The following is a 94,020-nucleotide window of genomic DNA, read 5'->3' on the forward strand; positions in this document are numbered from 1 at the left end:
CCTCCTTCTGCTCCGCGGACAACGTCCCGGCGGGCACCTTCAGATTCGCGAACGGCATGACGACTCCCTGAACTGGTGGATGTCCCTCAACCCTGCCGCCGCCCGCTCGGCGGAACCAGGTGGAGACACCCCCTGGCACGGCTCGCGGACCGCCCGCACACTGAGGTCGTGGACCTGACCGAACTGGGCGCCTTCCTCCGCTCCCGCCGCGCCCGCACGACGCCCGCGGAGGTGGGCCTGCCCACCGGCCCGCGCCGCCGGGTGCCGGGCCTGCGGCGTGACGAGGTGGCGACGCTGGCGGGCGCGTCGGTCGACTACTACACCGAACTCGAACGCGGGAAGGGCACGCAGCCGTCGGCCCAGATGCTCGCCGCCCTCGCCAGGGCCCTGCGCCTGACCCACGACGAGCGCGACCACCTCTACGTCCTCGCGGACCGCCGACCACCGGCCGACGCCCGGTCCGCCCACGTGGACCCCGCGATGCTGGCGCTGCTGGACCGCCTGGACACCACCCCGGCCCGCATCATCACGGACCTCCACGAGACCGTCGTGCAGAACCACCTGGCGGACGCCCTGCTGGGCCCGCCGCACCCGGCGACCAGCTTCATCCAGCAGTGGTTCACCGACGAGGACGTCCGCCGCGTCTACCCGGTGGAAGACCACCCGCACCACTCGAAGGTCCTCGTCCACGACCTCCGCGCGGCGGCGGCCCGCCGGGGCGCGGACCCCACCGCGACCGCCATGATCACCCGCCTGCGCGCGGCCAGCCCCGAGTTCGCCGCACTCTGGGACACCGGCGACGTCGCGGTGCGCCGGGGCGACCGCAAACGCGTGATCCACCCGGAACTGGGCACGCTCGACCTCCACTGCCAGAACCTGTTCAGCGAGGACGGACGGCAGCGCCTCCAGTTCTTCACCGCGCCCGTGGGCGGCCCGGCGGTGGAGCAGCTGGACCTGCTGGCGGTCATCGGCGTCCAGCGGTTCGCCGAGTGACCTCCCCCGCGGTCGGAAGAACAGCGCGCACGTGCGCCGTGTCCACATCGGACAGACCGGTCGCGAGGTAGTCCTGGAGCGATCCGACAGGCCCCGTCAGGGGGTCCGGCCGGTGAACGCGATCAGCCTGGTCTGCACGTCGGCGTCGTCCGGCACCTCGACCTTCGGGCCGTAGTGCCCGCTGGACCGCAGCGCCTCGTCCGCCGCGACCATCCCCTCCAGCAGTCCCGCGCACCGGTCCGGGTCGAGCCGCTCGTCCTGCCCGGTGGCGCGGGCCAGGTCCCACGTGTGCATGAAGACGTCGCTCGTGTAGAACGTGTCCACGGCCCGGTCCAGCGGCACTTCGCCGATGTGCGGGTTCTTCAGCACCTTCGACGCCGTGTCCGGCGAGTCCAGCAGCGCCTGCACGCCCTCGCTGTGCACGGTCCACGCGGCCACCGGGTCCTCGTCCACCGACGGGCCCGCGGGCAGGTCGACCCCGGCCCCGGACTTCAGGAACGCCGGGAACCACTCCACGAGGTGCCGGACCACGTCCCGAGCCACCCACCCCTCGCACGGCGCGGGGGCGTCCCAGCCGCCCTCCGCGACCCCGCGCACCCGTTCGGTGAACACCGCGGCGACCGCCCGGTGGTCCTCAGCCGCTGTACCCATGTCCGCTCCCGCTCCTCGGCGACAAGACCAGCAGCACAGTAATCCGCCCCACCGACATCCACCCGTTTGACAAAATCGCCCCTCTTGTCAAACGGGCTTTACAAAAGCTACCTTCTTGTACAGCCGACGAGGAGGTCGACCATGGCGAACGACACCGGCACCGTCCCGGAGGGCTCCACCGACCGCTGGGTCGACCGGAAGCGCTACCTGTGGCTGATCGGCCTCGTGGTCCCCTCGCTGGCCTTCGCCGCACTCGGCCTGCACGCCCTGACCGGCTGGGGCGTGTGGTTCTGGATCGGCCCGATCGTGGTACTGGTGATCGTCCCCGCCATCGACCTCATGACGGGCCTCGACCGCTCCAACCCGCCGGACGACGTGATCGAGGCGCTGGAGAACGACAGGTACTACCGCTGGATCACCTACCTGTTCCTCCCCGTCCAGTACGCGGGTTTCGCCGTCGCCTTCTGGACGATCGCCCACGGCGGTCTCTCCACTGTGGACAAGATCGGCCTGGCGATCACCATCGGCTGCGTCGGCGGCATCGGCATCAACACCGCGCACGAACTGGGCCACAAGAAGGAGAGCCACGAGCGCTGGCTCTCCAAGATCGCCCTGGCGCAGAGCTTCTACGGCCACTTCTACATCGAGCACAACCGCGGCCACCACGTCCGCGTGGCCACGCCGGAGGACCCGGCCAGCAGCCGCGTCGGCGAGACCTTCTACCGGTTCTGGCCCCGCACGGTGCTGGGGTCGCTCGCCAGCGCGTGGCGGCTGGAGACCAAGCGCTACGCCCGCCGCGACCGGCACCCGTTCCGCCTCGGCAACGACGTCCTCAACGCCTGGCTGATGTCGCTCGTCCTGTGGGGCGCGATGATCGCCTGGCTGGGTGTGGGGATCCTGCCGTACCTCGTCGTCCAGGCGGTCGTGGGCTTCTCGCTGCTGGAGGTCGTCAACTACCTGGAGCACTACGGCATGGCCCGCCGGATGGTCGGCGCGCCCGGCCGCAGGCGCTACGAGCGGGTGGCGCCGCGGCACAGCTGGAACTCCAACAACATCGCCACCAACGTCCTGCTCTACCACCTGCAACGGCACAGCGACCACCACGCGAACCCCACCCGCCGCTACCAGTCGCTGCGGGACTTCGAGGAGTCCCCCGCGCTGCCGACCGGCTACGCCGGGATGATCCTGCTGGCCCTCGTGCCGCCCCTGTGGCGCCGGGTGATGGACCCCAGGGTCCTCGCGCACTTCGACGGCGACATGAGCCTCGCGAACGTCGAGCCCCGCCGCCGCGCCGAGGTGCTGGCGAGGTACCCGGCCACGTCCTCCCCCGTGCTCCCGGAGCACACCGAGAACCCCGCGGCTCCCGGCTGCCTGTGCCCCGGCTGCGGCTACACCTACGACGAGCGCACTGGCGACCCGCGCGAGGGGTTCCCGGCGGGCACGCCGTGGTCCGCCGTGCCGGACACCTGGTGCTGCCCCGACTGCGGGGTGCGGGAGAAGCGCGACTTCGTGGCGCGTGCCTAGGATGATCGTCATGACGGAGGCGGCGGCGATCCCCGGCGGTCAGCACCGGGCCGGGATCATCGCGGCCGCGATCGACCTGACCGCGACCTCGGGCTGGTCCACGGTCACGATGTCCCGCCTGGCCGTGGCCGTCGGCGTGAGCAGGCAGACGGTCTACAACGAGATCGGCACCAAGCAGGCGCTGGCCGAGGCGATGGTGCTCGACGAGCTGGCCCGCTTCCTCGCCGCGGTGGAGCGGGCGTTCGACCTGCACCCGGCCGACCTCGCCAAGGCGATCCGCGCCGCCGTGCGGGCCGTGCTGGACCTGGCGCGCGACAACGTGCTGCTGCGCGCCATCGTGTCCGCCACGCACGACGCCGACACCGACCTGCTGCCCCTGCTGACCACGCACGCCGGGTCCCTGCTGACGGCGGCCAAGACCGTCCTGGCCGCCCGCCTGGCGTCCTACCCGCACCCGCTGGACGCCCACCAGCTGGACGTCACGATCGACGTGGTCGTCCGCGCGGTGCTCAGCCACGTGATGCAGCCGTCCGACACCCCCGCCCGCACGGCCGACGACATCACCTGGCTCGTCACCCGCGTGCTGGGCGGCTGACCGTCACCGCTCGTCGAGGAAGTCGAGCACCAACGGGCTCGCGACCTCCCGGAACTCCTCGAAGTACGCGTGCCGCGCGCCTGGCACGAGCACCATCCGCGCGCCGGGGATCCGCTCGGTCAGCAGTGGCGCGTTGGCGGTCGGGTTGAACACGTCCGCGTCGCCGTGCACCACGAGGGTGCGGGCGGTGATGTCGGGCAGCACGTCCCACGCGTCGTGCAGGTTGCTGGCCGACAGGTGGCCGCGGCGGGCGCGCGGGGACATCCGGCGGTCGCCCAGGGTCCGGTACGGGCCGCGGTGGGTCGCCAGCCACTCCGGCGTGTACATGAGGTCGAGCAGCGTGCGCCGGATGACGTCCGCGTCCGGTGACGAGAGGGCGCGGCGGACGTCGTCGTCCCGTTCGAAGCCGTGCTTGCCGCCGGGCGAGGTGCAGCCGAGCACCAGCGAGCGGACCCGGTCCGGGTGGGCGGCGGCGACCCACTGGGCGACGCGGCCGCCCATCGAGGTGCCGTAGACGTCCGCGCGGTCGACGCCCAGGTCGTTGAGCACGGTGACCACGTCGTCGGCGAACTGCCGGGTGCTGTAGGTCGTGGGCGACTCGCCGCTGCCACCGGTCCCCCGGTAGTCGAACGTGATCGTGGTGCGCGCGCCGTGGAAGTCCTCGCGGACGTCCTCCCACCACTCGTGGCTGTTGGCCTGCCCGGACAGCAGGACGAGGGGGTCCCCCTCACCGCGGACCTGGTAGGCGATGGTCACCCCGTCGGGGGCGGTGGCGTGCGGCACGGCGTGGTCCCTCCTCGATCGTTCGGTCCATCCAACCGTCTCCGGTCTTCACGCCGCGCACTGCAACCCCGTTGCAACGGTTCCGCGCGTCTCATCAGGTCGGCAGGCTCGCGGTACCCGACGACGAGGTCAGGTGGCCATGCACGAGAGCACGACGACCGTGGTGCCGGTCGCGCTGCGGGGAGACACTCGAGGAGTGACCCGCGACACAGCGCCACCCACCGGCCCGTTCGAAGCCGCCGTGCCCGCGGGGGAGGATCCCGGCGCGTACGCCCACCTCCTGCGGCGCATCCGCGACGCGGCGCTGTCCGGGGACCGGCCGCCCGCCGCGCCGCGCGACTTGGTCGGCGACTCGTGGCGGCGCACGGTCGGGTTCGGCGTCGACCCGGACCGCGGCCGAGAGCCCGCCGCGGCGCTCGGGCCGGACGAGGTGGAGGACCGGCGGCACCGGGGCAAGCTCGCGCGGGCCCTGCCGGTGCTCGGCGACGTGCTGCTGCCCGCCGCCGAGGACGCGGGCCACGTGATGGTGGTGGTCGACGCGGACGGCGTGGTGCTGTGGCGCGACGGGCCGCGCAAGATCCAGCGGCACGCCGAGCGGCTGGGGTTCTCGGTCGGCGCGGACTGGAGCGAGCGGCAGGTCGGCACGAACGCGATCGGCACGGCGCTCGCCGTCGGCCGCCCGGTGCAGATCTACTCCGCCGAGCACTTCGTGAAGTCCCACCACTCGTGGACGTGCGCCGCGGCCCCGATCCTGGACCCGGTCGACGGCGGGCTGCTCGGCGTCGTGGACGTCAGCGGGGCGGCCGCCACCGTCCACCCGAGCACCCTCGCCCTGGTCGACGCGGCGGCGCGGATGGCCGAGTCGTTCCTGCGCGAGGAGCACCACGGGATGCTCGACGCCCTGCGCGCCACGGCGTCCCCGCTGCTCGCGGGCACCCGCGACCCCGTGCTCGTGACCGATCCGCACGGCTGGGTGGCCGCGGCGGTCGGCGTCCGGCCGGTGGCCCGGATCGCGCTGCCCGCCGACCGGGACAGCGACCACGTCTGGTTGCCGGAGTTCGGGGCGTGCAGGCTCGAACCGGTCCCCGGCGGGTGGCTGGTCCGCGTGCTCGACGGAGTGGCCGCCGAACCGGCCGCGACGCGCGTCGCGGTCGACCTGACCGATCCCCGCCAGTCGCGCCTGACCGTCACGTCGCCGTCCGGCCGGTGGGCGCACCGGCTCAGCCCGAGGCACGCGGAACTGGTGCTGCTGCTGGCTCTCGCGCCGAACGGCCGCGGTGGCGCGGAGCTGTCGGCGGACCTGTTCGGCTCACCCGACCACGTGCTCGCGGTGCGCGCCGAGGTGTCCCGGCTGCGCAGGCACCTCGGCGGGATGCTGCTGCACCGGCCGTACCGCTTCGCCGACTGGGTCGACGTCGCCGTCTCCTACCCGTCCTCCCCCGACCAACTCCTGCCCGCGTCCACGGCCCCGGCCGTGCGGCGTCTCCGGGCACTCCCCAGTCCGCCTCGAGAAACCGGAGTCGCCTCATGACCGAGACCCTGTCCCAGACCGACGCGGCGACCACGGTCACCACGTGGCTCGCCGACTTCGAATCGGCGCTCGCGACCGGCGACCCCGACGCCGTGACCGCGCTGTTCGCCGAGGAGTGCTACTGGCGCGACCTGGTCGCGTTCACCTGGAACATCGTCACCGTCGAGGGCCGCGACGGCGTGCGGGACATGCTCGCCGAGACCCTGGAACGGGTGCGGCCGCACGCGTTCCGCATCGCCGACGACCTCGGCGGGGCGACCGGGGGCGACGGCGTGGTCGAGTCGTGGATCGCGTTCGACACCGCCGTCGGCCGCTGCGTCGGGCTGGTGCGGCTGCGCGGCGGGCTGGCGTGGACGTTGCTGACCACGATGAACGAGCTGATCGGCCACGAGGAGCCGTTGAACGGCAGGCGGCCCAAGGGCGCGGAGCACGGCGCGCACCCGGACCGCAAGACGTGGCTGGAGCAGCGCCGCCAGGAGACCGAGGACCTGGGCCACACGACACAGCCGCACACGCTCGTCATCGGCGGCGGGCAGGGCGGGATCGCGTTGGGGGCGCGACTGCGGCAGCTCGGCGTGCCGACGATCGTGATCGAGCGCAGCGCCCGCGCGGGCGACCAGTGGCGCAGCCGGTACAAGTCGCTCTGCCTGCACGACCCGGTCTGGTACGACCACCTGCCCTACTTGGACTTCCCGAAGAACTGGCCGGTGTTCGCGCCGAAGGACAAGATCGGCGACTGGCTGGAGATGTACACGAAGGTCATGGAGCTGAACTACTGGGCGTCGACCGAGGCGGTGCGGGCGTCCTACGACGCCGAGACGCACGAGTGGACGGTCGTGGTCCGCCGCGACGGCGAAGAGATCACGTTGCGCCCCAAGGAACTCGTGCTCGCGACCGGCATGTCCGGCAAGGCGAACGTGCCGGTGTTCGAGGGCGCGGACGTGTTCCGCGGCGACCAGCACCACTCGTCGCGGCACCCCGGACCCGACGCGTACGCGGGCAAGCGGGCCGTCGTGATCGGGTCGAACAACTCCGCGCACGACATCTGCGCCGCGCTGTGGGAGAACGACGTCGACGTCACGATGGTGCAGCGGACGTCGACGCACATCGTGCGGTCCGACTCGCTGATGCGGATCGCGCTGGGCGGCCTGTACTCGGAGGAGGCCGTCGCCGCGGGCATGACCACGCAGAAGGCGGACCTGACGTTCGCGTCGCTGCCGTACCGGATCATGCACGAGTTCCAGATCCCGGTGTACGACGAGATCCGCAAGGTGGACGCGGACTTCTACGCGCGGCTGGAGGCGGCCGGGTTCCTGCTGGACTACGGCGACGACGACTCCGGGCTGTTCATGAAGTACCTGCGGCGGGGCTCCGGCTACTACATCGACGTGGGCGCGTCCGACCTGGTGGCCAGCGGCGACATCAAGCTCCGGTCGGGCGTGGAGGTCGCGCGGCTGACCGAGGACTCCGTGGTGCTGTCCACCGGCGAGGAACTGCCCGCGGACCTGGTCGTGTACGCCACCGGGTTCGGGTCGATGAACGGCTGGGCGGCCGACCTGATCTCCCAGGAGGTCGCGGACGAGGTCGGCAAGGTGTGGGGGCTCGGGTCGGCCACGACCAAGGACCCAGGCCCGTGGGAGGGCGAGCAGCGCAACATGTGGAAGCCGACCCGGCAGGAGGCGCTGTGGTTCCACGGCGGCAACCTGCACCAGTCGCGGCACTACTCGCTGTACCTGGCGTTGCAGCTGAAAGCCCGGTACGAAGGCATTCCCACGCCGGTCTACGGGCTGCCGGAGGTGCACCACACGAGTTGACCCTCTGCGCCGAACGGGTACAGCCGCGGGCGGCGGGGTAACGCGCCGGATGACCTTGGAGAGACGACGGGTGTCACCTTGTCGCCGACCGAGGAGCAGCAGCGCGTGGAGGAGAAGAACCCGGTGGTCCCGACCACCAAGAGCACGAAGGCGGTGGAGGCCGTCCCGGCCAAGACCGGGACGGCCCCGCCGGAGGGCAAGGAGGCGCGGGAGTTCCGCGCGGCGCTGCCGAAGAGCGAGGACCTGGCCAAGGCCGTGCTCGCCGGCCTGGAGAAGGACCTGCGCGAGCGCCTCGCCACGGACCCCGACCTGGCGGGCGTCACCAAGGCCGAGCTGGCCAAGTGGCTGGCGGCCGACGTCGACGAGGCCTTCGCCGAGATCTCCGAGAACGGGTGGGCCGGGAAATGACGTCCATGCTGTTCTTCGTGGGCCGTCGGGTGATCCGGCGGACCGTCCGCGGCCGGGTCCGGTTCAGCACGATCACCTTCCAGCAGGTCCACGTGCTCCAGGTGCGGTTCCCCGTCCTGCCCGCCGAGTTCCACCCGGCGTGGCAGGACTTGATGGCGGACACCCGGTTACGGGTCTCGACGGGCCTCGCCGACCTCCTGGCGAGCCTGTTCGCCCCCACCCCGACGCCCGCGCCCACCCCGGCCCTTCCGCCCGGCAGGCAGCGGGTCAACAGCAAGCAACTCCTGCCCGCCGACCTCAAAGTCCTGCTGCTCAACCCCGGCGACTGGGTCACCCACCGCACCGACCACGAGGGCGTGGGCACCTGCCAGACGGCGTTGCGCACCGAGACCGACATCGTCCGGAAGAAGAACCCCGCGGCGCCCTTCGGCGTCTACGCCGCGATCGGCATCGTGGGCCTCGCCGACTACGGTCCGTACGGCGTCGTCTTCCCGCGCTACACGAACCGGGTCTGGCAGGTGAAGGACGCGCCCGCCGTGCTGTGCGCGGTCCAGTCCCTCGACGTCGACGAGGCCGAGGGCTGGTACACGGCGGAAGACCTGGCGGAGGCGCGGAGGACGTGACCTAGGCCGGGGTCTTCCCCAGGTAGACGGTGTTCGTGGCTTCGCGGTCCTGCAACGGGTTCGCGAAGCTCACGACCTCCGCCCGCACGTCCACGAACGCCTGCTCGAGCAGCGCGGTGAAGTCGGCGTCCGGCGGGTCGTTGGACCACAGGGCGAACACGCCACCGGGGTGCAGGTGCGCGGCGATCCGGTGGAGGCCGGGCAGTTCGTAGAAGTCGGCGTTGTCGGGGTGCAGCAGGTGCCGGGGCGAGTGGTCGATGTCGACCACGACGGCGTGGAAGAGGCGACCCCCGTCCAGGCCTTCCGGCGAGCGCATGAGGGCGAAGAAGTCGCCCCGCACCAAGGAGCACCGGGGGTCCGCGCCGAGCGTCTCGCCCGCCGGGATGAGCCCCCGCTGGTGCCACTCGATGACCTCGCCCAACGCGTCGATCACGACCAGCGAGCGCACGTTCGCGTCGTCCAGCACGGTGAGCGCGGTGTAGCCGAGGCCGAGCCCGCCGACGACCACGTCGAGGTCCGGGCCGGTGAGCTCGGCGAGCGCCAGCCGGGACAGCTCCTCCTCGGCGACGGTGAACAGGCTCGACATGAGGAACTCGCCGCCGAGCTTGATCTCGTAGATGTCCTTGCCGTCCAAGGGATCGCGGCGACGGCGGAGGACCAGCTCACCCAGCGGCGTCGGCCGCCAGTCCAACTCCTGGAAGCGGGCGCTCACCTGGCGGGCCGTGCACGTGACGTCATCCGGGGAGAGTATCGCGTTGCTCCTGTTGGCGTAGCATCACAGCCCGAAGACCTCGCCCAGCGCCTCCTCCGCGACGAGGCTCCGGGTGGAGCGGCCCATGACGAAGGGCGCCGCGGTCGAGCCGGGGACGACGTGGCCGCCGCCGTGGACCGTGTGGAGCACGACCGGCGGGCGGCCGTCCTGCCGGTACTCCGTGCGCTCCACGACGGTCTTGCCGTCCCGGCCGGTCTCCCCGGACGTGGGCGGGGCGGTGATGCCGTTGCGCTCGGCGAAGTGCTCGGCGGTCCGCCGGGCGGAGACGCCGAGGCCGCGCGGGCGGAACCCCCACAGGCTGGTCATGCCGCCGTCGTAGGGCACCAGCCGGTCCTCGGTGCCGTGGAACAGGACGACGGGCAGCGGGACGACCGGGGCGGTGAAGGTCAGGAAGTTCTCCGGCACGGGCAGCGTGGCCGCGATGATCCCCGCGCCCGCCAGTCGTTCGGGCATCTCGTGGACCAGGCGGATCACCATGGAGCCGCCCGCCGAGTAGCCGATCACGTGGACGCGCCCGGTGTCGACGTCGTCTCCCAGGAAGTCGATCACCGCACGGGTGAACGCGACGTCGTCGAACCCCTCCGTGCGGGCCGCGAAGGCGGAGGAGATCCGCGCGTCGTTCCAGTTCCTCTTGTGGCCGTCCAGGTAGGCGACAACGGCGCCGCGCTCGGCGAAGCGGTCGAACATGCCGCCCGCGAACCGGCGGATCGTCGCGCCGTTCTGGTTGGAGCCGTGGAAGACGAGCACGACCGGCGCGTGCCGCGGGGTCTGCGCGGGGCGGACCACGGTGACCGTGCGCTCCCGGCCGTCGACCAGCACCGACGCGCGTTCGACCGCGAGTCCGCCGTGCACTTCCACCATGATCACTCCTCGGTCCGATGCTTGAGCCGCTCAGCTAAATGATTGACTCACTCATGGAAATAGTCAAGCATTCGCCAGCCGGATCACGTGCTTGCCGCGCACGCCGCCGCGTTCCAGCGCGCGGTGCGCCTCGGCGATGTCGCCCAGCTCGTGGACCGTGTCGACGACCGGCCGGATCGCGCCGCTCTCGACGTAGCCGGTCAACTCGGCGAACAGCGCGTTCGTCGGGTTGCCCGCGAAGAACCGGATCCGGCGCGACCCGAACACCGCGGACGCGAGCAGGTACGCGGCGTCGGCGGGCGAGCTGACGGTGATCGCGACCATGCGGCCGCCGGGCGCCAGCAGGCGGCGGTACGCGCGGAGGTCGGTGCCCGCACTGTCCAGGATGACGTCGAACTCGCCGAGGTCGGCCGGGCCCGTGGTGCGGTAGTCGAAAACCTCGTCGGCGCCCAGATCCCGGACCAGGTCGAGGTTCCCGGCCGCGGCGAGCCCGGTCACGTGAGCGCCCATCCAGTGACCCAACTGGACAGCGATGCTGCCGACCCCGCCCGCTGCACCGCGCACGAGCAGCCTTTCACCCCTCTTCAGGTGGGCGTGGTCGCGCAGGGCGGTGATCGCGGTCGTGCCGACCGGCAACGACGCCGCCTCCACCAGGTCGACGCCCTTGGGGCTGCGCGACAGGGTGCGGGGCGCGACGGCGACGTACTCGGCGATCGCGCCGCCGCGCCACTTGTTCACCATGCCCCACACGTGGTCGCCGACCTTCGGGCCCGCGACGCCCTCGGCGGCGGTGACGACCTCGCCCGCGAAGTCGATGCCGATCCGCTTCGGGAAACGGCGGTTGAGCAGGAAGCGCAGCTTGCCCGCGCGCATCGTCAACTCGCCGCCGTTGACGCTCGCGCCGTGGACCCGCACCAGCGCCTCCCCCGGCCGGACGACCGGCAGCGGCGCGGTCGTCGCGTACAGCACCTCCGGCGGTCCGTAGCGGTCGAACTGGGCCACGCGCATCTCGTTCACGGCACTCCTCCGGGACAAGTGGAGGATGCCCTCCACTTGTTCGCCACGCTAACACGACAAACGGAGGGGGTCCTCCACTTGAGCTAAAGTGAGAGGCATGCCGACCGACTCCTCTCGGATGCCCGCCGCCGAGGCGCTGCGCGTCGACGCCCAGCACAACCGGACCCGCATCGTCGAGGCCGCGCGCGAGCTGTTCGCCGACGCGGGCCTGGACGTGACGATGACCGACATCGCCCGCCGCTCCGGTGTCGGCGTGGCCACGCTCTACCGCCGGTTCCCCACCAAGGAGTCGCTGGTGGCGGAGGCGTTCGCGGGCCAGATCGAGGAGTGCGCGTCGGTGGTCGAGGACGGCCTGGCCGACCCGGACCCGTGGCGGGCGTTCCGCACGGTCCTGGAACGCGTGTGCGCCATGCAGGCCGTGGACAAGGGCTTCACGGGCGCGTTCGTGTCGACCTTCCCGGACGCCGTCGGGTTCGACCGGCTGCGCGCCCGAGCCGAGGAGGGCTTCGGCGAACTCACCCGCCGCGCCAAGGAGGCGGGCGCACTCCGCGCGGACTTCACCTTCCACGACATCACGCTGCTGCTCATGGCCAACAGCGGCATCGTGGCCGACACCCCGGAAACCGCCGTGGCGGCCTCCCGCAGGCTCGTGTCCCTGATGCTCCAGGCGTTCCGCGCCACCGACGCCGCTCCCCTACCTCCCGCTCCCCCGCTCGGCCTGCACCACCTGGTCTGCCCGCCGACGCCGTAGCCGGGTCACAGCCCGTGCCGCCGGTCGCCGAGCACGATCTCGCACACGAGGGCTTCCATCTCCGCTGTGAACACGTCCTGCTCCATCTCCACCACCTCCACGGCCATCGTGCGACCAGTTCGCCGAAAAGGCACGGAAGTTTGCCGGTTCGGCAAGTGCTGGCGGTCGGCGTGGTGACCCGCCAGGGTGGAGGCATGGCTGATCAGCTCACCTGGATGCGGCTCTCCTCCGTCTACCTGCCCCTGGCCACCCCGATCAGCGACGCGAAGGTCCTCACCGGCCGCCAGCGCCCGATGACGGAGGTCGCGTTCCTGTTCGTCGAGCTGGCCACCGCCGACGGGCACGAGGGCGTCGGGTTCAGCTACGCCAAGCGCGCGGGCGGACCCGGCCTGTACGCGCACGCGGTGGAGATCGCCCCGGCGTTGCTCGGTGAGGACCCCAACGACATCGCCCGGCTGTGGACGAAGCTCGTGTGGGCGGGTGCGTCGGTAGGGCGCAGTGGGCTCGCGACCCAGGCCGTGGCGGCGTTCGACATCGCCCTGTGGGACCTCAAGGCCCGGCGGGCGGGGCTGCCGTTGGCGAAGTTGCTCGGCGCGCACCGCGATTCGGTGCGCTGCTACAACACCTCTGGCGGTTTCCTGCACGAGTCGACCGAGCAGGTGCTGGAGAACGCGACGGCGACACTGGCGAACGGCATCGGCGGCATCAAGATCAAGGTCGGCCACCCCGAACGCGGGTTCGACCTCAAGCGGGTCGCGGCCGTGCGCGAGCACCTGGGCCCGGACGTGCCGCTGATGGTCGACGCGAACCAGCAGTGGGACCGGCCGACCGCCCAGCGGATGGGGCGGGCGTTGGAGGAGTTCGACCTGACCTGGATCGAGGAACCCCTCGACGCCTACGACACCGAGGGCCACGCGGCGCTCGCGGCGACCCTGGACACGCCGATCGCGACCGGCGAGATGCTGGCGTCGGTGGCCGAGCACTGGCCCTTCATCCGCGACCGGGGCGCCGACGTCATCCAGCCCGACGCCCCGCGCATCGGCGGCATCACGCAGTTCCTGAAACTCGCCGCGCTGGCCGACCACCACCACCTGCAACTGGCTCCCCACTTCGCCATGGAGATCCACCTGCACCTGGCGGCGGCCTACCCGCACGAACCGTGGGTCGAGCACTTCGACTGGCTCGAACCCCTGTTCACCGAACGCCTGCACACCAGCGAGGGCCGCATGCACGTCCCCACCCGTCCAGGCCTCGGCATCACCCTGACCGACCAGGCCCGCACGTGGACCAAGGCGTCACAGGAGGTCGGCTCGCGATGAGGCGAGCGGCTCATACCCCGCTGTACGCGGCCATGACCACGCTCAGGCCGCGGTCGTCGCCCATCGGGCCCTGTTCGAGCATCCGGTTCATCACGTACGCCACCGTGAGGCCGGTGTCGAGGTCGGCCGTGACGACCGAGCCGCCCCACCCGCCCCACGAGCACACCCGGCCCCGCAGGGCGTAGCCCATGCCGTAGCGGACCGGGGCTCCCAGCACCTGGTCCTCCCCGGAGAACTGCTCCTCCAACGCCCGTTCGCACCCGGCGGCCGACAGCAGGCGGACGCCGCCGACCTCACCGCCCGACGCGAGCACCGCCTGCACGGCGGCGACCGAGCGCGCGTTGCCGAAACCGCCCGCGGACGGGATGTCCGCGCGTCGCCACGCCTCGGTGTTCACCGTGTCCGCCGGGATGTGCGGGTTGCCGGGGCCGCGGGCCTCCAGCTCCGGCACGGTGGTCGTCGCCGGGATGATCGGGGCGACCCGGTGGTCGTGCTCGGCGGCCAGACCGATGTGGAAGTCCGCGCCCAACGGCCCCGCCACCTCCTCGGCGAAGAACCGGCCGAGGCCGCGGCCCGTCACCCGGCGCACCACCTCTCCGATCAGGAACCCCTGGGTGACGCCGTGGTACGCGCCCACCACCCCCGGTTCCGTGCTCGGAGCCTGTTCCGCGAGCAGCCCTGTCGCGGTCGGCCAGTCGTAGAGCTGCTCGACGGTCAACGGCTTCTCCCACGTCGGCAACCCCGCCGTGTGCCCGAGCACGTGCCGGACCAGCACGCCCTCCTTGCCCGCGGCGGCGAACTCCGGCCAGTACCGCGCCACGGGCGCGTCCAGGTCGAGCTCGCCGCGGTCGGCGAGGATCAACGCGCACAGCGCGGTCATCGTCTTCGTGGTGGAGAAGACGGCGGTGATCGTGTCCCGCTCCCACGGCCGGGTGCGCGCCTCGTCGGCGTACCCGCCCCAGAGGTCGACCACCGGCTCGCCGCGCAGGAACACCGCGGCGGACGCCCCGACGTCGTCGTTGTCGAGCGACGCCGCCAGGGCGTCCCGCACTGCGTCGAACCGGGGGTCACAGGTGCCTTCGAGCTGGGCCATGGGGCGGACCTAACCCGATTTCCGCTGTCGTGCCAACGGATTTATTCAGGCCGCCGAGCGCTCGCCCACCGGAAGGCGGCGCTGGCCGACCTCCGACAGGGCGGGTGGCACGTACGCCACGTCGTTGGGCCCCGCGTCGGTTCCGGGCGGCGCGATCTCGTCGATCCGGTCGAGGACCTCGTCGTCCAGGGTCACGTCGGCGCCGGCAAGCAGGTCGTCCAGCTGCTCCGCCGTGCGCGGCCCGATGATCGCCGACGTGACGCCGGGGTGGGTGGTCGCGAACGCCATCGCGAGGTGGGTCAGGGACAGGCCCGCCCCGTCCGCGAGCGGGACCAGCCGCTCCACCACGTGGAGCTTGCGCTCGTCGCCGAAGTGCCCCGGCATCCAGCCCGAGCGGTAGGTGTCGGCCTGCCCGCCGGTGCGGAACCGGTCGGTGAGCAGCCCTTGACCCAGCGGGCTCCACACCAGCACGCCCATCCCGTAGCGCTGTGCCACCGGCAGCACGTCGCGTTCGGCGCTCCGGTTGAGGATCGAGTACGGCGGCTGCTCGGTCCGGAACCGTTCGAGGCCCCGCCGTTCGGCGGCCCACTGCGCCTCGACGACCTCCGCGGCCGGGAAGCACGACGAGCCGATCGCCCTGACCTTGCCCGCGCGCACCAGGTCGGACAGGACGGACAGGGTCTCCTCGACGTCCACCGTCGGATCGGGACGGTGGACCTGGTACAGGTCGAGGTGGTCGGTCTTCAAGCGCCGCAACGAGTTCTCGACGGCGGTGGTGATCCAGCGCCGCGAGTTGCCGCGCCGGTTGGGGTCGTCGCCCATCGGGTAGTGCGCCTTGCTCGCGAGCACCACGTCGTCGCGGCGGCTCTGGAGCGCCTTGCCGACGATCTCCTCGGACTCGCCGTCGGAGTACACGTCGGCGGTGTCCACGAAGTTGATCCCGGCGTCCAGCGCCCGGTGGACGATCCGGACGGCGTCGTCGTGGTCGCGGTTGCCCATGGCTCCGAACATCATCGTGCCCAGGCAGTACGAGCTGACCCGGATCCCGGTCCGGCCCAGCGTGCGGTACCTCATGCTGCTCCCTCGGAGGCGATTTTCCCTACCCCTCAAGGGAACCGCGCGGCGGGCGACCGGGCTAGCAGCATCGTGCCGCCCGGTTGCCCGATCCTCTTCGGACTCAGCTCGCGTACTGGTGCGCCGCGTACGTCAGGTACCCCGCGTCGCCGCCCTGGTAGTAGGTCGACTCGTCGACCGGCGCGATCGGGAGCGCGTTGCGCAGCCGCTCGACCAGGTCCGGGTTGGCGATGAACGCGCGGCCGAAGCTGATCAGGTCGGCGCCCAGCCCGAGCCAGTGGTCGGCGTCGTCCCGCCCGGTCTGCTTCGGTCCCATGGGCGGCACCGGGTTCACGACGAGCGTGCCCGGCCACGCCTTCCGCAGGCCGACCAGCACCTCCTCGTCGGTGGTGGCCTCCAGGTGCACGTAAGCCACCTCCAGCCGGGCCAGCTCGGTCAGCAGGGCGGCGTACAGCTCGGGGACGTCGGCGTCCTCGACGCCCCAGATCGTCGCGCCCGGCGAGAGCCGGATGCCGGTCCTGGCCCCGCCGACGGCGTCGACGGTCGCCGCCACGGCTTCCACGGCGAACCGGATCCGGTTGGCCACCGGGCCGCCGTAGCGGTCCGTGCGCAGGTTCGCGTTCGACGACAGGAACTGCGAGATCAGGTAACCGTTGGCGCCGTGCAGTTCCACGCCGTCGAAGCCCGCGTCGACCGCCCGCCGGGCCGCCTCGGCGTACGACAGCGCGTGCTCGGGCACCTCGGCGGTGTCCAGGGCGCGCGGCACCGGAGCGGCCTGCGGTCCGGTCGGGGTGAACACGTCGCCGACGGCGGGCACCGCGGACGGTCCGACCGGCGTCGACCCGGTGGTGTCGGGGTGCGAGACCCGGCCGCCGTGCATGAGCTGGGCGAACACGCGCCCGCCGTTGGCGTGCACGGCCGCGGTCACCGGCCGCCACGAGGCGACCTGCTCGTCGGTGTGCAGCCCCGGCGTGCCCGGATTGGACTGCCCGACCAGGCTGGGCTGCACCCCCTCGGTCACGATCAGCCCGGCCGTCGCCCGCTGGGCGTAGTACGTGGCCATCGACGGCGTCGCCAGACCACCGGCGGCGGCCCGGACCCTGGTCATCGGGGCCATCACCACCCGGTTGGGCAGCACCAGGTCGCCGAGGCGGTGGCGGTCGAAGAGCGTTGTCACGTCAGGACTCCTTCGTGGGGTGGAGCCGCTACGCTAAAACCTCACATCCATGTCAGGGGCAACGTCTTGTGCCTCGGGTCACACGGGAGGAGCGCGGATGCGCATCGGGGACTTGGCGGCGCGCACCGGGGTCAGCATCCGGTCGCTGCGCTACTACGAGGAGCAGGGCCTGCTCTCCAGCACCCGCAGCGAGAGCGGGCAGCGGCACTACACCGACGACGAGGTCGACCGGGTGGCGTTCATCCAGAACCTGTACGCCGCGGGCCTGTCCAGCCGCACCATCGCCGAGGTGCTGCCCTGCGCGGAGTCGCCGAGCGAGGACAACTCCGACGCCGCGCTCGACCGGCTGATGGAGGAGCGCGACCGCCTGTCCCGCCACATCGAGGACCTGGTCCGCACCCGGAACGCGCTCGACGGCCTCGTGGCCGCGAACCGCGCCCACCGCGCGACCCTCTAGCCGACCTCGCCCGCCCGCAGCCGCGCCCCGTCGACGCTGGGCGGGGCGCCGAACCGGCGGCGGTAGTCGCGGCTGAACTGGGACGGGCTGTCGTACCCGACGCGCAGCCCGATCCCGGTGACGTCGTCGGACCGGTCGGCCAGCAGCAGCCGCGCCGCCGACAACCGCAGCTGCGTGCGGAACCCGATCGGCGTCATCGCCGTGACGGCCTGGAAGTTCCGGTGGAACGCGGACACGCTCATCCCCGACAACCGGGCCACGTCCTCGATCCGGAACGGCTCGGCGTAGTTCTCCCGGATCCACCGCACCGCCCGCCGGATGTGCGCGAGACCGTTGTCCGCCAACCCGATCGCCCGCACGAGGTCGCTCTGCTCACCGGTGAGCAGCCGCCAGAGGATCTCCCGCCGGTACAGCGGGGCCAGCGCCTTCCGGTCCCGCGGCCGGTCGAGCAGCCGCAGCAGCCGGACGATCGCGTCGAGCAGGTCGTCCGGCACGGCGCTGACCGCGGTCCGCACGGCGGGCGGCACGTCCCGGACCTCACCCCGCACCACCAGTTCCGCGATCGCCGCGGGCCGCAGCGTCAGGCCGAAGCCGAGCGTGGGCCCTGCGTCGACGAAGTGCCCCGCGACCGGCAGGTCCGCCGACGCGATGAGGTACTGCCCCGTGCCGTAGTCGTGGACGCGGTCGTCCAGCGCGATCCGCTTCTCCCCCTCGACCACGACCGCCAGCACCGCGCCGGACAGCACCGAGGCCCCGGTCCCTCCCCGGCAGATCCGCACGTCCGCGAGGGCGGTGGCGCCGCCGGGACGCCAGTGCCGCTCCAGCAGGTCGCGCAGCTCGTCCAGGCTCATGCCCCCAGTGCACCACCGCCACGCCCGAGGCGGCTCCCCGTCGAGAGGATCGGGCAAGAAGTCGAGATTTCCGGCCATCGTTATGTACGCTCGTACACATGGAGGCCACACCCCGCCGCGCCCGACGGCACGACCCGGACCGCCGGGATCGGCTCATCGAGGCCACCCTGGGCATCATCGCCGACCACGGCGTGGCGGGCGTCTCGCACCGCTCGGTGGCGCGCGCGGCGGACGTCCCCCTGGGGTCGACGACCTACCACTTCACCTCGTTGGACGACCTGCTGGCCGAGGCGTTCACCCGGCACGGCGACTCCATCGCCAGGGTCTTCGAGGAGCGCATGCGCGCCGCGCCCGACCGCGAGGCCGCGATCGACTCGGTGGCCGAGCACATCTCCGCCGACCTCCTGGGCGCGAGCCCCGACCTGGTGCTCAGCGTCGAGCTCTACGTCGCCGCGGCCCGCACGCCCGCGCTCCGCACGGTGACGCAGGCGTGGATGCGCCGCAGCCGCCAAGCGCTGGAACGCCACTTCGACCCCACCACCGCCCGCGAGATCGACGCCCTGATCGAAGGCCTCGTGCTGCACAGCGCGCTGTCGACCGATCCCATGACCCCCGCCCAGATCCGCGCCGCCCTGCACCGCTTCCTGCCCTGACCTCGACGGGACCACCATGACGATCGCGACACCCACAGCCCCGACCCGCGCGGCCCGCGCCGCCGTGGCCGCCCTGTTCCTCACCAACGGCGCGCTCTTCGCGAACGTCGTCCCCCGGTACCCCGAGATCAAGTCGAGCCTGGGCCTGAGCAACACCGTCCTGGGCGCCGCGCTCGCGGGCTTCCCCCTGGGAGCACTGGTCGCGGGTCTGCTCGCCTCGCTCGCGATCCGCCGCTTCCGCTCGTCCAGGGTCGCCGCGTTGGGCATCGTCCTGCTGGCCGCCACCACCCTGCTCATCCCGCTCGCCCCGAACTGGGTGGCGCTGGGCGCGATCCTCTTCGTCGTGGGCGCGCTGGACGCGGTGGTCGACGTGGCCCAGAACGCCCACGGCCTGCGCGTGCAACGCCTCTACGGCCGCTCCATCGTGAACTCGTTCCACGGCGTGTGGAGCATCGGCGCGGTCCTCGGCGGCCTCATGGGCGCGGCGGCGGCCGGGCTGAACATCTCCCTCACCGTCCACTTGGGATTCTCCGCGGCCCTCTTCAGCCTCGTCGCCCTGGTGGCGTACCGCTTCCTGCTGGCGGGCCCGGAGGACGCCGAACGCACCGAGCCCGCCACGACGTCCACGACGAGCCGCCGCACGTTCACCGCGACCGCCGTCAAGATGCTGGCGGCGCTGGGCGTGCTCGCCGCGTGCGGCGCGCTCGTCGAGGACGCGGGCGCGTCGTGGGGCGCCATCTACCTCAGCGGCGACCTGCGCACCAGCGCCGCCACGGCGGGTCTCGCGTTCGTCGCCCTGCAAGGAGCGATGACCATCGGACGCCTCACCGGCGACCGGGCCGTGGACCGCTTCGGCCAACGCACGGTCGTCCGCACCGGCGGCGCGCTGGCCGCCGTCGGCATGGGCCTGGCCTTGGCGGTCCCGACGGTCGGCACCGCGCTGGCGGGCTTCGCCTTGGCGGGCCTGGGAGTCGCCACCCTCGTCCCAGCGGCCATGCACACGGCGGACGAGCTGCCGGGCCTCCCGAACGGCCTGGGCCTCACCGTGGTCAGCTGGCTGCTGCGCGTCGGTTTCCTCCTGTCACCGCCACTGGTCGGCTTCATCGCCGACCTCACCAGCCTCCGGGTAGGGCTCCTCACGGTCGTCCTCGCGGGCGTCACCACCTTCGTCCTCAGCCGCGTCCTGCTGAACCACACCGGCGACCCCGCCTAAGGACTCTCGCGAGCACGAATCCGACCTCCACCGCGGCGGTGACGACGGGCCTGTCGGCCCGGAGTCCCGCCGCGCGGTCGTCTGTGCCTGCCTGACGCACCTACCTCCGACAAAAGCGACGAAGCCGACACGCGGCCTCGTCGATCTTCAGCGCGGCCATCTCGCTCGCAGTCGGATTCTTACGTCAATCAGTCAAGTTATTGCGTTCAGTTCACGCCATGTTGCATCCTGGTCACCGTTCCGTGAACGAGGAGGCCAACGATGGCGTGACCCTCTCCACGACGTCCTCGCGCGACCTCCCCTGCCCGCGCCTCTTCTCCCCCTGCCGTTTCGACAGAGACGAAGTACGCCCATGAATCTGCTCAGCAGGCGGCTGACCAGCGGTTTGCTCGCGGTCGGCCTCATCGCCCTCGGTATGTCCCCTCCCACCGCCCTCGCCGCGGGCGGTCCCAACCTCGCCGCCGGCAAGCCCGTCACGGCCAGCGCGGCCAACGGCAACCAGCCCGCGTCGAACGTCACCGACGGCAACCAGAGCTCCTACTGGGAGGGCCCGAGCAACGCCTTCCCGCAGTGGGTGCAGGTGGACCTCGGGGCCGCCACGCCCGTCGACCAGGTGATCCTCAAGCTCCCCTCGGGCTGGGAGGCGCGCAGCCAGACCTTGAGCGTCCAGGGCAGCGCCAACGGTTCCTCCTTCACCGCCCTGTCGGCGAGCGCCGCCCGCGCCTTCGACCCCGCGACGGCCAACACCGCCTCCATCACGTTCACCGCGGCCACCGTCCGGTACGTCCGCGTGGACGTCACCGCGAACACCGGCTGGCCCGCGGCGCAGCTCTCCGAGGTGCAGGTCCACGGCGCGACCGGCTCGTCGGGCAACCTCGCGCAGGGCAAGACGCTCTCCGCCAGCAGTTCCCAGGCGGGCTACCCCGCGAGCAATGGCAACGACGGCGACCAGAACTCCTACTGGGAGAGCAACAACAACGCGTTCCCGCAGTGGCTCCAAGTGGACCTGGGCGCGGCGGCGAGCGTGAACCGGGTCGTCCTGAAACTGCCCGCGAGCTGGGGTTCACGCACTCAAACCCTGGCCGTGCAGGGCAGTGCGAACGGCAGCTCGTTCACCGACCTGGCGACCTCGGCGCAGTACAACTTCGCGCCCGCCAACGGCAACTCGGTGACCGTGACCTTCACCGCCACCAGCACCCGCTACGTGCGCGTGGCCATCACCGCGAACACCGTCCAGCCCGGCGGCCAGCTCTCCGAGGTCGAGGTCTACGGCCCGACGAGCGGTGACGTGCAGGCCCCGACCGCGCCCGGCTCGCTGGCGTTCACCGAGCCCGCGGCCGGCCAGGTCAAGCTCACCTGGACCGCCTCGACCGACAACGTCGGCGTCACCGGCTACGACGTGTACGCCAACGGCCAGCTCCGCGGCTCGGTGGCGGGCTCGGTCCTCACCTACACCGACACCCAACCGCAGTCCACCACGGTCGAGTACTTCGTCCGGGCGAAGGACGCCGCGGGCAACCAGTCGTCCGACAGCAACCACGTCACCAGGTCCGGCCAGGGCCCGAGCGACCCGACGCCGCCCACCGCCCCCGGCTCCCTCGCCTTCACCGAGCCGGGCTCGGGCCAGATCCGCCTCACCTGGACGGCCTCGACCGACAACGTCGGCGTGACCGGCTACGACGTGTACGTGAACGGCCAGCCCACCAGCGTTCCCGGCACACAGCTCACGTTCACCGACACCCAGCCCGCGTCCGCCACGGTCGAGTACTTCGTCCGCGCCCGCGACGCGGCGGGCAACCAGTCCTCGGACAGCAACCACGTGACCAGGACCGGCCAGAACACCGGCGGCGCGAACCTGGCGCGGGGCAAGGCGATCGAGGCGTCGTCGACGACGTTCACCTTCGTCGCGGCCAACGCCAACGACGACAGCACCAGCACCTACTGGGAGTCCGCGGGCTTCGAGTCCACCCTGACCGTCAAGCTCGGCGCGAACGCCGACCTGTCGTCGGTCGTGCTCAAGCTCAACCCCGACCAGGCGTGGGGCACCCGCAGCCAGACCCTGGAGGTCCTCGGCCGCGAGCAGTCGGGCACGACCTTCGGCTCCATCAAGGCCCTGTCCACCTACGTCTTCAACCCCAGCGCGCAGAACACCGTGACCATCCCGGTCATCGGCCGCGTGGCCGACGTCCGGCTGCGCTTCACCGCCAACACCGGCGCGCCCGGCGCGCAGGTGGCGGAGTTCCAGGTCGTCGGCACCCCCGCGCCGAACCCCGACCTGGTCGTCACCGGCACGACCTGGACCCCGACCTCGCCCAACGAGACCAGCGCGATCTCCCTGTCCGCCACGGTGAAGAACAACGGCACCGCCCCGGCGGCCGCGACCACGGTGGACTTCAGCCTGGCGGGCACGGTCGTCGGCAGCACGCCGGTGGGCGCGCTCGCCGCGGGCGCGTCGGCCACCGTGTCGGCGGCCATCGGCACCCGACCGATGGGCAGCTACACCGTCTCGGCACTGGTCGACCCGACCAACAAGGTCGTCGAGCAGGACGACGCCAACAACCGGTTCACCGCCGCGTCCCCGCTCGTGGTCGCGCAGGCACCCGGACCGGACCTCCAGGTCACCGGCATCACCACCAACCCGTCGAACCCGGCGGTCGGCGCGGCCGTCACGTTCACCGTGGCGGTGAACAACCGCGGCACCACCGCGGTCGCCGCGGGCACGGTCACGCGGGTGACCGTCGGCGGCACGACGTTGAACACCAACGCCGGGGCCATCGCGGCCGGGGCGACCGTGAACGTCGCCATCAGCGGCTCGTGGACCGCCACCAACGGCGGGGCCACGATCACCGCGACGGCCGACGCGACGAACACCGTGGCGGAGACCAACGAGAACAACAACACCGCCACGCAGTCCATCGTGGTCGGACGCGGGGCCGCGGTCCCGTACACCGAGTACGAGGCGGAAGCCGCGCGCTACCAGGGCACCCTCCTGACGGCGGACGCGCTGCGGACGTTCGGGCACACCAACTTCGCGACCGAGTCCTCGGGCCGCCAGTCGGTGCGGCTGAACAGCACCGGCCAGTTCGTCGAGTTCACCTCGACCAACCAGTCCAACTCGATCGTCGTGCGCAACTCCATCCCGGACGCGCCCGGCGGTGGCGGCATCGACGCCACGATCAGCCTGTACATCAACGACACGTTCGCGCAGAAGCTGACGCTGTCGTCGAAGCACAGCTGGCTCTACGGCAACGTCGACGGCCCGGAGGCGCTGACCAACACGCCCCAGGCCGACGCGCGGCGGCTGTTCGACGAGTCGCACGCGCTGCTGTCCGCGAGCTACCCGCCCGGCACCAGGTTCAAGCTCCAGCGCGACGCCAGCGACACGGCGTCGTTCTACATCCTCGACCTGATCGACCTCGAACAGGTCGCCCCGGCCGCGAGCCAGCCCGTGGGCTGCACGTCGATCACGTCCTACGGCGCGGTTCCCAACGACGGGGTGGACGACACGGACGCGATCCAGCGGGCCGTGACGGACGACCAGAACGGCGTCATCAGCTGCGTCTGGATCCCGGCGGGCCAGTGGCGGCAGGAGAAGAAGATCCTCACCGACGACCCGCTGAACCGGGGTCAGTTCAACCAGGTGGGCATCAGCAACGTCACGATCCGCGGCGCGGGCATGTGGCACTCCCAGCTGTACACGCTGACCGAGCCGCAGAACGCGGTCGGCGGCATCAACCACCCGCACGAGGGCAACTTCGGGTTCGACATCGACAAGAACACGCAGATCTCCGACATCGCCATCTTCGGTTCCGGCCGGATCCGCGGCGGTGACGGCAACGCCGAGGGCGGCGTCGGCCTCAACGGCCGGTTCGGCACCGGCACGAAGATCAGCAACGTGTGGATCGAGCACGCCAACGTCGGTGTCTGGGTCGGCCGCGACTACGACAACATCCCCGACCTGTGGGGCCCGGCGGACGGCCTGGAGTTCAGCGGGATGCGCATCCGCGACACCTACGCGGACGGCATCAACTTCTCCAACGGCACCAGGAACTCGAAGGTGTTCAACTCGTCGTTCCGCACCACGGGTGACGACGCGCTGGCGGTGTGGGCCAACAAGTACGTGAAGGACCAGAACGTCGACGTCGGCCACGACAACCACTTCGTCAACAACACCATCCAGCTCCCGTGGCGGGCCACCGGCATCGCGATCTACGGCGGCTACGGCAACTCCATCGAGAACAACCTCGTCCACGACACGATGAACTACCCCGGCATCATGCTGGCGACCGACCACGACCCGCTCCCGTTCTCGGGCACGACGTTGATCGCCAACAACGCCCTGTTCCGCTGCGGCGGCGTGTTCTGGGGCGAGGCGCAGGAGTTCGGCGCGCTCACGCTGTTCGCGGCGAACAAGGACATCACCGGCGTCACCATCCGGGACACCGACATCTCCGACTCCACCTACGACGGCATCCAGTTCAAGACCGGCGGCGGCACCATGCCGGGAGTCGTGATCAGCAACGTGAAGATCGACAAGTCCAACAACGGCTCGGGCGTCCTCGCCATGAGCGGGGCCCGCGGCAGCGCCACGCTGTCGAACGTGACCATCACGAACTCGGCCCAGGGCAACATCCTGGTCGAGCCGGGCTCGGGCTTCACGATCACCGGCGGCACCACGGCGGCGGCCAGGCCCGCGAAGGCGGGTGGTCCCAGGTAGGTGTGACGGGCCGGGCGTCCCACGGGCGCCCGGCCCGCTCGGCCTAGGTCGACGGCTCCAACGGAACCGCGCCCGCCCAGGCCTCCTCGAACTCCTCCCGCCCGATCTCGCACTCGACCCACTTCGGGTCGTAGAGGTCCACGACCGGCGGGTTGAACGCCCAGTCGTCCGGATCGGACCTCACCGCCGTGCCGCCTTCCGGCACCTCCACCTGGCGGAGCCTCCGCCCGTCCGGCCCCACCTCCATCAGGTACACCACGGGAACGTCCTCCTCGTCCCACACGCGCCTCAGGTGCACCACGTCCTTCCCCACCAACGCCCCGAAGCCCGGAAGAGCCCGCATCGCGTCCCGCCGGGCCCGCATGTCGTCCAGTCCGGACGGCATGTCCGGCGAGTCGACGTCCACCTCGTCGATCTCCCACGACCCGGCCCGCTCCACCGCGGCGGGGTCGTCCACGACCTCCACGTCGGCGAAGGTCTCCACCACCTCCGTCGCCGACCGGGCGTGGATCCACCACCACACGCCGCCCATGCCGTAGTCGTGCAGGACGAGGAATCGCGTCTTGGTCACGGCGGGAAAGGCTAGTGATCGGTAAACGGCTGGCGATCAGTGCTCCTCACCAGCAGAATCACCGTCCGTGACCACCACCGCGCGACGACTGCTCCGCTCGCTCGACCCGCTGCCCTTCGGCGCTCGGCAGAAGCTCCTGTCCGAGACCGCCCGGAGTCTCACCGGCACCCCCGAACTCGACGCCCTGCTGGCCGACCTGGCCGTCGGCGACGAGTACGCCAAGCGGATCGCGGTGCAGCTGGCGTACGTGGCGGGCAACCACGAGCACATCACCCGGAGCCTCCAGGCTCCCGAGACCGCCGTCGTCCGCCACGCCCTGGGCGCGGCCATCCGGCTCGGCGTCCCGCCCGAGGTGTTCCTGGACCGCCTCCCCCACCTCCCCACGGCCCTGCGCCGCGCCCTCTACAACGGCGTCCGCCGCCGCAAGGCCACCGCGCTGGCCGACGCCCTCCTCCCCGCCGTGCGCGCCGCCTTCGGCGACCGGGAGGCCGCCGCGGTCCTCGTGGCGTGCTCGACCGAGGCCGTCGCCACCGCGATGCCCGCACTCGCCCACGCGGTCGCCAACTGGGCCGTCATCGGCAAGCGCCACCCCGTCGAGTTCCTCGACCTGGTCGACGCGGAACTCGCCGCGAACTCCCCCGCGTGGTGGCCCAGGATCTGGGACCGGCTGGGCGGTGGCATCGCCGCGACCGCGCTCACCCACCCCGAGCGGGTGCTGGGGCTGCTCGAGCGGATGGTCCCGCACGCGCCCCTCCCGTGGACCCTGGTCTCCGCGCTGGGCGTTCTCGCCCGCCACTCCCCGGACCGCGTGGCAGCGGTGCTGCTCGACCCGCGGCGCACCGGCTACGCGCCGGACCGGCGGTCCCTGTGGCGCGCGTTGACCGACCTCGACGACGCCACCCTGATCGGCGTGACCCGCCTCCTCAACGGCACCGCGCAAACGCGGTTCCTGCACGCCCTCCCGCCGTCCCGCCGCGCCGCGATCTACGACGGCGCTCTCGGCGGCCTGCCGCACGTGTCCCTGTCGGCGTTGGACGAACTGCCCACCGCCGCGCGGGCGGCCGAGGCGCGCAGGCTGTTGTCGTTGCGCGCCAACACCGACGAGCCCTCCCGCCAGCTGGCGGTGACGGCGAGGCTCTCCTGGGACGAGGCCGCGCCGATCCTGCGCGAGGCCACCAGGCGCTCCACCGCGGAGGAGCGGAGCGAGGCCTACCCGCTGTACATCAGCGCCGCCGCGCGGAGCCGGGACCCGGAGGCGTTCGCCGCGATGCTCGGCACCCTCACGAGGCTGCCCAACGAGCAGGACCCGGTGCGGGCCACCGCGTTGACCGCGCTCGCCGCGGTCCCGGCCTGGCTGTTCCGCCCGCAGGAGGGCGACCTCCTCCTCACCCTCATGGTCGACGCCGCTCAGGCCCGCGACTGCTCGTGGAGCACGCAGTCCGCGGTGAACACCCTGGCGGGCGCGCTGATCCGTGAAGGCGTGGTGTCCCAGAGGCCCGCGCTGGTGGACCTGGGCCTGTCCGGGATGGAGAAGCTGGGTCAGCACGTGCCGTGGGTCCCGCTGCACGGCTTGGACCGGGCGCTGCCGCGCGGCGCGGAGCACCGGGTGTTCGACGCCCTGCACGGCCGTCTCTCCACCGACGCCGCGAAGGGGAGGTTCCGGCTGCTGCTCTCCCTCGCGTCCGGGCTGGGGCGGCGGGCGTGGGACATGGCCCCGCTCCAGGACCTCCTGGACCGGGCGCGGTCGGCGAAGGACGACGCCGTGGTGGGGCAGGCGGTCGCGCTGTGGCTCCGGCCGCCCGCCACGCGCAACGACCGCGTGGAGCGGGTGTTCCGCGGCGACCGGTCGACGATCACGCTGCCGCCGGTGCGCAACGCCATCGCGTTCCGGCGCACCGACCTGCTCGACGACGTGCTCGGCAAGCCGCTGCACGGCCGTTTCCTCAAGCGGGACGTGCGGTACTCACCCCAGTTCGAGGGGTGCTTCGACCGGTGGCTGCCCCGCCAGGTCAAGGCGTACGCGGCCGAACTGACCGGCGTCGCGACCGATCGCCGGTCCACGGTGTTCGAGCGCGCCCACGCCGTGCGCACCCTCGGCCGGGTGCCCGGCACGGTCGACGTCGTCCGCCGCTTCACCACCGATCCCGAGGTGCAGGTGGCGGAGGCGGCGCTGGGCGCGCTGGCGTGGTCCGACGAGCCGGGCGACGCGCTGGAGGACCTGCTGGCCCACGTGGACACCGACCGCGCTCGGGTAGCCGTGTACGCGGCGACCCGGTGCGCCCGGTTCACCGCGCCGGACCGGCTCGGCGACCTGCTGGGCAGGCTGCTGCACGGCCGCAAGGTGACCGCGCGCAAGGAGGCGATCCGGCTGCTGGCCGAGCACCGCGTGCCGGGCGCGGCGGCGCTGCTGGCGTCCGCGTGGGACGGGCCGCTGAGCCACCGGGACGTGCGGCGCGCGCTGGTGTCGGCGGCCGAGTGGTTCCTCGACGACGAGGCCGCGTGGGACCTGCTCGCCAAGGCGGTGTCCGACGAGCGGGCGGTGGCGAGGGCCGTGCTCGACCTGTCGCCGTTCACGGTCGCGCCGCACCACCGGCCCCGCTACGCCGCGCTGGTCCGCTCGGTCGTCGCGGCGCACCAGGACCCGACGGTGCTGCGGGCCTCGACGCTGCCGCTGTGGACGCGGTGGGACCCGGCGCTCACGACCCTGCTGGTGGACCTCGTGGCCGACCTCGACACCACGGCAACGTGGTCGCCCGCCCTGCACGCGCTGCTCGACGTGTGCGCCGTGGCCGACGACGGGGAGCCGCTGCGCGTCGCCGCGGCCCGGCTGCTGGCGGCCGGGGACGGTCCGGACGCGGAGGCCGACCGCGACCTGCCCGCCCGGCAGCGGATCGGGGCGCTGGCGCGGACCGTGGCCCAGCAGCGGCACTCGGCGGCGCTGCGGACGGCGGCGGGGCAGCTCGCGACCGACCTGGCGGACGCTCCGGAGCACCGCGGGTCGGCGCTCGTGCTGGCGGTCGCCGCGATCACCTGGGACGGCGACGCCCTGACCGGGCTGCGCGAGGTGGCCCGGCTCGCCGACCGGCCCGTGCTCGCCGAGAGCGCCGCGGCCGAGGTGTCGGGGTGGCTGCACGACGTGGTCCGACGGGTGTCGAGGGACCGCGTCCGCGAGATCGCCGAAGCGCTGGCGGACGGGGGTGCCGCGGAGGCGCGGCTCGCCGTGGCCATCGCGTCGGCCGCCGGGGAGGACACGGGCTGGCCGGAGCACTGGCGGTCATTGCTGCGCGCGCTGCGCCGCCACGGCGACCCGGACGTGCGGACGGCGGCGCTGGACACCGTCACGACGAGGGAGTAGCCGACCGCCCTGGTCGTCCACTGTGGACGACCAGGGCCGGACGGGCTAGTTGTTGTTGATGAACTGACGGGCCAGGGTCTGGCCGGTCGTGGTCGCCTTGCCGTGGTCCTCGATCGGGGAGATCGTGGAGTTCTTGAACACGATGTAGGTGACACCGGACTCGGTGCCGCCGTTGCTCGGGTCGGGGTTGATGCCGAGACTGCCGGCGGTCGCGTAGGACGCCTCGCCGATGATCTCGGTCGGCCCGGTGTCACCGACCACGGCGTAGGTCACCTGGTTGTTGTAGATCACCGCGACCACACCGCCGCCCGCGATGCCGAAGTTGCGGTAGTCCCACGTGGAGCTCGGGCTGGGCACCACGACGTAGGGCAGGGTCGCGGCGTTGAGCGGCTGGCCGTTCGACTGGTGGAAAGCGGTGTCCGGGTAGAAGCAGCAGTCGGTCTGCTCGTTGCACTGGGTCGTCCGCAGGCCGTCGCAGTCGATGTCCATGTCGGCCTTCCAGAACACGGCGCCGTTCTTGCCGCACACCGGGATCGACCGCGCGGTCTCCTGGTCGGTCCGGTAGGTGCCGTTGGAGATCTGGCTGCACGAGGTGACCTTCGCGAGGAGTTCCGCCGCGGTCGGGGCACCGCCACCCCCGCCGCCGTTGTCCGTGACCGTCACCGAGTCCACGTTCGGGCCGCCGTTGGCCGTCGTCGCCGTGGCGCGCACGGTGTGCGTGCCCGCCGTGAGCGTCGCGGACACGGACGCGGTGGTCCACGTCTCCCACGCCCCGCTGCCGCCGAACGACGGCGTCCCGGCCGTGACGCCGTCGACCGCGATCGTCATCGGCCTCGCCACCGTCGTCCCGTTGGCGTACCGCAGCGCGAACGACGTGCTGCCCGCCGCGCCGACCGTGACGGTCCACTGCACGTACGAGCCGACCTCGTTGTCGTAGTTGACGAAACCGGTCCCGGTGTAGCCCGCGTGGTTGGACTCCACGACACCGTGGAAGACCGTCCCGCCCTCCCCCTGGTAGACCGTGGTGGCCGCGTCGGCGACCCCGGTCTGCACCAGCATCGGCGCTACCAGAGCGGCGATCGCCAAGGCGGCGACCCGGATTCTGCGCATGTCGGCTCCCGAAAAGTTAGGAAACTTTACTGCCTATTCCGGGAAGCTAGGACCGGCGCGGACACCCGTCAACAGCACGCGGGAGTTCCGGTCCAAACCACTTTTGTGGGCGCGGTCACATGCGCACAAACCTCGCGAACGGGGCGAAAACCCTACTGCGGCGGCGCGTCGACCTGGTTCGGGTTCGGGCACTCCGGCGACTTCGGGACCATGAACACGCACTCCGGCACGGCCTTGCGGTCACCGATGTCGGCGACCCGCAGGATCGAGATCGGCCGGGAGCGCCCGTCGCGGTCGGCGCTGAAGTCGATCAAGCCCGACACGCCGTCGTAGCACTTGCCGCTGTCGATCTTCTTGCCCTGCGGGCAGGGCAGCTCGCGCATCTCCTGGACGATCGCCGCGCGGTTCGGCGCGAGGCCGCTCGCGTCGCGCCGGTCGCGGCCCGTCTGGTTCACCGCGACCGCGCGGACGAACAACCCGGCGCCGTCGAAGGAGATCCCGACGCGCTCCCCCACCCACGGGGCCGAGTTCTCCCGCAGCGCGGCGCCGAAGTCGCGCCACGCCGGGCCGTCGTCGGCGTTCCCGCTCGTCAACCTCCGCAGGATCCGGCACAGGACCGTGACCTCGCCCGGTCCGTCCTGGTAGCAGGTCTCGTTGCCCGTGACGACGACGCTGCCGAGGGACACGTACGACACCGCCTGGCGGGCGTAGGTCTCCTTCTGCCGGTTGGAACCCTGCGCGACGAAGCGGCTGACGGCGTCGTCACCCAGGACGACGGGCCGGGTGTCGAGCGTGCACTCCACGACGCGGTCGAGAAAACCGCCGAACTCCGACTCCCGACCCGCGAAGAACGCGATCCGGTTCGGCTCGCACGTGGGCCGCACACCGCTCACCTGGCCCTCCTCCCACGTGACGACGTCGGCGCTGTCCCCCATCTCCTTGACCAGCGAGGCCAGGTAGCTGTCCTGCGCGAGGTCCTCGGGCCGGTAGAGGGTGATCTTGCGACCGGCGGCGAACGCCTTCACCATCTCGATCTGCTTCTTGTTGCCCGCCACCAGCTGGAAGTACATCGGCGACCGAGCGGTCAACCCCTCGCCGGTCAGCGCGTTCGCGACCACCGGGATCCCCAGGTCGCCCAGCGCGCCGATGGCGCTCTCGGTCGCCTCGACCGTCCGGCCCATGCCGAGCACGCCCATGGCGGTCGGATCGTCCGCGAAGAGCGGCGCGAGGAAGTCGTCCGCGACCCGGCGGGCGCTGTCCATGCGGTAGCCGCCGTTGGCCACGACCACCCGCAGCAGCGGCTCCGACTGCTCGCTCTTGATGTTCACGAGGTGCTGCTGCGCCAGGATGCCGGTCAGCTCCTCGGCGACGGAGTCCGCGGTGCCCACCCAGCCCGCGGGCGTGGTGAACTCGGAGAAGTAGACGACCGTCACGACCGGACGACTGGGCTTCTCCTCGTGCAGGTCCTCGGCGTCGGCGTTGGACTCGAACACCGCCAGCTGGGCCTTCCGCAGGCGGTCGTCGTCGCCGAACACCTGCGCCGCGCTGTCGCTGTACCCGACGCACTCCTCCTTGCCGCCGTAGCCCGCCATCCACGCCGTGGCCACCCCGGACCGCGGCGAGGGCAGGCAGTCGTTCTTCCACCTCGGCGCCGCCCACACACCGCCCACCAGGCCCGCGGCGATCGCGAGGGCCGCCACGACCGAGACGATGAAGGACCGCCGGGCGAGCACGGCGACCGGGCGGGGTCGGATGTCACCGCAGGTCCTCCACGCCGCCTCGTCCTCGTCGGTGGGCACGGGCCCGGTCGCCGCGCCGGGCAGGCCCACGGTGATGAACCGGGCGTCGCCGCGCAACGACTGCCTGCGCGCGGGCAGGTTCTGGTACCAGTCGTCCACCTCGGCCACGAGGCGGTTCACCGGTGGCAGGGTCTCCTTCACGGTCAGCCAGTCGGGCACTTCCGCCGCGGTCGCGACGAACAGCACCGGGTCGTGCTCGGTGGACTCGTTGCGCACGTCGTTGACGAGCCGGAGCAGTTCCCAGCCGCCGTTCTCCTCGGTGATCCCCTCCAGCAGCACCACCGTGTACGCGGTGCGCCGCCAACGCCGCAGCCGCCACGTGCCCGAGCCGTACGCCGCCCGCAGGTCTTGCAGGAACGCGTGCACGAGGAGCTTCTTGATCTGTTCCAGGTTCTCCTCCGCGCGCCTGCCGACGGTCAGGCGTTCGGCGAACCCGGTGAAGCTCGTGGAGTGGCCGGGGACCATGAACGGCTGGCGCATGAGCCACCGGGGCTCCCGGCCGAGGACCGGCACGCCGTGCGACCACAGCCAGAACCGCAGCGGGCGGTGCCACGCGACACCCAGGAGCAGGGCGAGCTTCAGCCAGGTCGACTGCGTGGCCACGGTGTCCGCGACCGCCGCGTCCGTCCCGGTCGCGGGCCGGTCCGCGCGACCGTGCCACAACCGCAGCATGTCGGTGACGTCGACGCGCTCGTCGCGGTTCTCCCCCGGCGTCAGCCGCCTGCCGGTCAACCAGTCCGCGAGCCGGTAGTGGCGGAACCGGGTCAGCCCGCGGTAGCCGAAGCGGTTGGCCGCCAGCCGGTGTCGCAGCTCGTCCACCAGGGGCAGCAGCGGCCCGGCCACCCGGTCGGTGCCCTCCCAGCGGGTCGCGACCCGCTCCGCGGCCAGGTCGGCGTCGACCAGCGCGAGGGGAACCTTGACCTCCGACGCCTCGCACAGCCGTGCGCCGAGGTCGGTCAGGACGGTGTTGGACTCCGTGCCCCGGACCAGGCGCAGGAGCGGGAGCGGTCGGTCGCCGTCCTCCACGCCGGGCACGGGCTTCGAGCGGTGCGGGCGGTCGCACAACTCCTTGATCTGGGACAGCAGCGCGCTCACACCGCGGAACACGGACTCGGACAACCGACCTCACCCATCCACTCGACACGCCGTTCGCGGCGTGCTCACACCTGCCTTCGAACCGACCCGTGTGCCGTGGCCCGGCTGGGGCGCACACCGGCGGGGAGGTCTTCGGCGCGACCGTGCCACCGGGGAGGGGCCGTCGACAACGCAACTTGGCGGACTGTCCAGGTCCTGACCAGGATCCAGTACACGATCGGGTATTGACCCGTCGCTCGAAGCAACCCTAGCCTCGGAGTGAGAGCGCTCTCACTTCGCCGTCGGACCGCCCACCCCTGCTCCGGGAGGTCTCGTGCCGAACATCGTCGTCCTGCTCGCCCTCGTCCTGTCCCTGACGGTCGGGACCCCGCCCGCGCAGGCCGTCCCCGAGGACTGCGGCGCCTACTGCGACACCCGCGACCCCGCGCTGCCGCCGAGCGCCCAGCGGTCCGCCACCCGCCCCGCCGCCGTGCCCGGCCCGAGGGCGGACGCCGTCGTCTGCAACCGGTACTGCGACGCCCGCGACCCCGCGCTCTCCCCCTCCGACCGCCTGGCCCAGACCGTCACCGTCGGAAGCAGGCAGGTCTCGCTGCACTTCGACGACACCGACGCGATGGGCTGGGCCCGTGTTTCCCCTGCCGCGTCAGGAGATGCCGTCTGGCTCGACCGGTCGTTCGACGCGGGCGTGAGCTGGGGGTCGGGGTCCCGGCTGGGCGACACCAGAGCTCCCGCCGGTGTCGGCGACTGGCGGACGCTGATGTTCAACGTGGACGACTGGAACGGCCTCGGCGTCGGGCTGCTGCGCGCGTGCGGGCAGCCCGCCGGGTCGACCGCCATCGCGTGCACCAGCTGGTACCGCACGACGTGGAACGCGGGGAACCGCCGCACCGCCGCCGCGACCGCGTTGATGGAGCGCTACGACCTCGGCACCGGCCTGTTCGCCACGACGGGCTGGTGGAACTCCGCCAACGCCCTCACCGCGATCGTCGACAACGCCCGGCTGACCGGGATGGGCAGCTACCGGTATGCCATAGCGCGCACCTACGACCTCAACCTGTCCGCCTGGGACGGCCAGTTCGTCAACGCCTACAACGACGACACGGCGTGGTGGGGCTTGGCGTGGCTGGGCGCGTACGACCTGACCGGCGAGAGCCGCTACCTGGCCACGGCCCGCGTGGACGCCGACCACATGGCGCAGTTCTGGGACTCCGTGTGCGGCGGCGGGGTCTGGTGGAGTTCGAGCCGGACGTACAAGAACGCCATCACCAACGCGCTCTACGTCCAGCTGAACGCGGCCCTGCACAACCGGATCCCCGGCGACACCACCTACCTGCAACGCGCCCGCGCGGGCTGGGCGTGGTTCCAGGGCAGCGGGATGATCAACGGCGCCAACCTGGTCAACGACGGCATCGACACCGCGACGTGCGCCAACAACGGCCGCACGCCGTGGAGCTACAACCAGGGCGTGCCGCTGGCCGCGCTCACCGAACTGCACCGCGCCACCGGTGACGCGAGCCTGCTGACCAAGGCCCGCGCGCTGGCCGGGGCCTCCACGACCAACACGACCCTGAACCCCGGCGGCATCCTGTTCGACAACGGCGGCGGCGGGGACGTGCCGTCGTTCAAGGGCGTCTACGCCCGCGGCCTGGCCGCGCTGAACCGCGCGCTGCCCGACCACCCGTACACCGCGTACCTCCAGCGGCAGGCGGACTCCGCCTACACGCGGGACCGGTCGAGCAGCGACTCCTACGACCAGCCGTGGGCGGGCCCGTTCCAGCGCAGCGACGGGGCCCGCCAGCACAGCGCGGTCGACCTGATGAACGCGGCGGGTTAGGCGGGCTCCCACTCGGCGATCCCGACGACGACGCTCTCGTCGCCGCTGACCTTCAGCGTGTCCAGCGGGAGCCGCCCGTAGAACACCAGGATCAGGTCGCTGGCCGTCGACTCGACGGTGGCGTCGGCCCGCTCCTCGGCGGGCCCGGTGAGGCGTTCGGTCCACGCGCCCTTCTCGGACAGCCACAAGCGCCAGGTACGGCCCTCGGCGACGACGTAGTCGAGGGTCGCGGGCGCGTGCGGCCACGCGATCGGCGTCGCGACGCAGGTGAACTGGAACTCCTCGACGCCGTCGACCGCCACCTCCTCCGGCAGCGGCTCCGGGGCGCCCACGGTGACCTGGGCGTCGTAGGTGTGCACCGCGAACTCCTGCACCTGGTGCCGGGCGACCGCGCCGCTCGTCGCGGGCGACTGCGAGTCGCCCCAGCCGACCCAGCAGCCGCGGTCCGGACCGGCCTCCCGCAGCGCGTCCAGCAGCGCCCGCGTCGAGTCGGCCATCCACGCCAGCAGCGCCTCGCGCTCCCTCGGCACGGCGGGCGCGTCCACCGGGACGGCCTTGCCCGTGGCGCCGGGCCCCGCCGCGACGGTGGCGGCCCAGACGCGCCGCCCCTCGCCCAGGTGCCGCACCAAGTCGAACAGCGTCCACTCCGGACACGTCGGCACCGGCAGGTCGAGGCTGCTCGCCGAGGCGACGGCGGCGAGGAACGCGGCCGACCGGTCGTCGATCAGCCGGAGCAGGTCGGGGAACTCCAAGGTCTCTTGCACGGGGGCTGTCTACCACCAGATCCCGTTGGCACGACAGCGATTATCCGGTCAGGGGGCGGGCCGGTCGATCCGGTAGACGACGTGGGCGCGGTCGTCGACCGGGTTGTCCGGTTCCAGCTCGCCCTCGGCGACGCGGGTGAACCCGGCTTTCTCCAGCGCCCGCCACGAGTTCCGGTTCGCCGCGTTCACCGGCACGACGACCGCGGGGGCGGCCGGGTAGTCCGCCCACGTCGCCGCGACGACGGCGGCGATGATCCGCGGGCCGAGGCCGTGGCCGCAGCGCGCGAGGTCGCCGACGAGGTAGTCGACGCTCACCGCCTCCGGGCTCACGGGCAGGACCGGGGCCAGTTCGGCGAGGTACTCGGGGTAGTCGCCGTACCGGCTGCGCTGCACCAGGCCGACCGGCGTGCCGTCCTCGAGGACGAGCAGGTCCTCCGACGGCTCCTCGCCCCTGGCGACCGGGCCGAAGTCGCGGTCGACGGCCTCCGGGGACGTCTCGTGGTTCCACCACCGGTGGACGTGCGGTTGGAGCAACCACGTGCGCAGCAACGGGAAGTCGGCTTCGACGAGCCTGCGCCAGGTGATCACGGGGACACCTCCGAACGCCGCTTGCGGCGGTAGTAGCGGGCTTGGCGGTCGCGGTGGCCGCAACCGGGGTTGCACCAGCGCCTGCGCGGGTGGTCGCGGACGAAGAACAGCGAGCAGCCGGGCGCGCTGCAGCGCCGCAGCGCGCCCGGCCCGGCCAGGAGGGCGAAAGGGGCGCAGAGGATCCCGGCCGAGCACCGCCGCGCCGCCGGTCGCCGTGTCGACGTGCCGGACGGCGGGGCCGTCGGCGGACCAGCGCAGCTCCGGCCGGGTCGGCGTGGCGAAGGCGTTGACGACGGCGACGTCCGCGGGCACCGGCGTGGTGCCCTCGACGGCCGCGGCGAACAGCCGGTGCACGGCGTCGCGCAGCTTGCGCGCCCGGACCGCGTCCACGGCGGGTTGCCCGACCTGCGCGAACCACTGGTCGACCTGCTCGCGGGTGCGCAGGAAGTCCTCCCGGCCGCCGTAGAGCGTGTTGGCCAGTTCCACCGCGAGCGGCTCGGTGCCGAGGATCGGGAACTCCACGACGCTGACGTTAACAAGGTGTGCCAACCGTCAGCCACCGAGTTTTCCGGGCGTCCATCGGCGACACTGTGCGGCACGGACGAGAGGAGCAGCCGTGGCGATCGTTTCCCGCGGTTTCCGCGGCAGGGCGCGGAACGAGGACGTGACCCTGCCGCCGGGCCAGTACCTGACCGAGGACTTCCCGGTGCTGTCGGCCGGCCCGACACCGCGGGTGACCACGGACCGGTGGGAGTTCACCGTCACCACCGAGGTCGGCGCGAAGCACACGTGGAAGTGGCAGGACCTGCTGGAACTGCCCCACGAGAAGCCCAGGGTCGACCTGCACTGCGTCACCAAGTGGTCGAAGCTCGACACGCGGTGGCAGGGCGTGTCGCTGGACGTGCTGCTGGAGGACGTGGAGACGGCGGCCGACTACGCGCTCGTGCACGCCTACGGCGGGTACACCACGAACCTGCCGCTGGAGGACCTGCTCGACGGGCAGGCGTGGATCGTCCACCGCTACGACGGCGAGGACCTCACGCCCGAGCACGGCGGCCCGGCGCGGCTGCTCGTGCCGCACCTGTACCTGTGGAAGTCGGCGAAGTGGGTGCGCGGCATCCAGCTGCTGCTGGAGGACGAGCCGGGCTTCTGGGAGACCGCCGGCTACCACGACTACGGCGACCCGTGGCGCGAGCAGCGCTACCAGGGCGACTAGGCGTGGTGCGCAGACTGGTCTGGCACGTCGGCAAGGTGGTCGACGTGCGCGACGAGACCCCCGCCGCCCGCACCCTCGTGCTGGAGGTGCCGCTGTGGCCGGGACACCTGCCGGGCCAGCACGTGGACGTCCGGCTCACCGCCGAGGACGGCTACAGCACCCAGCGCAGCTACTCGATCGCCAACGCCGAGGACGGCTCGCGCGTGGAGCTGACCGTGCAGCGGGTGGAGGACGGCGAGGTGTCGCCGTACCTGACGGAGGTCGTGGAGGTCGGCGACGAGCTGGAACTGCGCGGCCCGGTCGGCGGCTGGTTCGTGTGGCGCCCGGAGAGCACCGCACCGGTCCTGCTGGTCGCGGGCGGCTCGGGCATCGTCCCGTTGATGGCGATGATCCGCGCCCGCCGCACCCCGGTCCCGTTCCGCCTGCTGTACTCGTTGCGCGGCCCCGACGACCGCTTCTACGCGGACGAGCTGCGCCGCCCGACCCCTGGCCTCGACATCACGTACCTGTACACCCGGTCCATTCCGGACGGCTTTCCCCGCCCACCGGGCCGCCTGGGCGTGGCCGATCTGAACACAGCGGGCTGGCCCGCCGACTTCACCCCGGACTGCTTCCTGTGCGGCCCCACCGGTTTCGTCGAAACCGCCGCCGACATCCTGCAAGCACTGGGCCACGACCCCAAGCGCATCAAAACCGAACGCTTCGGCCCCAGCGGAGGCTGACCATGACCCACCACCTCGACGGCAACGCCCTGGCGGGCCCGTTGCGCGAACTGTTCGCCGTGGACCTCACCACAGCCACCGCGACCTGCGCCGGCTGCACCCGCACAACCACCGTGGCAACCCTCCACGTCTACGGCCAGGCCCCAGGCCTGGTAGCCCGCTGCCCAGGCTGCGAGGAGGTCGTCCTCCGCGTGGTCCGCGGCCCGAACGCCGCCTGGCTCGACCTGCGCGGCACCGTGAGCCTGCGGGTGCCACTACCGGACTGAGACGCCCGACAACGGACGTGTCACTTCAGGTCTAGCCGCATTCCGACGTCGCGGCCTCCTTCGATGTCGCGCACCTCCAACATGGTCTCGCACAGGCCAGCGTTGTTGATCTTGCTGGTGAGCTCGTAGTCGTCGCCGTTTGCGCGGTCGAGTCCGATGGACTCGAAGTAGACATCGCGGCCGATCGGCATCACGACCGTGTGCCGGGCGAAACGGATCGTAGTCGGGAAGCACAGGACGAAGTCGTCGGCGCAATCCCCTCGGACGAGCGGAAGGCATCGTGCGGGCCAGTGGAGTTCGGCCGCCATTCCGATCGTGTCACCCCGCTTGGCGGGCTCCCGGAGGTGCGTGACCACTTCGACTCTGTTCCGACTAATCCAGGACCACGTCATGTCCGACCTCGTGCCACCTTCCTGGCCAACAGTCAGGCTGCGCACCTTGATCTTCACCTTTCGGCGGAGCCGATCGGGCCACCCTTCCCAGTTCGGCCCGTTCCAGAAGCTGAAGAAATCGAGAAGTTCGCATTCGACCACAGCCTCGCAGCTGATCGTGTGCGTCGTGTCCCCATTCGCCGAGATGACAGTGAGCTCATCCCACTCGACGACGCTCCACGCATGGTTGTAGCGTTCCCTGAGCGCGCCGCAATAATGGCGGATCAATCGTCGGTCCAGCTCAGTTCTGCGATGCCATTCGGTCCGATTGACCACCAGCACGATGAACAGCCCGAGCACACCGAGACCTGCGACGACAATGGCACCCGCCTTGATCGCAGCACTCCCCAACAACGCGCTGAGCAGCCCGGCGAACGCGAGAATTCCCAGCGCCCCCTCGATGACGCCAATCATTCCGACGTGCACCACATAGTCCTGCAACCACTCGACGAAGGCTCCGAGCATCGAAGTCGACCTGCGAGCGACAGACCTGACCCCGGACTTCGACGTGGTGGCACTGGTGATCGTCGGCCGCACCTCAGCACCTCCTCCGGCAGGCCAGACCCGCGACAACCAGAGGGTATGACGATCATCCACAAGCTCGGAGAAGTTCCCCCCAATGGCCACTGTCACCTTGCGCCGCCCCGGTGACAGCTCACCAAACCGGGCCCTGAGGCGTTATGATCGGTTGTTTGACTCCGCAGGCTTCAGAGCGGTTCACGTTCCCCTAAATGAAGGGAAACAGCTTCGAAGGATGCCCGAAAGACCTTTCGACCGCACTAATGCGGACACCGTGAGGCCATTTGCCTCATTACACCGATGACACGCACTGATACCCCACTCCACACGTTCGGAGCAGCGGGTCCGGAAATGTCGGGATGCCGCCTAGATCAGCCGACACCCCGACACCTCAGGACCGGGCAAGCCGGTTAGGCGGACACAGCAACGGTTGCGCGACTACTTCTTGCCGCCCCCGCCATCACTGCCACTTTCGCCACCGGTCAACCTGTTCACGTTGTTCCTCATTCACTCATCGCGAGCATTTCCACAGAAAGCACAGAGCTGATGGAAGTTGGTTAAACATCCAACTGACCGTGCTAAACCACCGATGTTCGCGGCGGCGCAGGAACCTTAACAGTGCACTGATCCACGGCTCTCGACAGGCGCAAGTTCCACACGAGACAAACCAACACGAACGGGTGCCGGAAACCGCACGACCTTCGTTGCGGAACGCCACCACGGCGAATGCGGCGGGGTGGGGACACGGGTGCGAGCCCGTGTCCCCGGTTCCCGTCAGGTCGTTGCCGCGAACTGGGCCGAGTACAGGCGGAAGTACGCGCCTTCCGCTGCCAGGAGTTCGTCGTGGGTGCCCTGTTCCACGATCCTGCCCGCCTCCATCACGAGGATGAGGTCGGCGTCGCGGATCGTGGAGAGGCGGTGGGCGATGACGAAGCTGGTGCGGGACGAGCGCAGGGCCGCCATCGCGTGCTGCACCAACGATTCCGTGCGGGTGTCGACGGAGCTGGTGGCCTCGTCCAGGATGAGCAGCGACGGGCTGGCCAGGAAGGCCCTCGCGATCGTCAACAGCTGCTTCTCGCCCGCGCTGACGTTCGTGCCCTCCTCGTCGATCACGGTGTCGTAGCCGTCCGGCAGGGTCCGGACGAAGCGGTCGACGAAGGTCGCCTTGGCGGCCTCCACGATCTGCTCGTCGGTCGCGTCCGGCCTGCCGTAGGCGATGTTGTCGCGGATCGTGCCGCCGAACAGCCACGTGTCCTGGAGGACCATGCCGATCTGCGACCGCAGGTCCTCGCGGCGCAGCCGGGTGATGTCCACGCCGTCCAGCGTGATCGTGCCCGCGTCCAGCTCGTAGAACCGCATGACCAGGTTGACGAGCGTGGTCTTGCCCGCGCCGGTCGGGCCGACGATCGCCACGGTCTGGCCCGGTTCGGCGACCAGCGACAGGTGCTCGATCAGCGGCTGCTCCGGGCGGTAGGAGAAGCTCACGTCGGTGAACTCGACCCGGCCGCGCCGTTCGGCGGGCAGGGACGCGTCGGCCGGGTCGGGTGACTGCTCCTCGGCGTCCAGCAGTTCGAACACGCGCTCGGCCGAGGCGACGCCGGACTGCATCAGGTTCGCCATCGACGCGACCTGGGTCAGCGGTTGGGTGAACTGGCGCGAGTACTGGAGGAACGCCTGCACCTCGCCGAGGCTCATCGTGCCGGACGTGATGCGCAGGCCGCCGACCACGGCGACGACGACGTAGCTGAGGTTGGACAGGAACATCATCGACGGCATGATCAGCCCCGAGATGAACTGCGCGCCCAGCGCCGCGCCGTACAGCTCGTCGTTGCGGAGCTTGAACTCCGCCTCGGACTCCTTCTGCCGCCCGAACACCTTCACGACCTGGTGGCCGGTGAACGACTCCTCGATGTGCGCGTTGAGCACGCCGGTGTGCTTCCACTGCGCCATGAACAGCTTCTGCGACCGCTTGCCGATCCGGGCCGTGACGAACACCGACACCGGGATCACCAACAACGCGATCACCGCCAGCAACGGGGAGATCGAGATCATCATCCCCAGCACGCCGATCACCGTCAGCAGCGACACCAAGAGCTGGCTCAACGTCTGCTGCACGGTCGAGGCGACGTTGTCGATGTCGTTGGTCGCCCGCGACAGCAGCTCGCCGCGCGGCTGGCCGTCGAAGTAGCGCAGCGGCAACCGGTGCAGCTTCGCCTCGACGTCCGCGCGCAGCGCGAACACCACGCGCTGCACCACGCCGTTGAGGAGCCTGCCCTGCGCCCAGCCGAACAGCGACGACGTCACGTACAGCGCCATCACCCACGTCAGCACGCCGCCGAGCGCGGCGAAGTCGATGCCCGCGCCCGGAATGCCGCGGGCCCGGCCGATGACGCCGTCGAAGATGATGTCCGTCGCGTGCCCGAGGATCTTCGGTCCCGCCACGGAGAAGCCGACGCTCGTCACGCCGAGCGCGACGACGGCGGCGAAGTACAGCCGTTCGGGGCGCATCCGGGCGACGAGCCGCTTCGCGGACGGGCCGAACTCCTTGGCCTTGCCGACGGGCATGCCCATGCCGGGCATCCCGCGGCCCATCGGGGACGGCTGCGGGCGGGGGGTCGTGGTCGTGGTGCTCATGCCGCCTGCTCCGGGGTCAGCTGGGACTGGACGATCTCCCGGTACGTCTGGCAGGAGTCCAGCAGGTCGTGGTGGGTGCCCGCGCCGACGACGGTGCCCTCGTCCAGCACGATGATCTGGTCGGCGTCCAGGACGGTGGTCACGCGCTGCGCCACCACGAGCACGGCCGAGCGCTGGGTGTGCGGGCGCAGGGCCGCGCGCAGCCGGGCGTCCGTGGCGAGGTCGAGCGCGGAGAACGAGTCGTCGAACAGGTAGATCTCCGGTCGGCGGACCAAGGCCCGCGCGATGCAGAGCCGCTGCCGCTGGCCGCCGGACACGTTCGTGCCGCCCTGGGCGATCGGCGCGTCCAGCCCGCCGGGCATGGCCTCGACGAACTCGCGGGCCTGCGCGATCTCCAGCGCCGCCCACAGGTCGGCGTCCGTGGCGTCCGGGTCGCCGTAGCGCAGGTTGCTCGCCACGGTGCCGGTGAACAGGTACGGCCGCTGCGGCACCAGGCCGATCTTGCTCCACAGCACGTCCGGGTCCAGGTCGCGCACGTCCACGCCGTCCACCAGCACGCTGCCGTCGGTGGCGTCGATCAGCCGGGGGATGAGCGAGACCAGCGTGGTCTTGCCGGTGCCGGTGCTGCCGACGATCGCGGTGGTCTTGCCCATCTCCACCGTGAACGACACGTCGTGCAGCACGGGCTCGGCCGCGCCGGGGTAGCGGAACCCGGCGCCCCGGAACTCGAGCTCGGCCCGCTTGGGCAGCTCGCGCACCGGGGCCGTGGGCGGGACGACCGACGAGTCGGTGTCCAGCACCTCGTTGATCCGCTCGGCGCACACCGACGCGCGCGGGATCAGGGTCGCGATGAAGGTCGCCATCATCACCGACATCAGGATCTGCATGAGGTAGTTGAGGAACGCGGTCATCGAACCGATCCGCATCTCCCCCGCGTCCACTTGGTGCGCGCCGAACCACAGGACGGCGACGCTGGAGGCGTTGAGGATCAGGATGACGGTCGGGAAGATCAACGCCTGGAGCCTGCCGACGCGCAGCGCGGTGTCGGTCAGCGTCGTGTTGGCCTCGGCGAACCGGCGGCTCTCGGCGGGCTCGCGGACGAACGCGCGCACCACGCGGATGCCGGACAGCTGCTCGCGCAGCACGCGGTTGACGTTGTCGATCCGGCCCTGCATGAGCCGGAACTGCGGCACCATCCGCGACACGATCGCGCCGATCGCCAGCAGCAGCGCGGGCACGCAGACCACGAGCAGCCACGACAGGCCGACGTCCTCGTTCAGCGCCATCACGATGCCCGCGACGCACATGATCGGGGCGGTGACGAGCATCGTGCACATCAGCACCACGAGGAGCTGCACCTGCTGCACGTCGTTGGTGGTGCGGGTGATCAGCGACGGCGGCCCGAACCCGGCGACCTCGCGGGCGGAGAACTCGCCGACCCGGTGGAAGATCGCGGACCGGACGTCCCGGCCGAACGCCATGGCGCTGCGGGACGCGAAGTACACCGCCGCGCCCGAGCAGGCGACCTGGAGCAGCGTGACGGCCAGCATCCACCCCCCGGTGGAGATGATGTAACCGCTGTCGCCCTTGGCCACGCCGAAGTCGATGATGTCGGCGTTGAGGCTGGGCAGGTAGAGGGACGCGATCGTGCCGACGAGCTGGAGCACGAGCACGACCGACAGTTCGCGCCGATAAGGGCGCAGGTAGGTGACCATCAGGCGGTAGAGCAACGACGCCCCCACAGAAGAAACTTGCCGTATCTAATAAGCCGATAACGTAGGCTACCCCTCGAAGATACGCAACGTACTTAAGGGGCAGGGTGCCGGAACCGAAGTCGCGCCGCCGGGGAGCGCTGCTGGAGCAGGCCATCCTCGACGCCGCGTGGGCCGAACTGCGAGATGTCGGCTATGCCCGTTTCACCATCGAAGCGGTCGCGAACCGGGCCGGTACCAGTAAACCCGTCATCTACCGGCGGTGGGCGGGCAGGGCCGAACTCGTGTTCGCGGCGTGGGGGAACCAGGCCCCGGTCCAGCACTTCCTGCCCGACAGCGGCACGCTCCGCGGCGACCTGCTCGCCCTGTTCGAGAAGATCTCGCGCCGCGCCGGGATGATGATGAACGAGGTCATCGCGGGCGTCATGAGCGAGGCCTTCCAGCACCCGGAACTCGCCGCGCTGCTGCGCGACCGGCTGACCAACGCGCCGATCGGCGACGTCGTGCGCCGCATCGTCCAACGCGGGGTCGACCGCGGCGAGATCCCGCCCGTGGAGCTGAGCCAGCGGGTGGCCCGCCTGCCGTTCGACCTGATCCGCAACGACCTGACGCTGTGCGGCAAGTCCCTGCCCGGCGACGCCATCGCCGAACTCGTCGACGAGGTGTACCTGCCGCTGCTGCGGGGTCTCGCCGCAGACTGAGGGCATGGACTTCCTGCCGCTCGCCGAAGACCTGCTCGCCGTGCGCTCGACCGCGGACCGGCCCGACGACCTCCTCCGCGCGCTGGACCTCGTGCTGGAGGAGGTCGGCCCCGGTTTCACCGTGGAGCGCTTCGAGTCACGGGGCAAACCGAGCGCCCTGGTCTACGTCGGCCCGCGACGACCACACTTCCGGGTGATCCTGAACGGCCACCTCGACGTCGTGCCCGGCACGCCGGACCAGTTCCTCCCCCGCCGCGACGGCGACCGGCTGATCGCCCGCGGCGCGCAGGACATGAAGCTCTCCGCCCTCGTGCAGGCGCAGGTGTTCCGCGCGCTGGCCCCCACGTCCCCGGTCCCGCTCGCGCTGCAACTGGTCACCGACGAGGAGGTCGGCGGCCGCGACGGCACCGCGCACCAGGTGGCGGAGGGCGTGACCGGCGACTTCGTGGTGATCGGCGAGCACAGCGGCCTGCGCGTCGTGACCGAGTCCAAGGGCCTGGTCGGCGTCCGGCTCGACGCCACCGGCCGTGCCGCGCACAGCGCGTACCAGTGGCTCGGCGACAACGCGCTGCACACGCTGACGCGCGCGGTCGACGCCGTCCTGACGGCCTACCCGGTCGCGACCGCCGAGGCGTGGCGCACGACGGTCACCCTCGCCAGGATCACCACCACGAACCAGGCGCTCAACCAGGTCCCGTCCGACGCCACCGCGTGGCTCGACGTCCGCTTCCCGGCGGAGGACACCGACTTCACCGGCCGGACGGCCGACCAGGTGGCCGCCCACTTCACCGCCCTGTGCCCACCGGGCGTGACGGCGACCGTGAACTCCGTGGAACCACCACATCGCGTCGTATCGGACCATTCGGACGTTCTGGCACTGCAACGGGCGGCGCGCGAACAGGGGTACACGGGCGAGTTGCTGCGCAAGCACGGCGCGGCGGACTCGCGGTTCTACTTCCAGCGGGGCGTGGACGCGGTGATCTTCGGCGTCGGCGGCGACGGACAGCACGGCCCCGACGAGTACGCCGACCTGACCACTGTGGAGCCGTACCGCCGAGCCCTAACGGCGTTCCTGACCTCGCTCACCTGAGCATCCGCTCGCCGATGGCGTCCGTGGACGATCACGGGGACGCCTCGACCGGAACGGCGGTCTTGACCTTCAGCGCGGGCCGGACGCCGTGCTGCACGGCGCACACCGCCCAGCCCGCCGCGACCACGCCGACCAAGCTGATCAGCCGGTACAGCACGACCACGGGCAGTGCCTGCGCGGCGGGGACACCGCCCGCGACGAACGTGAGCACGAGGGCGGCGTCGACCACGCCGATGCCGCCGGGCAGGGGCGACAGGCCCGAGGTGGTCATGCCCGCCGTGTAGGCGACGAGCAGCAGCGGGAGGGTCACGTGGACGCCGAGCGCGGTGGCGCACGCGGCGAGGCAGGCGACGTCGAGCGCCCAGTTCAGCAGCGCCAGGCCGGTGGCCGCGCTCCAGTCCCGGCCACGGGGGCGCACCGCGCCGAGTTGCGCGACCAGGTCGTCCCACGCGGTGAGGCCGGTGTCGGCCGGGCGGCGGCGCAGCCGGTTCACCCGGCGCACGGCCCACCGACCCGCCACCACGAGGGCCTGCGGGTGGCGGACGAGTTCACGGGCGATCAGGCCCGCCGTCAGCAGGCCGAAGACCTCCAGTGCCACCTGCGTCCACCCGGCACCGCCCCCGACCAGCAGCGACGCGGAGAGGCCGATGATCACCAGCGACGCCGTCGAGACCAGTCCACCCGCCACGAGGCACCAGGTGGCGACCGCGCCGCCCGCGCCCCGGCCGCGCATCCAGCGGTAGTTGTAGGCCGTGGAGAACGCGGGCCCACCGGGCAGCGTGGCGTGCAGCGAGTTCGCGACCAGCGCCGCGGCGACCGAGTCGCGGACGGTCGCGTGGACGCCCGCCGCGCGCAGCAGCCTGCGCCGGGTGAGGGCGAACATGACCATGGACGCGGCGACCGCCAGCACGGCGAGGGCCACCCACGTCGTGTCGGCGTTGGCGAGCGAGGTCGCGGCGGTGTCCAGCGCGGGCGCGACGAGGACCGCCTCGACCACCAGCAGGACCACCACGGCGACCCCGCCGAGCAGCCGGACGCGGCTCGCGCTCCTCGGGCGGTCCATCACCTCGGTCATGCCCCGAGCGTTCCACCCGGACATGTGGCCTCCCTGTGCGAATCCCCGCGCGATCTTCCCGCCCCCGGAGGAAACCCTTGCACACCACCAGGAGTCCGGCGAGCGACGTTCAGGAAATCCACAGGTTCCAGCCGAGCGCGTCCAGCACCGCCCCGCCGGTGATCCGGCCGAGGCTCCGGTCGTCCAGGTGCGGCAACGCCTCGGCGAGGTAGGTCAGACCGTCCACGTAGGAGCACGGCAGCCGCGTCCGGTCGCTGCCCCAGAACACCCGGTCCGGGCCGAACGCGTCGACCACGAGCCGGAGGGCGACGTGCAGGTCGCGGAACGGGTACGGCTCGCGCGAGTGGCACGGCAGCGCCGACGCCTTGACCGACGCGTTCGGGAACGCGGCCAGCGCCAGCAGGTCGGGCAGGTCGTCGAACACCTCCGGCGCGGACTCCCCCACCGGCAGGGCCAGGTGGTCGACGACCAGCCGCAGATCGGGGTGTTCACGAGCGACGGGCACGAGGGACCGGCCGGGCGCGTAGACCATCACCGGCAGGTCCGCCGCCTCCACCGCCGCCCAGAACCACGCCAGCTCGCCCCGGTCGAACGCGCCGAGCCACGGTTCGCGGTGCAGCGTGACGCGCACGCCCAGCATCCCGCCCTCCCGCCACGACGGCAGCAGCCGGGCCGACGCGGGGTCGGGCAGCGGGATCCGGCCCATCACGGCGAACCGGTCCGGGTGCAGGCGGGCGGCGGCGAGCACGACGTCGTTGCGGTCGCCCTCCCACGACGGCGGGACGAGCACCGCCCGGTCCACCCCGGCCGAGTCGAGCGCGGCCAGGGTGTCCGCGACCGTGGGCGGCACGGCGAGGTGCGCGGGTCCACGCGCCGGGTCGTGCGCGGACCACAGGTGGACCTGGGCGTCGACCAGCATCACAGCTCTCCGACGACCGCGGCCGTCACGGCGGAACTCGAGGCCGCCGCCGAGGCGCCCACCAGGTCGTACGTCAGCGTCTCCCCCTTCGCCACGACGACCCGGACGGCCTCGTGGACCCGCTCCCCCGCCGCCGTCAGTGCCTCGTCGCCGTGCCGCGACCCCAGCCACTTCAGCATCTCCGCGCCCGCCAGGATCGCCGCGAGCGGGTTCACCCGGTCCCGCCCCACGTGCTTGGGCGCGGACCCGTGGATGGGCTCGAACATGCCGTGCCCGTCGCCGATGTTGCACCCGACGGCCATGCCCAGCCCGCCCTGCAACGCGGCGGCCAGCTCGGTGACGATGTCGCCGAACATGTTGGGCGCGACCACGACGTCGTAGTGCTCCGGCCCGCGCACCAGCCACTGCGTGAACGCGTCCACGAGCTGCACCTCGCGCTCCACCTGGGGGAACTCGGCCCCCACCTCGTGGAACACGGTGGCGAACAGCCTGCACCCCTGGAGGATGTTGTCCTTCACCACGCACGTCACCCGGCTCGTCCTGCCGGGCCGTGCGCGCTCGACGGCCGCCTCGAACGCGCGCCGGACGATCCGCTCGGACGCAGTCCGGGTGATCACGCGGGTGTCGATCGCGACCCCGGCGGTGGCCATCGTGCCGCCGACGCCGGAGTACAGGTCCTCGGTGTTCTCCCGGAAGAACACCATGTCGACGTCCTCGGGCTCCCACACCTGCCGGTGCCGCCCGGAGATCAGGTGCCGCACGCCCGGCAGGAGCTTCACCGGCCGGACGTTGGCGTACAGGTCGAGCGCGCGGCGGTTGCCGACGATCGCCGACCAGCCCGCCATCCGCCCGTCCGGCCGCAGCGCCGTGCCGCCGGTCTCCGTGGGCCACCCGATCGCGCCGAGCAGGATCGCGTCGGCCGCGGCGCAGCGCTCCTCGGACCCCGCGGGCCAGTCGCGGCCGTGCTCCAGGAAGTACTGGGCGCCGCCGGGGATCTCGTCGAACTCCAGCCGGGAGCCCGCCACGGCCTCCAGCACACGCCGGGCGTGCCCGACGACCTCGACGCCGATCCCGTCCCCCGGCAGCAGGGCGATCCGGTAGGTCACGGCGCTCACCACCCGGCCGGGTCGAGGTCGAGGCCGGTGCCCGCGAGCCGGTCGGCGTCGTCGTAGACCGCGGGCAGCCCGAGCCCCGTGGCGACCAGCTCGCGCAGCCGGTTCGAGGCGAAGCCGCCGATCACGTTCATCGGCGCGTCGCGGTAGAGCCGTTCCACCGGGTGGCCGGGTGTGAGCCCCCACGAGCCGAGCACCTGCACGGCCCGTTCGGTGGTCCGCACGGCCATCTCGGTGGCGTACGGCTTGAGCATCCCCACGAGGTCCTGCACCAGCCTGCCCTCGGTGCGGTGCCACGAGCACCGGTAGGCCAGCAGCCGGGCCGCGTCGATCTCGGCCCGCATCGACGCCAGCGCGGCCTGCACCGCCTGCATCCGGCCCAGCGGGGCGCCGAACGCGAGCTGCGCGCGGGCGTGGTCGAGCGCGGCCGTGAACGCCGACTCGGCGATGCCGATGGCCGCGATGGAGATGAACAGCCACCCCCACGCCATGCCCTCGGGGAACTCCGGCAGGTGGACCGGCACCACGTCCCGCGCGTCGACCTCCACGTCGTCGAACACCAGCCCGCCCCACGGCATCGCGCGCAGCCCCAGGTGCGGCATGGCGTACGTGCGCACGCCCGGCCGCCGCAGGTCCACGAACGCGTAGCACCAGCCGGACTCGTGGCCCTCCAGGCGGGAGAACACGACGGCCAGGTCCGCGGTGGTGGCGTTGGTGATGCGGGCCTTCTCGCCGCTGATCAGGTAGCGTCCGCCGTCCCGGCGGACGGTCGTGGTGTACGTGCCCGCGTCGCTGCCGGACGTCCGCTCCACGACCGGGAAGCACGCCAGCCGCTCCCCGCTCAGCAGCGGGTCGGTGAGCCCGCGGTGCTCCACCGGGTCGCCGTAGGTCTGGATCAGCTTCACGCACACGAGCGCCGACATGGTCGCCGACCAGAACGTGCTCGGGCACGCCCTGGCCAGCGCCTCCATCGCCCTCGCCTGCGTCACGCCGTCGAGCCCGAGCCCGCCGACCTCCACCGGGTGGAACACGCGCAGGTAGCCGCTGTCCACGACGTCGCGCCAGTTCTCCTCGGGCAGCGCGCCCGCCGCGTCGGCGGCGTCCGCCCGTGCCGCGATCCCCTTGGTGAAGCGGCGTTCCAGGTCCGCGACGAACAGGTCGTCCGCCGCGCTGGTCGAGTAGTCCATGCGTCGTCCCCTCAGCCGCCGAGTGCCAGCAGCGATTCGGCGATGACCGACCGCAGCACCTCGCGGTCCGCGGCGGTCAGCGCGGTGCTGTCCCGGTGGGCCCTGGCCACGGCGTGGTCGGCCGGGTGGAGTTCCGCCGCGAGCCGGGCGGCCTTCGGCACGGCGTCGGCGAGGAACAGCGCGGCCAGCGCGGGGTTCCGCCGGGACCCGCCCGGATCCGCTGCCGCCCGGTACAGCAGGTCTGCCGCCAGTTCCGCGCTGGCGCGCACGTCGACCACGGCCAGCCGCACGGACTGCGACCAGGCGAGATCGGTCTCGGTGACCCGCGCGGCCAGCGCGCGCAGCAACCCGAGCCACGGCGCGAGCAGGCACGTGCGGTCCAGCGCGGCCAGTAGCGGCACCAGGTCCGTGCTCGCCCGGCCGGGGACGCCGAGCACCGCGTCGTCGCCGACCTCGCAGTCGGTGAGCACGAGGTCGCCGACCGGGCGGGTGCGCAGCGCCACCGGATCGCGCTCGGCGAGCACGTCCAGTCCCGGCAGGTCGCGGTCCAGCAGGAACGCCGTGCGCTCCCCGTCCGCGGTCGTGGCCGTGACCAGGAAGTGGTCGGCGACCGGACCGTTGACCACGCCCGTCCGGGTGCCGTCGAGCCGCCAGGACCGTCCGTCGTGGACGGCGGTCACGGACGAGGGCGCACCATCCACTTCGGACCGTGATATCGCCGCGACCTGGTGCCCCTTGGCCAGAGCGGGTAGGACCTGGCGCTGCCGCGGGGTGCCGAACCTCTCGATCGGCACCCCGCACAGCACGCCGTGCGCCCCGACGGCGAGCGCCAGTCCGACGTCACCCGCCTCGCCGAGGCCCTCCAGCAGCGCGACCGCCTCCAGGGGCGCTGCCCCCACCCCGAGCGCGCCGAGGTCGCCCAGTTCGGCGAACAGGGCCGGGTCCCAGGCCGCGCGGTGGTCGCGCCACTCCAGGCTCGGCCGGGCCAGGGTGCGGCCCGCGTGCAGGCCGAGGTCGCGCAGGGCGGCGAACCCGCCGTCGACGGTGAACTCCACGGGTCAGACCGCGACCGGCACGCAGCGCTCGACCGACAGGTCGCTGATGTACTTGGCCTCGATGCCGGACTTCTCCAGGAACTCCAGGCAGAGCGCGACCCGCTGGACGCGCTGGCGGATCGTGTTCTCGTTCACCGGGTCGTGCGGGTGGGACTGGGCGCTGGCGCCGATCTTGAGCATCATCGGCGAGCAGATCTGCACCAGTTCCGGCACCTCGTAGAACCGGATGAAGCCGCCCTTGCTGCCGTAGACGTCGGTCGGCACGTCCATGGTCAGCTCCGGCGCGGTCCTGCGCATGTCCTGGAGCACGGCGAGGCCGAGGTCGTGCATGGTGGTGACGCTGTTGGTGCCGTTCTCCTGGTACACCTTGGCGGTCATCGGGTTCGACACGATGCAGTGCGACGACGACTTGATCATCAGGTCGGTGGGCAGCACCCCGGCCGCGCGCATCTCGGACAGCATCCGGATCACGCCGAGGTCGTAGGCGATGAGGCCGCGACAGCCCATCTCGGTCAGCCGCAGCGCCTCCTCGGCGGACTGGGCGAGCGCGTCGTTGTTGTTGATGCGACGCCCCTGCGAGGCCCCGAAGCCGCCGCGGTAGAACGCCGCCTTGCGGTCGTACTCCGGGCGCGGGCCGAGCGCGAACACCATGCCCGCGCCGCTCTCCCGGCACAGCGCCAGCATGTCGGACACCTCGCCGTCCGACAGCAGGAACGCGCCCAGGGTCTCGTTGAAGCGGGTCACCGGCAGGCCCTCGGCCTTGAGCAGGCCCAGCGTCGCCTCCAGCACCTTGAAGCTGTTGACGACCGGGATCTCGACGCCGTAGTGGCCGCCATCGGTGAACTCCCGGCCGGAGGCCTTTAACTCGATCTCGTCGCTGTAGGGGAGGTCGTTGTCGCGCAACCACTGCCGGGCGCGCGACGCGCCGCGGACGATGCCGGAATCCAGGGTGGCGGTCATGTCGTTCTCCTGTGCTCGAAGGGGTTTCAGGCCGTGGCGCCCAGTCGGTCGCCCAGCCCCAGTGCGATCTCGTCGACCAGCCGGGTCGTCGCCGCGGTGTCGGCGGGACGCGGCCAGAACAGGCAGCGGTCGACGCCCGCGCGCTCGTACGCGGCGACGTCCTCGGGCACGCCGCCGAACAGCGTGACCGGGATGGGCTCGTCGGAGCCCGGTTTGCGGGCGGTGCGGCGGAACTCGGCGATGTCGTCGAGCACGCCGGGCCGCAGCATGGGGATCCACTCGTCGCCGTAGGCGACCACCCGCTCGGCGACCCTGGGACCGTTGCCCGCCACCAGGATCGGCGGGTACGGCCGCCGCACCGGCTTCGGCCACGACGTCACGTGGTCGAAGTCCACGAACCGCCCGTGGTAGGAGGCGACGTCGTTGGTCCAGATCTCCTTCATCGCCTCGACCCGCTCGCGCATCACCGCCCACCGGTCGGCGGGCCGCACGCCGTGGTTGCGGAGTTCCTGGTAGATCCAGCCCGGCCCGACGCCGAAGTGCATCCGGCCGTCGGACAGGACGTCCAGCGACGCCACGGCCTTCGCCGTGACGAGCGGGTCCCGTTCGGTCACCAGCGCGACGGCCGTGCCGATGGTCAGCGTGGTGGTGGCCGTCGCGGCGGCGGCCAGCGCGACGAAGCAGTCAAGGCCGTTGCGGAACTCCGCGGGCAGCCCGGCCACGTCGTAGTGCTCGGGCGTCCGCTCCGGGATGTGGGTGTGGTCGGGGTAGAACAGCGACTCGAAGCCGCGGGACTCCAGCAGCGCCGCGAACTCGGCGGGCCGGATGGACTCCCTGGTGGGGAAGGCGATGAACCCGAACTTCACGACGCCCGGCCCCCCACCGTGACCACGACCTTGCCCGCGCGCGCCCCGGACTCCAGGTACTCGTGCGCGGCGACGATTTCCGTGAGGTCGAACGTCCGGTCCACCACCGGCCGCAGCGCGCCCGACGCCAGTCCCGCGCCGATGAACCGCTCCGCCCGGCGCAGCCGCTCCGGCGACCGCGTGACCTCGAACAACGTGTACGCGCGCAGGGAGACCGCGCGCATGTCGTCGGTGCCGGGGAACGGCGTCGGCTCGCCGCTGAGCGTGCCGTGCACGACCAGCGACCCGCCGGTCGCGGTGGCCCGGTACAGGTCGCGGACACCGGGTCCGGCGACCGCGTCGAACACGAAGTCCGCGCCGCGGCCGTCGGTCTCGGCCAGCACCGCCTCGACCAGCTCCTCGCCCCCGCCGACGACCACCCGCGCGGCCCCGGCGGCCAGGACGACCCCGGTCTGCTCGCCGGACCGGACGACCGCGATCGGCAGCGCCCCAACGAGCCGGGCGAGCTGGATCGTGGCCACGCCGACGCTGCTGTTCGCCGCCGTGACCACGACGGAGTCACCGGCACGCAGACCGCCGCTGTCGACCAGCGCGCCGTAGGGCGTGAGGTACTGCATCCACGCCGCCGCGCTGGTGATCGCGTCGACCCCGGCCGCCCGGCGGACGACCGCGGCGGCGGGCACCACGACCTCCTCGCCGTACGTGCCGTAGTCGTTCTGGGAGAAAGCGGGCACGACGCTCACCCGGTGGCCGGGGGCGAACCCGGCCACGGCGGGGCCGATCGCGGACACGACACCGGCGGCCTCGTAGCCCAGCCCGCACGGGAAGGCGCGGGGCCGGTCGATGTAGCGGCCCTGGCGGAAGGCGACCTCCGCGCGGTTGAGCCCGATGGCCGTCACGCGGAGCCGGAGCTCACCCGGTCCGGGTTCGACGGTGGGCAGGTCGTCCAGTTGCAGGACTTCCGGGCCGCCGAGGCGGTGGAACCGAACTGTCAGCGGCATGACGCACACAATGCCCCTTCCCCGCGTGCGCGGGCGGCACACTACAACCTTGGATGTAGCGATTGCGCCTTAAGTGGCAGTGTTGTTGAGCGGCAACGGTTCCTCTCGTTTGATGTGGGAGACCTCGCACGAGCACCGTCCCGAAGGGCACCAGCGCCATGAGCCAACTGCTGCACGTGAACTCGTCACCGCGAGGCGGCGCGAGCCAGTCGCTCGCCATCGCCAACGCCTTCGTCGACGCCTACCGGACCCGCAAGCCGGAGTCCAAGGTGGACACCCTCTCGCTGTTCGAGGACAGCCTCCCCGAGTTCGGCACCGTGGCCGCGGGCGCGAAGATGGCCGTGTTCTCCGGCCAGGAGCAGACGCCCGAGCAGGCCGACCTGTGGGCGCAGGCCCGCGCGGTGTTCGACCGCTTCGCCGCCGCCGACGAGTACGTCTTCAACATCCCGATGTGGAACGCGGGCGTGCCGTACGTCCTCAAGCACTGGATCGACGTCGTCTCCCAGCCGGGCTGGGCGTTCGGCTTCGACCCCGCCGCGGGCTACTCCGGTCTGCTCACCGGCAAGAAGGCGCTCGTGGTGTACTCCAGCGGGGTCTACGCCCAGGGCGTGTCCGCGGCGTTCGGCGTGGACTTCCACAGCACGTTCTTCCTCGACTGGCTGCGGTTCGTCGGCATCACCGACGTCACCGAGATCCGCTTCGACGGCAACGTGATGGCCGCCGACCCGGCCGGGCTGTACGCGAAGGCCCTCGCCGAGGCGGAGGCGGCCGCCGCCGCGTTCTGATCCCCGCTCCTCCCTGCCGATCAGGCCGTTCCCCGCTCGGGGGACCGGCCTGATCGGCGTTCCGATCCCTTGGGGCGTACCACTTTCGGCCACTCCACCACCCCTAAGAGGCACGGTTCCCCGGACGGCGGCTCGACCGCCACTAGCGTCGAACTCGACTCGACGAGGGGATGCCGATGATCACGAACAACAGCGGGACGCTGGTCGCGAAGTCCGTCGACGACCACCTCGGTCCCGGAGCGACGCGCTTCTTCGGCTCCGGCTACCGCCGGGTCGACTACACCGTCACCGGCGCGGAGCTGTCCGCCGACGCCGTCCGCGCCGTCGTGGAGGTCCACCACCCGGTGGACTGGTCGAAGAAGGGCGAGGACAACGAACTCCGCCCCCACCTGTCCACCCTGGACGTGCTGATCCTCGCGGTCCGCGCGGCCGAGACCCTCACCTCCCGGACGCACGGCCTGGACGCCGCGGCGCGCAGGCGCACGTGGATCCGCCGGGTGGACATCAAGGCCCCCACCAAGCCCATCGAGGACGGTTTCGCCTCGCTGCCGTTCTCCGCCCAGCACCTCACCACCGAGTCCGCCGGTGACGGCCTGCTGGTGTCCACCCTGGACTGCCGAGTGTCGACCATGCGCGTCCGGGTCGAGCTGGTGCACGCCGCCGCAGGGGTGCGCGCCGAGGTCGACGAGGACCTCGACACCGCCTTGGGCGCGGGGTACCCCGGCCTCTACGGCGCGGGTTTCCAGCGGTGGCGGCAGTTCATCGACGAGGTGCTGACCGACGTCCGCGACGACGCCCCGGCGCGGGCCGACGCGATGGTGCTGGTCGAGCCGCCCACCGACGGGCGGCCCGACACCGGCCCGGAGTCCGCGCGCGGACCGGTCGTGTCGATGATCGACTCGTTCGTGGTCGCGTTGCAGCTGGGCCAGGTCCTGCTCTACGAGACCGACGGCCTGACCCGCGCCGAGAGCGACACCCTGTGGATGCGGAACACCACCATCACCGCGGGACCCCCGGCCGACCGGCAGGCGGGCCTGTGGTTCCCCACGACCACCGAGCTGCACGACAGCAGCCTGCTGCTCGCGCGCGGCGAGACGTGGCGCACGGCCACGATCGTCGGCGCCTGCTTCGGCGTGGTCACCCGGTGCGCCGTCGCGCACCGCATCCCGTCCTAGAACCCTGCTCCCCCAAACGAAACGGTGGCCGAACCATGCGACTGGGCATCTCCGGAACCTACTCCTCCGGCAAGACGATCACCGGGATGGCGCTGTCCCACTACACGGGCATTCCGCGCACCAAGGCGAAGACCATGCGGGAGATCCTGCCCGAGGCCGCGCCGGGCAAGACCCTCGACGAGTGCACCGCGGCCGAGCTGCTCCAGATGGTCGTGGTCCGCCACGTCGACCGCGCCGTGCACGAGAGCAGGCTGTGGGACGGCTTCATCTCCGACGGCTCCTCGTTGCAGGAGTGGATCTACGGCTCCGTGCGCGTCACGGTCGGGATCAACCCGAACGACTCCGTGCACCTGTCCGACCTGGAGTCGGTCGAGAAGACGCCCGAGCTGGCGTTCTTCGAGGACGTGATGAGCGAGCTGGGCAAGGCGATGAAGCGGCACGTCAAGGGCACGTTCGACGCGTTCGTGCACCTGCCGAACGAGCTGCCCCTGGCCGAGGACGGGCACCGGCCGGTCAACGAGCGGTTCCGGTCGATGTCCGACGAGCACCTGATGAAGACGTTGACGGAACTGGAGATCCCGTACCACATCGTAGGTGGCACGCTGCCGGAACGGCTGGCGCGCATCGCGGCGATCTTCGACCTGCCGGTCGTGCGGACCGCGGAGGAGGCCATCGCGCTGGCGCAGCGGGAGTACGACGCGATGGACGTGCGCGACGAGACCGAGCGCGCCGCCGACACCACGCTCGCGGCGGACACCGTGCCCGCGCAGGAGCGGCGGTCGCCCGAGTCCCCTGCGGAGCTGATCCGCTCGCTGCTGGTGGACAAGTACGGGATGGTGGAGAGCGACTTGGACGCCGACGCGACCTTCGAGTCCCTGGAGGTCGACTCGCTGGTGCTGATCGAGATGGCGGTCGTGCTGGAGCGCCGGTTCGCGGTGCGGGTGCCCGACAGCGAACTCGTGCCGGAGCTGACCATCAGCGAGGCCGCGGCGCTGGTGGAGTCCAAGCGCCTGGCGACGACCTGACCATGCGCACCGGAGCGTTCTTCGACGTCGACGACACGCTGATCGCGGTGCCGAGCGTCTTCCGCTTCCTGGCCCACCGGCTGCGCGACCGCCCCGGCTCCGAGTACGCCGCGGCGTACGAGCGGGTCAGGGCGGCGCGCGTCGGTGGCCGGGGGGCGGCGCTGGTCGAGTACTACCGGAACTTCGCGGGCGCGGACGTCGCCGAGGTCGCCGAGCAGGGCCGCCGCTGGTTCGCCGAGGAACTGGCGGCCGGCCCGTTCCACGAGCCGGTGCTGGCGCGGTTCCGGGCGCACCGGGCGGCGGGCGAGCTGACGGTGCTGGTGTCCGGCTCGTTCCCCGCCTGCCTGGACCCGATCGCCGAGCACGTCGGCGCGGACCTGCTGGTGTGCACGCTCCCGGAGGTCCGGGACGGCCGCTACACCGGCGCCGTGGCCACGCCGATGATCGGCGCGGCGAAGGCGGCGGCCGTGCTGGGGATCGCGGACCGGCTGGGCGTCGACCTGGCGGGCTCCAGCGCCTACGGCGACCACGCCAGCGATCTCCCGGTGCTCGACCTGGTCGGGCACCCGGTGGTCGTCGGCGACGACCCGGACCTGGTAGGACACGCCACCCGGCAGGGCTGGCCCGTGCTGGAGCGGGCCCGGTGAGACCCGCGTCCCACCCTGTTGGGCAGGTCCCCTCCGGACGGCCGCCCGGTAGGATCGGGGGACGGCGTGGACGTCCGTCCGCGCCGTTTCCGGGTCCACCGTGGGGGAACAATGGACCGGCACCCGAACACCGGGGTCTCCGTCGGCGGGCTGCTCGACTCCCGTCGCGCCGAGATCCTGCGCACGCTGGAGAGCAGGCTGCGCGACACCGGCAGCTCGCTGGGCAAGGACCCGGCGGTGCTGCCCGAGTGCATCGCGCGGGCGGACGCGATCCTGCGCGCGACGGTCACCGACCTGGAGCGGGCGGAGGAGCCGCCGCCGGAGCCGGTCGGCGCGACCCCGCCGGGTGGCGCGGGCGTGCTGATGGACGTGGTCGTGGCGGAGCTGGTGCAGCTCGCGGCCGAGCGGCCGGAGACGTTGCCGGAGCTGTCCGCCGCGCTCGCGGCGCTGCACCGCAACCTGGCCTCGCCCGTGCGGGTGGCGGGCGACTCCTACGACATCTTCATCCTGCGGACCGCGGACGAGGCCCGCAAGCGCGAGCGCAGGCAGCTCGCGCGGGAGGTGCACGACGAGCTGGGCCACGAGCTGAGCATCGCCATGCACCAGCTGGAACTGGGCGAGCTGTACGGGCTGGCGGACGAGGCCTCGGCCGAGCGCGTCTCCTCGGCGCGCGAGCACCTGGCGTCGGCGATCTCCATCGTGCGCAGGCTGATCGTCGAGTTCGCCGACGGGCCCGCCACCGTCGACCTGGAGAAGGAGATCGCCGCCTTCGCGGACACCGCCGGGTCGGGGCGCACGGTCGTGCACGTCAAGGTCACCGGCAACCAGCGGATGGTGCCGGACCGGCACCGCAACGAGCTGTTCCTCATCGTCCGGGAGGCGCTGCTCAACGTGTTCGCGCACGCCGGGGCGCGCAAGGCCGTGGTGCTGGTGGACATCAGCACGCGGTCGATCACCGCGCGGGTGGAGGACGACGGCGGCGGCTTCGACCCCGAGCGCGCGGCCGCCCGGCGCGGGTTCGGCATGGTGTCCATGGGCGAGCGCGCCGCGTCGCTGGGCGGCACGCTGGAGTTCACCAGCTCGCCGGGGCGCACCCTGGTCGACGTCGAGCTGCCGCTGCCGTGACCGACCCGACCCCGATCACGATCCTGCTCGCGGACGACCACGCGATCCTGCGGGAGACGTTGCGCGAGTCCCTGTCCGCCGAACCCGGCTTCACCGTCGTCGGCGACGTCGGCGACGGCGCGTCCGCCGTGGCCGCGGCGACCGAGCTGCGGCCGGACGTCGTGCTGCTGGACATCGACATGCCCGGCATCCCGGTGGCGCTGACCGTGCAGCGGCTGCACGAGTCCGCGCCCACCACCAGGGTGATCATCCTGAGCATGTACGACTCGTCGGCGTTCGTGCAAGACCTGCTCGCGCTGGGCGTGCGCGGCTACCTGAGCAAAGGCGTCAGCCGCCAGCACCTGGTGTCGGTGATCCGCAGCGCGGTGCGGGACGCGCGCAGCGTGCAGATCTCCGTGTCACCGGAGGCCGAGCGACCGGCGGCGCGGCCGAGCCCGCTGTCCCGGCGGGAGCACGACCTGCTGGAGCTGGTGGCGCAGGCGTTGAGCAACCGGCAGATCGCGGTCCGCCTCGGCATCACCGAGGCGACCGTGAAACGGCACCTGCACAACATCTTCGCCAAGATCGGCGCGGTCTCCCGCATCGATGCGGTCAACCGCGCCGTCGAGGCGGGGCTGATCAGCTCGGCGCACTCGCCGCGGGCGGCGCCGGGAAGACCCCTGTCGGCGCGCTGAGCGGACCGCGGCGGTCCGACGGCTGGTGGATCAGCGCGGCGGCGACGCCCTTGTTGACGGCGTCGATGCGCGACACGGCGCCGAGCTTGGCGAAGATGTTGCGCAGGTGGCGCTTCACCGTGCCCTCGGTGATCTCCAGCCGGGACGCGATCTGCCGGTTGCTCATGGCCTTCGCCACGAGCGCCAGCACTTCACGCTCCCGAATGGACAGTCGGTCCTCGTCCTCCTCGGTCGCCTGCCCCGGCGCGGGCCAGGCGACCGAGACGACCACCCGCCGGTCGTCGGCGCACACGGTCCTGATCGCCGTGACCAGCTCCTGGCGGCTGACGCTCTTGTGCAGGTAGCCGCGCACGCCGCTGCTCAGGAGTTCCTGCACCAGGCGTTGATCGGTGTACATGCTCAGGATCAGCACCTGCGCGCGCGGCGCGACCTGGGCGAGCCTGCGCACCGTGGCGCGGGGCTGGTTGCCGGGCATCCCGACGTCCAGCAGCACCACGTCCGGCAGCAGCCTGGCCGCCAGCACCACGGCGTCCGCCGCGTCGTCGGCCTCGCCCACGACCTGGAGCCCGGTCTCCATCCTCAGCATCTCGCACACCGCTTCCCGCAGCAGGGTGTGGTCGTCGGCGACCAGGATGCGGATCGGCTCCCGGTCAGGCTCCTCGATCATGCCGCTCCCCCCTCAGCGGAATCGTGACCTCCAGCCGCGTCCCCGCCCCCGGAATGCTGGTGACGCTGAGCGTTCCGCCGAGCATCGACGCGCGTTCGGTCATCGCCGCCAGGCCGTTGCCGGGCCCGTGCTGCCGCGGCTCGAACCCGCTGCCGTCGTCCTCGACGTGCGCGCGCACCTGCCACGGCGTCACCCGCACGCCCACGGCGATCCGCGACGGGTCGGCGTGCTTGAAGGCGTTGCGCAACGCCTCGCGCAGCACCGCGAACAGCTCCCCCGCCACCTCGTGCGAGAACCAGCGCTCGTCGCCGTCGATGACCACGTCGACCTCGGCGCGGTCGGAGTCCACGGTGGACACGAACATCTGCAACGCCTCCCGCAGCCCCGTGCGCGGGTCGAGCGCGCGCAACCCCGACACCAGCCTGCGGGTCGTGTCGAGCGTCTCGGTCAGCACCCGCCGCGCCTGCACGACCTTGTGGTGCGCGCTCACGCGGTCGTCCGCGCGGAGGATGTCGTAGAGCTCCAACTGCCGGTGCGCCAGGCTGACGCCGTTGCCGACGTGGTCGTGGATCTCCCTGGCGAGCGTGCGGCTGCTGTCCGCCTGCGCCTGCTTGATCTGCTCGAACAGGAACCTGTCGTACGCCAGCGACGCCAGGTGCATCCGCGCGGCGATGGACTGGTTGAGCGTCAGCAGCGCGGGCAGCAGGAACGGCGTCGCGCCCTCGGTCACCTCGTGCAGGGTGAGGATCACCAGCTCGGCGAGCACCGCCCCCGCGCGCAGCGACTCCACCGGGTGCACGCCGCGGGCCGCCCGCTGCGCGCCGATCTCCGAGGCGAGGACCCAGGCGTCGTCGCTGACCACGACCGACCCCTCCCGCAGGCTCCGGACGCACTCGCCGATGATCACGGCGGCGTGGTCGAGGCAGCCCCGAGCGGTCTCCGGGTCGGCGACCAGCGGGGAACCCGCCGCGGCGAGCCGCGTGCGGTACTCGAACAGCAGCTCGTCCTGGCGAGCGGCGAACCTGGCCCAGATCGGCGGTCGGCCGTCGGGTTCCAGCGGGTTGAAACGATGACTCGTGCGTGCACAGCGGGCCCCGACTAAGTCCTCGGACGGAGCGCCCCCTGCCGCAGCACTGTCGCTGCCCATGCCCTCTCCCATGTGTCGCAGTCGAGAAGCGGACGCGGGTCGGGCGGAGGTCCCAACGCCCCGTCGACCACGCGTTTACAGCGACGCGCACCGCTCGCGGCGAAGTGCCGTGCCATGGCTGCCAGGTCGGGTTCCACCGCGCCCACACCGGCGTTCGCGGCGCTGCGAACCCGGACGCGGCGATGGTGTCCGAATCGGTCCGACCGTTGTCCCCGGCGCGCAAGAACACGCTTCGCGTGCGAAACGAGCGCACGTCGATTGGTGCGGCCACCCCCAGTGGCGGTAGAAGTTGTCGCGGTTCCCCAGCCGTTCGACCGTGGACCGACCAGTCGTCAATTCATTTTTCGGAGAATGGTATTGGTTCGCATCCACGCCGATGATCCAACCCGTGGTCGACGGTAGCATGGGGGTCTAGGGGGGTCAATCGAATGCCGCACCCCCTACCGAAGCCTCTTTTCGGGGTGAGGAAGCCCATTATGGCCATAATCATCGACTATCGCATCATTCGCGAAACACGGCCGACACACAGTTCACACGCCGGGTAGCGCGGTGTTCGGGGTACTCCGACTATGGCGAAAGAATCGCAAACGCGAGTACTCCGAACGCGAGGAGGTGCGCGGCGTACTGGGTGCGCATGTAGACGCGGTAGGGGAATCGGGTGATCGTCAGGGCGGCCGCTCCGGCGAGCGTGGCGGCGGCGGACGGGACGAGGGGCGGAACGACGGCCGCGGCGGTCGCGAGGAATCCGGTTCCGATGAGGAGGGCGTTCGTCGTGACCCGTCGCCTGGCCCTGGTGGGGCCCAGCCGGATGACGGTGGTCCGGCGGCCCGCCCGGCGGTCGCCGGTGACGTCGGTGAAGTCCTTCGCCACGGCTCCCACCAGGGCCATCCACAGGGACATCGCCGTGGCGAGGACGAGGACGGTCGTCAGGTGGTGGCCGCCCGCGGCGGCGAAACCCGCCAGGTAGGTGGTCAGGCCGCCGGTCAGGACCACGGCGGTCGTTCCCGCGGTGTGCCTCTTCAGGGCGATGCCGGGGGCCGAGTACAGGTGGCCCGCCAGCAGGAACACCGCGGTCAGGGCCAGGAGGCAGGGACCGGCCAGCGAGGCGGACGCCAGGGCGAGGGTCGCGGAGGTCAGGGCGACGCGGGCGGCCGTTCGCGGGTGGAGCGTGCCTGCGGGGATGGGGCGGGTGGGGTGGTTGACGGTGTCCTCGACGGCGTCGTGGACACCGTTGACGAGGTAGACGGTGAAGACGGCGAGAGCCCAGGCCGTGGTGCCCGACAGGAGGTGGGAGGGGGTGTGCCCCTCGGTCGTGGCGAGGAGGGCGGCCGAGGTGAAGCGGAGGAGGAAGATCGCCTGGACCACGGGTCGGGACTGGGTCCAGCAGAGGCGGAGGACCCGCCAGAGGGTGGGTCCGGAGGCGCATCCGGCGGTTGCCACTCGATTCCCCTCTGGTCGTGGCCCAGGCTCGGTCACCGTGCTCAAGCCCGGCTGGGGCTGTCGTCGTGGTCGACTTCCTCCTCCCCTCACCAGGTCTTACTGCTCCACGGGGCTGGGCAGGGCCTTCGTGATCCGGGCGAAGTCGTCGTCGGTGAGGGTGACGGTGGCCGCGTCCAGCCAGGTGGTGATCTGGTCCGGGCGGCGCGCGCCGACGATCGCGCCGGTCACTCCCCGCGCCGCCAGCGCCCAGGCGATCGCGATCGAGGAGACCGACGTGTCGTGAGCTGCGGCGATGGGTCGCAGGGCGTCCACCAGGGCGAGGTTCTGCGCGAGGTTGTCGGTGAAGTCGGGGGCTCCCCGGCGCCAGTCGGCCTCCGGGAGGGCGTCCACGCGTTCCTTGCTGAAGGTGCCGGTGAGGAGGCCGGAGTGGAGCGGTTGGTAGACGATCACGCCGGTGCCGTGGGCGGCGCACCACTCCAACTCGGGTGTCGCGTCGCGCTGGAGCAGGGAGTACGGGGGTTGCAGGGTGTCCACGTGGGCGATGGCCTCGGCCGCGGCGAGCTGGCCCACGTCGTGGTTGGAGAGGCCGATCGCGCGGACCAGGCCTTCTCGCTTGAGGTCCGCCATGGTCTGCCAGTAGTCGGCCAAGTCGGTCGCGTACCGGTCGGACTCGGGGTCGGGTTCGTCGTCCTCGAGGCCCGCGAGGCGGCCGTCGCCCGGCCAGTGGACCTGGAGGAGGTCGAGGCGGTCGACGCCCAGCCTGCGCAGGGAGGCGTGGACCTCCTCGCGGACGCTGCCCGCGCGCATGACCTTGCGGGGGAACCCGGTGCGGTCGGCGTCGTCCGGCCAGACCAGGCCCACCTTGGTGAAGACCAGGGGGCGGTCCGCCTCGGGCAGGGCGGCGAGCGCCTTGCCGACGACCTCCTCCGAGTGGCCGAGGCCGTAGGCGGGGGCGGTGTCGATCCAGTTGACGCCGCTGTCCACCAACGCGGTGATGGTGGCGATGGAGTCCGCGTCGTCCTGCGGGCCCCAACCGAACTTCCAGTCGGCTCCACCGACGGCCCAAGCGCCGAAACCTAGTCTGCTGATGCTCATGTCCGTGGTGCCGAGTGGAATGCTGGGTACGCTCATCGTCACTCCCTGGTCGCCGTTCGGGGATGGGCGGGACAGCTGACAAATCGCCCGGAGTGGACACGGGCCTTCGTCGACTATGGCACGACTTGATCAAGCGACGCATACATCCTTCGTCCGCGCCCTACTACTTTGGATGTAGTTCCCCGAACTTCGGGTGCAGTGGCGTTTCCCGGACGTCGGTGGCCGATCTAATCTCCACCTCGTCTCCCATCGGAATACCGCGATGGCTATTCGACTCTGCCGCCGTCCGCGTCGGTGAACAATGCTTGGAAAGGCCAATCAGATGTCGACCCTTGACGGAGTGTCATCACCGGCGACGACGCCACCGCTCCCGGTGATGACCGGGCGGCAGAAGACCATCCTCGTGCTGCTGCTGGGCGCCCAGTTCATGGTGTCCGCCGACTTCTCCATCCTCAACGTGGCGATCCCGGTGATCGGCAACAGCCTCGGCTTCGCGCTGGAGAACTTCCAGTGGATCGCGACGGCGTTCGCGCTGGCGTCGGCGGGCACCACGCTGGTGTTCGGCCGCGTCGCCGACATCGCCGGGCGGCGCAAGATGCTGCTGCTGGGCATGGGGCTGCTCGTCGTGGCCTCGCTGGTGGGCGGCCTCGCGAGCACGCCGACGCTGCTGCTCGCCGCCCGCGTGGCGCAGGGGCTCGCGACCGGCATCGTGATCCCGGCCGGGATGTCGCTGCTGACGACGTCGTTCCCGGAGGGGCCGCTGCGGGACCGGGCGCTCGGGCTCAACGGCGCGCTGCTGTCCGCCGGGTTCACCGTCGGCGCGGTGCTGGGCGGCGTGCTGACCGGGGTGGCCAGCTGGCGCTGGGCGTTCCTCATCAACGTCCCCGTCGGTTTGATCGTGCTGCTGCTCGCCCCCGCCGTGCTGACCGAGAGCAAGGCGGCGGTGCGCACGAAGATCGACGTGCCCGGCGCGGTGGCCGTGAGCCTCGGGCTGGTGGCGCTGGTGTTCGGCATCTCCACGCTGGGCGCGCGCGGCTGGGGCGACTCGACCGGGCTGCTGTCGCTGGCGGCGGCCGTGGTGCTGTTCGTGGCGTTCGTCTTCATCGAGCTGCGGGTGGAGTCGCCGCTGGCGCCGATCCGCATCCTGACCCGCTCCACGGTCAGCTGGGGCAACCTCGGCGGCCTGGTCAGCTTCACCATGGAGACGTCCGCGATCTTCCTGATGACGCTGTACCTCCAGGAGGTGCTGGGCTACTCCGCGCTGTCGGCCGGTCTGGCGTTCGCCGTGATGGGCGTGACCTCGTTCATCGGCGGCATCGTCGCGCCGCGCGTCATCGGCCGGTTCGGCAGCCCGGCGGCGCTCGCGAGCGGCCTGCTGGTGCAGGGCGTCGCGACCGCCGCGCTGTTCCTGGTGCCGCCGAGCACGAACGGCGTCGTCCTGGTCATCGTCGCGACCTCGATCGGCGGCTTCGGCCACATGATCGCGATCGTCGGCTACATGGTCACCGCGACCTCCGGGCTCTCCAACGACGAGCAGGGCCTCGCCACGGGCCTGACGTCGGTGACCCAGCAGGTGGGCATCACGATCGGCATCCCGATCATGAGCGCCATCGCGGCGAGCGGCATCCACACGCGGACCGCGGAGGGCGCGTCGCGCGGTGACGCCGTGCTCGGCGGCGTGACGGGCGCGGTGCTGATCGACGCGATCGTCGTCGTGGTCGGCGCGGTGGTCGTCGGACTGTTCTTGCGCCGGTCGCGGGTGGCCACCCCCACGCCCTGACCGTGCGCGCACCAACGCCCGCGGGACGCTCGGCTCACGAGCGCCCCGCGGGCGTTTCCCCTTGCGCGGCAACGGACTACCACTTTCGACCCGCGGCGAATCCCTAGTGGCAGCAAGCGGTTGGACCGGCCTCGGACGCCGTTAGCGTCAGGACGTCGCAGCCCCGCAGACGTCGGGTGCGCCTCCCCCTCGCACGAAACGAGGAACACGATGCCATCGACCGATTCTCGAGGCCCCCGGTGAGCCGGGCCGCCGTGCTGCGCGGGCTGGGCGCCGTCGTGCCGCCGCGCGTGGTCACGAACGACGAACTGGCCCAACGACTCGACACCTCCGACGCGTGGATCCGCAGTCGGACCGGCATCGCCCAGCGGCACGTCAGCGCGCCGGGCACCGCCACCAGCGACCTGGCCGTCGACGCGGGCGCGCGGGCGCTCAAGGCCGCCGACCGCGACCACGTCGACCTGGTCGTGGTCGCCACCACCACCCCCGACCACCCGTGCCCGGCGACCGCGCCGACCGTGGCGTCCCGGCTGGGGCTCGGCACCGTGGCCGCCTACGACATCGCCGCCGTGTGCACGGGGTTCCTCTACGGGCTGTCCACGGCCACCGCCGCCATCGTGTCCGGCATGGCCGAGTCGGTGCTCGTCATCGGCGCGGAGACCTACAGCTCGATCCTGAACCCCAACGACCGCACCACGTCCGTCATCTTCGGCGACGGAGCGGGCGCGGTCGTGCTCACCGCGGGCGACCGGGACGAGCCGGGCGCGGTGCTGGAGGTCGACCTCGGCAGCGACGGCACGCTCGCCGAGCTGATCATGATCCCGGCGGGCGGCTCGCGGCAGCGGCTCAGCGGCCTGCCCGTCTCGCCGGACGACACCTACTTCCGGATGGACGGCAAGCGGGTGTTCCGCAGCGCCGTCGAACGCATGGAGGGCGCGGCCCGCGCGGTGCTGGAGCGCACCGGGTGGACGGTCGACAGCGTCGACCGGTTCGTCGGCCACCAGGCCAACGTGCGCATCCTCGCCACCGTGGCCGAGCAGCTCGGCGTGCCGCGCGACCGGGTCGTGGTGAACCTCGACAAGGTCGGCAACACCTCCGCGGCCTCGATCCCGCTGGCGCTGGCCGACGCCGCGAACTCCGGTGGCCTGGCCGCCGGGGAGCGCGTGCTGCTCGCGGCGTTCGGCGGCGGCGTCACCTGGGGCGCGAGCGCCCTGGTGTGGCCGGACATCTCCGTTTTCTGAAGAACTGGGGGCACAGGGCATGAGCGATCCCGACGTGTTGGTCGTCGGCGGCGGCGCGGTGGGCACGATGCTCGCGTGCGACCTGCTCCAGCAGGGCGTGTCGGTGCGCGTCGTCGACCGCAAGGAGGTGCTGGACAACGGGGACCCGCACTCGCGGGCCGTGCTGATCTGGCCGAGGATGCTGGAGCTGCTGCGCCGCATCGGCGTGGTCGACGACCTGGTGGCGCTCGGCTTCCAGATCACCGGAGTCGGCTACTTCTCCCGCGGCAGGCGGCTCGGCACCGTCCCGATGAACCGGCTGGGCACCGCGTCGCCGTTCACGCTCTCGTTGCCGCAGCGGGAGATCGAGGCCGTGCTGCGCGCCAGGTTCGTCGAACTCGGCGGCACGTACGAGCTCGGCGTGACGCTGACGGCGGTCGAGCCGCAGGAGCCGAGCGCGGAGCTGCGGCACGCCGACGGGACCGTCGAGGTGGTCCGGCCGAAGTGGATGATCGGCGCGGACGGCGTCAGCAGCACGACCCGCAAGCTGCTCGGCGTGCCGTACCCCGGCAAGCCGTTCGAGCTCGGCATCTCCATCGGCGACTTCCCGGTGGCGGGCCCGGTCGGGACGGAGGTCGAGTACCACTACTCGCGCAACGGCCTGCTGCCGCTGATCCCGATGGGCAACGGGATCGGCAGGCTCGCGTCCATCGTGCCGCCCGTCGGCGACGGCTGGCAGTCGTTGAGCCGCGAGCAGCTCCAGGCCATCGTGGACAAGCGCGCCAGCCTGCCGTACGAGATCGGCGAGCCGCGGTGGATCCGGACGTTCCAGCCGCGGCCGGGCATCGCCGAGCGGTTCCGGGTGGGGCAGGTGCTGCTCGTGGGCGACGCGGCGCACTGCGTGGTGCCGCTGGGCGGGCAGGGCCTCAACCTCGGCATCCAGGACGCGTTCAACCTGGGGTGGAAGCTCGGCGGCGTGATCCGCGGCAGGCTGGCGGAACCCGTGATCGACACCTACGACAGCGAACGCCGTCGGGCCGCGGAGCAGGTGACCACGGTGGTGGACAAGCAGATCCTGTCCGCCAAGCAGATCAAGCCGCTGCCGATGCTGGTCCGCGACTCGTTGTTCGCCATCGCCAGGATGACCGGGCTGATGGACCGGCTGGCGGCCCCGCTGATCAGCCAGGTGGGGTTGGCCTACGGCAAGCCCCAGCGCCGTTCCCTGCTGCGCCCGCAACCGAAGCGCGCCCAGCCCGGCAGGCGGGTGCCGTTCTTCTCCGCGCCCACCGGGGCGGTGCTCGACCAGGACCGGCACACGGTGCTGCTGTGGCCGGGCAAGGCGGTCCCCCGCGACTGGGCGGCGGTCGTCGAGCACGCCACGGCGTCGTTCGGCTCCCTGGCCGCGGTGCGGGACCTGGCGGGTCAGGACCGGACCGCGTTGACGAGCCACTTCGGCGGCAAGCCGCTGGTGCTGCTGGTGCGCCCGGACGGCCACCTGGCGGCCACCGCGCCCGCCGGGGCGTTCGAGCCCGTGCTGGCGCACCTGAAGGCCGTCACGGCGGTCCCGGTGCCGACCGCGTGACCACCGCGGGCGCCGACGCCGTCGCCCGCGGTGCACCTTTGGATGGCTCGGGCTAAAACTTCCGATGTAGCGCGCCACCGCGGCCGTCCGCCGGGCAATACCGTTCCACCAGACCGCCCGCGACACGGAGGATTCCCCATGGCCACCAGCGCTTTGCGCGGGCTAGACCGCCCTGACGGCCGCCTCACCATCGGCATCGACCTGCCGCTGGACACCGACCTGGTCAGCGGCCGCCCGCCGGGCGTGCCGAACCTGGCGCGCCACGCCGAACTGGCCACCCTCGCCGACCGCCTGGGCTTCGCCGCCCTGTGGGTCCGCGACGTGCCGCTGTACGACCCGGTCCGCTTCGGCGACGCCGGGACGGTGTTCGAGACCTTCACCCACCTGGGCCACCTCGCCGCCACGACCACCCGCGCCGTCCTCGGCACGGCGGCCGTCGTCCTGCCGCTGCGCAACCCGCTGCTGGCCGCGAAAGCCGCCGCCACCGTGGACGTCCTGTCCGGCGGCCGCTTCGTGTTCGGCATCGCCAGCGGCGACCGCCCGATCGAGTACCCGCTGTTCGACGTCGACTACGCCCAGCGCGGCGCGGCCTTCCGCGCGGCCGTCGACACGGTCCGAGCGGCGTGGCGCGTCCCCGCCCCCGGCGAGGGCATCACCGCCCCCGCCCTGGGCCTGCACGCCGACCAGGCGCTCGACGTGCTGCCCAAGCCCGTCGACACGAGCATCCCGCTGGTCGTCGCGGGCAAGGCCCAGCAGTCACTGGAGTGGATCGCCGAGCACGCGGAGGGCTGGTTCAACTACCCCCGCGACCTGGCGGGCCTCGCGGGCCAACTGCGCCAGTGGCACGACCTCACCGACGCGCTGGGCGCCCGCAAGCCGTACCTCATGCCGATGATGCTCGACCTGACCGACTCCCCCGCCACACCGCCGTCCCCGATCTTCCACGGCCTCCGCCTCGGCCGCACCGCCCTCTTGGACCACCTCGGCACCCTCGACGACCACGGCGTGAGCCACCTGTCCCTCAGCCTCCGCTGCGGCCGCAGGCCGGTGGACGAGGTCCTCCACGAACTCGCCGAAACCGTCCTCCCGTCGTTCCCGCGAGCGGAGGAGCAGCAGTTCAGCGAGGTCTGACGCAGCGGCTCAGTGAGCGGTGACCGGGGTCGGGTCGTGGGGGGCGGCGGTCGCCGCCTCCTGGCCCAGCACGGCGCAGCGGAGGTCGATGTCGTGGTCGAGGGTCGGCGGGTCGGTGAACAGGAGCGCGCCCACGGCCACCAGTAGGGTGCGGAGGACCGCGTCGCTGCCCTTCTTGGTGAGCGGGGACTGGTAGAGCAGGTAGCGGCCCGTCTGCCAGGAGTGGACGTCGTGGGGTTCGGCCGCCGCGAGCAGGTCCACGGCGGCGGTGTACATGGTGCCGCGGGCCTCGTCGGGGGCGGTGACGGCGTAGAGCGGGTCGCCGCCGTCCTCGAAGCGAGTGGTGTCGCGGCCTCGGGCGGCGATGCGGGCGATGAGCGCGTCGGCGACTCTCCTGGCCGCCGCGCCGCGGACCAGGGAGTTGCCGGTGACGGTCTTCCCGTCGGGCAGGGTCACGGTGTTGTGCAGGACGTCACCGGTGTTGCCCTCGCGGGCGAAGCGGTCCACGGCCGCCTGGCCGTAGGCCAGCATCAGCCGGTGGGCGGGGGTGTCGTGGCCGCCGCGGTAGGTGCGGGTCTCGGGGTCCCAGCTCGCGCCGTCGCGCAGCCTGCCGAGGTAGCCGAGGCGGTCGTAGTTGGCCCCGGCCTCGATGATCGTCTTGGTGAAGCGGGACGCGTCCAGCGCGAGTCCCTGACCGAGCCGGTGGGGCGCGTCGAGCGCCAGCCGGTGCCGCCACCGGACCAGGTCGGCGTGCGCCTCCCGCAACGCCGCGGCCTTGTGCGTGCTCGACCCCGACCACTCGGCGGCGAGCCGGGTCCTGGTCGCCTCGGCCGCGGTCGCCTGCTCCTCCGCGAACGCGCGGACGCGGGTCAGCTCGGCCGGGTCGGTGGAGCGCAGCGCCAACTCCGGCGTCGGGAAGTGGGCGGCGGTGATGGTCGTCATCGGAGGTCCCCCTGGGTGTGGTCGAGCGGAGCGGCCAGCTTGGCGGCGACCCGAGCGGCGTCCTCGGTCCGCCGCTGCCCGCGGTACAGCGCGAGCGCGTCGCGCCACGCGGTCTCCGCGGCGGCCGCCTCGGTCAGCCGCGCGTGCGCGTCGCCGACCCGTTCCACGGTCTGCGCCGCGTGGGAGGCGTTGCGGCCGTCGAACAGGGCGAGCGCCCGCCGGTAGAACTCCAGCGCGCCGCGGTCGTCGCCCCGGCGGTGGGCGAGGTGGCCGAGATTGTCCAAAGTGGTCGCCTCGCCGCCGACGTTGTGGTGTTCGCGGTACAGCGCAAGGGCTTCGGCGCAGTGCGCGTCGGCGTCGTCGAACCGGTCGAGCCGGGCCTCGAACCACGCCACGAGGTCCAGCGCGTCCGCCTCGTGCTGCGGGGCCCGCGCGGTGCGGTAGAGGGCGAGCGCGGAAGTGGCGTGCCCCAAGGCCTTCTCGTCGTCGCCCAGCCGTTCCCACGCCCTGGCGAGCGTCCGGTGCGTGTGCGCCTGCTCCTCCACGTCGGCCGCGTTCTCGTCCAGCGAGGTCAGCAGGTGGTCCACGGCCTCCGCGGGGTCGCCGACCCGACCGATCGCCGACCCGAGCAGGCGCCGGGCGAGCGCGGCCGCCTTCGGGTCGTCCAGGTGGTCCGCCGCGGCGAGGGCGGCCCGCCAGCCGGAGACCTGCTCGCCGAAGTGCCCCTGCTGCCAGTGGAACGTGTGCAGCACCCACGTGAGCCGCCACACGGCGAGGTGGTCGCCCCGCGCCACCGCGAGCAGCCGCGTGGCCAGGATTCCGCTGTGCTCCGCGGAAAACCATGCCAGCGCGGCAGCATGGTCCCCCACTGAGTCCGGTCGGCACCCCGCTTCCGGATCGTCGAGGACGAGGGGCACGCGCCCGACGCTCAGCAGGGCGTCGCAGGCGAGCGCGGTGTGCAGGTAGTGGTCGACGATCCGCCGGACCGCCGCGTCCCGGAGTTCGGGTGAACGCGCGTGCGCGGCGCGGTCCGCCGCGTACAACCGGACCAGGTCGTGCATCCGCCACCGGTTCGGCCGGTGTTCCCGCACCAGCGACAACCGCTCCAACGACCGCAGCGCGCTCCTGGTCTCCGCGTCGGTCAGGCCGAGCAGGCTCGCGCCCACCCGCAGCGGCACGTCCGGCGACGCGGCGACGCCGAGCAGCTCGAACACCTCGGCCTCCCGCGGGGGAAGCGCTTCGTAGGACCAGGACAGGACGGACGCGAGGCTGGCGGCGGGATCCCCCGTGTCCAACGCGCCCAAGCGGGTCGCGACGTCCCGCAGTTCGGCGGCCAGCGCTGCCAGCGGGAAGCCGGGATGCGCGGTGGCGCGGCCCGCGACGATGGCCAGCGCCAGCGGCATACCCGCGCAGTACCGCTGGAGTTCGGCCACGGCGTCGGGTTCGGCCTCCACGCGTCCCGCGCCGATCCTCCGCGCGAGCAGGAGGCGCGCGTCGGCGTCGGGCAGTTCGGCGAGCGGGACCACACCCGCGCCGACCGAGGTGGCCAAGCCGTCCAACCGGTTGCGGCTGGTGACCAGCATCGTGCACGTCGGGGTGCCCGGCAGCAGCGCGGACACCTGGGCCGCGTCCAGCGCGTTGTCCAGCAGGACCAGCAACCGCTTGCCCGCCACCAGGCTGCGGTACCGCCCGACCTGCGCGTCGAGGTCGGCCGGGATCGTGCGAGGGTCGGCGCCGAGCCCGTCGAGCAGGCAGCGGACCGCGGTGGACGACGACATCGGCTGCCCGCCGGGCGAGTGGGCGCGCAGGTCCAGGTACAACTGCCCGTCCGGGAAGCGGTCCGCGTTGTGCTGGGCCCAGTGCAGGGCCAGCGACGTCTTGCCCATCCCCCCGGAACCGACGATCGCGGTGACCGGGACCGCCGCTCCGTCCACCGCCGCGTCCACCGCCGCCAGCTCGGCTTCCCGGCCGGTGAACAACGGCGGGGCGGGCGGCAGCTGCCGCGGGATCGGCGCGGGCGTCAGCGGCGCGTCGATGTAGACGTCGCGGAACGTCTCCCCTTGCAGCACAGGGGCGTACGTGTCGCCGACCTCGTTGTGGACCCTCGGTTCGCCGCTCCGCGACTTCCCGAACAGCACCTGCGGACTCCCGTCGTCTGGAGCCTTGACCGTAGCGAGCCGGAGATCATCATCGGCTGGTGCTTTCGGCTCACGTCCGCGCCCGTTCGGCGCAACCGGACCCCACTTTTGCGGTGGACCGCGCGAATCGCGCGCCTAGCATCGGCGCACCGGGTCGGTGATCACCCGGTCCCCACCGAACGGAGATCGACCGCATGGCAGGCGTGTTCGTCAACTACCGCGCGAAGGACACCCCGCACGCCGCGGCGTGGATCGCCAACGTGCTGGTCGACAACTTCACCTCCGACCTGGTGTTCCGGGACACCGACTCGATGGCGGCGGGCGAGCACTACCCCAGCGAGATCCGCGCCGCGCTGCGCGACGCCGACGTGCTGGTCGCCGTGGTCGGCCCCAAGTGGATGCAGGAGGACCGGGACACCGGCAAGCCGCGGATCCTGAACGAGCGCGACTGGGTGCGCACCGAGATCGCCTACGCGCTCGAGCACGGCATCCCGGTGGTCCCGGTGCTGCTGCTCGACGCCCCGGACAACGCCCGACTGCCGCGGCACGACGAACTCCCGGAGGACATCCAGAAGTTCGCGAGCCTCCAGGTGGCGCGGCTGAGCCAGCGGCGGTGGGCCCAGGACACGAAGCACCTGGTCGAGCGACTGGTGACCATGGCGCCCTCGCTGGTCGTGCCGAGGCTGTTCGTGCAGCCGCCCGCCGCGCCCGACCCGAACGCCGCCCCCGGTTCCCTGCTGCGCCCGGAACTGGGCGTCGTGCCGTTCGCGGGCCGGGAGCGGGAACTGGCCGACCTCACGGCGTGGGCGACCGATTCCACGGCCAACTCGACGAAGCTGGTGGTGGGCCGGGCGGGGTCGGGCCGGAAGCGGCTGGCGCTGGAGCTGTGCCGCCGGTTGGCGACCGCCGGGTGGCTGGCGGGCGTCGTCGACGGCGAGGCCCCCGCCGCGCAGATCCGCCGCACGAGCGCCGTCGACAAGCCCCTGCTGGCCGTGGTGGACGACGCCGAACTCCGCTCCGACCAGCTGCTCGCGCTGGCGGAGGCCGTCAGCGCCCGCACGGCGGGGCTCGACGCTCCCAGCAGGCTGCTGATCCTGGGCCGGTCCGACGGCGCGTGGCTGCGGCCCCTGCGGGAGCACGCCGACGAGCGCGTGGCGGCGCTGTTCCGGCCGACCGGGCGGGCGAGCACGATGACGCTGGACGCCTCTCCCCCGCCCGCGTCGTTCGCGACGGCGGTCCGGGCGTTCGCCGACGTCCTCGACGTCACCGCGGAGGTCCCCGAGCCGCCCGACCCGGCCGCCACGACGCTGGAGGTCCACGCGCACGCGTTGTGCGCGGTGCTGGAGCAGGGCGGCTTCGGTCCGCGCGGGGGCACCGGCGACCCGCTGGCCGCGCTGCGGCGGTACGACCTCGCCCAGTGGCACCGGCGGATCAGCGCGGAGAGCGGCGTGGACGACGACGCGGGCACGCTCGCGGTGGTCGGCGCGTTCGCGACGCTGTGCGTTCCCGCGTCGGCGGACCAGGCCGACGCACTGGTGGCCCGGCTCACCGACGTCTTGGGCCTGCCGCGCTTGGACGTGCTCAAGCACGTGGACCGCTGGTCCCGCTTACATCCCGGTCCGCACCAGCTCAGCGCGTTGAGCCCGGCTCCGCTCGGCGACCTGTTCGTCGCCGACGCGCTGGCCAAGCACCCGTGGGTCCTGCCCGTGCTGGCGAGCGACTCGTTCCCGGACGACTGGCTCGCCAGGGCGCTGACCACGCTTGGCCGCGCTCTGCCCGACCACCCGAGGCTCGGCGAGTCCGTCACGGCCCTGTTCCACGCCAACCCGCGCCGGGTCGAGCCGTTCGTCGGCGCGGTCATCGCCCGGCTGGAGGACCCGGAGCCGTTCGCCAGGACCGTCGCCTCGGAGATGGGCAAGCTCGACTGGCAGATCCCCGACCTCGTGACGATCATGGAGAAGATGGCGATCGGCGGCGACGGCCACAACGCCATCCGCGGCGCGACGCTGGACGCGCTCGTCGGGGCGGCGAAGAAGTTCACCGACCAGCTCAAGGACCACAACGGGACGCCGGAGCCCACTCCGGCCATGGAGCCGATCCTGGGTGTCGTGAACAACCTGACGACCCTGGTCCAGGACTTCGTGGTGGGCGCGCTGGACCCGAAGTCGGGCCGGTTCCCGACCGTCGACGGCAAGCCGATCGTGCCCGAGGGGCCGATGTCGCTGCTGCGCGACCTCTACACGGCCTACGAGCAGGAGAAGCGCAAGGAGAAGGACTGACGCCCGTTCACCCCTGCGCGAGCAGGCCGTCGAGGATCACGCGGAGCTTCCACGCCGCGCGCTTCCCGCCCTCGCCGCCGGTCAGCAACGGGGCCAGGGCGTGGATGGTCGGGTGGGTGTCGGCGGGCAGGCCGCGGTAGACGGCGTCCAGGTGGGCCGACATCGCGGCGGCCATGGCGGCCTCGGAGGCGTGGGCCGGGTCGGTGGCGCGCTGGGCGCGGAGGCGGGCGGCGATCTCCAGCGCCGACGAGCTGATGTACTGGCCGAAAAGGTCCGCCGCCCACGCGCACGCGGCGTCGTCGATGCCGCCCGCCCGGAGCAGGCGGAGGAGTTCCTCGGTGACGCGGAGGCTCTGCGGGCCGGTGGGAACGTCGGACAGGCCGATGGACGCGATGTCGTCGTGGGAGCCCAGGGCGGCGACGATGCGGTCCACCAGGAGTTCCAGGCGCGCGCGCCAGTCGCCGTCGGACTCCACGGGGAGGACGACCTCGGCGATCGCCAGGTCGTAGGTGAGCGACATCAGCTCGTGCCGGTCCCGGACGTACACGTACAGGGACGCCGGTCCGGTCTCCAACGCCTGTGCCACCCGCCGCATGCTCACCGCCGCGTAGCCGAGTTCGTCGACCAGGGCGAGGGTGGTCGTCACGATCGCGTCCAGGCTGAGCGTGGACTTCTCGGGGCGCGTGCGGGGAGTGGCGGACACGACGCCGATCCTACCTTGACGAACGGTGTTCGCCAGGTGCACAGTTCCTCACGAACGATGTTCGCGAACGCTGTTCGTGAGGAACCGGGAGACCTGATGACGACAACGACGACCCACCCCTGGCGCTGGCGCGTGCTGGCGGTGGTGCTGCTGGCCGAGATCATGGACCTGCTCGACTCGACGGTCATGACCGTCGCCGCGCCCTCGGTGCGAGCCGGGATCGGGGGCGGCGAGGCCACGGTGCAGTGGCTGACCGCCGGGTACACGCTCGCGTTCGGCGTCCTGCTGGTGATCGGCGGACGGCTCGGGGACCGCTTCGGCCGTCGACGGCTGTTCGTCCTCGGCGCGATCGGGTTCACGGTCGCGTCCGCGCTCTGCGCGCTCGCCCCCTCCCCCGAGGTGCTGATCGCCGCGCGCGTGGCGCAGGGCGCGTTGGGGGCGCTGATGATCCCGCAGGGGTTCGGCGTGCTGGCGGCGGTGTTCGACTCCGACGAGCGCGGGAAGGCGTTCTCGCTGTTCGGGCCGGTCATGGGGCTCGCGGCGATCGGTGGGCCGATCCTCGCGGGCGGGCTGATCGCGCTCGACCTCGGCGGCCTCGACTGGCGGCTGATCTTCCTGGTGAACGTGCCGATCGGGGCGCTGGTCGTCGCCGGGGCGCTGCGGTGGATGCCCGCCGACGACGGGGACGCGGGCGCGCGGATCGACCCGGTCGGGGCCGCGCTGGTCGCGGTGGGCTCGGCGCTCCTGGTGCACCCGCTGATCCAGGGCCGGGAAGCGGGGTGGCCGTGGTGGACGTTCGCCGAAATGGCCGCCGGGGTCGTGGCGTTCCTGGCGCTCGGACGGCGGCAGCGCACCAGCGCGTCGCCGATCCTGGTCCCGAGCCTGCTGCGCAAGCGGGCGTTCGTCGGCGGGCTCGTGGTCGCGGTGTCGTTCTTCGCCGGGGTCGGCGGGCTGATGCTCGTGCTGTCCCTGCACCTCCAGCTCGACCTCGGCCACTCCGCGCTGTGGACGGCGCTGACCCTGTCGCCGATGGCGGTGGGCATCGTGCTCAGCTCGGCACTCGGCCCGAAGACCGCGGGCAGGTCCGTGCTCCACCTCGGGCTCGGCGTGCAGGTCGTGGGCGTGCTCGGGCTGGCGACCGTCGTGGCCGCGGACCTCCCGACGTGGGCGCTGCTCGGGCCGACGCTGGTCGTCGGACTCGGACTGGGCCTGCTGTTCGGCACGCTGATCCAGTCCGTCCTGGCCACGGCCTCGCCCGCCGAGGTCGGCAGCGCCTCGGGCGCGCTCAACGCCGTGCAGCAGCTCGCGACCGCCCTCGGCGTCGCCGTGCTCGGCACGCTGTTCTTCGACGGCGGTCTCGTCGTCGCCCTGCTCGTCGTCGCCGCGTTGGGCCTGGTCAGCGCGGCTCTCGTCACCCGACTCCCGGAAGGGGACCGCTCGTGAAGGTCGTCGTGCTCGGAGCCGCGGGCCGCACCGGTCGGCTCGTGGTCGAGGAAGCCGTGCACGCGGGCCACGACGTCACGGCCGCCGTGCGCACGCCGGAGGCGTTCACCGGCGACGGGACGGTCGTGCGGGTGGACGTGCGCGATCCGGGGAGCGTGCGCGCGGCCGTGAACGGGCACGACGTCGTGGTCTCCGCGATCGGCCCGCCCGGCAGGCGGCCCGCCGGGCTCTACTCGGACTGCGCCCGCGCGCTGGTGGCGGCGGACGTCGGCCGGGTCCTCGCGATCACCTCCGGCGGCGTCCGCGCGGACGACCCGAACTTCGCGTTCTGGTACCGCCACCTCGTCCGCCCGCTCGCGCGGGAGCTGTACGACGACATGCGGCTCATGGAGTCGGTCCTGCGCGACAGCGGTCTCGAGTGGACGTTCGTCCGCCCGGCCCGGCTGCTGGACGAGGAGCCGACCGGCGTCTACCGGGTGCTGGACGGCGAGACGCCCAAGGGCGGCTGGCAGGTGTCGCGCGCCGACCTCGCCCGGTTCGTCGTCGAGGAGCTGCGCGAGAGGCGGTGGTCGCGCGCCGCTCCCACGATCGCCCGATGACGAAAAGACTCGTCCTGGTGATACCGCCACTCCGATGATCGTGGTTCCCTTAGACCATAAGTTTATTCCGCGCGGTACAGAAACCAACACCGAGTAGTTCCCCCGACACTCTTGCGTCAATTATCGCCATGCGCCGAAAACAGCGGTTTTATTTCGCCGGTACCCACGATATGGTCACGGCGAAATAGAACCGTTTTCGTCGATGTGCAGCGGGCACCCGCTGATCAGCGCTGTTCACGACCGCCGATCCGCGAGGAGCCACCGATGTCCGGAGATGCGTCACCGAGCGACAAACCCGCAGGCAGGAGCCTGGTCTTCCGCAGCGCGGCCGCCGTCGCCGCCCTCGTCCTCACCGCGGCGGCCGCCGCGCCGAACCACGCCGCCGCCGAGGGCGATTCGGGCAAAGCCCAGTCGTTCTGGCTGCACTTGGACAGCACGCCGATCACCGACGCCGAGATCGCCACGCACGCGCACGAGCAGTCGTACGTCGTGCTCAACGCGTGGGAGGGCGATCTCGCGGGCAAGTTCAAGAACGCCAATCCGCAGATCCGGGTATTCGTCTACAAGGACCTGTCGTCCACCCGCGCTTACGCGTGCGAGAACGGCCAGGACGACGCGCGGATCCCGACCGGCGTCGGGTTCTGCGCCGCCGACCAGGCCCACCCCGACTGGTTCCTCACCGACGGGGGCGGCAAGCGGTTCGAGTACAGCGGGTACCAGGGCCACTGGCAGATGGACGTCGGCAACACCGCCTACCAGGACGCGTGGGGCGACAACGTGATCGCGAGCGCGAAGGAGGGCGGCTTCGACGGCGTCCTGATGGACAACGCGCTGTTCGCGTGCGACACCTACCACGAGGGCGTGTGCCCGGCGGCCTACCCGACCGACGAGGCGTTCCAGAACGCGTACAAGTCCATGCTCTCGAACCTGCGCGGCCGGTTCGCCGACGCGGGCCTGCTCACGGTCGCGAACCTCGCCAACGCCCGCCTGCACCCCGGCGCGTGGGACGCCTACACCGAGTACCTCGACGGCGGCTTCGACGAGTGGTGGCTCGCGTTCGGAAAAGGCGACCTGCTGCCGGAGGGGGCCGACGGCTGGAGCGCGCAGGCCGACCAGATCGCCTCGGACGAGGCCAGGGGCAAGATCACCTGGGTCCAGCCGCACGTGACGCCGGACGACGACCGGTCGTTCCGCTACGCGATGGCCAGCTACTTCCTGGTCCAGGGCGGCAGGACCGCCATCGCCGCGACCGTCGGCCGGGACGAGTACGGCGATCCTGCACCGTCGCGCGCCGAGTACGACTGGGACCTCGGCGACGCCACCGGGCCGTACCGAACGGTCGGCAAGAACCTGCTGGTCCGCGACTTCACCTGCGGCATGGTCGTGGTCAACACGAACCCGAGCGTCAGCGGCGAGGTCCGCGTCGACCTGGGCGTGCTGCACCGCGACGAGCAGGAGCGGTCCGTGGCGTCGGTGTCCCTGGCGGGCACGTCCGGCTCGATCCTGCGACGACCCTGCTGACCCCGGCGGGCCGTGACGCGGGACCACGCCGGGCAGGGTCGTGAGGAACGTCCTAACGCGTGATGCCAAGCGAGGCCCCGGCGCACACCACCAGCGTCTGACCGGTGACGCTGCGGGCGTCCGGGCCCAGCAGGAACGCGACCGCGCCCGCGATCTCGGCCGGGTCGATCAACGCCCCCATCGGCGGCAGCCGGGGAGGCGTGGCGGCCCGGCCGGGATCGCGCAGCATCGGGGTGTCGGTCGGGCCGGGCGCGACCACGTTGACCGTGATCGCCCGGTCCACCAGCTCCATCGCCCACGACCGCGCCATCCCCACCAGCGCCGCCTTCGTGGCGGCGTACTGGCTCTTGCCCGCCACGCCGGTCATCGTGCGACTGCCGATCAGCACCACGCGGGCCCCGCGCGGCAACGTCGGCGCGACCGCGTCGACCAGCACCGAGGCCGCCTCCACGTGCACCCGCCACATGGCCGCGCCGTCCTCGGTGGACAGCGAGCCGAGCGGCGCGGACCGTTGCAGACCGGCCGCGTGCACCACGGCATCCACTGTGGACAGTCCAGTCACTTTGTCCCGCACCGCTTCCAGGTCGCCGAGGTCGGTGGCCAGCCACGTGAGCCGGTCGTGGTCGAGCGGCGGTTCACCCCGGCTCAGGCCGGTCACCGCCCAGCCGTCGTCGAGCAGCCTGCGCGCGGTGGCGAGGCCGATGCCGGAGCTGACGCCGGTGACCAGCGCGTGCCGGGTCACCGGATCCACGACACGGGCACGCGGACGTGCTCGATGGTCTGCCGGAAGTAGGTGAAGGCGATCTCCAGCACCCCGTCCGCGCCCTGGTGGATCGTCGGGTAGGAGAACTCGCGGTTCAGGCCGTCGCGGGAGTTGTTGGTCAGGCAGTAGCCGTCACCGACCTCCAGGTTCCGCCGCACCGGCCAGGTCAGCCCGCCGTCGGACGACAGCGCCACGGTCATCGGCGCGCGGGGCGCTCCCCAGAACGCGGCCCCGAACTCTTCCGGGGCCGCGACCTGCTCGGCCAACCCGTCGTCGTCGATCTCGTCGTACAGCGACAGCCTGCGCTCGGTGGCGTCCAGCCGACTGCTGTCGTTGAACACCACCGCGAGCCGGTCGTCGGCCAGCCGGACGACCTGGACGGACGAGTTGTTGTTCGGCAGGTCGGGCACCGGTTCGGGCGCGGTCCACGTCTCGCCGTCGTCGGCGGACGTCGACCGGTGCACGAAGTCCGCCCACCGGCTGCGGTAGAACGCGGCCAGCGAGCCGTCCGGCAGCGGCACGACGTTCATGTGCACCATGCCGGTGCTGTCCGGCACGGCCACCTCGCGCCAGGTCGCGCCCTCGTCGTCGGACAGCAGCACGGCGCTGGTGTCGCGGTCCCCCACCCACTTCCGGCCGGGGACGGACACGCAGTGGAACACCGGCAGCAACCACCGGCCGGACGCCAGGACCACGACCGGCTGGCGCACGAACACCCCGCCGGTCGCCGTCGCGGGGACCAGGGTCGTGGTCGGACCCCACGTGCGGCCGCCGTCGGCGGAGATCCGGCGGCGCACCTCGGACGTGTCCTGGTTGCCCGCGAGCTGCGCGGTCCACAGCAGCCACACGGCCCCGCCCGGCGCCACGAACAGCACCGGGTTCTGCTCGGAGCGCGTGCCGTCGTCGGACAGCCGCTCGGGCGTGGACCAGGTGTCCGCACCGCTGGACAGGCGGGCGAACCACACGCTGATGTCCGGCACGCCCTCCTGCGTCCCGCCGAACCACACGCACCCCAGGTCACCGCCGGGGAGCGTCGCCAGGTTCGCGGCGTGGTTCTGCACGGCGGGCGCGGGCAGCATCGCGTCCAGCCGCTCGGGGTCGTCGGCGCGGGGCCGCAGGACGCCGTCGAACCCGACGGCCCGCACGCTCACGCGTCGCCCTTCGACGCGGCGAGGTGCGCGGCGGCGGCGTCCTCCAGGTGCGTCAGGTCAGAGGAGACCGACGCGAACGTGTACCCCTCGGCCAGCCGCTTCGCGGCGCTCGCGCCGTCCATGGTGTGGATTCCCGCCGCGATCCCGGCCGCCGCGGCGGCTTCGCGGATGCGGACCAGCGCGGCCTCGAACTCGGTGGCCAGCGCGGGGTCGCCGGGGACCTCGCCGCCGAGCGCGAGCATCAGGTCGGACGGGCCGACGTACACGCCGTCCAGGCCTGGGGTCGCGCAGATCTCCTCGACGTTCGCCAGGCCCGCGGCGGTCTCGATCATCACCAGCACGACCGTGGCGGCGTTGGCGTCCGCGGGCGTCGGGCCGATGCGCAACGCGGACCGCATGGGCCCGTAGGACCGCTTGCCCTCCGGCCCGTACTTCGCCGAGGACACGGCGGCGGCCGCGTCGGCGGCGGTGTCGACCAGCGGCACGATCACACCCGCCGCACCGGCGTCGAGCGCGCGGCCGATGGGCGTGGCGTTGTTGGCCTCCACCCGCACCAGCCCGACGGACGCGCCGCCCGCGTCGATCGCGGTGAGCCCGCTCAGCAGCCCCGAGTACCCGAGCAGGCCGTGCTGGCCGTCGAGGCACACGTAGTCGTAGCCGAGCCGCGCGAGGCGTTCCGTCGCGATCGGGGCGTCCAGCACGCACCAGTAGCCGATCGCTCGTTCACGGGCACGGATCTTGCGGGCGAACTCGTTCGCGGACATTCCACTCCTCAACGGTTGTAGGCAGGCATCGGACCACGCAGCGCGGCCCCCACCTCATCGCACTCTGCCAGCACGTCGGCGGGCAGCGGTCCGGCGGAGGCGGCCTCGACGTTGGCGACGAGGTGTTCGACGCGGGACCCGCCGAGCAGCACCGACCCCACGTCGGCCTGGCTGAGCAGCCACCGCAGCGACAGCTCGGTCAACGGGATCCCGGCCCCGGCGGCCACGTCCGACAGCGCGGTCACGGCGGCGAACAGCCGGTCGTCCCAGTACCGCTGGGTGTACATGGCGGCGAGCCGCGAGTCGCCGAACCGGCCCTCGCTCGGCTTCTCGGCGAACGTGTGCCGCCCGGTCAGCAAGCCGCCGCCGAGCGGGTTGTAGACGACGGTGAGCAGGCCCGTGACGCGGGCGAACTCCAGGTACTCGTCCTCCACCCGGCGGGCCAGCAGGTTGTAGAGCTGCTGCGCCGCGACGGGCCGGGGCACGCCCTGGGCGTCGCACTCGCGGTTCAGCTCGGCGATCTGCCACGCGGCGAAGTTGGACACCCCGACCGCGCCGACCAGGCCTTCCGCCACGAGCTTGCCCAGTTCGGCGACCGTCTCCGCGAGAGGCGTGGCCCGGTCCGGCTGGTGGAGGTAGAACAGGTCGACGTGGTCGACGCCCAAGCGACGAAGGCTGCCCCGCAACGACCGGCGCAGGCCGGAGGCGGACAACGGGCTGTCGCCTTCGGCGTCGGGGTGCGGGATGCCCGCCTTGGTGGCCAGCACGACCCGGTCGCGGCGGCCGGGCAGCAGGTCGCGCAGGATCTCCTCCGACGCGCCGCCCGCGTAGCCGTTCGCGGTGTCGATGCCGGTGATCCCGGCGTCCAGCGCCGCGTCGACCATCCGGCGAGCGCCGCCCGCGTCGACGGTGTCGCCGAAGGTCATCGTGCCCAGCACCAGCCGGGACAGGGCGAAGCTCACGCGGGGACCTCTTCTCGGGCGGTGACGAACGACCGCGGCTTGCGGCCGGTCATCGCGGTGGGGTCGAGCGCGGCCCGGCGCAGGGCGCGGGTGTACGGCTCCTTCGGCGCGGCCAGCACGTCGGCGGTGGGACCGGACTCGACGACCCTGCCCGCCTTCATCACCACGACGTCCGCGCTGATCCGCCGCACCACGCCCAGGTTGTGCGAGATGACGATGCACGTCAGGCCCGTGTCCCGCTGGAGGTCCTCCAGCAGTGCGAGCACCTGCGCCTGCACCGACACGTCCAGCGCGCTGGTGGCCTCGTCGCACACCAGGAGTTCCGGGCTGCTCGCCAACGCCCGCGCGATGCCGATGCGCTGGCGCTGACCGCCGGAGAACTCCGCGGGCCGCCGTTCCAGCGCGCTGGACGGCAGGCCGACCCGGTCGATCAGCTCGGCGGCCTGGGCCCGCCGGTCGGCCGCGGAGCGGACTCCGCGCAGCCGCAGGGGTTCCGCGACGATGTCCTGCGCGGTCAGGTGCGGGTCCAGGGAGGCGTACGGGTCCTGGAACACCATCTGCACCCGTGAGCGCAACGGCCGCATCCGGCGTTCCGACAGGCCCGCGATGTCCGTGCCGTCCAGCAGGATCTTCCCGGAGCTGGGCTTGAGCAGCCGCACGATCGCGCTCGCGATGGTGGACTTGCCGCAGCCGGACTCGCCGACGATCGCCAGCGTTCGTCCCTTGTGGACGGTGAAGCTGACGTGGTCGACCGCGCGGAACGAGCCGCCGCGCACGTGGTACTCCACCACGAGGTCGCGGACGTCGAGCAGCGGTGCGGTCATCGTTCTCCTCCGGCGACGTCCTCGTCCCAAGGCCCCAGCACGGGCACGGCGGACAGCAGCTTGCGGGTGTACTCGTGGCTCGGGTGGTCCACGACGGCCTCGACCTCGCCGGACTCGACGAACCGCCCGTCGCGCATCACGTGGATGCGGTCGGACACCAGCCGGGCGACGCCCAGGTCGTGGGTGATCATCAGGATGCCGATGCCCGTGCTCTCCTGGAGTTCCAGCAGCAGCGCCAGGATCCCGGCCTGCACGGTCACGTCCAGCGCGCTGGTCGGCTCGTCCGCGACCAGCAGCCGCGGCTCCCCCGCCAGGGCGATGGCGATCAGCACGCGTTGCAGCATCCCGCCGGAGAGCTGGTGCGGGTAGCGGCCGAGCTGCTCGGCGGCGCGCGGCACGTGCACCAGGTCCAGCAGCTCCACCGCGCGGGCCTCGGCGGCGCGCTTGGTCAGCTCCGGCTTGCGCAGCCGCACGGCCTCCCCGAGCTGCCGCCCGATCGTGTGCACGGGGCTCAGCGCGGTCATCGGGTCCTGCGGGATCAGCGACACCGTCCGGCCGCGCACCCCGTGCAGGGCCTGGGGATCGGCGATGACGTCCGTGCCGCCGAAGCGGACCGACCCCGACAGCACGGCCAGGTCGTCCGGCAGCAGGCCGAGCACGGCCATCGCGGTGGTCGACTTGCCCGAGCCGGACTCGCCGATGACGGTCACGGTCTCGCCCTCGGCGATGGAGAAGCTGACGCCGTCCACGGCGCGGATCACGCCGCCCGCGGTGATCAGCTCGACCTGGAGGTCCTCGACGTCCAGCAGCGCGGCGGTCACGGGGTGCTCACCTTCCGACGGCGCGCGCGGTCGCGCAGACCGTCGCCCAGCAGGTTCACGCCCACGACGAGGGCGACGATGACGAGACCGGGCAGCGTGACCATCCACCACGAGGTGGTGATGTAGTCCTGCCCGTCGGAGATGATCCGGCCCCAGGTGGCGAACGGCCGTTGCGGACCGGCGCCCAGGTAGGACAGCGCGCTCTCCAGCAGCACGGCCTGCGCGAGGAGCAGGAGCACCACGAGGCTGGCCTGCTTCACGACGTTCGGCAGCACGTGGCGGAGCAGGATCGCGAACCGGTGCAGCCCCAGCACGCGGGCCGCCGCCACGTACGGCTTCTCCCGCTCCACCAGGACGAGCGACCGGGTCAGCCGGGCCACCTCGGGCCACTGCGCGATGGCGATGACGAACGTGATGACCGGGATGGACGGCCCGAACAGCGCCACCACCAGGAGCAGCATCATCAGCAGCGGCAACGACAACTGCGCTTCCAGCAAGCGGGACACGACCGTGTCGACCCAGCCGCCGAAGTAGCCGGCGGACGCTCCGAGCACGACGCCGATCACGCCGGACACCACGACGGCGAGCAGGCCCACGAGCAGCGACACCTGGCCGCCGTGCAGCACGCGGGACAGCAGGTCGCGGCCGAGCTGGTCGGTGCCGAACAGGTGGCCGTCGACCAGCGGCGCGAGGCGGCGGCTGGCCAGGTCCTGCTGGTCGGGGCCGGGCAGCGGCAGCACGCGGGCCAGCGCCACCGGGATCACGACGAGCAGCGTGCAGACCAGTCCGGCCCACAGCTTGAGCCGGGAGCCCCGGCGCTGCCGGGTGACCTTGGCGCGAGCGAGGTGCTTCGCGGTGACGGCGCTGGGTCTGGGCTCGGACGGCCGCACGCGGGCCGGTCCGGGGTGGGTGGTGCTCACGCGGACACCTTCTTCCCGAGGCGCACCCGCGGGTCGAGCAGCGGGTAGGCGAGGTCGACCAGGAGTTGGACGGTGACGGCGAGCGCCGCCGTGACCAGGACGGTGGCCTGGATCAGCGGGTAGTCGCGCGTCTCGAGCGCGCGCACCACCAGCGAGCCGACCCCCGGCCAGGCGAACACGACCTCCACGACGACCACGCCGTTCAGCATGGACGCGAACCGCGTGCCCAGCGCGGTGACGACGGGGATCGACGAGTTGGTCATCGCGTACCGCCACACCAGCGCCCGCTCCGACACCCCGCGCGAGCGGGCCACGGTCAGGTAGGGGGCGGTGAGGTTCTTCGCCATCTCGCTGCGGACGAGCCGCGAGATGAGCGCGATCTGGAGGATGGCGACCGTGACGGCGGGCAGCACCAGGCCGCCCCAGGTGGCGAACCCGGATGCCGGGAGCACCGGCACCAGCACCGCGAACACCGTGAGCAGCATGATGCCGCTCCAGAAGTCCGGCATGGACTGACCGGCGATCGTCACGACGTTCGCGCCCAGTTCACGGGTCGTGTCCGCGCGGCGGGCCATCCACACGCCCAGCGGCACGGACACGACGGTGGTGATCAGGATGGCCGCGAGCGCCAGCGTGATGGTGAACGGCAGCCGTTCCAGCACCACGTCCAGCGCGGGCGAGCGGAACGAGTAGCTCGTGCCGAGGTCGCCGGTCAGGATGCCCTTGAGGAACAACAGGTACTGCTCGACCACGGACCGGTCGAGACCGAAGGAGGCGCGGATCTTCGCCAGGTCCTCGGTGGTGGCGAGCGGACCGGCGTAGGCGGCGGCCGGGTCGCCGGGAGCGAGGCGGATCAGCACGAACACGGTGGAGATCGTCAGGAACACCGTGAGCACGCTCTGCCCGAGCCGCTTGAGCAGGTAGGACCCCATCGCTCAGCCCTCCGATCGCACGAGGTCGGACGGGAGGTTGCGGGAGCCGACTGGGCGCGATGACACCGTGCGGTCGACGGGCACGGGAACCGCCGCACCAGGCCGCGCTCCACCACGCCGTCGAGCGAGGCCGGTCCGGTGGAGCGGATGTGGCCCCTGGCGTGGTGTATGCAGTCTGCCGAAGACGGTGTGGGAGAACGCGAGCGAAGCACCGCCGACCGGAACCCGGACCCCGCCAGGCGAACCACGGCCGTCGGCGCGATGGCCGACCACGAGCAGTTCCATCGGTCAGCCCTCCAGTCGCGCGGACGCGAGGTCGTAGGAGTTGGTGGGGCCGAGCGAGATGTCGCCGACCCGGTCGCGGCTGGCGAGCACGGCGTTCGGCACGAACGCCCACAGGCACGGCCAGGTCGCCCACACGGCCTTCTGCGCGTCGCTGAGCAGTTGCGCGCGGCGGGTGGCGTCGGGTTCGGCAGAGGCGTCGGCGATCTGCGCGGCGATGGCCGGGACCACGTAGCCCTGGTAGGTGTCGCGGGTCTGCTCCTTCTCCGGAGTGCCCGCGTACATGCCCTGGAGGATGCTCACGGCCAGGCCGGTGGGGCTGGAGAAGCCGTTGCCGAGCACGTCCCAGTCGCCCGCCTTGCCCTGCCGCCACGAGAGGATGTCGCCGCCCGGCTCGAACTGCTGGAGCGTGGCGCGGACACCGACCTGGCCGAGCATCTGGAGCACGGCCTCCATGACGGAGGTGTCGCTGGCGAACTCGCCGCTCTCCCAGATGATCTTGAGGGACAGGTCGCGCACGCCCAGCGCGTCCAACCGCTGCTTGGCCTGCTTCGGGTCGTAGACGTACTCGCCCGTCTTGACCGCGCCCTCCAGACCGGTCGGCACGACGCCGTCCGCCTGCGAGACCGAGCCGACCAGCACGTCCTGCACGAGCGACCGGCCGTCGATCGCGTAGGTCAGCGCCTCGCGCACCCTCGGGTCCGCCAGCGGGTGGCCCTGCGGCTTGCGGAAGTTGTAGAACAGCTGGTTGATCCGCGTGCTCGGGGTGCGGGTGATCCGCACGCCCGGCAGGCCCGCGAGCTGGTCCGCCGAGTCCGGGGTGATCGAGTCGATCACGTCGACCTCGCCGCTGCGCAGCGACACGACCCGGCTCGACTCCTCGGGCACGAACCGCACCTGCACGTTCGGCACGCGCGGCTTCGTGCCCCAGTAGTTCTCGTTGATCGCCAGCGAGTAGTTGCCGGTGCCGCGGTTGCCGGAGCGCATCACGTACGGGCCGGAGCCGATGCCGTCCTGCAACTCCTCCGGGCGGTTGCTCGCCGACGGCGTGACCAGGATGTTCGCCATCAGGTAGTCCAGCACCGGGATCGGGCGCTCGGTCTGGAGCAGGAACGTGGTGTCGTCGACCGGCACGACCGTGGGGAACTCGGAGAAGAAGCCCGCGATGAACGACCCGTTCACCTGCTGGTACATCTCCAGCGCGGTCTTCACGTCCTGGACGGTGACCGGCGAGCCGTCCGAGTAGCGCGCGCCGTCGCGCAGGCGCACCGTCCACTGCGTGGGCGCTGTCAGCTCGAACCGGTCGGCCAGCACGAGGCGGGGCTTGAGGTCCTGGCCCACCATCGTCAACGCCTGGCGCACGCCGCGCTGGACGGTGACGGCCGCGTCGAACTGGTTCAGCTTGTTGTCCAGGCTGACCAGCGAGCGGTTGAGCGCGAGGGTCAGGGTGCCGGGACCGGGGGTCCCGGTCGGACCGGCGCAGGCGTTCAGCAGCGGGCCCAGCGTGACGCCCGCACCCGCGATCGCACCCCATCTCAACAGGGTGCGGCGGGAGAGCTCCGGGCCGCTTCCGGATCGGGTCATCGTCGACCTCTCACAGTGCTCGGGGGGTTCGGCGCTGCGGCGCGAGGCCGGGGACACCGGTTGTTACCCGAGCCACAGTGACACGGCCTGCACGTTTCGCGCAAGTCCTCTGGCATTTTCAGCGCGTTCTGTGCAATCCTTCAGGTCGAGGAGGTGCGGTAGACGTGGCTAAGATCCTTGTTGTCGCTGATGATCTGTCCGGAGCCGCCGAGGTGGCCGCGGTGATCGGGATGCGCACAACGCGCAGTCTGGTGTTGCTGGGCCTCGACCCGTCGTTTCCTCCCGATGACGACGACGTGATCGTCGTGGACCTCGACGTCCGCTCCGGGCTGCCCGACGCGGCCGAGACCGAGACCGCCCGCGCCGTCACGGCGCTCGGCGCGTCCGGGCAGGTGTTCGTGAAGGTCGACTCGCTGCTGCGCGGTCACGTGGCCGCCGCCGTGCGCGGGGCGGGCGGCTTCGCCGTCGTGTGCCCCGCGCTCCCCCGGCTCGGCCGGGTCGTGCGCGGCGGTGTCGTGCACCTGGACGGCGTGCCGCTGCACGAGACGGACGCCTGGCGGGTGGAGCCGACCGCGCCACCGCGGTCGATCGCCGAGGTGCTGCCCCAGGCCACCGCCGTGGTGCCCCTGGCCGACGTGCGCGCTCCGGACCTCGCCACGCGGTTGTGCGCGATCCGCGCAACCGGGGCCGTCGCAGTGTGCGACGCGGAGACCGACGCCGACCTGTCCCTGATCGCCGCCGCCGGAACCGCCGCGGGCGCGGTGCTGGTCGGCTCGGCCGGGCTCGCCGAGGCGCTCGGCGACGGACCCTCCACCGCTACCCCCGAACCCGGTTCGACGGTGCTGGTCGTCGTCGGCACGGCGGCGGCCGCCGCGCAGGTCGAGCACCTGCGAACGACGGACTTCACCGTGCTCACCACGGCGACCGGGGACCTGGCCGCGCTCGCCGACGAGGCCGCGTTCGAAGCCGCGTGGCAGAGCACCGCCGACCTCGTCCTCACCGGCGGCGAGACCGCCCGCGCCGTGCTCGACCGGCTCGGCGTCACCCGACTCACCGTCCACGGGGCCCTCGCCGGGCACCACGGCGCGGTGCTGAGCACCACCCCCGACGGCCGTCGCGTCGTCACCAGGCCGGGCAGCTTCGGCGCGCCCGACTCCCTCACCGCCATCGCGGTCGCACTCCACGGAGGAACCCACGTGAGCACCACCAGTCCCGACACCCGCCCGTTCATCGCCGTCACGATGGGCGACGGCGCGGGCATCGGCCCCGAGGTCGTCGTGGGGGCGCTGCTCGACGAGGGCCTCGCCGCCGAGTGCCGCCCGGTCGTGATCGGCGACGCGGCCCGGCTGCGGTTGGGCGCGGAGGCGTTGGGCGTGACCGCCGACGTCGTCGCCGTGGAGTCGGTGCGGGACGCCGTGTTCACGCCCGGCCGGGTCAACGTGATCGACCTCGGGCTGCTGCCCGCCGACCTCCAGTGGGGCGAGCTGTCCGCGGTCGCGGGCGACGCGGCGTTCCACTACATCCGGGTCGCCGCCGAACTGGCGATGGCGGGCACGGTGCAGGGCATCTGCACGGCCCCGCTGAACAAGGAGGCGCTGCACGCGGGCGGCCACGTCTACCCCGGCCACACCGAACTGCTCGCGCACCTCACCGGGACCGAGGAGGTGTCGATGATGCTGTCGACGCCGAAGGTCAAGGTCATCCACGTGACCACCCACATCGGGCTCGTGGACGCCGTGCGCAAGATCGAGCCCGGCCTGGTCGAGCGGACCGTCCGCCGCGGCCACGAGGCCTTGGTGCGCGCGGGCGTGCCGGAACCGAAGATCGGCGTGTGCGCGATCAACCCGCACGCGGGCGAGAACGGGCTGTTCGGGCAGGGCGAGGAGGCCGAGAAGATCACCCCCGCCATCGAGGTGCTCCAGGCCGACGGCATCGACGCGCGCGGCCCGCTGCCCGCCGACACCGCGTTCTTCCTCGCCGGGCGCGGCGACTACGACCTCATCGTGGCGATGTACCACGACCAGGGCCACGGCCCGGTGAAGGTGCTCGGCATCGAGGCGGGCGTCAACATCACCGTCGGCCTGCCAGTGATCCGCACGTCGGTCGACCACGGCACGGCGTTCGACATCGCGGGCAAGGGCGTGGCCGACATCCGCAGCATGATCGAGGCCCTGCACCAGGCCGCGCGCATGTCGCCGAGCCCCAGCTAGGGTTTCGTCCACCACGACGCGGGAGGCACGCCATGGCGGGGATGCGGACGAGCGACCGGCGCGACGAGATCGTCCGGCTGGCGACCACGACCGGTCTGGCCAGTGTGGACGAGCTGGCCGACGCGTTCGACGTCACGGCCTCCACGATCCGCCGCGACCTGGCGCGGTTGACCGACGAGGGCCGGGTGGCGCGCACGTACGGCGGCGCCATCGCCCTGCTCGCGCACCCGGAACCCTCGGTGCGGCAACGCACGCAGGAGGCGTTCGCGGAGAAGACCGCCATGGCCAAGTGGGCGGCGGCGGAGGTCGGCTCCGGCGAGACCATCCTGCTGGACGCGGGCACGACCGTCGGCGCGCTCGCCCGCGAGCTGCGGGACGTGCCGCAGTTGACCGTGGCCACGACCGGCCTGACGGCGTTGACGGAACTGGCGGGCTCGGAGTCGGTGCACGTGGAGTGCCTCGGCGGCACGCTGCGACACCTGAGCCAGGGCTTCGTCGGCCCGCTCACCGAGGCAGCTCTGGAGCGGATGACGTTCGACCGCGTCTACCTCGGCGCGGACGGCGTGACCCCGGACAACGGGCTGTGCGAGGCGGACCTCCAGCAGACGCGGCTCAAGGAGCTGATGATGCGCCGCGCCAACGAGGTGTACGTGCTGGCACACGCGGACAAACTCGGCCGCAGCCCGTTCCACTCGTGGGTCCGCATGCCACCGCGCTGGACCCTCGTCACCGACGACAGCGCCGACCCGCGCCTGGTCGACGAGTTCACCGCCCGCGGCGCCCAGGTGATCACGGTGCACCCCGACCGGAGCTGACCGGTCAGGAGGACCCTGGTCGCATGACCACTCCCCCTGCTTGGACGACCGCGGACATGCCGGACCAGACCGGACGGACGGTCGTCGTGACCGGTGGCAACAGCGGGCTCGGGTTCGAGACCTGCAAGGCGTTCGCGGAGCGCGGTGCGACCGTGGTGCTGGCCTCGCGCGACGAGGAGCGCGGGCGGGCCGCGGCGGACCGGTTGCCCGGTCGGGTCGACGTGCTGCGGCTGGACCTCGCCGACCTCGACTCGGTGCGGGTGTTCGCCGCCGAACTGGTCGGGCGCGGCGAGCCGGTCGACGTGCTGGTGAACAACGCGGGCATCGGCATGGCGGCCCGTTCCCTTACGGCGCAAGGGGTCGAGTCGCAGTTCGGGGTGAACCACCTGGGGCACTTCGCGTTGACCGGTCTGCTGCTGCCGCTGCTGCGGCGCGGGACCGGGGCGCGGGTGGTGACGGTCAGCTCGAACGCCTACCGGCACGGGCGGATCGACTTCGACGACCTGTCCGGCGCGCGGAAGTACCGGCCGCACACGTTCTACGGGCAGAGCAAGTTCGCCAACGTGGTGTACGCGCTGGACCTGGACCGGCGGCTGCGGGCGGCCGGAGTCCCCGTCGCGAGCCTGGCGGCGCACCCCGGCGTCGCCGAGACGAACCTGCCGAACTCCAGCGCGGGCGGGGCCGTCTCGTTCGTGCTGAGGCTGGCCAACTCCTGGATCGCGCAGCCCGCGGCGCACGGCGCGTGGTGCCAGCTGCACGCCGCTACCGCGCCGACCGCCGAGGGCGGCCAGTTCTACGGGCCCGGCGGGCGCACGTGGATGCGCGGCCACCCCGCGCTGCTGCACCCCGGCCCCGCGCTCAGCGATCCGGAGACCGCGCGACGGCTGTGGGACGTGTCCACCGAACTGTCGGGGGTCGCGTACGCCTTCTAACGTTGACACTGTCACGGTTGCAGTGTCACTATTGGCGGCATGTGGACCATCGACGAGCTCGTGGAGCGGGTTGGCGCGGCGCTGACCGCGGAATACCCCGGCGCGCCCAACGGGCGCGTTCGCGACGTGCCCGATCGGCGTGCCGTCCGCTGGTACGCGACCACCGGCCTGGTGGACCGGCCCTCCGCGATGCGGGGCCGGACCGCGCTCTACGAGACCCGCCACCTGCTCCAGCTCGTCGCCGTGAAGCGGCGGCAGGCGGAGGGGCGCACGCTCGCCGAGATCCAGGCCGAGCTGACCGGGGCCACCGAGTCGACGCTGGCGGAGATCGCCCGCGTGCCCGAGGACCTGCTGCTCACCCAGCCCGAACCGCCCACGACGGCAGCACCGCGGGCCCGGTTCTGGGCCGCGCCGGTGGCAACTGCCGACACTGCAACGGTTCCGGCGTCGGCAGGCGTCGGGCCGACTCCTCTTGCGGAATCGGCCAAAGCGGCCGTTCCGGAGACGCCCGCGATCGCGCTCAGCGGGGTCGCGCTGCCCGGTGGCGTGGTGCTGCTCGTCCCCGGTTCCCCCTCCCCCGGCGACCTCGCCGACATCGCCGCCGCGGCCCGGCCGCTGCTCGACCTGCTGTCCACCCGTGGCCTCACCACCGAAAGGGACCCGTCATGACCTTCTCGATCACCCCGATGCGGCCGTCCGAGCTGGACCGGATCGGGCAGGCGGCCGGTGAGGCCGGTGTCGGCTGCCTGCGCACCGAACGCGGGAACCTGCCCCTGGAACGGATCGACGTCCGGGCGACGGTGACCGGGCTGGTCGGGCGGGTGGTGCTGACGACCGGGTTCACCAACCCGCACGACACCGCGCTCGAGGCCACGTACGTGTTCCCGCTGCCGGACCGCGCGGCCGTCACGGCGATGACGATGACCGCCGACGGCCGGACCGTGGAGGCCGAGCTCCAGGAGCGGGGCGCGGCGCGGCAGCAGTACGACGAGGCCATCGCCGCGGGCAAGCGGGCGTCGATCGCCGAGGAGGAAAGACCGGACGTGTTCACCATGCGCGTCGGCAACATCCTGCCCGGCGAGAAGGTCAGCGTGGCGCTGACCGTGGTGGGGCCGCTGGTGTTCGAGGACGGCGCGGCGACGTTCCGGTTCCCGCTCGTCGTGGCCCCGCGCTACATCCCCGGCACTCCCCTGTCGGGCGAGTCGGTCGGCGACGGCTTCGCCGCGGACACCGACCAGGTGCCGGACGCCTCGCGGATCACGCCCCCGGTGCTGCTGCCCGGTTTCCCGAACCCCGTGCGGCTGTCGATCGGCGTCGAGGTCGACCCGGCGGGCCTGGAGCTGGGCGAGGTGCGGTCGAGCCTGCACGCGGTGAGCCAGGAGGGGAACCTCATCACCGTGTCGCCCGGCGAGCGGCCGGACCGCGACTTCGTGCTGCGGCTGGCGTACGCGGGCCAGTCCTCGACGGCGGTGTGCGTGCCGGACGGGGACGAGGGGACCTACCAGCTCACGGTGCTGCCGCCCGAGACCACCACGGCGGTGCGGCCTCGTGACGTCGTGCTGCTGCTCGACCGGTCCGGGAGCATGGGCGGCTGGAAGATGGTCGCCGCCCGGCGGGCGGCGGCGCGGATCGTCGACACCCTGACCAAGGACGACCGGTTCGCCGTGGTCACGTTCGACCACGAGGTCGGCCACCCGGCCGACCTGGGCGAGGGGCTGGTCGCGGCGACGGACCGCAACCGGTACCGGGCCGTGGAGCACCTGGCGGGCGTGGACGCCCGCGGCGGCACCGAGCTGCTCGCGCCGATCCGCGACGGGCTGGCGCTGCTCGGCCGGTCGGACGACCAGCGCGACCGGACGCTCGTGCTCGTCACGGACGGCCAGGTCGGCAACGAGGACCAGATCCTGCACGAGATCGCGCCGCTCGTCGGGCGGACGCGGGTGCACGCGGTGGGCGTCGACACGGCCGTGAACGCGGGCTTCCTCGGCAGGCTCGCCGCCACCGGCGCGGGCCGGTGCGAGCTGGTCGAGAGCGAGGACCGGCTGGACGACGCGATGGAGCACATCCAGCGCCGGATCGCCGCGCCCGTGGTCACCGACGTCGTGGTGTCCGCCGAGGGCGTGGACCTGGTGGAGGACTCCCGACGGCCCGCGGCGATCTACCCCGGCGTGCCGCTGGTGGTGTCCGGTCGCTACCGCGGCACGGCGTCCGGCGGTCTCGCCGTGCGCGGCCGCACCCGCGACGGGCAGGCGTGGGACGTCGTCGTGCCGGTCGAGCACCGGGACGAGCCCGCGATCACGGCCCAGTGGGCGCGCGCCGAGCTGCGCGGGCTGGAAGACGCCTACGTGGCCGGGGATTCGAGCCTGGAGCCGACGATCGTGGCGACCTCGCTGCGGTTCGGGGTGCTGTGCCGGTTCACCGCGTTCGTGGCCGTCGACTCGGAGGTCGTGGCGGACGGCAAGGTGCACCGCGTTGTGATTTCC

At 72.2% G+C, this 94,020-nt stretch carries 81 protein-coding genes and 1 pseudogene; 39 read left to right on the plus strand and 43 right to left on the minus strand.

The window, feature by feature from the left end:
• Positions 1–168 precede the first annotated feature (168 nt).
• Positions 169–993: a helix-turn-helix transcriptional regulator gene (locus ACFWW9_RS13290; protein ID WP_390375754.1), complete on the plus strand. Its 825-nt coding sequence runs from the start codon at positions 169–171 to the stop codon at positions 991–993.
• A 96-nt stretch (positions 994–1,089) separates the two neighbouring features.
• On the opposite strand, the gene ACFWW9_RS13295 is transcribed toward ACFWW9_RS13290, so the two are convergent.
• On the minus strand, positions 1,090–1,644 hold the full coding sequence (locus tag ACFWW9_RS13295; protein ID WP_390375757.1) for a TIGR03086 family metal-binding protein: 555 nt from the start codon (positions 1,642–1,644) through the stop codon (positions 1,090–1,092).
• Between the two features lie 141 nt (positions 1,645–1,785).
• Here ACFWW9_RS13295 and ACFWW9_RS13300 point away from each other — a divergent pair, with 141 nt between their 5' ends.
• Together ACFWW9_RS13300 and ACFWW9_RS13305 are read left to right on the plus strand one after the other, a co-directional pair.
• Positions 1,786–3,168, plus strand: a complete 1,383-nt coding sequence (locus ACFWW9_RS13300; protein ID WP_390375760.1) for a fatty acid desaturase — start codon at positions 1,786–1,788, stop codon at positions 3,166–3,168.
• Position 3,169: 1 nt separating this feature from the next.
• A complete protein-coding gene (locus ACFWW9_RS13305) occupies positions 3,170–3,763 on the plus strand; it encodes a TetR family transcriptional regulator (RefSeq protein WP_390375763.1) in 594 nt (197 codons plus the stop codon).
• Between the two features lie 3 nt (positions 3,764–3,766).
• On the opposite strand, the gene ACFWW9_RS13310 is transcribed toward ACFWW9_RS13305, so the two are convergent.
• Positions 3,767–4,546, minus strand: coding sequence for an alpha/beta fold hydrolase (locus ACFWW9_RS13310; RefSeq protein ID WP_390375766.1), 780 nt, complete (start codon positions 4,544–4,546; stop codon positions 3,767–3,769).
• Positions 4,547–4,742: 196 nt separating this feature from the next.
• On the opposite strand from ACFWW9_RS13310, the gene ACFWW9_RS13315 reads away from it, so the two are divergent.
• From ACFWW9_RS13315 to ACFWW9_RS13330, 4 genes are all read left to right on the plus strand, one after another.
• The gene (locus ACFWW9_RS13315; protein ID WP_390375769.1) at positions 4,743–6,077 is read left to right on the plus strand and encodes a GAF domain-containing protein; all 1,335 of its coding nucleotides are present in this window, start codon (positions 4,743–4,745) and stop codon (positions 6,075–6,077) included.
• The gene (locus tag ACFWW9_RS13320) at positions 6,074–7,891 is read left to right on the plus strand and encodes an NAD(P)-binding domain-containing protein (protein WP_390375772.1); all 1,818 of its coding nucleotides are present in this window, start codon (positions 6,074–6,076) and stop codon (positions 7,889–7,891) included. Before ACFWW9_RS13315 ends, ACFWW9_RS13320 begins: the two co-directional genes overlap by 4 nt.
• Positions 7,892–7,969: 78 nt before the next feature.
• The gene (locus ACFWW9_RS13325) at positions 7,970–8,299 is read left to right on the plus strand and encodes a hypothetical protein (RefSeq protein WP_390375775.1); all 330 of its coding nucleotides are present in this window, start codon (positions 7,970–7,972) and stop codon (positions 8,297–8,299) included.
• Entirely contained in the window at positions 8,296–8,922 is a 627-nt protein-coding gene (locus ACFWW9_RS13330) for a hypothetical protein (RefSeq protein WP_390375778.1), read from the plus strand. The genes ACFWW9_RS13325 and ACFWW9_RS13330 overlap by 4 nt, the downstream gene beginning before the upstream one ends.
• 1 nt (position 8,923) lies before the next feature.
• On the opposite strand, the gene ACFWW9_RS13335 is transcribed toward ACFWW9_RS13330, so the two are convergent.
• The 3 genes from ACFWW9_RS13335 to ACFWW9_RS13345 all read right to left on the minus strand — a co-directional run bounded on the left by ACFWW9_RS13335 (position 8,924) and on the right by ACFWW9_RS13345 (position 11,563).
• Positions 8,924–9,634, minus strand: coding sequence for a spermidine synthase (locus ACFWW9_RS13335; RefSeq protein WP_390375781.1), 711 nt, complete (start codon positions 9,632–9,634; stop codon positions 8,924–8,926).
• 63 nt (positions 9,635–9,697) lie between these two features.
• Positions 9,698–10,555: an alpha/beta hydrolase family esterase gene (locus ACFWW9_RS13340; protein ID WP_390375784.1), complete on the minus strand. Its 858-nt coding sequence runs from the start codon at positions 10,553–10,555 to the stop codon at positions 9,698–9,700.
• A gap of 63 nt (positions 10,556–10,618) precedes the next feature.
• A complete protein-coding gene (locus ACFWW9_RS13345) occupies positions 10,619–11,563 on the minus strand; it encodes an NAD(P)-dependent alcohol dehydrogenase (protein WP_390375977.1) in 945 nt (314 codons plus the stop codon).
• 106 nt (positions 11,564–11,669) lie between these two features.
• On the opposite strand from ACFWW9_RS13345, the gene ACFWW9_RS13350 reads away from it, so the two are divergent.
• The gene (locus ACFWW9_RS13350; protein WP_390375786.1) at positions 11,670–12,323 is read left to right on the plus strand and encodes a TetR/AcrR family transcriptional regulator; all 654 of its coding nucleotides are present in this window, start codon (positions 11,670–11,672) and stop codon (positions 12,321–12,323) included.
• 194 nt (positions 12,324–12,517) lie between these two features.
• Positions 12,518–13,642, plus strand: coding sequence for a mandelate racemase/muconate lactonizing enzyme family protein (locus ACFWW9_RS13355; protein WP_390375789.1), 1,125 nt, complete (start codon positions 12,518–12,520; stop codon positions 13,640–13,642).
• Positions 13,643–13,652: 10 nt separating this feature from the next.
• Here ACFWW9_RS13355 and ACFWW9_RS13360 read toward each other — a convergent pair whose 3' ends face one another.
• The 3 genes from ACFWW9_RS13360 to ACFWW9_RS13370 form a co-directional block, all read right to left on the minus strand.
• Entirely contained in the window at positions 13,653–14,735 is a 1,083-nt protein-coding gene (locus ACFWW9_RS13360) for a serine hydrolase domain-containing protein (protein WP_390375792.1), read from the minus strand.
• 45 nt (positions 14,736–14,780) lie between these two features.
• A complete protein-coding gene (locus tag ACFWW9_RS13365) occupies positions 14,781–15,809 on the minus strand; it encodes an aldo/keto reductase (protein ID WP_390375794.1) in 1,029 nt (342 codons plus the stop codon).
• 103 nt (positions 15,810–15,912) lie between these two features.
• Positions 15,913–16,986, minus strand: a complete 1,074-nt coding sequence (locus ACFWW9_RS13370; RefSeq protein ID WP_390375797.1) for an alkene reductase — start codon at positions 16,984–16,986, stop codon at positions 15,913–15,915.
• A gap of 97 nt (positions 16,987–17,083) precedes the next feature.
• On the opposite strand from ACFWW9_RS13370, the gene ACFWW9_RS13375 reads away from it, so the two are divergent.
• Positions 17,084–17,443 (plus strand): MerR family transcriptional regulator, encoded by a 360-nt coding sequence (locus tag ACFWW9_RS13375; RefSeq protein ID WP_390375800.1) that lies wholly within the window; start codon positions 17,084–17,086, stop codon positions 17,441–17,443.
• On the opposite strand, the gene ACFWW9_RS13380 is transcribed toward ACFWW9_RS13375, so the two are convergent.
• Positions 17,440–18,294, minus strand: a complete 855-nt coding sequence (locus ACFWW9_RS13380) for an AraC family transcriptional regulator N-terminal domain-containing protein (RefSeq protein ID WP_390375803.1) — start codon at positions 18,292–18,294, stop codon at positions 17,440–17,442. The genes ACFWW9_RS13375 and ACFWW9_RS13380 overlap by 4 nt on opposite strands.
• Before the next feature lie 98 nt (positions 18,295–18,392).
• On the opposite strand from ACFWW9_RS13380, the gene ACFWW9_RS13385 reads away from it, so the two are divergent.
• The 3 genes from ACFWW9_RS13385 to ACFWW9_RS13395 all read left to right on the plus strand — a co-directional run bounded on the left by ACFWW9_RS13385 (position 18,393) and on the right by ACFWW9_RS13395 (position 24,877).
• Complete coding sequence (locus ACFWW9_RS13385) at positions 18,393–18,947, plus strand: TetR/AcrR family transcriptional regulator (protein WP_390375806.1); 555 nt, start codon at positions 18,393–18,395, stop codon at positions 18,945–18,947.
• 16 nt (positions 18,948–18,963) lie between these two features.
• Entirely contained in the window at positions 18,964–20,160 is a 1,197-nt protein-coding gene (locus tag ACFWW9_RS13390; protein ID WP_390375809.1) for an MFS transporter, read from the plus strand.
• Between the two features lie 352 nt (positions 20,161–20,512).
• On the plus strand, positions 20,513–24,877 hold the full coding sequence (locus ACFWW9_RS13395; protein ID WP_390375812.1) for a discoidin domain-containing protein: 4,365 nt from the start codon (positions 20,513–20,515) through the stop codon (positions 24,875–24,877).
• Positions 24,878–24,920: 43 nt separating this feature from the next.
• Here the strand turns inward: ACFWW9_RS13395 and ACFWW9_RS13400 are convergent, their stop codons facing one another.
• Entirely contained in the window at positions 24,921–25,448 is a 528-nt protein-coding gene (locus tag ACFWW9_RS13400; protein ID WP_390375815.1) for a hypothetical protein, read from the minus strand.
• 67 nt (positions 25,449–25,515) lie between these two features.
• Between ACFWW9_RS13400 and ACFWW9_RS13405 the strand changes: the two genes are divergently transcribed.
• A complete protein-coding gene (locus ACFWW9_RS13405) occupies positions 25,516–28,803 on the plus strand; it encodes a hypothetical protein (RefSeq protein WP_390375818.1) in 3,288 nt (1,095 codons plus the stop codon).
• Between the two features lie 45 nt (positions 28,804–28,848).
• Here the strand turns inward: ACFWW9_RS13405 and ACFWW9_RS13410 are convergent, their stop codons facing one another.
• Positions 28,849–29,913 carry a glycoside hydrolase family 75 protein gene (locus ACFWW9_RS13410; RefSeq protein WP_390375821.1) on the minus strand — a complete coding sequence of 355 codons (1,065 nt, stop codon included), beginning with the start codon at positions 29,911–29,913 and terminating at the stop codon, positions 28,849–28,851.
• Positions 29,914–30,065: 152 nt separating this feature from the next.
• Complete coding sequence (locus ACFWW9_RS13415; RefSeq protein ID WP_390375824.1) at positions 30,066–32,831, minus strand: hypothetical protein; 2,766 nt, start codon at positions 32,829–32,831, stop codon at positions 30,066–30,068.
• 289 nt (positions 32,832–33,120) lie between these two features.
• Here ACFWW9_RS13415 and ACFWW9_RS13420 point away from each other — a divergent pair, with 289 nt between their 5' ends.
• The gene (locus tag ACFWW9_RS13420; protein ID WP_390375827.1) at positions 33,121–34,641 is read left to right on the plus strand and encodes a glycoside hydrolase family 76 protein; all 1,521 of its coding nucleotides are present in this window, start codon (positions 33,121–33,123) and stop codon (positions 34,639–34,641) included.
• Here ACFWW9_RS13420 and ACFWW9_RS13425 read toward each other — a convergent pair.
• From ACFWW9_RS13425 to ACFWW9_RS13440, 4 genes and pseudogenes are all read right to left on the minus strand, one after another.
• Positions 34,638–35,405: a maleylpyruvate isomerase N-terminal domain-containing protein gene (locus tag ACFWW9_RS13425; protein ID WP_390375829.1), complete on the minus strand. Its 768-nt coding sequence runs from the start codon at positions 35,403–35,405 to the stop codon at positions 34,638–34,640. The genes ACFWW9_RS13420 and ACFWW9_RS13425 overlap by 4 nt on opposite strands.
• A gap of 48 nt (positions 35,406–35,453) precedes the next feature.
• Entirely contained in the window at positions 35,454–36,068 is a 615-nt protein-coding gene (locus ACFWW9_RS13430) for a GNAT family N-acetyltransferase (protein WP_390375980.1), read from the minus strand.
• The gene (locus ACFWW9_RS13435) at positions 35,990–36,175 is read right to left on the minus strand and encodes a CGNR zinc finger domain-containing protein (protein ID WP_390375983.1); all 186 of its coding nucleotides are present in this window, start codon (positions 36,173–36,175) and stop codon (positions 35,990–35,992) included. The genes ACFWW9_RS13430 and ACFWW9_RS13435 overlap by 79 nt, the downstream gene beginning before the upstream one ends.
• Positions 36,176–36,182: 7 nt before the next feature.
• A pseudogene (locus ACFWW9_RS13440) lies at positions 36,183–36,515 on the minus strand (ABATE domain-containing protein); the annotation flags it as partial.
• 94 nt (positions 36,516–36,609) lie between these two features.
• Between ACFWW9_RS13440 and ACFWW9_RS13445 the strand changes: the two are divergent.
• Genes ACFWW9_RS13445 through ACFWW9_RS13455 form a run of 3 tightly spaced genes read left to right on the plus strand, consistent with a single transcriptional unit; the run spans position 36,610 to position 38,197 of the window.
• Positions 36,610–37,209 carry a sulfite oxidase-like oxidoreductase gene (locus tag ACFWW9_RS13445; RefSeq protein WP_390375832.1) on the plus strand — a complete coding sequence of 200 codons (600 nt, stop codon included), beginning with the start codon at positions 36,610–36,612 and terminating at the stop codon, positions 37,207–37,209.
• Between the two features lie 2 nt (positions 37,210–37,211).
• On the plus strand, positions 37,212–37,931 hold the full coding sequence (locus tag ACFWW9_RS13450) for a ferredoxin reductase (RefSeq protein WP_390375835.1): 720 nt from the start codon (positions 37,212–37,214) through the stop codon (positions 37,929–37,931).
• Positions 37,932–37,933: 2 nt separating this feature from the next.
• A complete protein-coding gene (locus ACFWW9_RS13455) occupies positions 37,934–38,197 on the plus strand; it encodes a DUF6510 family protein (RefSeq protein WP_390375838.1) in 264 nt (87 codons plus the stop codon).
• A 20-nt stretch (positions 38,198–38,217) separates the two neighbouring features.
• Here ACFWW9_RS13455 and ACFWW9_RS13460 read toward each other — a convergent pair whose 3' ends face one another.
• The 3 genes from ACFWW9_RS13460 to ACFWW9_RS13470 all read right to left on the minus strand — a co-directional run bounded on the left by ACFWW9_RS13460 (position 38,218) and on the right by ACFWW9_RS13470 (position 43,511).
• The gene (locus tag ACFWW9_RS13460) at positions 38,218–39,093 is read right to left on the minus strand and encodes a hypothetical protein (RefSeq protein ID WP_390375841.1); all 876 of its coding nucleotides are present in this window, start codon (positions 39,091–39,093) and stop codon (positions 38,218–38,220) included.
• 828 nt (positions 39,094–39,921) lie between these two features.
• Positions 39,922–41,781 carry an ABC transporter ATP-binding protein gene (locus ACFWW9_RS13465; RefSeq protein WP_390375844.1) on the minus strand — a complete coding sequence of 620 codons (1,860 nt, stop codon included), beginning with the start codon at positions 41,779–41,781 and terminating at the stop codon, positions 39,922–39,924.
• Positions 41,778–43,511: an ABC transporter ATP-binding protein gene (locus ACFWW9_RS13470; RefSeq protein WP_390375986.1), complete on the minus strand. Its 1,734-nt coding sequence runs from the start codon at positions 43,509–43,511 to the stop codon at positions 41,778–41,780. The genes ACFWW9_RS13465 and ACFWW9_RS13470 overlap by 4 nt, the downstream gene beginning before the upstream one ends.
• Before the next feature lie 89 nt (positions 43,512–43,600).
• Here ACFWW9_RS13470 and ACFWW9_RS13475 point away from each other — a divergent pair, with 89 nt between their 5' ends.
• Both ACFWW9_RS13475 and ACFWW9_RS13480 read left to right on the plus strand, forming a co-directional pair.
• Complete coding sequence (locus ACFWW9_RS13475) at positions 43,601–44,194, plus strand: TetR/AcrR family transcriptional regulator (RefSeq protein ID WP_390375847.1); 594 nt, start codon at positions 43,601–43,603, stop codon at positions 44,192–44,194.
• Between the two features lie 4 nt (positions 44,195–44,198).
• Complete coding sequence (locus tag ACFWW9_RS13480) at positions 44,199–45,284, plus strand: M20 family metallopeptidase (RefSeq protein ID WP_390375850.1); 1,086 nt, start codon at positions 44,199–44,201, stop codon at positions 45,282–45,284.
• A 31-nt stretch (positions 45,285–45,315) separates the two neighbouring features.
• Here the strand turns inward: ACFWW9_RS13480 and ACFWW9_RS13485 are convergent, their stop codons facing one another.
• The 8 genes from ACFWW9_RS13485 to ACFWW9_RS13520 all read right to left on the minus strand — a co-directional run bounded on the left by ACFWW9_RS13485 (position 45,316) and on the right by ACFWW9_RS13520 (position 53,459).
• Entirely contained in the window at positions 45,316–46,359 is a 1,044-nt protein-coding gene (locus ACFWW9_RS13485) for a YbhN family protein (RefSeq protein WP_390375853.1), read from the minus strand.
• Between the two features lie 109 nt (positions 46,360–46,468).
• Complete coding sequence (locus ACFWW9_RS13490) at positions 46,469–47,278, minus strand: amidohydrolase family protein (protein WP_390375856.1); 810 nt, start codon at positions 47,276–47,278, stop codon at positions 46,469–46,471.
• A complete protein-coding gene (locus tag ACFWW9_RS13495) occupies positions 47,278–48,384 on the minus strand; it encodes an isocitrate/isopropylmalate dehydrogenase family protein (protein ID WP_390375859.1) in 1,107 nt (368 codons plus the stop codon). The genes ACFWW9_RS13490 and ACFWW9_RS13495 overlap by 1 nt, the downstream gene beginning before the upstream one ends.
• A gap of 5 nt (positions 48,385–48,389) precedes the next feature.
• Positions 48,390–49,577: an acyl-CoA dehydrogenase family protein gene (locus ACFWW9_RS13500; protein WP_390375862.1), complete on the minus strand. Its 1,188-nt coding sequence runs from the start codon at positions 49,575–49,577 to the stop codon at positions 48,390–48,392.
• An 11-nt stretch (positions 49,578–49,588) separates the two neighbouring features.
• Positions 49,589–50,632: an acyl-CoA dehydrogenase family protein gene (locus tag ACFWW9_RS13505; RefSeq protein ID WP_390375866.1), complete on the minus strand. Its 1,044-nt coding sequence runs from the start codon at positions 50,630–50,632 to the stop codon at positions 49,589–49,591.
• Between the two features lie 3 nt (positions 50,633–50,635).
• Positions 50,636–51,592: a peptidase gene (locus tag ACFWW9_RS13510; RefSeq protein WP_390375869.1), complete on the minus strand. Its 957-nt coding sequence runs from the start codon at positions 51,590–51,592 to the stop codon at positions 50,636–50,638.
• Between the two features lie 26 nt (positions 51,593–51,618).
• On the minus strand, positions 51,619–52,458 hold the full coding sequence (locus tag ACFWW9_RS13515; RefSeq protein ID WP_390375872.1) for a TIGR03619 family F420-dependent LLM class oxidoreductase: 840 nt from the start codon (positions 52,456–52,458) through the stop codon (positions 51,619–51,621).
• Entirely contained in the window at positions 52,455–53,459 is a 1,005-nt protein-coding gene (locus ACFWW9_RS13520; RefSeq protein WP_390375875.1) for a zinc-dependent alcohol dehydrogenase family protein, read from the minus strand. The genes ACFWW9_RS13515 and ACFWW9_RS13520 overlap by 4 nt, the downstream gene beginning before the upstream one ends.
• A gap of 158 nt (positions 53,460–53,617) precedes the next feature.
• On the opposite strand from ACFWW9_RS13520, the gene ACFWW9_RS13525 reads away from it, so the two are divergent.
• The 6 genes from ACFWW9_RS13525 (at position 53,618) to ACFWW9_RS13550 (ending at position 58,890) form a co-directional block, all read left to right on the plus strand.
• Complete coding sequence (locus ACFWW9_RS13525) at positions 53,618–54,244, plus strand: FMN-dependent NADH-azoreductase (RefSeq protein WP_390375878.1); 627 nt, start codon at positions 53,618–53,620, stop codon at positions 54,242–54,244.
• A 176-nt stretch (positions 54,245–54,420) separates the two neighbouring features.
• The gene (locus ACFWW9_RS13530) at positions 54,421–55,419 is read left to right on the plus strand and encodes an AvrD family protein (RefSeq protein ID WP_390375881.1); all 999 of its coding nucleotides are present in this window, start codon (positions 54,421–54,423) and stop codon (positions 55,417–55,419) included.
• Positions 55,420–55,454: 35 nt separating this feature from the next.
• On the plus strand, positions 55,455–56,444 hold the full coding sequence (locus ACFWW9_RS13535) for a phosphopantetheine-binding protein (protein WP_390375884.1): 990 nt from the start codon (positions 55,455–55,457) through the stop codon (positions 56,442–56,444).
• 2 nt (positions 56,445–56,446) lie between these two features.
• Entirely contained in the window at positions 56,447–57,091 is a 645-nt protein-coding gene (locus tag ACFWW9_RS13540; protein ID WP_390375887.1) for an HAD family hydrolase, read from the plus strand.
• Between the two features lie 111 nt (positions 57,092–57,202).
• Positions 57,203–58,216, plus strand: a complete 1,014-nt coding sequence (locus ACFWW9_RS13545; protein WP_390375889.1) for a sensor histidine kinase — start codon at positions 57,203–57,205, stop codon at positions 58,214–58,216.
• Positions 58,213–58,890 (plus strand): response regulator, encoded by a 678-nt coding sequence (locus tag ACFWW9_RS13550; protein ID WP_390375892.1) that lies wholly within the window; start codon positions 58,213–58,215, stop codon positions 58,888–58,890. The genes ACFWW9_RS13545 and ACFWW9_RS13550 overlap by 4 nt, the downstream gene beginning before the upstream one ends.
• Here ACFWW9_RS13550 and ACFWW9_RS13555 read toward each other — a convergent pair.
• From ACFWW9_RS13555 to ACFWW9_RS13570, 4 genes are all read right to left on the minus strand, one after another.
• Entirely contained in the window at positions 58,835–59,557 is a 723-nt protein-coding gene (locus ACFWW9_RS13555) for a response regulator (RefSeq protein ID WP_390375895.1), read from the minus strand. The genes ACFWW9_RS13550 and ACFWW9_RS13555 overlap by 56 nt on opposite strands.
• Positions 59,541–60,704 (minus strand): sensor histidine kinase, encoded by a 1,164-nt coding sequence (locus tag ACFWW9_RS13560; protein ID WP_390375898.1) that lies wholly within the window; start codon positions 60,702–60,704, stop codon positions 59,541–59,543. The genes ACFWW9_RS13555 and ACFWW9_RS13560 overlap by 17 nt, the downstream gene beginning before the upstream one ends.
• A gap of 567 nt (positions 60,705–61,271) precedes the next feature.
• Complete coding sequence (locus tag ACFWW9_RS13565) at positions 61,272–62,144, minus strand: UbiA family prenyltransferase (protein WP_390375901.1); 873 nt, start codon at positions 62,142–62,144, stop codon at positions 61,272–61,274.
• Positions 62,145–62,240: 96 nt separating this feature from the next.
• A complete protein-coding gene (locus ACFWW9_RS13570; protein ID WP_390375904.1) occupies positions 62,241–63,275 on the minus strand; it encodes an aldo/keto reductase in 1,035 nt (344 codons plus the stop codon).
• Between the two features lie 304 nt (positions 63,276–63,579).
• Between ACFWW9_RS13570 and ACFWW9_RS13575 the strand changes: the two genes are divergently transcribed.
• From ACFWW9_RS13575 to ACFWW9_RS13590, 4 genes are all read left to right on the plus strand, one after another.
• Positions 63,580–65,019: an MFS transporter gene (locus ACFWW9_RS13575; RefSeq protein WP_390375906.1), complete on the plus strand. Its 1,440-nt coding sequence runs from the start codon at positions 63,580–63,582 to the stop codon at positions 65,017–65,019.
• 239 nt (positions 65,020–65,258) lie between these two features.
• The gene (locus tag ACFWW9_RS13580; RefSeq protein WP_390375909.1) at positions 65,259–66,260 is read left to right on the plus strand and encodes a beta-ketoacyl-ACP synthase III; all 1,002 of its coding nucleotides are present in this window, start codon (positions 65,259–65,261) and stop codon (positions 66,258–66,260) included.
• Between the two features lie 19 nt (positions 66,261–66,279).
• The gene (locus ACFWW9_RS13585) at positions 66,280–67,821 is read left to right on the plus strand and encodes an FAD-dependent monooxygenase (protein WP_390375912.1); all 1,542 of its coding nucleotides are present in this window, start codon (positions 66,280–66,282) and stop codon (positions 67,819–67,821) included.
• 138 nt (positions 67,822–67,959) lie between these two features.
• The gene (locus ACFWW9_RS13590) at positions 67,960–68,952 is read left to right on the plus strand and encodes a TIGR03571 family LLM class oxidoreductase (RefSeq protein WP_390375915.1); all 993 of its coding nucleotides are present in this window, start codon (positions 67,960–67,962) and stop codon (positions 68,950–68,952) included.
• 9 nt (positions 68,953–68,961) lie between these two features.
• Here the strand turns inward: ACFWW9_RS13590 and ACFWW9_RS13595 are convergent, their stop codons facing one another.
• Both ACFWW9_RS13595 and ACFWW9_RS13600 read right to left on the minus strand, forming a co-directional pair.
• On the minus strand, positions 68,962–69,894 hold the full coding sequence (locus tag ACFWW9_RS13595) for a hypothetical protein (RefSeq protein WP_390375918.1): 933 nt from the start codon (positions 69,892–69,894) through the stop codon (positions 68,962–68,964).
• Positions 69,891–72,032 carry an ATP-binding protein gene (locus ACFWW9_RS13600; protein WP_390375921.1) on the minus strand — a complete coding sequence of 714 codons (2,142 nt, stop codon included), beginning with the start codon at positions 72,030–72,032 and terminating at the stop codon, positions 69,891–69,893. Before ACFWW9_RS13600 ends, ACFWW9_RS13595 begins: the two co-directional genes overlap by 4 nt.
• A 194-nt stretch (positions 72,033–72,226) precedes the next feature.
• On the opposite strand from ACFWW9_RS13600, the gene ACFWW9_RS13605 reads away from it, so the two are divergent.
• The gene (locus tag ACFWW9_RS13605; protein ID WP_390375924.1) at positions 72,227–74,311 is read left to right on the plus strand and encodes a toll/interleukin-1 receptor domain-containing protein; all 2,085 of its coding nucleotides are present in this window, start codon (positions 72,227–72,229) and stop codon (positions 74,309–74,311) included.
• Positions 74,312–74,318: 7 nt separating this feature from the next.
• On the opposite strand, the gene ACFWW9_RS13610 is transcribed toward ACFWW9_RS13605, so the two are convergent.
• Positions 74,319–75,014: a TetR/AcrR family transcriptional regulator gene (locus ACFWW9_RS13610; protein WP_390375927.1), complete on the minus strand. Its 696-nt coding sequence runs from the start codon at positions 75,012–75,014 to the stop codon at positions 74,319–74,321.
• Between the two features lie 96 nt (positions 75,015–75,110).
• Here ACFWW9_RS13610 and ACFWW9_RS13615 point away from each other — a divergent pair, with 96 nt between their 5' ends.
• From ACFWW9_RS13615 to ACFWW9_RS13625, 3 genes are all read left to right on the plus strand, one after another.
• A complete protein-coding gene (locus tag ACFWW9_RS13615; protein ID WP_390375930.1) occupies positions 75,111–76,457 on the plus strand; it encodes an MFS transporter in 1,347 nt (448 codons plus the stop codon).
• Positions 76,454–77,056: an NAD(P)-dependent oxidoreductase gene (locus tag ACFWW9_RS13620; protein ID WP_390375933.1), complete on the plus strand. Its 603-nt coding sequence runs from the start codon at positions 76,454–76,456 to the stop codon at positions 77,054–77,056. Before ACFWW9_RS13615 ends, ACFWW9_RS13620 begins: the two co-directional genes overlap by 4 nt.
• 264 nt (positions 77,057–77,320) lie before the next feature.
• The gene (locus ACFWW9_RS13625) at positions 77,321–78,577 is read left to right on the plus strand and encodes a putative glycoside hydrolase (RefSeq protein WP_390375936.1); all 1,257 of its coding nucleotides are present in this window, start codon (positions 77,321–77,323) and stop codon (positions 78,575–78,577) included.
• A 52-nt stretch (positions 78,578–78,629) separates the two neighbouring features.
• Here the strand turns inward: ACFWW9_RS13625 and ACFWW9_RS13630 are convergent, their stop codons facing one another.
• From ACFWW9_RS13630 to ACFWW9_RS13670, 9 genes are all read right to left on the minus strand, one after another.
• Complete coding sequence (locus ACFWW9_RS13630; RefSeq protein ID WP_390375939.1) at positions 78,630–79,319, minus strand: SDR family NAD(P)-dependent oxidoreductase; 690 nt, start codon at positions 79,317–79,319, stop codon at positions 78,630–78,632.
• Positions 79,316–80,491 carry an exo-alpha-sialidase gene (locus tag ACFWW9_RS13635; RefSeq protein WP_390375942.1) on the minus strand — a complete coding sequence of 392 codons (1,176 nt, stop codon included), beginning with the start codon at positions 80,489–80,491 and terminating at the stop codon, positions 79,316–79,318. The genes ACFWW9_RS13630 and ACFWW9_RS13635 overlap by 4 nt, the downstream gene beginning before the upstream one ends.
• Entirely contained in the window at positions 80,488–81,255 is a 768-nt protein-coding gene (locus tag ACFWW9_RS13640; RefSeq protein ID WP_390375945.1) for an HpcH/HpaI aldolase/citrate lyase family protein, read from the minus strand. The genes ACFWW9_RS13635 and ACFWW9_RS13640 overlap by 4 nt, the downstream gene beginning before the upstream one ends.
• An 8-nt stretch (positions 81,256–81,263) precedes the next feature.
• A complete protein-coding gene (locus ACFWW9_RS13645) occupies positions 81,264–82,217 on the minus strand; it encodes an aldo/keto reductase (RefSeq protein ID WP_390375946.1) in 954 nt (317 codons plus the stop codon).
• Complete coding sequence (locus ACFWW9_RS13650; protein WP_390375949.1) at positions 82,214–83,041, minus strand: ATP-binding cassette domain-containing protein; 828 nt, start codon at positions 83,039–83,041, stop codon at positions 82,214–82,216. The genes ACFWW9_RS13645 and ACFWW9_RS13650 overlap by 4 nt, the downstream gene beginning before the upstream one ends.
• Complete coding sequence (locus ACFWW9_RS13655; RefSeq protein WP_390375952.1) at positions 83,038–83,862, minus strand: ABC transporter ATP-binding protein; 825 nt, start codon at positions 83,860–83,862, stop codon at positions 83,038–83,040. Before ACFWW9_RS13655 ends, ACFWW9_RS13650 begins: the two co-directional genes overlap by 4 nt.
• Positions 83,859–84,782 carry an ABC transporter permease gene (locus tag ACFWW9_RS13660; protein ID WP_390375955.1) on the minus strand — a complete coding sequence of 308 codons (924 nt, stop codon included), beginning with the start codon at positions 84,780–84,782 and terminating at the stop codon, positions 83,859–83,861. Before ACFWW9_RS13660 ends, ACFWW9_RS13655 begins: the two co-directional genes overlap by 4 nt.
• Complete coding sequence (locus ACFWW9_RS13665) at positions 84,779–85,714, minus strand: ABC transporter permease (RefSeq protein WP_390375958.1); 936 nt, start codon at positions 85,712–85,714, stop codon at positions 84,779–84,781. The genes ACFWW9_RS13660 and ACFWW9_RS13665 overlap by 4 nt, the downstream gene beginning before the upstream one ends.
• Positions 85,715–86,002: 288 nt before the next feature.
• Positions 86,003–87,580, minus strand: coding sequence for an ABC transporter substrate-binding protein (locus tag ACFWW9_RS13670; protein WP_390375961.1), 1,578 nt, complete (start codon positions 87,578–87,580; stop codon positions 86,003–86,005).
• Positions 87,581–87,744: 164 nt separating this feature from the next.
• Here ACFWW9_RS13670 and pdxA point away from each other — a divergent pair, with 164 nt between their 5' ends.
• The 5 genes from pdxA to ACFWW9_RS13695 form a co-directional block, all read left to right on the plus strand.
• Positions 87,745–89,790, plus strand: coding sequence for a 4-hydroxythreonine-4-phosphate dehydrogenase PdxA (pdxA, locus tag ACFWW9_RS13675; RefSeq protein WP_390375964.1), 2,046 nt, complete (start codon positions 87,745–87,747; stop codon positions 89,788–89,790).
• A gap of 32 nt (positions 89,791–89,822) precedes the next feature.
• Entirely contained in the window at positions 89,823–90,605 is a 783-nt protein-coding gene (locus ACFWW9_RS13680) for a DeoR/GlpR family DNA-binding transcription regulator (RefSeq protein WP_390375966.1), read from the plus strand.
• A 23-nt stretch (positions 90,606–90,628) separates the two neighbouring features.
• Entirely contained in the window at positions 90,629–91,537 is a 909-nt protein-coding gene (locus tag ACFWW9_RS13685) for an oxidoreductase (protein WP_390375969.1), read from the plus strand.
• A gap of 39 nt (positions 91,538–91,576) precedes the next feature.
• Positions 91,577–92,206, plus strand: a complete 630-nt coding sequence (locus ACFWW9_RS13690) for a MerR family transcriptional regulator (protein WP_390375972.1) — start codon at positions 91,577–91,579, stop codon at positions 92,204–92,206.
• Positions 92,203–94,020, plus strand: a 1,818-nt coding sequence (locus ACFWW9_RS13695) for a VIT domain-containing protein (protein WP_390375974.1), incomplete at its 3' end; no start/stop codon positions are given. The genes ACFWW9_RS13690 and ACFWW9_RS13695, both read left to right, overlap by 4 nt.

The sequence above is a fragment of the Umezawaea sp. NPDC059074 genome (assembly GCF_042738955.1).
Lineage (GTDB): Bacteria > Actinomycetota > Actinomycetes > Mycobacteriales > Pseudonocardiaceae > Umezawaea.

What these genes read in the sequence shown, in the direction of transcription:
- ACFWW9_RS13295 (WP_390375757.1), bottom strand. Translation starts at nt 1,644, where the DNA reads ATGGGTACAGCGGCTGAGGACCACCGGGCGGTCGCCGCGGTGTTCACC.
- ACFWW9_RS13300 (WP_390375760.1), top strand. Translation starts at nt 1,786, where the DNA reads ATGGCGAACGACACCGGCACCGTCCCGGAGGGCTCCACCGACCGCTGG.
- ACFWW9_RS13305 (WP_390375763.1), top strand. Translation starts at nt 3,170, where the DNA reads ATGATCGTCATGACGGAGGCGGCGGCGATCCCCGGCGGTCAGCACCGG.
- ACFWW9_RS13320 (WP_390375772.1), top strand. Translation starts at nt 6,074, where the DNA reads ATGACCGAGACCCTGTCCCAGACCGACGCGGCGACCACGGTCACCACG.
- ACFWW9_RS13330 (WP_390375778.1), top strand. Translation starts at nt 8,296, where the DNA reads ATGACGTCCATGCTGTTCTTCGTGGGCCGTCGGGTGATCCGGCGGACC.
- ACFWW9_RS13340 (WP_390375784.1), bottom strand. Translation starts at nt 10,555, where the DNA reads ATGGTGGAAGTGCACGGCGGACTCGCGGTCGAACGCGCGTCGGTGCTG.
- ACFWW9_RS13345 (WP_390375977.1), bottom strand. Translation starts at nt 11,563, where the DNA reads ATGCGCGTGGCCCAGTTCGACCGCTACGGACCGCCGGAGGTGCTGTAC.
- ACFWW9_RS13350 (WP_390375786.1), top strand. Translation starts at nt 11,670, where the DNA reads ATGCCGACCGACTCCTCTCGGATGCCCGCCGCCGAGGCGCTGCGCGTC.
- ACFWW9_RS13355 (WP_390375789.1), top strand. Translation starts at nt 12,518, where the DNA reads ATGGCTGATCAGCTCACCTGGATGCGGCTCTCCTCCGTCTACCTGCCC.
- ACFWW9_RS13360 (WP_390375792.1), bottom strand. Translation starts at nt 14,735, where the DNA reads ATGGCCCAGCTCGAAGGCACCTGTGACCCCCGGTTCGACGCAGTGCGG.
- ACFWW9_RS13365 (WP_390375794.1), bottom strand. Translation starts at nt 15,809, where the DNA reads ATGAGGTACCGCACGCTGGGCCGGACCGGGATCCGGGTCAGCTCGTAC.
- ACFWW9_RS13375 (WP_390375800.1), top strand. Translation starts at nt 17,084, where the DNA reads ATGCGCATCGGGGACTTGGCGGCGCGCACCGGGGTCAGCATCCGGTCG.
- ACFWW9_RS13380 (WP_390375803.1), bottom strand. Translation starts at nt 18,294, where the DNA reads ATGAGCCTGGACGAGCTGCGCGACCTGCTGGAGCGGCACTGGCGTCCC.
- ACFWW9_RS13385 (WP_390375806.1), top strand. Translation starts at nt 18,393, where the DNA reads ATGGAGGCCACACCCCGCCGCGCCCGACGGCACGACCCGGACCGCCGG.
- ACFWW9_RS13390 (WP_390375809.1), top strand. Translation starts at nt 18,964, where the DNA reads ATGACGATCGCGACACCCACAGCCCCGACCCGCGCGGCCCGCGCCGCC.
- ACFWW9_RS13395 (WP_390375812.1), top strand. Translation starts at nt 20,513, where the DNA reads ATGAATCTGCTCAGCAGGCGGCTGACCAGCGGTTTGCTCGCGGTCGGC.
- ACFWW9_RS13410 (WP_390375821.1), bottom strand. Translation starts at nt 29,913, where the DNA reads ATGCGCAGAATCCGGGTCGCCGCCTTGGCGATCGCCGCTCTGGTAGCG.
- ACFWW9_RS13455 (WP_390375838.1), top strand. Translation starts at nt 37,934, where the DNA reads ATGACCCACCACCTCGACGGCAACGCCCTGGCGGGCCCGTTGCGCGAA.
- ACFWW9_RS13460 (WP_390375841.1), bottom strand. Translation starts at nt 39,093, where the DNA reads ATGCTCGGAGCCTTCGTCGAGTGGTTGCAGGACTATGTGGTGCACGTC.
- ACFWW9_RS13465 (WP_390375844.1), bottom strand. Translation starts at nt 41,781, where the DNA reads ATGAGCACCACGACCACGACCCCCCGCCCGCAGCCGTCCCCGATGGGC.
- ACFWW9_RS13480 (WP_390375850.1), top strand. Translation starts at nt 44,199, where the DNA reads ATGGACTTCCTGCCGCTCGCCGAAGACCTGCTCGCCGTGCGCTCGACC.
- ACFWW9_RS13485 (WP_390375853.1), bottom strand. Translation starts at nt 46,359, where the DNA reads ATGACCGAGGTGATGGACCGCCCGAGGAGCGCGAGCCGCGTCCGGCTG.
- ACFWW9_RS13490 (WP_390375856.1), bottom strand. Translation starts at nt 47,278, where the DNA reads ATGCTGGTCGACGCCCAGGTCCACCTGTGGTCCGCGCACGACCCGGCG.
- ACFWW9_RS13500 (WP_390375862.1), bottom strand. Translation starts at nt 49,577, where the DNA reads ATGGACTACTCGACCAGCGCGGCGGACGACCTGTTCGTCGCGGACCTG.
- ACFWW9_RS13510 (WP_390375869.1), bottom strand. Translation starts at nt 51,592, where the DNA reads ATGACCGCCACCCTGGATTCCGGCATCGTCCGCGGCGCGTCGCGCGCC.
- ACFWW9_RS13520 (WP_390375875.1), bottom strand. Translation starts at nt 53,459, where the DNA reads ATGCCGCTGACAGTTCGGTTCCACCGCCTCGGCGGCCCGGAAGTCCTG.
- ACFWW9_RS13525 (WP_390375878.1), top strand. Translation starts at nt 53,618, where the DNA reads ATGAGCCAACTGCTGCACGTGAACTCGTCACCGCGAGGCGGCGCGAGC.
- ACFWW9_RS13530 (WP_390375881.1), top strand. Translation starts at nt 54,421, where the DNA reads ATGATCACGAACAACAGCGGGACGCTGGTCGCGAAGTCCGTCGACGAC.
- ACFWW9_RS13535 (WP_390375884.1), top strand. Translation starts at nt 55,455, where the DNA reads ATGCGACTGGGCATCTCCGGAACCTACTCCTCCGGCAAGACGATCACC.
- ACFWW9_RS13540 (WP_390375887.1), top strand. Translation starts at nt 56,447, where the DNA reads ATGCGCACCGGAGCGTTCTTCGACGTCGACGACACGCTGATCGCGGTG.
- ACFWW9_RS13545 (WP_390375889.1), top strand. Translation starts at nt 57,203, where the DNA reads ATGGACCGGCACCCGAACACCGGGGTCTCCGTCGGCGGGCTGCTCGAC.
- ACFWW9_RS13555 (WP_390375895.1), bottom strand. Translation starts at nt 59,557, where the DNA reads ATGATCGAGGAGCCTGACCGGGAGCCGATCCGCATCCTGGTCGCCGAC.
- ACFWW9_RS13560 (WP_390375898.1), bottom strand. Translation starts at nt 60,704, where the DNA reads ATGGGCAGCGACAGTGCTGCGGCAGGGGGCGCTCCGTCCGAGGACTTA.
- ACFWW9_RS13570 (WP_390375904.1), bottom strand. Translation starts at nt 63,275, where the DNA reads ATGAGCGTACCCAGCATTCCACTCGGCACCACGGACATGAGCATCAGC.
- ACFWW9_RS13585 (WP_390375912.1), top strand. Translation starts at nt 66,280, where the DNA reads ATGAGCGATCCCGACGTGTTGGTCGTCGGCGGCGGCGCGGTGGGCACG.
- ACFWW9_RS13590 (WP_390375915.1), top strand. Translation starts at nt 67,960, where the DNA reads ATGGCCACCAGCGCTTTGCGCGGGCTAGACCGCCCTGACGGCCGCCTC.
- ACFWW9_RS13595 (WP_390375918.1), bottom strand. Translation starts at nt 69,894, where the DNA reads ATGACGACCATCACCGCCGCCCACTTCCCGACGCCGGAGTTGGCGCTG.
- ACFWW9_RS13605 (WP_390375924.1), top strand. Translation starts at nt 72,227, where the DNA reads ATGGCAGGCGTGTTCGTCAACTACCGCGCGAAGGACACCCCGCACGCC.
- ACFWW9_RS13615 (WP_390375930.1), top strand. Translation starts at nt 75,111, where the DNA reads ATGACGACAACGACGACCCACCCCTGGCGCTGGCGCGTGCTGGCGGTG.
- ACFWW9_RS13625 (WP_390375936.1), top strand. Translation starts at nt 77,321, where the DNA reads ATGTCCGGAGATGCGTCACCGAGCGACAAACCCGCAGGCAGGAGCCTG.
- ACFWW9_RS13640 (WP_390375945.1), bottom strand. Translation starts at nt 81,255, where the DNA reads ATGTCCGCGAACGAGTTCGCCCGCAAGATCCGTGCCCGTGAACGAGCG.
- ACFWW9_RS13650 (WP_390375949.1), bottom strand. Translation starts at nt 83,041, where the DNA reads ATGACCGCACCGCTGCTCGACGTCCGCGACCTCGTGGTGGAGTACCAC.
- ACFWW9_RS13665 (WP_390375958.1), bottom strand. Translation starts at nt 85,714, where the DNA reads ATGGGGTCCTACCTGCTCAAGCGGCTCGGGCAGAGCGTGCTCACGGTG.
- ACFWW9_RS13670 (WP_390375961.1), bottom strand. Translation starts at nt 87,580, where the DNA reads ATGACCCGATCCGGAAGCGGCCCGGAGCTCTCCCGCCGCACCCTGTTG.
- ACFWW9_RS13680 (WP_390375966.1), top strand. Translation starts at nt 89,823, where the DNA reads ATGGCGGGGATGCGGACGAGCGACCGGCGCGACGAGATCGTCCGGCTG.
- ACFWW9_RS13685 (WP_390375969.1), top strand. Translation starts at nt 90,629, where the DNA reads ATGACCACTCCCCCTGCTTGGACGACCGCGGACATGCCGGACCAGACC.
- ACFWW9_RS13690 (WP_390375972.1), top strand. Translation starts at nt 91,577, where the DNA reads ATGTGGACCATCGACGAGCTCGTGGAGCGGGTTGGCGCGGCGCTGACC.